At 60.6% G+C, this 115,099-nt stretch carries 98 protein-coding genes, 6 tRNA genes and 2 other RNA genes (2 of these 106 only partly in view); 79 read left to right on the forward strand and 27 right to left on the reverse strand.

The genetic code is table 11. The features are described from left to right. Positions 1-627, reverse strand: partial view of an amidohydrolase family protein gene (locus ACRAWE_RS21225; RefSeq protein WP_432525849.1) — the start only. It extends 762 nt beyond the left edge of the window; only the first 627 of its 1,389 coding nucleotides appear in the window; the start codon lies at positions 625-627; the stop codon falls past the left edge of the window. A gap of 208 nt (positions 628-835) precedes the next feature. Here ACRAWE_RS21225 and ACRAWE_RS21230 point away from each other — a divergent pair, with 208 nt between their 5' ends. Further along, positions 836-1,456 (forward strand): nucleotidyltransferase domain-containing protein, encoded by a 621-nt coding sequence (locus ACRAWE_RS21230; RefSeq protein WP_432525850.1) that lies wholly within the window; start codon positions 836-838, stop codon positions 1,454-1,456. Next, a complete protein-coding gene (locus tag ACRAWE_RS21235; protein WP_211129372.1) occupies positions 1,407-1,847 on the forward strand; it encodes a DNA-binding protein in 441 nt (146 codons plus the stop codon). Before ACRAWE_RS21230 ends, ACRAWE_RS21235 begins: the two co-directional genes overlap by 50 nt. Before the next feature lie 6 nt (positions 1,848-1,853). On the opposite strand, the gene ACRAWE_RS21240 is transcribed toward ACRAWE_RS21235, so the two are convergent. Then, the gene (locus ACRAWE_RS21240) at positions 1,854-2,708 is read right to left on the reverse strand and encodes a LysR family transcriptional regulator (protein ID WP_025160289.1); all 855 of its coding nucleotides are present in this window, start codon (positions 2,706-2,708) and stop codon (positions 1,854-1,856) included. A gap of 126 nt (positions 2,709-2,834) precedes the next feature. On the opposite strand from ACRAWE_RS21240, the gene ACRAWE_RS21245 reads away from it, so the two are divergent. From ACRAWE_RS21245 to ACRAWE_RS21255, 3 genes are all read left to right on the forward strand, one after another. Then, entirely contained in the window at positions 2,835-4,034 is a 1,200-nt protein-coding gene (locus ACRAWE_RS21245; protein ID WP_063918256.1) for a cyanate transporter, read from the forward strand. Positions 4,035-4,109: 75 nt separating this feature from the next. Next, positions 4,110-5,453 (forward strand): esterase-like activity of phytase family protein, encoded by a 1,344-nt coding sequence (locus ACRAWE_RS21250; protein WP_019455544.1) that lies wholly within the window; start codon positions 4,110-4,112, stop codon positions 5,451-5,453. 101 nt (positions 5,454-5,554) lie between these two features. Beyond that, positions 5,555-5,649: transfer RNA gene (locus ACRAWE_RS21255), tRNA-Sec, on the forward strand. A 20-nt stretch (positions 5,650-5,669) separates the two neighbouring features. Here the strand turns inward: ACRAWE_RS21255 and ACRAWE_RS21260 are convergent. Beyond that, positions 5,670-6,572: a LysR family transcriptional regulator gene (locus tag ACRAWE_RS21260; RefSeq protein ID WP_211129373.1), complete on the reverse strand. Its 903-nt coding sequence runs from the start codon at positions 6,570-6,572 to the stop codon at positions 5,670-5,672. A 140-nt stretch (positions 6,573-6,712) separates the two neighbouring features. On the opposite strand from ACRAWE_RS21260, the gene ACRAWE_RS21265 reads away from it, so the two are divergent. The 8 genes from ACRAWE_RS21265 (at position 6,713) to ACRAWE_RS21300 (ending at position 14,408) form a co-directional block, all read left to right on the forward strand. Then, positions 6,713-8,248, forward strand: coding sequence for an MFS transporter (locus ACRAWE_RS21265; protein ID WP_432525851.1), 1,536 nt, complete (start codon positions 6,713-6,715; stop codon positions 8,246-8,248). A 41-nt stretch (positions 8,249-8,289) separates the two neighbouring features. After that, positions 8,290-9,330, forward strand: coding sequence for an HlyD family secretion protein (locus ACRAWE_RS21270; protein WP_432525852.1), 1,041 nt, complete (start codon positions 8,290-8,292; stop codon positions 9,328-9,330). Then, on the forward strand, positions 9,330-10,775 hold the full coding sequence (locus ACRAWE_RS21275) for an efflux transporter outer membrane subunit (RefSeq protein WP_432525853.1): 1,446 nt from the start codon (positions 9,330-9,332) through the stop codon (positions 10,773-10,775). The genes ACRAWE_RS21270 and ACRAWE_RS21275 overlap by 1 nt, the downstream gene beginning before the upstream one ends. Continuing rightward, positions 10,756-11,529: a siderophore-interacting protein gene (locus ACRAWE_RS21280; protein WP_019452602.1), complete on the forward strand. Its 774-nt coding sequence runs from the start codon at positions 10,756-10,758 to the stop codon at positions 11,527-11,529. Before ACRAWE_RS21275 ends, ACRAWE_RS21280 begins: the two co-directional genes overlap by 20 nt. Before the next feature lie 21 nt (positions 11,530-11,550). Next, a complete protein-coding gene (locus ACRAWE_RS21285) occupies positions 11,551-11,994 on the forward strand; it encodes a universal stress protein (protein WP_019452601.1) in 444 nt (147 codons plus the stop codon). Positions 11,995-12,065: 71 nt separating this feature from the next. Next, positions 12,066-12,578: a DUF962 domain-containing protein gene (locus ACRAWE_RS21290; RefSeq protein ID WP_063918229.1), complete on the forward strand. Its 513-nt coding sequence runs from the start codon at positions 12,066-12,068 to the stop codon at positions 12,576-12,578. A 233-nt stretch (positions 12,579-12,811) separates the two neighbouring features. Then, positions 12,812-13,978, forward strand: coding sequence for an MFS transporter (locus ACRAWE_RS21295; RefSeq protein WP_063918228.1), 1,167 nt, complete (start codon positions 12,812-12,814; stop codon positions 13,976-13,978). A gap of 193 nt (positions 13,979-14,171) precedes the next feature. Next, positions 14,172-14,408 (forward strand): DUF4282 domain-containing protein, encoded by a 237-nt coding sequence (locus tag ACRAWE_RS21300; RefSeq protein ID WP_019452598.1) that lies wholly within the window; start codon positions 14,172-14,174, stop codon positions 14,406-14,408. 55 nt (positions 14,409-14,463) lie between these two features. Here the strand turns inward: ACRAWE_RS21300 and ACRAWE_RS21305 are convergent, their stop codons facing one another. Both ACRAWE_RS21305 and ACRAWE_RS21310 read right to left on the reverse strand, forming a co-directional pair. After that, positions 14,464-15,213 carry an NAD-dependent epimerase/dehydratase family protein gene (locus ACRAWE_RS21305; protein ID WP_211129389.1) on the reverse strand — a complete coding sequence of 250 codons (750 nt, stop codon included), beginning with the start codon at positions 15,211-15,213 and terminating at the stop codon, positions 14,464-14,466. A gap of 93 nt (positions 15,214-15,306) precedes the next feature. Beyond that, entirely contained in the window at positions 15,307-16,170 is an 864-nt protein-coding gene (locus ACRAWE_RS21310) for a LysR family transcriptional regulator (protein ID WP_019452596.1), read from the reverse strand. Positions 16,171-16,284: 114 nt separating this feature from the next. On the opposite strand from ACRAWE_RS21310, the gene ACRAWE_RS21315 reads away from it, so the two are divergent. From ACRAWE_RS21315 to ACRAWE_RS21330, 4 genes are all read left to right on the forward strand, one after another. Then, positions 16,285-17,043, forward strand: coding sequence for an SDR family NAD(P)-dependent oxidoreductase (locus ACRAWE_RS21315; RefSeq protein ID WP_063918227.1), 759 nt, complete (start codon positions 16,285-16,287; stop codon positions 17,041-17,043). Positions 17,044-17,302: 259 nt separating this feature from the next. After that, positions 17,303-19,171 carry a PTS beta-glucoside transporter subunit IIABC gene (gene bglF, locus ACRAWE_RS21320; protein ID WP_211129376.1) on the forward strand — a complete coding sequence of 623 codons (1,869 nt, stop codon included), beginning with the start codon at positions 17,303-17,305 and terminating at the stop codon, positions 19,169-19,171. 14 nt (positions 19,172-19,185) lie between these two features. Next, a complete protein-coding gene (locus tag ACRAWE_RS21325) occupies positions 19,186-20,589 on the forward strand; it encodes a glycoside hydrolase family 1 protein (RefSeq protein ID WP_019452593.1) in 1,404 nt (467 codons plus the stop codon). Positions 20,590-20,736: 147 nt separating this feature from the next. Next, positions 20,737-22,107: a carbohydrate porin gene (locus ACRAWE_RS21330; RefSeq protein ID WP_432525888.1), complete on the forward strand. Its 1,371-nt coding sequence runs from the start codon at positions 20,737-20,739 to the stop codon at positions 22,105-22,107. On the opposite strand, the gene ACRAWE_RS21335 is transcribed toward ACRAWE_RS21330, so the two are convergent. Then, positions 22,108-22,707, reverse strand: coding sequence for an HD domain-containing protein (locus ACRAWE_RS21335; RefSeq protein ID WP_019452591.1), 600 nt, complete (start codon positions 22,705-22,707; stop codon positions 22,108-22,110). Between the two features lie 97 nt (positions 22,708-22,804). Between ACRAWE_RS21335 and ACRAWE_RS21340 the strand changes: the two genes are divergently transcribed. The 14 genes from ACRAWE_RS21340 (at position 22,805) to dppF (ending at position 38,236) form a co-directional block, all read left to right on the forward strand. Then, positions 22,805-23,269: a MarR family winged helix-turn-helix transcriptional regulator gene (locus tag ACRAWE_RS21340; RefSeq protein WP_019452590.1), complete on the forward strand. Its 465-nt coding sequence runs from the start codon at positions 22,805-22,807 to the stop codon at positions 23,267-23,269. 160 nt (positions 23,270-23,429) lie between these two features. Further along, positions 23,430-23,855, forward strand: a complete 426-nt coding sequence (locus ACRAWE_RS21345) for an organic hydroperoxide resistance protein (protein ID WP_432525854.1) — start codon at positions 23,430-23,432, stop codon at positions 23,853-23,855. A gap of 225 nt (positions 23,856-24,080) precedes the next feature. Next, positions 24,081-25,775: a kdo(2)-lipid A phosphoethanolamine 7''-transferase gene (gene eptB / locus ACRAWE_RS21350; protein WP_063918223.1), complete on the forward strand. Its 1,695-nt coding sequence runs from the start codon at positions 24,081-24,083 to the stop codon at positions 25,773-25,775. A 118-nt stretch (positions 25,776-25,893) separates the two neighbouring features. Continuing rightward, on the forward strand, positions 25,894-26,484 hold the full coding sequence (gene uhpA, locus ACRAWE_RS21355) for a transcriptional regulator UhpA (protein WP_019452588.1): 591 nt from the start codon (positions 25,894-25,896) through the stop codon (positions 26,482-26,484). Continuing rightward, positions 26,481-28,025: a signal transduction histidine-protein kinase/phosphatase UhpB gene (gene uhpB, locus ACRAWE_RS21360; protein WP_063918222.1), complete on the forward strand. Its 1,545-nt coding sequence runs from the start codon at positions 26,481-26,483 to the stop codon at positions 28,023-28,025. Before uhpA ends, uhpB begins: the two co-directional genes overlap by 4 nt. Positions 28,026-28,120: 95 nt before the next feature. Beyond that, positions 28,121-29,452, forward strand: coding sequence for an MFS transporter (locus ACRAWE_RS21365; protein ID WP_019452586.1), 1,332 nt, complete (start codon positions 28,121-28,123; stop codon positions 29,450-29,452). Between the two features lie 120 nt (positions 29,453-29,572). Continuing rightward, a tRNA-Pro gene (locus ACRAWE_RS21370) sits at positions 29,573-29,649 on the forward strand. 36 nt (positions 29,650-29,685) lie between these two features. Beyond that, a non-coding RNA gene (locus tag ACRAWE_RS21375) (RtT sRNA) lies at positions 29,686-29,814 on the forward strand. 435 nt (positions 29,815-30,249) lie between these two features. Continuing rightward, the gene (locus tag ACRAWE_RS21380; protein ID WP_019452585.1) at positions 30,250-31,941 is read left to right on the forward strand and encodes a glycosyl hydrolase family 18 protein; all 1,692 of its coding nucleotides are present in this window, start codon (positions 30,250-30,252) and stop codon (positions 31,939-31,941) included. 601 nt (positions 31,942-32,542) lie between these two features. Continuing rightward, positions 32,543-34,150, forward strand: a complete 1,608-nt coding sequence (gene dppA / locus ACRAWE_RS21385) for a dipeptide ABC transporter periplasmic-binding protein DppA (RefSeq protein WP_019452584.1) — start codon at positions 32,543-32,545, stop codon at positions 34,148-34,150. A gap of 170 nt (positions 34,151-34,320) precedes the next feature. Next, positions 34,321-35,340 carry a dipeptide ABC transporter permease DppB gene (gene dppB, locus ACRAWE_RS21390; RefSeq protein WP_043129106.1) on the forward strand — a complete coding sequence of 340 codons (1,020 nt, stop codon included), beginning with the start codon at positions 34,321-34,323 and terminating at the stop codon, positions 35,338-35,340. Positions 35,341-35,351: 11 nt separating this feature from the next. Continuing rightward, complete coding sequence (gene dppC, locus ACRAWE_RS21395; protein ID WP_025160406.1) at positions 35,352-36,254, forward strand: dipeptide ABC transporter permease DppC; 903 nt, start codon at positions 35,352-35,354, stop codon at positions 36,252-36,254. A 15-nt stretch (positions 36,255-36,269) separates the two neighbouring features. Beyond that, a complete protein-coding gene (gene dppD, locus ACRAWE_RS21400; protein ID WP_019452581.1) occupies positions 36,270-37,250 on the forward strand; it encodes a dipeptide ABC transporter ATP-binding protein in 981 nt (326 codons plus the stop codon). Further along, positions 37,247-38,236 carry a dipeptide ABC transporter ATP-binding subunit DppF gene (gene dppF / locus ACRAWE_RS21405; protein WP_432525855.1) on the forward strand — a complete coding sequence of 330 codons (990 nt, stop codon included), beginning with the start codon at positions 37,247-37,249 and terminating at the stop codon, positions 38,234-38,236. Before dppD ends, dppF begins: the two co-directional genes overlap by 4 nt. Positions 38,237-38,533: 297 nt before the next feature. Here dppF and bcsG read toward each other — a convergent pair whose 3' ends face one another. From bcsG to bcsE, 3 genes are read right to left on the reverse strand one after another with little or no spacing between them, the layout of a single operon-like run. Beyond that, complete coding sequence (gene bcsG / locus ACRAWE_RS21410) at positions 38,534-40,189, reverse strand: cellulose biosynthesis protein BcsG (protein ID WP_019452579.1); 1,656 nt, start codon at positions 40,187-40,189, stop codon at positions 38,534-38,536. After that, positions 40,186-40,392: a cellulose biosynthesis protein BcsF gene (bcsF, locus tag ACRAWE_RS21415; RefSeq protein ID WP_025160405.1), complete on the reverse strand. Its 207-nt coding sequence runs from the start codon at positions 40,390-40,392 to the stop codon at positions 40,186-40,188. The genes bcsG and bcsF overlap by 4 nt, the downstream gene beginning before the upstream one ends. Further along, positions 40,379-41,947 carry a cellulose biosynthesis protein BcsE gene (gene bcsE / locus ACRAWE_RS21420; protein ID WP_019452577.1) on the reverse strand — a complete coding sequence of 523 codons (1,569 nt, stop codon included), beginning with the start codon at positions 41,945-41,947 and terminating at the stop codon, positions 40,379-40,381. Before bcsE ends, bcsF begins: the two co-directional genes overlap by 14 nt. A gap of 189 nt (positions 41,948-42,136) precedes the next feature. Between bcsE and bcsR the strand changes: the two genes are divergently transcribed. From bcsR to ACRAWE_RS21465, 9 genes are all read left to right on the forward strand, one after another. Next, a complete protein-coding gene (gene bcsR, locus ACRAWE_RS21425) occupies positions 42,137-42,328 on the forward strand; it encodes a cellulose biosynthesis protein BcsR (RefSeq protein ID WP_033649881.1) in 192 nt (63 codons plus the stop codon). Between the two features lie 3 nt (positions 42,329-42,331). Then, entirely contained in the window at positions 42,332-43,072 is a 741-nt protein-coding gene (bcsQ, locus tag ACRAWE_RS21430; RefSeq protein WP_211130121.1) for a cellulose biosynthesis protein BcsQ, read from the forward strand. After that, on the forward strand, positions 43,069-45,672 hold the full coding sequence (gene bcsA / locus ACRAWE_RS21435; RefSeq protein ID WP_197668137.1) for a UDP-forming cellulose synthase catalytic subunit: 2,604 nt from the start codon (positions 43,069-43,071) through the stop codon (positions 45,670-45,672). The genes bcsQ and bcsA overlap by 4 nt, the downstream gene beginning before the upstream one ends. Positions 45,673-45,734: 62 nt before the next feature. Then, entirely contained in the window at positions 45,735-48,038 is a 2,304-nt protein-coding gene (bcsB, locus tag ACRAWE_RS21440; protein WP_019452573.1) for a cellulose biosynthesis cyclic di-GMP-binding regulatory protein BcsB, read from the forward strand. A gap of 5 nt (positions 48,039-48,043) precedes the next feature. Beyond that, positions 48,044-49,156 carry a cellulose synthase complex periplasmic endoglucanase BcsZ gene (bcsZ, locus tag ACRAWE_RS21445; protein WP_432525889.1) on the forward strand — a complete coding sequence of 371 codons (1,113 nt, stop codon included), beginning with the start codon at positions 48,044-48,046 and terminating at the stop codon, positions 49,154-49,156. Then, positions 49,138-52,611 (forward strand): cellulose synthase complex outer membrane protein BcsC, encoded by a 3,474-nt coding sequence (gene bcsC / locus ACRAWE_RS21450; protein WP_432525856.1) that lies wholly within the window; start codon positions 49,138-49,140, stop codon positions 52,609-52,611. Before bcsZ ends, bcsC begins: the two co-directional genes overlap by 19 nt. 229 nt (positions 52,612-52,840) lie before the next feature. Further along, complete coding sequence (gene hmsP / locus ACRAWE_RS21455; RefSeq protein ID WP_025160402.1) at positions 52,841-54,847, forward strand: biofilm formation regulator HmsP; 2,007 nt, start codon at positions 52,841-52,843, stop codon at positions 54,845-54,847. 273 nt (positions 54,848-55,120) lie between these two features. After that, positions 55,121-56,407 (forward strand): dicarboxylate/amino acid:cation symporter, encoded by a 1,287-nt coding sequence (locus tag ACRAWE_RS21460; protein ID WP_019452569.1) that lies wholly within the window; start codon positions 55,121-55,123, stop codon positions 56,405-56,407. A 260-nt stretch (positions 56,408-56,667) separates the two neighbouring features. Then, on the forward strand, positions 56,668-58,170 hold the full coding sequence (locus ACRAWE_RS21465) for a M16 family metallopeptidase (protein WP_154747378.1): 1,503 nt from the start codon (positions 56,668-56,670) through the stop codon (positions 58,168-58,170). A gap of 24 nt (positions 58,171-58,194) precedes the next feature. Here the strand turns inward: ACRAWE_RS21465 and ppiC are convergent, their stop codons facing one another. Then, complete coding sequence (gene ppiC / locus ACRAWE_RS21470; RefSeq protein WP_004934175.1) at positions 58,195-58,476, reverse strand: peptidylprolyl isomerase PpiC; 282 nt, start codon at positions 58,474-58,476, stop codon at positions 58,195-58,197. A 109-nt stretch (positions 58,477-58,585) separates the two neighbouring features. On the opposite strand from ppiC, the gene rep reads away from it, so the two are divergent. After that, complete coding sequence (gene rep, locus ACRAWE_RS21475; RefSeq protein WP_004934177.1) at positions 58,586-60,610, forward strand: DNA helicase Rep; 2,025 nt, start codon at positions 58,586-58,588, stop codon at positions 60,608-60,610. Between the two features lie 32 nt (positions 60,611-60,642). Here rep and ppx read toward each other — a convergent pair whose 3' ends face one another. Further along, positions 60,643-62,139 carry an exopolyphosphatase gene (gene ppx / locus ACRAWE_RS21480; RefSeq protein ID WP_432525857.1) on the reverse strand — a complete coding sequence of 499 codons (1,497 nt, stop codon included), beginning with the start codon at positions 62,137-62,139 and terminating at the stop codon, positions 60,643-60,645. A gap of 5 nt (positions 62,140-62,144) precedes the next feature. Further along, positions 62,145-63,431, reverse strand: coding sequence for an ATP-dependent RNA helicase RhlB (rhlB, locus tag ACRAWE_RS21485; RefSeq protein ID WP_025160400.1), 1,287 nt, complete (start codon positions 63,429-63,431; stop codon positions 62,145-62,147). 131 nt (positions 63,432-63,562) lie between these two features. Between rhlB and trxA the strand changes: the two genes are divergently transcribed. The 20 genes from trxA (at position 63,563) to ACRAWE_RS21585 (ending at position 81,321) form a co-directional block, all read left to right on the forward strand. Continuing rightward, the gene (gene trxA, locus ACRAWE_RS21490; protein WP_004934187.1) at positions 63,563-63,889 is read left to right on the forward strand and encodes a thioredoxin TrxA; all 327 of its coding nucleotides are present in this window, start codon (positions 63,563-63,565) and stop codon (positions 63,887-63,889) included. Positions 63,890-64,288: 399 nt separating this feature from the next. After that, positions 64,289-65,548, forward strand: a complete 1,260-nt coding sequence (gene rho, locus ACRAWE_RS21495; RefSeq protein WP_004934188.1) for a transcription termination factor Rho — start codon at positions 64,289-64,291, stop codon at positions 65,546-65,548. 296 nt (positions 65,549-65,844) lie between these two features. Then, positions 65,845-66,942, forward strand: coding sequence for a UDP-N-acetylglucosamine--undecaprenyl-phosphate N-acetylglucosaminephosphotransferase (gene wecA, locus ACRAWE_RS21500; protein WP_432525858.1), 1,098 nt, complete (start codon positions 65,845-65,847; stop codon positions 66,940-66,942). Between the two features lie 20 nt (positions 66,943-66,962). Continuing rightward, positions 66,963-68,015 carry an ECA polysaccharide chain length modulation protein gene (wzzE, locus tag ACRAWE_RS21505; RefSeq protein WP_432525890.1) on the forward strand — a complete coding sequence of 351 codons (1,053 nt, stop codon included), beginning with the start codon at positions 66,963-66,965 and terminating at the stop codon, positions 68,013-68,015. Between the two features lie 87 nt (positions 68,016-68,102). After that, the gene (gene wecB, locus ACRAWE_RS21510) at positions 68,103-69,233 is read left to right on the forward strand and encodes a non-hydrolyzing UDP-N-acetylglucosamine 2-epimerase (protein ID WP_432525859.1); all 1,131 of its coding nucleotides are present in this window, start codon (positions 68,103-68,105) and stop codon (positions 69,231-69,233) included. Beyond that, positions 69,230-70,492 carry a UDP-N-acetyl-D-mannosamine dehydrogenase gene (wecC, locus tag ACRAWE_RS21515; RefSeq protein WP_432525860.1) on the forward strand — a complete coding sequence of 421 codons (1,263 nt, stop codon included), beginning with the start codon at positions 69,230-69,232 and terminating at the stop codon, positions 70,490-70,492. The genes wecB and wecC overlap by 4 nt, the downstream gene beginning before the upstream one ends. Beyond that, positions 70,483-71,556 carry a dTDP-glucose 4,6-dehydratase gene (gene rffG / locus ACRAWE_RS21520; RefSeq protein WP_432525861.1) on the forward strand — a complete coding sequence of 358 codons (1,074 nt, stop codon included), beginning with the start codon at positions 70,483-70,485 and terminating at the stop codon, positions 71,554-71,556. Before wecC ends, rffG begins: the two co-directional genes overlap by 10 nt. A gap of 48 nt (positions 71,557-71,604) precedes the next feature. Beyond that, on the forward strand, positions 71,605-72,486 hold the full coding sequence (rfbA, locus tag ACRAWE_RS21525; RefSeq protein WP_432525862.1) for a glucose-1-phosphate thymidylyltransferase RfbA: 882 nt from the start codon (positions 71,605-71,607) through the stop codon (positions 72,484-72,486). Further along, a complete protein-coding gene (gene rffC / locus ACRAWE_RS21530) occupies positions 72,464-73,195 on the forward strand; it encodes a dTDP-4-amino-4,6-dideoxy-D-galactose acyltransferase (protein ID WP_432525863.1) in 732 nt (243 codons plus the stop codon). Before rfbA ends, rffC begins: the two co-directional genes overlap by 23 nt. After that, on the forward strand, positions 73,182-74,312 hold the full coding sequence (gene rffA / locus ACRAWE_RS21535) for a dTDP-4-amino-4,6-dideoxygalactose transaminase (protein WP_432525864.1): 1,131 nt from the start codon (positions 73,182-73,184) through the stop codon (positions 74,310-74,312). The genes rffC and rffA overlap by 14 nt, the downstream gene beginning before the upstream one ends. 1 nt (position 74,313) lies before the next feature. Next, positions 74,314-75,564, forward strand: coding sequence for a lipid III flippase WzxE (gene wzxE / locus ACRAWE_RS21540; protein WP_432525865.1), 1,251 nt, complete (start codon positions 74,314-74,316; stop codon positions 75,562-75,564). Continuing rightward, complete coding sequence (locus ACRAWE_RS21545) at positions 75,561-76,646, forward strand: TDP-N-acetylfucosamine:lipid II N-acetylfucosaminyltransferase (RefSeq protein ID WP_432525866.1); 1,086 nt, start codon at positions 75,561-75,563, stop codon at positions 76,644-76,646. Before wzxE ends, ACRAWE_RS21545 begins: the two co-directional genes overlap by 4 nt. Further along, entirely contained in the window at positions 76,643-78,010 is a 1,368-nt protein-coding gene (gene wzyE, locus ACRAWE_RS21550; protein WP_432525867.1) for an ECA oligosaccharide polymerase, read from the forward strand. The genes ACRAWE_RS21545 and wzyE overlap by 4 nt, the downstream gene beginning before the upstream one ends. Positions 78,011-78,024: 14 nt before the next feature. Further along, positions 78,025-78,765 carry a lipopolysaccharide N-acetylmannosaminouronosyltransferase gene (gene wecG, locus ACRAWE_RS21555; RefSeq protein WP_019452552.1) on the forward strand — a complete coding sequence of 247 codons (741 nt, stop codon included), beginning with the start codon at positions 78,025-78,027 and terminating at the stop codon, positions 78,763-78,765. Positions 78,766-79,129: 364 nt separating this feature from the next. After that, a complete protein-coding gene (thrP, locus tag ACRAWE_RS21560) occupies positions 79,130-80,533 on the forward strand; it encodes a bifunctional threonine/serine APC transporter ThrP (protein WP_019452551.1) in 1,404 nt (467 codons plus the stop codon). Between the two features lie 135 nt (positions 80,534-80,668). Beyond that, a tRNA-Arg gene (locus tag ACRAWE_RS21565) sits at positions 80,669-80,745 on the forward strand. A gap of 60 nt (positions 80,746-80,805) precedes the next feature. After that, a tRNA-His gene (locus ACRAWE_RS21570) sits at positions 80,806-80,881 on the forward strand. Between the two features lie 41 nt (positions 80,882-80,922). Continuing rightward, a tRNA-Leu gene (locus ACRAWE_RS21575) sits at positions 80,923-81,009 on the forward strand. Between the two features lie 74 nt (positions 81,010-81,083). Further along, positions 81,084-81,160 (forward strand) — tRNA-Pro (locus ACRAWE_RS21580). 32 nt (positions 81,161-81,192) lie between these two features. Continuing rightward, positions 81,193-81,321, forward strand: a non-coding RNA gene (locus ACRAWE_RS21585) — RtT sRNA. Positions 81,322-82,028: 707 nt separating this feature from the next. On the opposite strand, the gene hemY is transcribed toward ACRAWE_RS21585, so the two are convergent. The 4 genes from hemY to hemC are packed head-to-tail and all read right to left on the reverse strand — an operon-like array spanning position 82,029 to position 86,054. Then, positions 82,029-83,225, reverse strand: coding sequence for a protoheme IX biogenesis protein HemY (gene hemY / locus ACRAWE_RS21590; RefSeq protein ID WP_019452550.1), 1,197 nt, complete (start codon positions 83,223-83,225; stop codon positions 82,029-82,031). A 3-nt stretch (positions 83,226-83,228) separates the two neighbouring features. Next, positions 83,229-84,353, reverse strand: coding sequence for a uroporphyrinogen-III C-methyltransferase (hemX, locus tag ACRAWE_RS21595; RefSeq protein WP_063918208.1), 1,125 nt, complete (start codon positions 84,351-84,353; stop codon positions 83,229-83,231). Between the two features lie 22 nt (positions 84,354-84,375). Then, a complete protein-coding gene (gene hemD, locus ACRAWE_RS21600; protein WP_019452548.1) occupies positions 84,376-85,116 on the reverse strand; it encodes a uroporphyrinogen-III synthase in 741 nt (246 codons plus the stop codon). Further along, positions 85,113-86,054 carry a hydroxymethylbilane synthase gene (hemC, locus tag ACRAWE_RS21605; RefSeq protein ID WP_063918206.1) on the reverse strand — a complete coding sequence of 314 codons (942 nt, stop codon included), beginning with the start codon at positions 86,052-86,054 and terminating at the stop codon, positions 85,113-85,115. The genes hemD and hemC overlap by 4 nt, the downstream gene beginning before the upstream one ends. Positions 86,055-86,370: 316 nt before the next feature. Between hemC and ACRAWE_RS21610 the strand changes: the two genes are divergently transcribed. Then, positions 86,371-88,923, forward strand: a complete 2,553-nt coding sequence (locus ACRAWE_RS21610) for a class I adenylate cyclase (protein ID WP_019452546.1) — start codon at positions 86,371-86,373, stop codon at positions 88,921-88,923. A gap of 36 nt (positions 88,924-88,959) precedes the next feature. On the opposite strand, the gene cyaY is transcribed toward ACRAWE_RS21610, so the two are convergent. After that, positions 88,960-89,280: an iron donor protein CyaY gene (gene cyaY / locus ACRAWE_RS21615; protein ID WP_019452545.1), complete on the reverse strand. Its 321-nt coding sequence runs from the start codon at positions 89,278-89,280 to the stop codon at positions 88,960-88,962. 78 nt (positions 89,281-89,358) lie between these two features. Between cyaY and lptM the strand changes: the two genes are divergently transcribed. From lptM to uvrD, 6 genes are all read left to right on the forward strand, one after another. Further along, a complete protein-coding gene (lptM, locus tag ACRAWE_RS21620; RefSeq protein WP_282437009.1) occupies positions 89,359-89,565 on the forward strand; it encodes an LPS translocon maturation chaperone LptM in 207 nt (68 codons plus the stop codon). 71 nt (positions 89,566-89,636) lie between these two features. Further along, positions 89,637-90,461, forward strand: coding sequence for a diaminopimelate epimerase (gene dapF, locus ACRAWE_RS21625; RefSeq protein ID WP_004934244.1), 825 nt, complete (start codon positions 89,637-89,639; stop codon positions 90,459-90,461). Beyond that, positions 90,458-91,171: a DUF484 domain-containing protein gene (locus ACRAWE_RS21630; protein ID WP_019452542.1), complete on the forward strand. Its 714-nt coding sequence runs from the start codon at positions 90,458-90,460 to the stop codon at positions 91,169-91,171. The genes dapF and ACRAWE_RS21630 overlap by 4 nt, the downstream gene beginning before the upstream one ends. After that, positions 91,168-92,079: a tyrosine recombinase XerC gene (gene xerC / locus ACRAWE_RS21635; protein ID WP_019452541.1), complete on the forward strand. Its 912-nt coding sequence runs from the start codon at positions 91,168-91,170 to the stop codon at positions 92,077-92,079. The genes ACRAWE_RS21630 and xerC overlap by 4 nt, the downstream gene beginning before the upstream one ends. After that, complete coding sequence (gene yigB / locus ACRAWE_RS21640; RefSeq protein WP_063918204.1) at positions 92,079-92,795, forward strand: 5-amino-6-(5-phospho-D-ribitylamino)uracil phosphatase YigB; 717 nt, start codon at positions 92,079-92,081, stop codon at positions 92,793-92,795. Before xerC ends, yigB begins: the two co-directional genes overlap by 1 nt. Before the next feature lie 78 nt (positions 92,796-92,873). After that, positions 92,874-95,036, forward strand: a complete 2,163-nt coding sequence (gene uvrD / locus ACRAWE_RS21645) for a DNA helicase II (RefSeq protein ID WP_432525869.1) — start codon at positions 92,874-92,876, stop codon at positions 95,034-95,036. Positions 95,037-95,081: 45 nt separating this feature from the next. Here uvrD and ACRAWE_RS21650 read toward each other — a convergent pair whose 3' ends face one another. Continuing rightward, positions 95,082-95,555 (reverse strand): WbuC family cupin fold metalloprotein, encoded by a 474-nt coding sequence (locus tag ACRAWE_RS21650; protein WP_025160392.1) that lies wholly within the window; start codon positions 95,553-95,555, stop codon positions 95,082-95,084. A gap of 455 nt (positions 95,556-96,010) precedes the next feature. On the opposite strand from ACRAWE_RS21650, the gene corA reads away from it, so the two are divergent. Further along, positions 96,011-96,961 (forward strand): magnesium/cobalt transporter CorA, encoded by a 951-nt coding sequence (corA, locus tag ACRAWE_RS21655; RefSeq protein WP_004934262.1) that lies wholly within the window; start codon positions 96,011-96,013, stop codon positions 96,959-96,961. A 16-nt stretch (positions 96,962-96,977) separates the two neighbouring features. Here the strand turns inward: corA and rarD are convergent, their stop codons facing one another. Both rarD and ACRAWE_RS21665 read right to left on the reverse strand, forming a co-directional pair. Beyond that, positions 96,978-97,865, reverse strand: coding sequence for an EamA family transporter RarD (rarD, locus tag ACRAWE_RS21660; RefSeq protein WP_019452537.1), 888 nt, complete (start codon positions 97,863-97,865; stop codon positions 96,978-96,980). A 66-nt stretch (positions 97,866-97,931) separates the two neighbouring features. Continuing rightward, complete coding sequence (locus ACRAWE_RS21665; protein ID WP_019452536.1) at positions 97,932-98,402, reverse strand: thioesterase family protein; 471 nt, start codon at positions 98,400-98,402, stop codon at positions 97,932-97,934. Positions 98,403-98,601: 199 nt separating this feature from the next. Between ACRAWE_RS21665 and recQ the strand changes: the two genes are divergently transcribed. Beyond that, the gene (recQ, locus tag ACRAWE_RS21670; protein ID WP_025160391.1) at positions 98,602-100,434 is read left to right on the forward strand and encodes an ATP-dependent DNA helicase RecQ; all 1,833 of its coding nucleotides are present in this window, start codon (positions 98,602-98,604) and stop codon (positions 100,432-100,434) included. A gap of 12 nt (positions 100,435-100,446) precedes the next feature. Then, positions 100,447-101,058, forward strand: coding sequence for a threonine export protein RhtC (gene rhtC, locus ACRAWE_RS21675; RefSeq protein WP_432525871.1), 612 nt, complete (start codon positions 100,447-100,449; stop codon positions 101,056-101,058). A gap of 48 nt (positions 101,059-101,106) precedes the next feature. Here the strand turns inward: rhtC and rhtB are convergent, their stop codons facing one another. Beyond that, positions 101,107-101,727, reverse strand: a complete 621-nt coding sequence (rhtB, locus tag ACRAWE_RS21680; protein ID WP_019452534.1) for a homoserine/homoserine lactone efflux protein — start codon at positions 101,725-101,727, stop codon at positions 101,107-101,109. A 147-nt stretch (positions 101,728-101,874) separates the two neighbouring features. Between rhtB and pldB the strand changes: the two genes are divergently transcribed. Continuing rightward, positions 101,875-102,918, forward strand: a complete 1,044-nt coding sequence (pldB, locus tag ACRAWE_RS21685) for a lysophospholipase L2 (RefSeq protein WP_432525872.1) — start codon at positions 101,875-101,877, stop codon at positions 102,916-102,918. A gap of 4 nt (positions 102,919-102,922) precedes the next feature. Continuing rightward, positions 102,923-103,720, forward strand: coding sequence for a sugar/pyridoxal phosphate phosphatase YigL (yigL, locus tag ACRAWE_RS21690; protein ID WP_019452532.1), 798 nt, complete (start codon positions 102,923-102,925; stop codon positions 103,718-103,720). Between the two features lie 32 nt (positions 103,721-103,752). Here yigL and glpQ read toward each other — a convergent pair whose 3' ends face one another. Then, on the reverse strand, positions 103,753-104,832 hold the full coding sequence (gene glpQ, locus ACRAWE_RS21695; RefSeq protein ID WP_019452531.1) for a glycerophosphodiester phosphodiesterase: 1,080 nt from the start codon (positions 104,830-104,832) through the stop codon (positions 103,753-103,755). Between the two features lie 82 nt (positions 104,833-104,914). Continuing rightward, entirely contained in the window at positions 104,915-106,270 is a 1,356-nt protein-coding gene (gene glpT / locus ACRAWE_RS21700; protein WP_004934295.1) for a glycerol-3-phosphate transporter, read from the reverse strand. A 364-nt stretch (positions 106,271-106,634) separates the two neighbouring features. Here glpT and glpA point away from each other — a divergent pair, with 364 nt between their 5' ends. The 3 genes from glpA to glpC are packed head-to-tail and all read left to right on the forward strand — an operon-like array spanning position 106,635 to position 110,738. Then, the gene (gene glpA, locus ACRAWE_RS21705) at positions 106,635-108,284 is read left to right on the forward strand and encodes an anaerobic glycerol-3-phosphate dehydrogenase subunit A (protein ID WP_019452530.1); all 1,650 of its coding nucleotides are present in this window, start codon (positions 106,635-106,637) and stop codon (positions 108,282-108,284) included. Then, positions 108,274-109,542, forward strand: coding sequence for a glycerol-3-phosphate dehydrogenase subunit GlpB (glpB, locus tag ACRAWE_RS21710; RefSeq protein WP_019452529.1), 1,269 nt, complete (start codon positions 108,274-108,276; stop codon positions 109,540-109,542). The genes glpA and glpB overlap by 11 nt, the downstream gene beginning before the upstream one ends. Continuing rightward, entirely contained in the window at positions 109,539-110,738 is a 1,200-nt protein-coding gene (gene glpC, locus ACRAWE_RS21715; RefSeq protein ID WP_019452528.1) for an anaerobic glycerol-3-phosphate dehydrogenase subunit GlpC, read from the forward strand. Before glpB ends, glpC begins: the two co-directional genes overlap by 4 nt. 33 nt (positions 110,739-110,771) lie before the next feature. Here the strand turns inward: glpC and ACRAWE_RS21720 are convergent, their stop codons facing one another. The 3 genes from ACRAWE_RS21720 to ACRAWE_RS21730 all read right to left on the reverse strand — a co-directional run bounded on the left by ACRAWE_RS21720 (position 110,772) and on the right by ACRAWE_RS21730 (position 112,533). Further along, on the reverse strand, positions 110,772-111,317 hold the full coding sequence (locus ACRAWE_RS21720; protein ID WP_432525874.1) for a DcrB family lipoprotein: 546 nt from the start codon (positions 111,315-111,317) through the stop codon (positions 110,772-110,774). 80 nt (positions 111,318-111,397) lie between these two features. Then, positions 111,398-111,832 (reverse strand): GNAT family N-acetyltransferase, encoded by a 435-nt coding sequence (locus tag ACRAWE_RS21725; protein ID WP_019452526.1) that lies wholly within the window; start codon positions 111,830-111,832, stop codon positions 111,398-111,400. A 41-nt stretch (positions 111,833-111,873) separates the two neighbouring features. Then, positions 111,874-112,533, reverse strand: coding sequence for a 7-cyano-7-deazaguanine/7-aminomethyl-7-deazaguanine transporter (locus ACRAWE_RS21730; RefSeq protein WP_063918197.1), 660 nt, complete (start codon positions 112,531-112,533; stop codon positions 111,874-111,876). A gap of 220 nt (positions 112,534-112,753) precedes the next feature. On the opposite strand from ACRAWE_RS21730, the gene tusA reads away from it, so the two are divergent. From tusA to ACRAWE_RS21745, 3 genes are all read left to right on the forward strand, one after another. Continuing rightward, positions 112,754-112,999, forward strand: coding sequence for a sulfurtransferase TusA (gene tusA / locus ACRAWE_RS21735; RefSeq protein WP_004934314.1), 246 nt, complete (start codon positions 112,754-112,756; stop codon positions 112,997-112,999). Positions 113,000-113,060: 61 nt separating this feature from the next. Next, a complete protein-coding gene (gene relB / locus ACRAWE_RS21740) occupies positions 113,061-113,258 on the forward strand; it encodes a type II toxin-antitoxin system RelB family antitoxin (protein WP_019452523.1) in 198 nt (65 codons plus the stop codon). After that, positions 113,258-113,533: a type II toxin-antitoxin system mRNA interferase toxin, RelE/StbE family gene (locus ACRAWE_RS21745; RefSeq protein ID WP_019452522.1), complete on the forward strand. Its 276-nt coding sequence runs from the start codon at positions 113,258-113,260 to the stop codon at positions 113,531-113,533. The genes relB and ACRAWE_RS21745 overlap by 1 nt, the downstream gene beginning before the upstream one ends. A gap of 59 nt (positions 113,534-113,592) precedes the next feature. Here ACRAWE_RS21745 and ACRAWE_RS21750 read toward each other — a convergent pair whose 3' ends face one another. Continuing rightward, positions 113,593-115,099, reverse strand: partial view of a zinc/cadmium/mercury/lead-transporting ATPase gene (locus ACRAWE_RS21750; RefSeq protein WP_432525875.1) — the 3' portion only. It continues 812 nt past the right edge of the window; only the last 1,507 of its 2,319 coding nucleotides appear in the window; its start codon lies beyond the right edge, outside the window — the gene reads right to left on this strand; its stop codon occupies positions 113,593-113,595.

Raw genomic sequence — 115,099 nt, forward strand, 5'->3', positions numbered from 1 at the left:
CGCCCGGTGGTTTTCCAGCGCGCGCTGCAGGTGCTCCAGGCTTTTCAGGCCGCTGACCGGATCGATATTGCAGTGGCTGCGCGCCACGGTGCTGCCTTTGGATTGCAGCAGGGCGATCAGATTTTCCGCCCGCTGCTGCGAGGTGGGCAGCAGTTTCGGGATCAGCGTCTGCTCCAGCGCGATCATGTCCATGATGGTTTTGCCCTGGCGCGGGCGCGGCGCCTGCCACGGGCCGCTGTAGAAGGTTTTGTCCAGGTGGATGTGCATATCGCGAAACGCCGGCAGCAGCAGCTGGCCCTGCGCCTTATAGCGGGGCACGCCGGCGGGCAGCGCGGCGTTGGCGGCATGAATGGCGGCGATCTTGCCGTCTTTGATCTCAAGCGTATACAGCGCGGTGCGGGTGCCGATCACCGTGTCGCCGTCGTATTCAAAGCCGTCTTCCAGCCGCACCTCGCTCAGGCAGTAGTGACGTTCGGTCAGGGTCATCGGTGCCGGTGCGCACTGCTCGCCGCCAAGAGACGCGGCCTGTGCCACACCGCCGGTCAGGCCGATCACCGCGCAGGCGGTGGTGAGTTTGCCAGTTTGGCTGAGGAAGGCTCTGCGGCCCGGTTGTTGAGGGTTTTCCACGTTCGGTTCCTTAATCCAGAGGTGAGGTGGGTGAAAACATCCCCCAATTTAGGAGAGGAAGCGGTCGGTTGGCAGCGACATTTGCCACTGGTGACTATTCGATTTGGTAATGACCGGCGCCCATCGGTTGAATGGCTTTCCTGGCTTGCTCTTTCGTAGCTTTAATAGCTACATTTGTAGTCATTAAAGCTACATTGAGGTTAGCGTGATGCACGATCCGATGCTCGAACTGCTGTTCAGCGAATACCGTAGAAAAGTGCTAAGCCTGCTGTTTATTGAGCCCGGGCGAGCGTTTCACGTGCGGGAAATTGCGCGGCGTACCGCAACTCAGGCCGGTACTTTACATAAAGAGTTGAGCAGGCTGGCTGAGGGGGGCATTTTGCTCAGGCAGCGGCAGGGCAATCAAATTTGCTATCAGGCCAACGTTGATTGCCTGATTTTCCCAGAGCTGGCGGCTATTTTCCGCAAGGCTTGCGGGCCAGTGGAGCGCTTAAGGCAGACATTGGCAGAGTTTGGTGCAGCTATTGAACGGGCCTTTATTTTTGGATCCGTCGCCAGTGGCAAAGCGACGGCGGCCAGCGATATCGATGTGTTGATCGTTGGCAAACTGTCTTTTTCGCAGGTGATTCAGGCTATTTATCCGCTGCAGGAAACGCTGGGACGGGAAATTAACCCCAAACTTTACTCGCCGGAAGAGTGGCGGGTGGCTTTGGCCGAGAACTCCGCGTTTATACAGGACATTATGCAGAAACCCCAACTCTGGATTGCGGGAGACAAGGATGACGCTGGACAATCTGGTCGGGCTGGGACTGGAGGTGATAACGCCTGACTCGGGGGCGATTAAAAAATTGCTGGCCGCCGCCGCGCGCAACCGCCGTGATGCGGGTATCACTCAGCTCAGCAATGAGAGCCGTTTCGACACGGCATATAAGGCGGTCATGCAAATGGCTAATGCCGCTTTGCAAGCCAAGGGGTACCGTACGCTGATCAGCAAACCCGGTCATCACCAGACCATGATCCAAACGTTGCCGCTCACCGTAGGGTTGCCGCGCGAGGCAATGATCTGCCTGGATGCATTGCGAAAACAGCGCAATGTGGCGGATTACTCCGGCGATTTGGTGACGGATGCGGCGGTACAGGCTTGCCTTGAGCAGACCGACGCGCTGTGGGTACGGATTATCGACTGGCTACAGCGCGAATATCCGCAGATATTGGCGTAACCGATCTCACTTCAACCCGCAAAACACCGTCAGTCGCTGGGCCAGTGCCAGCGTGGCGGCGGGGGCGCCGTCGCGGTAGTAGAGCGCCAGTTCGAAGCTGTCTATCGGCGGCAATCCTTCGGCCGCGCCCAGCACCCGGTGCGTGGGCAGACGGCAGCCGGCCGGCAGCAGGGTGACGCCCAGCCCGGCGGCGGAAGCGGCGGTCAGCGCCGCCAGGCTGGCGCTGCTGTAACCGATACGCCAGCGTTTGCCGAGGTTGTCCAGCGCCTGGCACAGCTCGTCGCGGTACAGGCCGTTGAGTGGAAATACCGCCAGCGGCACCGGCGATTGCTCGATAGCCGGAAAGGCCAGGCTGTCCAGCCACAGCAGCGGTTCCGGCCGCGCGGCGCGCGGCGGTTGCTGGCGGCGCTGCTTCACCAGGATCAGATCCAGCTCTTCACGTGCGTAGGCGCTGTGCAGATCGGCGCTCAGGCCGCTGGCTACGTCCAGCCGCAGGTGCGGGTGCTCGCGGCTGAATTCCGCCAGCAGCTCGGTGGTGGGCACGGCGAAATCTTCCGGCATGCCGATCCGTAGCACGCCGTCGCGCCAGATGCCGGTCAGCGCGTCGTGGGCTTCTTCATTCAGCGCGATGATGCGGCGCGCGTAGCTTAACAACTTGACGCCTTCTTCAGTCAGCAGCACCTGATGCGAGGAGCGTTCAAACAACGGTTTGCCCAACATCTCTTCCAGCCGACGCACCTGCTGGCTGACGGTGGACTGCGACAAAAACACCCGCTCTGCGGCGCGGGTGAAGCTGTTGCTGTCGCACACGGCGACGAAGCTGAGCAGCAGCTGCGGATTGAACATCGGGTAGCGATTCATTTTCCCACTGTTGGCTATTTTATTATTTAATTTCCCAATACTAGCGGCGTTGCCTACAGTAACGCAACGCTGCGGCGATCGCGCTGTGACGCCGCACTCTTCATTTCGCAGTACCAGGAATATATCTTGTTAAATCATTCTGTTAATTCACCTTCTCCACGTCGCTGGTTCAACCCCCTGTTGCTGGCGCTGGTGTTGATCGGCCTGAACATGCGGCCGCTGTTGACCTCGATCGGCCCGTTGCTGCCGACGCTGCGCCAGGCCACCGGGCTGAGCTTTGGCGGCGCGGCGCTGTTGACCACGCTGCCGGTGCTGATGATGGGGCTGATGGCGCTGGCGGGCGGCGCCATCAATCGGCTGTTCAGCGAGCGCAGCGCCGTGACGTTGAGCCTGCTGGCGATCGGGCTGGGCGCGCTTTGGCGCGAACTGGCCCCCGGCAGCGTGCAACTGTTAATGAGCGCGGTGCTGGGCGGGCTCGGCATCGGGGTGATCCAGGCGGTGATGCCCGGCATCATCAAGCATCACTTCCTCAAAAGCATGGCGCTGGTGGCCGGGCTGTGGTCGGCGGCGCTGATGGGGGGCGGCGGTCTGGGGGCGGCGATCACCCCATGGCTGATGAGTACGGGGCGCGACTGGCACAGTGCGCTGGCCTGGTGGGCGTTGCCGGCCCTGGTGGCGCTGCTGGCCTGGTGGCCGGTCAGCCGCGGGCTGTCTCGCCTGGGCGCGGCGGGAGAACACCGCGGCCCAAGCCTGCTGCGCAACCGGCGCGCCTGGCTGCTCGGTGCCTATTTCGGCCTGATCAACGGCGGCTATACCAGCCTGATCGCCTGGCTGCCGCCGTATTACATGCAGCTCGGCTGGCAGCCGCAGGCCAGCGGTTCGCTGCTGGCGCTGATGACCTTCGGCCAGGTGATGGGCGCGCTGCTGCTGCCGGCGCTGGCGCGCAATCATGACCGGCGGCCGCTGCTGTTGCTGGCCTTGATGATGCAACTGATCGGCTTTATCGGTCTGATTTACCTGCCGCAGACGCTGCCGTGGCTGTGGGTGTTGGTTTCCGGGCTGGGGCTGGGCGGCGCGTTCCCGCTGTGCCTGGTGCTGGCGCTTGATCACCTGCACCAGCCGGCGGCGGCCGGGCGGCTGGTGGCCTTTATGCAGGGCGTCGGTTTTCTGCTGGCGGGCGTGACGCCCTACCTCTCCGGCCTGCTGCGCGACTACAGCGGCGGCTTCGTGCTGGACTGGCAGATCCACGCGCTGCTGGTGGTGGTGCTGATCGCCATCACCTGGCGCTTCCACCCGCACAGCTACCGGCGGGCGTTCGCCGAATAATATTTCTGTCATTGCCGCTCCCTATAGTGACGTTGCTTTTACTTCTGGGCGATAACAACGAAAAGGGACAATGACATGCACAACACCAAAACCCGGCTGGCGCTGCTGGTCGGCTGCATGGCGCTGAGCGCCAACCTGTGGGCCGAGGCGCAGCCGGTGCAGGCGACGCTGGCCGGGCATGCGCTGCTGCCGGTAAAATCCGCCGTTTCCACACCGAAGGATGCACCGAGCGATCTGCAACAGAGCGGCAAATACACCAGCGGCAAACGCGTCACCGAGCTGGGCAGCGTGGCGGGCAAATCCGCCGATCGCCTGACCGGCCTCGGCCTGCCGATCAACGGTCAGCCGCTGCAGGGCCACTCCGGCATCAAGCACATGCCCGACGGCACCTACTGGGTGCTGACCGACAACGGCTTCGGCAGCAAAGCCAACTCCCCGGATGCCATGCTGTACCTCAACCACTACAAGATCGATTTCAAAGACGGCACGGTTGCGCCGCTGAAGACGGTGTTCCTGCACGATCCGGATAAAAAGGTGCCGTTCCATATCATCAATGAGAGCACCGAGAAGCGCTATCTGACCGGCAGCGATTTCGACCCGGAAAGCTTCCAGTTTGCCGACGATGCCTTGTGGATCGGCGAAGAATTCGGGCCTTACCTGATCAAGGCCGACCTGAACGGTAAAGTGCTGGCGGTGTTCGACACTCAGGTGGACGGCAAGGTGGTGAAATCGCCGGACAACCCGACGCTGACCCTGCCGGGCGCGCCGGACGGCAAGCAAAACTTCCAGGTGGCGCGCTCCAAGGGCTTTGAAGGCATGGCCGCCTCGCCGGACGGCAGCAAGCTGTACCCGCTGCTGGAAGGGGCGCTGTGGGACGGCGAGCAGTTCGAGAACGTCGGCGGCAAACGCTACCTGCGGGTGCTGGAGTTTGACGTCAAACGGCAGGCCTGGACCGGCCGCAGTTGGCAGTACGTGCTGGAAGACAACCAGAACGCCATCGGCGACTTCAACATGATCGACGCCACCCACGGGTTGGTGATCGAGCGCGACAACGGCGAAGGCACGCCGGACAAAGCCTGCGCCGCCGGTGCGCCAACCGACAACTGCTTCAGCCAGGTAGCCAAGTTCAAGCGGGTATATAAAATCGCCTTCTCGGACGCCAACGTCGGCAAACCGGTCGAAAAACTGGGCTATATCGACCTGATGAACATTCAGGATCCGAACAAGCTGGCGCGCAAGCCGCTGAACGACGGCGTGCTGACCTTCCCGTTCTTCACCATCGAGAACGTGGACGTGGTGGACGCCAACCACATCATCGTCGGCAACGACAACAACTTCCCGTTCTCCTCCAGCCGCCAGCCCAATATGGCGGATGACAACGAGTTCATCCTGCTGGACGTGAAGGATTTCCTGAAGTAGCGCTCCTCGGCTGCCGGCTTCCCGGTCGGCGGCCGCCATTTCCCGCTTAGCGCAGCGAACAAACTGCGCTATAATCAGCGCCTTGCTTCTCCCTTCTCCAAGGAAGATCCTCGTCCCCGGTGGGGCGGCCGGACTTCAAATCCGGTTGGGGCCGCCAGCGGTCCTGGGCAGGTTCGACTCCTGTGATCTTCCGCCACCTTATCGCCAATAACCCCCTCACTCCCGCTGCAAAAAGAACTGCTTGATGGTCTGCCGCAGCCAGCGATGCGCCGGATCGCGATCCAGGCGCGGGTGCCAGGCCTGGACGATAAACACCGACTCCAACTCGAGCGGCAGCTCGATCTCCGCCAATGGCAGGTGGATGTTGCTCACCCCCTGCAGCACGTGGCGCGGCAGCGGCAGGATAAAGTCCGATTTCATGGTCAACATCATCGCTGAATGGAAGCCCGGCAGGGTCAGAGCGACGTTGCGCTGCAGGCCGAGATCGCGCAGCGCATCGTCGATCGGCCCCTGCGTACGCCCGCGGCGGGAGACGCTGATATGCGGGTAATGGGTCAGGGTTTCGGGTGTTACCCGGCCGATGATCGGGTGCCCCGGCCGCACCAGCGCCTGAAAGGTGCTGGTGAACAGGCTCTGCGTCTTGATTTCCGGGTGCCAATCGCGTGAGGAACCGATCACCAGATCCACTTTGCCGCTGCGCAGCGCGTCATCCTCGCCGTCGCTTTCGGCGATGAATTTCAGGCCGCTCAGCGGCGCCGATTCCCGCAGCGTCTCCAGCAATCCGCCTGCCAGCGCGCCGATAAAGATGTCGTTGGCGCGAATGGTGAAGGTTCTGGTCAGCCTGCCGGGTTCGAAGGATTCATTCGGTGCGATCAGCGCGGCGGCCTGTTCGATGATCTCGCCGAGCTGGCGTTTCAATTCCAGCGCGCGCGGCGTCGGCACCAGATGCTTGCCGGCCCTGACCATGATCGGATCGTCGAACTGCCGGCGGATGCGCCCCAGAATGCGGCTCATCGCCGGCGCGCTCAGGTTCATCTTTTCGGCAGCGCCGCTCACGCTCCCTTCTTCCAGCAGCAGATTCAGCGCATAGATCAGATTGAAATCAATTTTTTGCGGCATGGCCTCTCCGGTCGTGGTGTGCGTAGTGGATTGCGTTTTGTGCAACTAGTTAATTACATGATTTCATTTTAAACAATCGAAATAAGTCCGGATACTGCCCACGACAACAAAGATTGAGGCTGAAACAGCAGGAGTGGGGAATGGTTGAGGTGTCTGTTACGCCGCACCACAAAAATCGATGGCTCGCCAGCGCCGGTGAAATCAACGGCCGCACCTGGCTGGGGTTGTTCGGCGTGTTTTTGGCGGTGATGGCCAGCGGCGTGGGGGAAAACGCCAGCAAGTTCGCGCTGGCGGATATACAGGGCGGCATGCTGCTGAGTTTCGATGCCGGCAGTTGGCTGACCACCTGTTACGTTACCGGCTTTGTGATCGGTTCCGGGTTCACACCCTGTTTTTGGCCGACCTTTTCGTTGCGCCGGGTGGCGTTGACGATGTGCGGCATTTACCTGGCCGGCGGGCTGCTGACGCCCTGGTTGGGAGAACAGTATGGCGTGTTGCTGGCGGTGCGCAGCCTGCAGGGCTTCGCCGGCGGCGCGTTGCCGCCGATGCTGATGACGGTGGTGCTGCGTTTTATGCCGCCGCTGATCAAGGTGTTGGGGCTGGGCGCCTACGGCTGGGTCTCGGCCTGGAGCGCTACGCTGGGCGCCACCGCCGCCGCTTTCGCCTTTCACTGGGGTTGGAGTGGGTACTTCTACTGGAACCTGCCGCTGATGGCGATTGCCGCTGTGTGTATCGGCTACGGTCTGCCGCAGGATCCTCTGCGGCTGGAGCGCCTGCGGCAGTTCAACTGGCGCGGCCTGCTGCTCGGCGGCATGGCGCTCGGCATGCTGACGGTGGGCATTTCACAGGGGGAGCGGCTCGACTGGCTGAACTCGCCGCTGATCTACGTTTTATTATTGGGCGGCGGCGGATTATTGGCGTTATTTCTGATTAACGAATGGTATCACCCGCTGCCTTTTTTTAATTTGCAGCTATTAAGCAAAAGGAATTTGTCTTTCTCCTTAATTACGCTGGGTGGCGTGCTGTTAATTATGGTGTCGCTGGTCAATATTACGTCGGGATATTTATCCGCGATTCATGGCTATCGTCAGGAACAAACCTCCGACTTAATGCTGTGGGTGGCGTTGCCGCAATTAATTACGCTGCCGATTGTCGCCATTATTTGCAATACGCCGCGGGTGGATTGCCGCTGGGTACTGGCGATCAGCCTGCTGTTGATGGCCACCGCCTGCGTGCTGGCCGCCCAGCTGACGCCGGAATGGAACGGCGACACGTTTCGCGTTATCGCGCTGTTGCAGGCGGTCGCGCAACCGATGGCGATCATCCCCCTGCTGATGCAGGCGACCGGTGGGCTGTTGCCGACCGACGGGCCGTTTGCGGCGGCCTGGTTTAACGCGGTGAAGGGCTTCGCCGCCACCGCGGCCGGCGGCGCCATCGCGCTGCTCAGCCGACAGCGCGGGGACTATCACGCCGGCACGATCGCCGACGGTTTTGGCTCGGCCTACAGCAGCGCATCGGGGTCGGCGGAGCAGCTGGCGCAGCTTGCCGCCCGGCAGGGCCACGTGCTGGCCAGCGCCGATCTTTATCTGTTGGTTGCCGGCCTGGCGTTATTACTGACCGCGCTGATTTTAGTTATGCCGACCCGTATTTATCCGCCGCGTTCGGTCGCCGCCTGACATTTTATCATCAGAAATAAATATTAAGTGGAGTCACTTTTATGGCTAACAAAAAAGTCGCCGTCGCCGTATTGGCGGTTACCATCATTACGCTGGGGTTATTAATGAATAAGTTTTTTATTAAAGAGACACAGCAGAATACCAACGATGCCTATATTCGCGCCGATATTTCGCGTATTTCTCCGCAGATCGCCGGTGAAATTGCACAGGTGTTGGTCAAGGACAACCAGTGGGTCAAGCAGGGGGAGTTGCTGGCGGTGATCGACCCGCGTGAGTTCAACGTTGCCCTGGCGCAGGCGACGGCGCAGGAGCAATCGGCCCGCGCCCGGCAGGACGACGCCAGGGCTAACCTCACCCGGCAGAGTGCGCTGATCGCCGCCGCGCAGGCGGAGCGGCAGGCGGCGCAGGCGGAGCTGGCGTTTGCGCGCCAGGAGCAGAACCGCTACCAGCGAATGGCCAGCAGCGGCGCGGGTTCGCAGCAGGCGGCGCAGCAGGCGACGACGCGGGTGCACACGCTTTCCGCCAATGTGGCGCAGGCGGAGGCGACGCTCAAAGCGGCGAAAAATATGGAGCAGGTGCTGCAGGCCAAGCTGGCGGACAGCGATGCCGAACTGATGTTGGCGCAGGCGAAGAAAGCGATGGCCGAACTGAACCTGTCTTATACCCGCATCACCGCGCCGATCGGCGGCGTGGTCGGCAAGAAAAGCCTGCGGGTCGGGGAGTTCGTCAAACCGGGCGATGCGCTGCTGGCCATCGTGCCGCAGGACAAGCTGTACATCATCGCCAACTACCAGGAAACCCAGTTGGAAAACATTGCGCACGGGCAGTCGGTAGACATCCATATCGATACCTTTCCCGGCCAAACGCTGAAAGGGCAGGTGGACAGCATCGCGCCAGCTTCCGGCGTCAGTTTCTCGGCCGTGGCGCCGGAAAACGCCACCGGTAACTTCACCAAGATCGTCCAGCGCATCCCGGTGAAGATTGTGTTTGATATCAACAAGGAGCACGCCGCTTTGCTGAGCGCGCTGCGCGTCGGCATGTCTGCGGACGTCAGCATCAATACGCTGGACGGGGGGCTGTAATGAACAGAGCCGTGATACCGCTCTTGCTGATTGCGCTGAGCGGCTGCCGGGCGGTGGGGCCGGATTATGCTCAGCCACAGAACACATTGCCCGAGAGCTGGGGTCAGCAGGCCGGCGGCGGGGCATTGCCGGTGGCCTGGTGGTCGATATTCAACGATGCGCCGCTGTCGCAGCTGGTGCAGCGCGTGGCGGCCGGTAACCTGGATCTGCAGCTCGCCACGGCGCGCCTGCAGCAGAGCCGCGCCCTGCTGGGGGTGACGGAGGCGGCGCTGATGCCGGATCTGAGCCTGGACGGCGCTTATCAGCGCCAGCGCGCTACCTCGGTGGGCAGCATGGATCCGTCCGGCAACGGCGGAGAGGCGGATTACAACCTCTGGCGCGGCGGCTTCAGCGCCGCCTGGGAGCTGGACATGTGGGGCAAGCTGCGCCGCGCGTCGGAAAGCGCGCGCGCCGGCTTCGCCGCTTCGCAGGAGAATCGGCGCGCACTGCTGACGTCGGTGACGGCGGAGGTGGCGAGCAACTATCTGCGCCTGCGCGCCACGCAGCAGCAGCTGGCTGTGGCGCAGGAAAACCGCGCCACCGCGCTGCGCACGCTGCAGCTGACGCAAAGCCGTTATCAAAGCGGCGCGGGCAACGAACTGGATATCGATCAGGCGCAGGTGCAGTTGGCGCAGGTGGATGCTCTGCTGCCGACGTTGGCCGATCGGCAGGAACGCTTGATCAACGCCATCGGCCTGTTGCTGGGCGAGCGGCCGGGCGCGCTGAAGGCGATGTTGTCGCCGCCGGGGCCGCTGCCGACGCTGGCGCGCGCGGTGCCGATGGGGGTGCCGTCGGATCTGGCGCTGCGCAGGCCGGATATTCGCGAAGCGGCGGAGCGTTTGCATCAGGCCACCGCCGAGATAGGCGTCGCCACCGCCGACTACTACCCACGCATTACGCTGACCGGCAACGCGGGCTACCAGGCATTGGCCTTGTCGGATATGGGCAGCTGGTCCACGCATACCTTCGCCATCGGCCCCGTTTTGTATCTGCCGTTGTTCGACGGGGGAAAAATCACCCAGCGGGTACGCCTGAGCGAATATCGCCAGCAGGAAATGGCCATCGCCTACCAGCAAACGGTGCTGCGCGCCTGGCACGAGATCGACGACGCGCTTTCCGGCTATCGCGCCCAGCAGCGCCGCCAGACGCACCTGGCCGAAGCGCTGGCCGCCAACCGACACGCGTTTGCGCTGGCGCGCGACAGCTATCTGAACGGCGCCAGCGATTTTATCCACGTTCTGAGCACGCAGCGCGCGCTGCTGGATCTGCAGTCCGCGCAAATTGTTTCAGAGGAGGAGACGGCGATCGCCGTGGTGAATATCTATCGAGCGCTGGGCGGCGGCTGGGAACACACCTACCCGTCTGCGGCGCCACAGGAGAAGGCTGATGCACAACACGCTGAATAAGATGGTCGACGAGATGCTGGAAAGAGATACCCGCCGCAAACGGGAGGCGCGGGTGAGCGCGGTGCGGCAAGTTAGCGCGCGGATCAGGCGCATCACGTTGAGCGGCGACGATGTGGACAAGTTTATCGCCGATCCGCGCGCGCAGGAGCCGGCCAGCTGGGTCAAGGTGTTCTTTCCGTGGCGCGACACGCTGGCCGGGCGAGCTTACACCCTGAGCGGCATCGATAAACTCGCCCGCACCTTCGATATCGACATGGTGCTGCACGGCGAAGGCCCGGCGTCGAACTGGGCGCGCGACGCGATGCCGGGCGACAAGCTGGGGTTCGCCGGCCCTTGCTCCGGCGGCTTCCGGCTGCTGCCGCAAACCCGCTGGCTTTTGTTGCTGGGCGATGAGACCGCGTTGCCCGCCATGCGCACCATCCTCGCCTCGCTCTCCGATCCGTTGCCGGTGCTGTGGTTCGCCGAAGTGGGCGATGCGCAGGAGATCCAGGACGTCGATTGCTCCTTTTTGCAGGTGAACAGCTGGCAAATACGCACCCGGCATTTTGACAGCGTGATGAACAGCCCGCTGGTGCAGGCCGTCAGCCACTGCGAACTGCCGGCCGGGGAAGGGCAGGTGTGGCTGGCCTGCGAACACCAGGTCGCTGCGTATCTGAAGGCGCGTTTTATCAACGAAATGGGCATCTCCCGCGCCGCCTTGTTTGCCAAAGGTTATTGGAAAAAGGGCGAAGCCAATTTCAAGGGCGCGATTTAACTCGGTCGAATGAGGATGGTTATGATTGAGAGAGTGTTATTGGCGGTGGACTGCTTTGAACACAGCGGCAACGCCCTGGAGTTTATGGCGCGTCTGCAAGGCAGCATCGGCGGCGTGATCGTGCTGACGGTGGTGGACAATGCCTTCACGCTTAGCCGCAGCGGCCTGCGTTTCGACAGCGACGAGCGCGAAGAATATCCCGCCGCCCAGCGCGAAGAGGCGCTGGCGGAAAAGCAGGTCGGGCAGGTGACGCGGGCGTTGAAACAGATGGGCTTCAACGCCCAGGGCCTGCTGGCTGCCGGGGCGCCCATCGAGGTGATCCCGGAGCAGATGGCGCTGTTCAACTGCGATCTGTTGATCATCTCGCACCGCCACCTGTCTTCGTTGGAGCGCTGGCTGAACGCCTCGGTCACGCGCGGCCTGCTGGATGAGATTGGTCAACCGGTATTGGTGATCCCGCGCTAAGCTATGGGGAAGGGCAGCCGCATGCGGCGGCGCGCGTTCGGCGACGAAGGCCACACATACCGGAGGTCAACATGCGAAGTCTGGAAGATCAACTTGCCGCTTATGCCGCCTATCATCGCGATGCGCGCAATATCGCCACACATTTTATCGGCATCCCGCTGATCGTCGTCAGCCTGTTGGCGCTGCTCTCTCGGCCGGCATGGGGGGCGGGATGGCTGCCGTTCTCGCCGGCCTGCGCGCTGGTTATCGTCTCGGCGCTCTATTACCTGCGGCTGAATCTGCGTCTTGGCGTCATGATGTTGGCGTTGCTGGTGCTGTGCCTCGGGTTCGGCGCCTGGGTGGCGTCGCTGTCGACGGCGGCGTGGCTGAGCGTCAGCCTCGGCGGTTTCGTGATCGGCTGGCTGTTTCAGTTCGTCGGGCATTTCTGGGAGGGGCGAAAACCGGCGTTTATGGACGACGTGGCGGGCCTTATCATCGGCCCGCTGTTCGTGCTGGCGGAAGCCTGCTTCCTGGCCGGCGGGCTGCCTGAGCTGGCGCGGAATATCGAAATGCGTGCGGGCAAGGTGCGCCGCGGGAGGGCCTGAGGTGGCGTTGATTCCACGCTCATGACAGACGTCTTCCGGCCCGATACTCGGGCCGCCATGCCTTATCCCCGTCCGGGTGACGGATGCCGATAGCCTTCCCTTCCCGCCGCACTTTTAACAAAATCGCAAAAGTCTTTTAGCCTTCCGCCGGCTTATCTTTGCTGTGACCAATGTCATACTTTCGGCATCTTAACTGTTCCCGCGCTTCGGCAGCGGTAAACCGGAGTTGTTGCATGAAAGTGAATTATCCCTTGTTAGCCCTGGCGGTGGGGGCGTTCGGTATCGGCACCACCGAGTTTTCCCCCATGGGGTTGCTGCCAACCATCGCCAAAGGGGTGGACGTTTCCATTCCGATGGCCGGCATGTTGATCAGCGCCTACGCCGTTGGCGTGATGGTCGGCGCACCGTTGATGACGCTGCTGCTGTCGCACCGGGCGCGCAGAAGCGCGCTGATCTTCCTGATGGCGATCTTTACCCTCGGTAACGTGCTGTCGGCCCTCGCGCCGGATTACACCACCCTGATGCTGTCGCGTATCATCACCAGCCTGAACCACGGCGCTTTCTTTGGCCTCGGGTCGGTGGTGGCCGCCAGCGTGGTGCCGAAGGAGAAACAGGCCAGCGCCGTGGCAACCATGTTTATGGGCCTGACCATCGCCAATATCGGCGGGGTGCCGGCCGCGACCTGGCTGGGCGAAACCATCGGCTGGCGCATGTCGTTCCTGGCTACCGCAGGGTTAGGCGTGGTCGCCATGCTGGGGCTGTGGTTCTCGTTGCCGCAAGGCAGCGCCGGGGCGCGGCCCGATGTGAAACGCGAACTGTCGGTGCTGGTGCGGCCGCAGGTATTGACCGCGCTGCTGACCACCGTGCTGGGCGCGGGCGCGATGTTCACGCTCTATACCTATATCTCGCCGGTATTGCAGCACATCACTGAGGCGACGCCGTTGTTCGTGACGGTGATGCTGGTATTGATCGGCGTTGGTTTCTCCATCGGCAATTACCTCGGCGGCAAATTTGCTGACCGCTCCGAAAGCGCGACGCTGAAAGGCTTCCTGCTGTTGCTGGCGGCCATCATGCTGCTGATCCCGTTGCTGGCGCGCAGTGAAATCGGCGCGGCGGTCAGCATGGTGATTTGGGGGGCGGCGACCTTCGCCGTGGTGCCGCCGCTGCAGATGCGTGTGATGCGCGTCGCCAGCGAAGCACCGGGCCTGTCGTCTTCGGTCAATATCGGCGCTTTCAACCTGGGCAATGCGCTCGGTGCCGCCGCCGGCGGCGCGGTGGTCTCCGCCGGGCTGGGATACAGCTTCGTGCCGGTGATGGGGGCGATTATCGCCGGGCTGGCGCTGCTGTTGGTGCTGTTTACCAGCCGCCGAGCCGAAAAGGTGGCCTACGCCAACGGCTAAAAACGACAGCGTGCGGCGGGTTTTACCCGTCGCACGCCGTTAGCCGCATAAAACATAAACGCTTATCCACTCCCGCCCCCATTTATCTGTTCGGCATCTAGTCTTAGCCGCTATCATTACCCATGTATATGCATGGTGGCCGCTAGCACGGCACCTCTGGGATAATGAAAGACCTGCCTAAGGAAAGATCCACATGAGAAATATCTTCTTCTTCGATGCGATGCTGACGCCAAAAATCATCACCGCCGTTTACTGGCTGGCGCTGTTGGGCGTGTTGATCAGCGGTATTGGCATGATGTTTTACGGCGAGTTCTTCCGCGGCCTGTTCGGCATCATCGTCGGTGGCGTGTTCGTGCGCGTGGCGTTCGAGATGATCATCATTGCGTTTAAAAATAACGAATATCTGCGCAAAATCGCCGAAAAACCGTAATTTCCCGCCAGGCGCCGGGTTCTGCCCGGCGTTGTTCTCTCCCCCTTGCCGCCTGCTACTCGAAACCGAGCAGGCTGAACGCATCGTCCTGCGGGTAGTAACCGAGCAAACGGCTGGTCTCTTCCAGCGATAAACGTTTGTAGCGGTTATTGGAAACCCCGTGCACCACCGCATATTGCACCTCTGCGACACGAATGCAGCGCTCCAGCAGATCGGCGGCGTCGCGATGGCTGAGAAACGCGCTCATGTCGCGGGCGCTGAGGCGATCGCCCGGGCTCAGGGCCGTGAAGTTGGCGATGCGCACCGACAGGGCGGAAAGCCCCTCCTGGTAGGCGAAATAGGCGGCGATGCCTTCGCCGAATGCTTTGCTGGCGCCGTACAGGTTTTTCGGTTTCGGCGCGTCATCCGGGCGGATTTGGTAATCGAGCGGATAACCTTCCACCGCCTGTGCGCTGCTGGCGAACACTACCCGGCGGCAGCCGGCATCTTTCGCCGCGCGGAAGATATTGAAGGTGCCGAGAATGTTGTTGTCCATCAACGAACTGCAAAAATCGGCGTCGGGAGCCGGATCGGCGGCCAGGTGCAATACGGTGTCGATGTTGGCGCAGGCTGCGCGGCAGGCGTCGAGATCGGCGATGTTGAAGCTGATGATCTCATCGCCGGGCAGCCGATCGCTCAGCAGGCTGATGTCGCGTTCCGCCAGGCGCAGCGCGTAGCGATCGCCCATGGCCTGACGAAACGCCGTGGCGACCCGGCCGCCGGCGCCGGTAATCAAAATCCGTCCTACATCAGTACGCAACACCATGATGATGGTCATCCCTACTCTCGATTAAGCGTTGACCAGTAATAATCCCCTGCGTGACTTTTGTCCAGTATTTATATTAGTTGCGCTGATGGTTTATGCCGGCAATGGGCACGTTTTACCGAGCGTCTCGACCAGGAAAGTCATCACTGCGCGCACGGCGGCGGTACGCGCCAAATCGGGATACGTCACCAGCCAAAGCTCGCGCGTTGGTGCGGCGCTCGCCGTGGGCAACGGCACCAGATCCGGATCGTTATCGGCGACAAACGTCGGCAAAACGGCGGCGCCCAACCCTGAGCGTGCCGCTTGTTGCAGTGAAAACAGATCGCTGGCCTGAAAGACCACCGGCCGCCCCTGTAACAGCTGCTGCAACCATTGCTGATGCGGCTGCTGTCGGTAGTGAGGGTCATAGGCGAGAAAGCGGCGCGCCGCGTCGGGCAGTGCGGCATGCTCAGGCGCGGCGTACAGCGCGTAGCGCATCATGCCGATACGCTGTGCCAGCAGCTCCGGCTGCTGTGGGCGCACCATGCGCACGGCGATGTCCGCTTCGCCGCGATCCAGCTCCGCGAGCGCGGATTCACCCGCCAGCGTCACGACGATTTGTGGGAAAGCCTGATTAAATTCGGCAATGCGCGGCGCGAGAATATGCGCGGCGATCGACGGCGGCGCGCTGATGCGCACGCTGGCCTGTGGCGTTGCGCCGGCGCTGCGCGCATGGCGGATAATGGCCTGGCTCTGCGCGTCGATCCCGGCCGCCAGTCCGGCGATGGCCAGCCCGTCCTGGGTCAGCGGGGTGCTGCGCGGGTGACGTACGATCAAACGCAGGCCGAGCGCCTGTTCCAGCGCCGCTACGCGTCGCCCGACGGTGGCGTGATCGCAGCCCAATTCCCGCGCCGCCGCCGACAGCGAACCGGTGCGCGCCAATGCCACGAAGTGTTTTAAATCCTGCCAGTCAAACATCGGTGAATTCCTGCACATTAACGATGCGGTTTTCAGGAATATTCACACGGATAGCGTCGTGATTCAATGTGCGAACACATCCTTTTAAATTGAATTATTCAATTAGGTTTTCTTATGAATTTGCAATTACAGCAACGCACGGCATTGGTCACGGGAGCCAGCGAAGGGATCGGTGCCGGCATGGTCAGGGTGCTGGCCGCTCAAGGGGTCACGGTCGTGGCCACTGCGCGACGCGGCGATCGGCTGCAGGCCTTGGCGGATGAGGTGGAACGGCAAGGCGCTGTGCGCCCGTGGGTCGCCGTTGCAGACGTTACCGACCCCGAAGCGTTAACCCAACTGGCGGCGCAGGCGCTGCGTCAGCTGGGGACCGTCGATATTCTGATCAACGCGGTCGGCGCATTTCACCCCACGGCGCTGGACGAAAGCGATCGCGGTTGGGAAGAGGCTTTCGCTTTGAACTTCACGCCGGCCCGGCGGTTGACTCAGGCGCTGTTGCCGGCCATGCAGGCACAGGGCTGGGGGAGGGTTATCAACATCAGCGGCTCGATGGAGCCGCGCAGCCTGAGCGCCGCCAGCGCCGCCAAGGGCGCGCTGCATCTGTGGGCCAAGGGGCTGGCCGGCGACGTGGCTGCGCAGGGGATTACCGTCAATACGTTACAGCCGGGGCGCATCAACAGCGAACAGATCCGCGAGCGCTTATACGCATCCGATGAAGCGCGCCAGGCGTTCATTGCGCAACATATCCCGATAGGCTACTTCGGCGAGCCGGAAGATATGGCCTATCTGGCGGCGTTTCTTTGTTCCCCGCTCGCGCGATATATCACCGGCGCAGTGATCCCGGTAGATGGCGGCATGCATTATTTCGCGCATTGAGGCCGTTTTGCCCCCACGATCACAGTTCGAGAATTTGCCGCCGCAAAGCCTTGCCCCGGCAAAATCCGCGGTGGTAACGTCATAACTCAACCGATTTAGGGTTGTTACTGCTGCGGCAGGCAAAACCTAAACCTCGCGTTTTTGTCCCTCGATGGGGCAGAGGCCGCGAGGTTTAGGTTTTTTTTTGCGCCGCATTTCGGCCCTGCGCCAGGCCAGCGCAGGGCGGGCTCGGCAGAACGTGAAGTCTAAGGATAACCGTATGAAATATGACACATTAGCCAGTGAGATTTTGGCCGGCGTCGGTGGCCGCGACAATGTGAAAAGTCTGGTGCACTGCGCCACTCGCCTGCGTTTCAAGCTGCGTGACGACAGCCATGCCAATGCCGAGGCGCTGAAGAAAAACCCCGGCGTTATCATGGTGGTGGAGAGCGGCGGCCAGTTCCAGGTGGTGGTGGGCAACCACGTCGCGGAGGTGTTCGATGCGGTCAACCGGGTCGGTGGGCTGACCGAAGGCGCGCCGAATGGCGGCGAGGCGGACGGCAAGAAGGATAACCTGCTCAGCCGCTTTATCGATCTGGTCTCCGGCATTTTCACCCCGTTGCTCGGGGTGATGGCCGCTTCGGGGATCCTGAAAGGGTTCCTGGCGCTGAGCCTGGCCTGCGGTTGGCTGCTGGAAAGCGGCGGCACCTTCAAAATGCTGTTCGCCGCCAGCGACGCGCTGTTCTACTTCTTCCCGATCATGCTCGGCTATACCGCCGGGAAAAAATTCGGCGGCAACCCGTTCGTCACCATGGCGATCGGCGGCGCGCTGACGCACCCGCTGATGATGGCGGCCTTCGAGGCGGCGCAGCAGCCGGGCGCGGTGCGCGAATACTTCTTCGGCATTCCGTTGACCTTCATCAACTACAGCTCGTCGGTGATTCCGATCATCTTTGCGGCCTGGGTGTCCTGCCGCCTGGAGCCGCTGTTCAACCGGGTGATCCACAGCGCGCTGCGCAATTTCATCACGCCGCTGCTGTGTCTGGCGATCACCGTGCCGCTGACCTTCCTGTTGATCGGCCCGGCGGCGACCTGGCTCAGCCATCTGCTGGCCAACGGTTATCAGAGCATTTACGCCTTCAACCCGATCATTGCCGGCGTCTTTATGGGGGCGATGTGGCAGGTGTGCGTGATCTTCGGCCTGCATTGGGGGCTGGTGCCGTTGATGATCAACAACCTGAGCGTGTTGGGGCGTGACACCATGGTGCCGCTGCTGCTGCCGGCGGTGATGGGGCAGGTCGGCGCCACGCTGGGCGTGATGCTGCGCACCCGTGACGCCAAGCTGCGGGCGCTGTCCGCGTCGGCGATCGGCGCCGGCATTTTCGGCATCACCGAGCCGGCGGTGTACGGCGTCACCTTGCCGAACAAGCGCCCGTTCATCTTCGGTTGCATCGGCGGCGCGCTGGGCGGCGCGGTGATCGGCTACTTCCATACTTCGGTTTACTCGTTTGGCCTGGTGAGCGTGTTCACCTTCGCGCAGATCATCCCCGGCGGCGGCATCGACGCCACGGTGTGGGGCGCGATCGGCGGCACCCTGCTGTCGTTCGTGTTCGCCGCGCTGGCCAGCTATCTGTTCGGCGTCGCGCCGGCGGAAGAGGCCGTCGCGCAGCCTGAAGCCGCTTCACCGCTCAACCGCAAACAGGCGATCCTCAGCCCGATCGCCGGCGATATCGTGCCGCTGGAGCAGGTGAACGACGCCACCTTCGCCAGCGGTCTGCTGGGGAAAGGCGTGGCGATTGCGCCGCAGCAGGGGCGCGTAGTGGCGCCGGTGAGCGGCAGCGTGGCGTCGCTGTTCAAAACCAAACACGCCATCGGTATCGAATCGGACGACGGCGCGGAGATTCTCATCCACGTCGGCATCGATACCGTGAAGCTCGACGGGGCGCATTTCACTGCCCACGTGCGGGAAGGCGAACGGATCGCCCCGGGCGATCTGCTGATCGAGTTCGACCAGGCGGCGATCCATGCCGCCGGCTATGACACCACCACGCCGATCATCATCAGCAACAGCGATGACTACGTGGACGTGTTGACCAGCGGCCTGTCTCCGGTGCAGGAACAGGCGCCGCTGCTGACTTTATTACGTTAATTGAGGAGCAAGCGATGAACGGCAAGTTTCCGCAACATTTTCTGTGGGGCGGCGCGGTAGCGGCGAACCAGGTAGAAGGCGCATATCAGGCCGACGGCAAGGGGCTGTCGACCTCCGATCTGCAGCCGCAGGGCATTTTCGGCGCCATCACGCCGCGCATGCCGGGCGACAGCGGCATCAAGGACGTGGCGATCGATTTCTATCATCGCTATCCGGAAGACATCGCGCTGTTCGCCGAAATGGGTTTCAAGTGCCTGCGCACCTCGATCGCCTGGACGCGCATTTTCCCGCAGGGCGATGAAGAGACCCCTAACGAGGCCGGGCTGGCGTTTTACGATCGGCTGTTCGACGAGATGGCGAAGTATGGCATCCAGCCGCTGATCACGCTGTCGCACTATGAGATGCCTTACGGCCTGGTGAAGAATTACGGCGGTTGGGGCGATCGCCGGACCATCGCTTTCTTCGAGCGCTATGCGCGCACCGTATTCGAACGCTATAAGCACAAGGTCAAACACTGGCTGACCTTCAACGAGATCAACATGTCGCTGCACGCGCCCTTCACCGGCGTCGGCTTGCCGCCGGAGAGCGACCGGAGCGCCATCTATCAGGCGATCCACCATCAGCTGGTGGCCAGCGCCAAAGCGGTGAAGGCCTGTCACGAGATCGTGCCGGAGGGCAAAATCGGCAACATGCTGTTGGGCGGCATCCTGTATCCGCTGAGTTGCAGGCCGGAAGATCTGCTGGAAACCCAGCGCCAAAACCGCGACTGGCTGTTCTTCGGCGACGTGCAGGCGCGCGGCTATTACCCGGCCTATATGCAGCGATTCTTCCGCGAAAACGGCATCCAGGTGGAGATCACCAACGAAGATCGGCAAACGCTGCGTGAAACCATCGATTTCATCTCGTTCAGCTACTACATGAGCGGCTGCGTAACCGCCGATCCGGAGCAGTACGAAACGGCGCGCGGCAACATTCTCGACATGGTGCCGAACCCGCACCTGACCAGCTCGGAGTGGGGGTGGCAAATCGATCCGATCGGGCTGCGCTACCTGCTCAACGTGTTGTACGACCGCTATCAGAAGCCGTTGTTTATCGTTGAGAACGGGCTGGGTGCCAAAGACCGCGTCGAGGCCGACGGCAGCATCAACGACGATTACCGCATCAACTACCTGAATGATCATCTGGTGCAGGTGGCCGAGGCGATCGATGACGGCGTCGAGGTGATGGGCTATACCAGCTGGGGGCCGATCGATCTGGTCAGCGCCTCGAAGGCCGAAATGTCGAAGCGTTACGGCTTCATTCACGTCGACAGAGACGATGCCGGCAACGGTAGCCTCGAGCGTCGCCGCAAGAAAAGTTTCTACTGGTATCGCGATGTGATCCACAGCAACGGCGCCAGCCTGAAAGACCGACGCTAGCCCTTCAGCCCGGCGGCAAACGCCGGGCATTAACCTTTATTCGCTGCTGTTCATGATGGGAAATTCTCTCCCAGGGAATGCTGTTGCCCGCAGTCAGCCGTTATGCGGAGAAATATAATAATGATGAAAAGCTTATTACCTCGTTCTATGACTCTGGCGGCGCTGGCGCTGTGGTGCAGCCAGGCGCAGGCGGAAACGCTGCAGACCGGCAAGGAAGTCGAAGCCCCCACCGCCAAATGGGAAGGGGTGGCGCTCGGTTTTGAACCGCCGCAGCCTGGGCTATTGGGGGATATGCTGGGGATCAGGCCGATCCTGGAGGATCACGGTTTCCACTATAATCTCGGTTACCTCAGCCAGCTGTCGTATAACGCCGGCGGCGGTTACAACCACGATAAGCAGGCGTCGTACATCGACCAATTTTCGCTGACCTTCAGTCAGGATCTGCAGGCGCTGACCGGCATTCCGGACGCGGCGATCGAAGGCAATATCGTCAACCGCAACCATGACAACAGCCTGACCCGCGATCGGCTGCAGGATCCGCGCGTCGGCCTGACCGATCTGTCGCAGGAGAGCTTTGGCGGGCAGTCGATTACCCGCCTGGGCTGGCTGACCTTCAGCCGTTCCTTCCTCGACAGCCGGCTGCAGTGGCGCATTGGCATGATGAACAAGGTGCAGGATTTCGATCAGATCATCCCCTGCGATTTCCAAACGCTGACGCTGTGCGGCGGCAAGTCCGCCAACTCGCTGACCTGGTACAACTGGAACGTGCATTACTGGGGCACCACGCTGCAGTACAAGCTGACCGACGGCCTGACGCTCAAGGGCGGCGTGATGGAACAGAACCCGAGCGCCCCCAGCCGCAGCCACGCCTGGAGTTGGTCCACCAAGGGCAGCAAAGGCTTTCTGTTGCCGATGGAGCTGGAGCTGAAAACCCACGCCGTCAACCAGCTGCCGGGGGTGTATAACCTGGGCGTGCTGTTCACCAACGCGCGCCAGAGCGATCTCTATGAAGGGGTATCCGGCGGGCCGGGCGCCAGCGATCCGCAGGGCTATCGCAGCCACGATCGCACCTGGTTCCTGTACACCGGTTTCAACCAGCAGGTGACGCGCCATGCGGATGACGCCAACCGCGGTCTGAGCGTGTTTTACAGCCTGGGGCTGGGGGATCAGCGCAGCAACTACCTGCACTGGTCCACCTCGACCGGCATCCGTTACCGCGGGCTGTTCGATGCGCGGCCGGACGACTGGCTGGGGCTGGGTGTCTCGGTAGTGAAGCTGAGCGATCGCTATAAAGACAATCAGCGCTATCTCAACCAACTCAACGGCGTCAGTGATTATCACGATCCGAACTACCGGCCGGTACCGGGCCATTCGGTGACGGCGGAGCTCTATTATCGGGTGAACGTCACGCCGTGGCTGCAGCTGCAGCCGGGCCTGCAGTATTGGCATCACCCGGCGGGCGTCAGCGAGACGCAGGACGCCTGGGTGACGGCGTTGAAAACGGTAGTGACCTTCTGATCAGGCCGCGTCGCTCTCGCGGTAGCGCCGGCGGGCATGCTCGAACCAGCTGGCCGGCACGTTGTGCGGCGGCTGCTGCAGTCTGAGCAGCCCCTGTTCGACGATATGGCTGGCCTGGCGCCACAGCGTCGGGTCGCCTTCGGTCAGTACCTCCAGCAGGCGCTGCTTCTCGATCAGGTAGGTCTGGGCGAAGTGGCTGTCGTAGTCCAGCAGCGAGCGGGTGTTGTCGATCAGATCCGCCAGCTTGATGGTTTTGGCCTGTGGCGATGCGCTTGCGCTGTGGCGCCGATCGCGGTTTTTGCGCTCGAAGCGGTTGCCGTCCTCGGCGTGGCTGACGTTGGTCAACATCCGCACCAGCTCCGCTACCTGCGGCCCAAAGTGGCTTTCGATATCGCCGAGGGTGGTGGGCGTGTCTTCCACCGTGTCATGCAGCCAGGCGGCCGCCAGCATCTCTTCAGTATGCGGCACGCTACGCACCAGTTCCATGACCGCCTGCGGGTGGACGATGTACGGATCGTCGGTGTATTTGCGGCGCTGATCGATGGCCGCATGCGCCTTGGTGGCGTAGCGGCGCGCGCGTTCTGCAAGCGTGTTCGTCATTTCCTTTCCCTCCGGGCTTCCTCTGCATGAAAAAAATGTAGCACACCTCACAAAAAATAGCTTGCGATTACATCGTGCACTATCTATATTCACACGCATGAAAAGCACCGATACCGAACAATTCAAGGCGAAGAATCTGCTGCAGCTCGATCAGCAGCTCTGTTTCGCGCTGTACTCCGCCAACCTGGCGCTGCACAAAGTTTACCGCAAGCTGTTGAATCAGCTCGAACTCACCTACCCGCAATACCTGGTGATGATGGTGCTGTGGGAACGCGATCGGGTGACGGTATCGGATATCGGCGAGCGGCTGTTCCTCGATTCCGCCACGCTGACGCCGCTGCTGAAACGGCTGGAAACCGCCGGTTTGCTGGTGCGCTATCGCGCCACCACCGACGAACGGCAGGTGATCATCGCGCTCACCGAAGCAGGCCGCGCGCTGCGCGAGCGGGCGCAATCGGTGCCCGAGGCGGTGATGTGCGCCACCGACTGCAGCCTGGACGAGATCGTTTCGCTTAAACAGCAGCTGGAAAAGCTGCGCGGCAGCCTGATCGATCAGATTTGACCCGTCGCCGCCGAACGCAAGAACGGCGCGGGTGGTCTACACTGGTTAATAAGTGTCAAAAATAAGTAGTGCGCGATTTAATCGCAAAAGATAAATATGTGACCGGTTTTCCCTCGTGGAAGCCGTAGTCATCTCGCCAACCAGCAAGAAGGAATGAACGATGTCTATTGAGAAAGTGGTTTACCGCGCTCACGCCACCGCAACCGGCGGCCGCGACGGCCGTGCGACCTCCTCCGACGGCGTGTTGGACGTGAAACTGGGCGTGCCGAAAGAGATGGGCGGTGCCGGCGGCGAAGTCACCAACCCCGAGCAGCTGTTTGCCGCCGGTTATTCCGCCTGCTTCCTCGGCGCGCTGAAGTTCGTCGCGGCGAAAGAAAAGGTTAAAATTCCGGCCGAAGCGAAGATCGACGGCACCGTCGGCATCGGTGAAATCCCGAACGGCTTCGGCATCGAAGTGCAGTTGGATATTTCGCTGCCGGGCATCGAACGCAGCGTGGCGGAAGATCTGGTGAAAAAGGCGCACGTGGTGTGCCCGTATTCCAACGCTACTCGCGGCAAAATCGACGTCACTCTGAACGTTAAGTAAGATTTTCGCCGACACCTTGGAAAAAATGGAGGGTTTATCCCTCCATTTTCATGTCCGTCCCGCCTGAAAACAGTTCACGTGAATGGCAAAAAATGTCCGTTTTGTGAGAATTCTCTTGATTGTTGCCTGCCAAATCACGCTTATTGCCGGTTGGCTGAACCTGCAGCCGCATTGACTGTCTGAAAAACTCAGAACTGCTATCGCCCTCCGGAGCCACCGCACTACATGAACAAAATAAAATCGCTATCGCAGCAGAATTTATCGTTATTGTTAGCGATCTATATCGGCATCTTTTTAAACCTGTCCGTTTTTTATCGCCGTTTTGACTCGCTCGCGCACGGCATTCAGGGAATTAAGCTTATTTCGGCGGTGACGGAAGTGATCGCTATCGTTTTGTTCACTTTCTTTATCATGCGGTTGGTGTCGCTCGGCGGCCGTTTGTTTTATCGCATTGTCGCCTCGCTGCTGGTGCTGATTTCGGTTGCCGCCAGCTACTACATGACGTTTTTCAATGTGGTGATCGGCTACGGCATCGTGGTGTCGGTGATGACCACCGATATCGATCTGTCGAAAGAGGTGGTCGGCTTGCACTTCGTGCTGTGGATGATGGCGCTCAGCGCCTTGCCGCTGCTGCTGATCTGGAAAAACAGCCTGCGCCACACCCTGATAGAGCAGCTGAAAACCCCCGGCCACCGCATCAAGCCGCTGCTGGTCTTGCTGGCGGTGGTGGCATTGGTATGGCTGCCGCTGCGTATGCTGGACGATGAACAAAGCGTGCAGGAGAAGCTCGCCAACGTCGATCTGCCGAGCTACGGCGGCGTGGTGGCGCATTCGTACCTGCCGTCCAACTGGCTGTCGGCGCTGGGGCTGTTCGCCTATACCCGCTATGACGAAAGCCAGGATCAGAGCACGCTGTTCGATCCGGGCAAACATTTCACCTATGTACCGCCGGCCGACATCGACGATACCTATGTGGTGTTCATCATCGGCGAAACCACCCGCTGGGATCACATGGGCATGCTGGGCTACGAGCGCGATACCACGCCGCGGCTGTCGAAAGAGAAGAATCTGGTGGCGTTCCGCGGCGAGTCGTGCGACACCGCCACCAAACTGTCGCTGCGCTGCATGTTCGTGCGTGAAGGCGGTGCCGAGGACAACCCGCAGCGCACGCTGAAAGAGCAGAACGTGTTTGCGGTACTGAAAGAGCTGGGCTTCTCTTCCGAACTGTTCGCCATGCAGAGCGAAGTGTGGTTTTACAACAACACCGAGGTGAACAACTATTCGTTCCGCGAGATGATCGCGTCCGAGAAGCGCAACGACGGCAAGGCGGTCGACGATATGCTGCTGGTGGATGAAATGAAGGAATCGCTGGCGCGTTATCCGAAGGGCAAACACCTGGTGATCCTGCATACCAAAGGCTCGCACTACCTGTACTCGCAGCGTTATCCGCGCAGCTATGCGCGCTATCAGCCGGAGTGTATGGGGGTGGATGACTCCTGCACCAAGGCGCAGCTGATCAACGCCTTCGATAACACCGTGTTGTATACCGACAGCTTTATCAGCAACGTGATCGATCAGGTGCGCGACAAGAAGGCCATCGTGTTCTACGCCGCCGATCACGGCGAATCGATCGGCGAGAATACACACCTGCACGGCACGCCGCGCGAAATGGCGCCGCCGGAGCAGTTCCGCGTGCCGATGATAGTGTGGGCGTCGGACAAGTACCTCGAGAATCCGCAGCACCTCAGCGCCTTTGAGCAGCTGCAGGCGCAGCAGCGCATCGGCAGAACGCACCGCCACGTCGAGCTGTTCGACACCATTCTCGGCTGTCTCGGCTACACCTCGCCGAACGGCGGCATCGTGGATAAAAACAACTGGTGCCATGTGCCGCAGCCGAAAGCGGCGCCCGCCCGCCTGTAATCCCCCTGCCGGGCGCCATGTGCGCCCGGCTATTTCACCTAATACATTCTCTTCATCAATTATTCCGGTGTGTGCATACGGTATACTTGCGCACTTTCCCTGCTAACCGGAGATTTCCATGACCCTGCGCGTGGCGTTTATCGACGATCATGACATTGTGCGTTCGGGCTTTGTGCAGCTGCTGTCGCTGGAGGCCGATATTCAGGTGGTGGGCGAATTCAGCAGCGCGGCGCAGGCGCGCGCCGGCCTGCCGGGGCTGGAGGCGGAAATCTGCATCTGCGACATTTCGATGCCGGACGGCAGCGGCTTGGATCTGCTGGCGGACATTCCTTCCGGCATTCGCGTGGTGATGCTGTCGATGCACGATAATCCGGCGCTGGTGGAAATGGCGCTGGAGCGCGGCGCCAGCGGCTTTCTCTCCAAGCGTTGCAAGCCGGAAGATCTGATCACCGCAGTGCGCACCGTCGCCGGCGGCGGCGTCTACCTGATGCCGGAAATCGCCCAGCAGCTGGCGCGGGTGAAGGTGGATCCGCTCACCCGCCGCGAGCGCGAGATCGCGCTGCTGTTGGCGCAGGGGCAGGAGGTGCGCGAGATTGCCGCCGCGCTGGGGCTGTCGCCGAAGACGGTGCATGTGCATCGCGCCAACCTGTTCGCCAAGCTGGGCATCAATAACAACGTCGAGCTGGCCAGACGGATGTTGAATCTGTGACGCAGCGCCTGATCACCCAGCTGGCGCTGTTTTTCATCTATGCCGCCAGCGCGTTTTGCCTGTGGGGCATCGGCACCGCGCTGATCGATCCGCCCTGGCAGGCGCTGTTGCTGTTCCCGTTCGGCCTGCGCATGGGCATTCTGCTGCAGAGCCCGTACCGTTTCTGGCCGGGGATCCTGCTGGCTGACCTGCTGCTGATGGCGCTGCTGGCGGATCAGTTCGGCTATGGCCCGGCGCTGTGGGCATCGGTGGCGGTGCTGGTACTGACGGTGCTGCTCAGCCTGCTGGCCTCGCCGTGGTTGCTGCGCCATCAGCAGAGCGACAGTGAATGGCGCTGGCCGCTGTTGCAGGGCGCGGTGGTGGCCGCTGCCGCTTTATTGCAGGCGCTGGTGTGGCAACTGGTGAGCGGCGAGGGCGCGCGCGCGCTGCTGCTCGGCCTGACCGGCGGTTTCACCATCGCGCCGACCTGCCTGCTGCTGTGGCACTATCTGGCGCGCCAAATCTGGGTGCCGCTGGAGCCGGGGCTGATCCACAAACCGGTGGAGTTGCGCCTGGGTCACCTGGCCAGCTATCTGCTGCTGTTTGCGTTCAGCATCTGGCTGCAACAGCAGGTTAACGCCGCCGAGCTGCGCCGTTTCGCGCCTTTCTGCCTGGCGATCCCAATCGTGTTCATGTCTTATCGCTACGGCTGGCAGGGGGCGCTGTTGGCGACGCTGCTCAACGGCGTGGCGCTGATGGTCAACGAGCCGCCGCAGCCGGAGTCGCACCGCGATCTGCTGTTGTCGTTGCTGGTCCAAAGCCTGACCGGGTTGCTGCTGGGGGCCGGCATTCAGCGCCAGCGCGAGCTGAATCAGCAACTGAGGCTGAGGCTGGAAGAGAATCGGCAGCTGGCGCGGGCGCTGGTGACGGCGGAGGAACAAACCCGGCGTGAGGTGGCGCGCGAGCTGCACGATGAAGTGGGACAGACCATTACCGTTATTCGCACTCAGGCCAGCATCGTCAAGCGCCTGGCGCCGGAGCCGGCGGTGATCGGCTGCGCCGACGCCATCGATACGTTGGCGCTGCGGGTCTACGACGGGGTGCACGATGTGCTGACCCAGCTGTGGCCGGCGGCGCTGAACAACCTGCCGCTGTCGGCGGCGGTGGCGGCGATGCTGCGGGAGTCGCTGCCGCAGGACGCGTCGCTGGTGAGTAGCATGCAGTGGCAGGTACCGGACGAACTGCTGGATGAAACGCTGAAAATCACGCTGTATCGGGTGTGCCAGGAAGGCGTGACCAATGTGTGCCGCCACGCCGGCGCCAGCCGCCTGGAGCTGGACGCGCGCCTGCAACCGCGCAAAGGCGCCGCGCCGCAGATCGTCCTAACCATCCGTGACAACGGCGTGGGTTTTGCTGCGGATAATCATCAGCCGGGATACGGCCTGCGCGGTATGCAGGAGCGTATCAGCGCCCTCGGCGGCAGCCTGCGGCTCACCTCTGAGCGGGGCGCCTGTTTGAGTGTGATCTTGCCCACAGTTTCGCCGGCGCAGGCGCAAAACTAGGAAAAACTCCTAGCCGCATCGGGAATCCGGCGTAAGCTCCGCGCGCGCGCGAGGAGCATCATAGCGGCACTTTATTCAATCCTCTGAGGTTCCACATGTGGTCTTTCCTTAAAAGCCGCCCGGACGCGCCGCAGGTCACCGATCAACGGCAGATCGACGCCAGCTACAAATACTGGCGCATCCAGCTGATGTGCACCATGTACATCGGCTACGCCGCGTTTTACTTCACGCGCAAAAGCTTCAACTTCATCATGCCGGCGATGCTGAGCGATCTGGGCCTGACGATGTCCGACGTCGGCATTCTCGGCACGCTGTTCTACATCACCTACGGCTGCTCGAAATTCATTTCCGGCATGATCAGCGATCGTTCCAACCCGCGTTACTTTATGGGCCTGGGCCTGATCATGACCGGGGTGCTGAATATCTTCTTCGGCCTCAGCTCGTCGTTGATGATGCTGGGCACGCTGTGGATCCTCAACGCCTTCTTCCAGGGCTGGGGCTGGCCGCCGTGCTCCAAAATCCTCACCAGCTGGTATTCGCGCTCCGAGCGCGGCAGCTGGTGGGCGATCTGGAACACATCGCACAACGTCGGCGGCGCGCTGATCCCGCTGCTGGTGGGCTTTATCTCGCTGCACTTCAGCTGGCGTTACGGCATGATCATTCCCGGCATCATCGGCGTGGTGCTGGGCCTGCTGATGTGCTGGCGCCTGCGCGACAAGCCGACCAGCATGGGGCTGCCGAGCGTCGGCAAATGGCGCAACGACGCCATGGAGCTGGTGCAGGAGTCGGAAGGTCAGGGGCTGAGCAATCGTGAGATCATCAAGCGCTACGTGCTGACCAACAAGTACATCTGGCTGCTGGCGGTCTCTTACGTGCTGGTGTACATCGTGCGTACCGCGATCAACGACTGGGGCAACCTCTATCTGACGCAGGAAAAAGGTTATTCGCTGATGACCGCCAACTCGGCTATCTCGCTGTTTGAAGTGGGTGGCTTTATTGGTTCGCTGGTGGCCGGTTGGGGTTCCGACAAGCTGTTCCGCGGCAACCGCGGCCCGATGAACCTGATCTTCGCTATCGGTATCTTCCTGTCGGTAGCCGCGTTGTGGCTGATGCCAGGCGTCACCTACCTGCTGCAGGCCTGCTGCTTCTTCGCCATCGGCTTCTTCATCTTCGGCCCGCAGATGCTGATCGGCATGGCGGCGGCGGAGTGCTCGCACAAGGATGCGGCGGGCGCGGCGACCGGTTTCGTCGGCCTGTTCGCCTACCTGGGCGCGGCGCTGTCTGGCTATCCGATCGCGCGGGTGATGGAAATCTGGCATTGGAACGGCTTCTTCGTGGTGATTTCCATCGCCGCCTGCCTGTCGGCGCTGTTCCTGCTGCCGTTCCTGCGTGCGCAGACGCCGGCGCTGAAAACCGCCAAAGCCTGAGCATCCTGCGCTGCGCAACCCCCGGCGCAGCGCATTATGGCGCTTTTATCACCACTTGAAATACGGGGGCAAAAAAGTGATTGACGCCTATAACCGCCAGCAGTAAGATGCGCCCCGCATCGGCGAGTAGCGCAGCTTGGTAGCGCAACTGGTTTGGGACCAGTGGGTCGGAGGTTCGAATCCTCTCTCGCCGACCACCATTCGAAAAACCTGCTTTTTAAAGCAGGTTTTTTTTCGCCTGCAGTTTATGAGGATGAGTACCTCCGCAGGAGGTTCGAGCCTCGCGAAGCGAGACAACGTTGCTTCAGCAACGGCCCGCAGGGCGCGCATCAAGGATGCGCGTAATCCTCTCTCGCCGACCACCATTCGAAAAACCTGCTTTTTAAAGCAGGTTTTTTTTCGCCTGTCGTTTATGAGTGTCCTCCCTTCGTGGGCACTTACGGCTTCATTTTGGCAATGAACAGCATGGCGAGTTAATTCACCACCCCTGTGAAATATATTTATCCTTTGCAATTAATTAATTCACGATCCTTATTCCAATTAGGTTCTTTTTTCTATATTAAAATAAATTCACGCTTGCTGAATAAAACCCAGTTGATAGCGCTCTTGTTTTCACGCCTTTTTTATTTATAGTCTGAATATACGCGGTGGGAATGATTATTTCGCCACGTGGAAAGACGCTGTTGCTATTTATTGATTTTAATCTTCGTGGATTATTGCGGAATTTTTTCGCTTCGGCAATGCATCGCGACGATTAACTCTTTTATGTTTATCCTCTCGGAATAAAGGAATCAGTTATGCGCAAATTTAATAAACCGCTGTTGGCGCTGTTGATCGGCAGCACGCTGTGTTCCGCGGCGCAGGCCGCCGCGCCGGGCAAGCCGACCATCGCCTGGGGTAACACCAAGTTCGCCATCGTCGAAGTCGATCAGGCGGCCACCGCTTATAATAATCTGGTGAAGGTAAAAAATGCCGCCGACGTTTCGGTCTCCTGGAATTTATGGAATGGCGACGCGGGCACGACGGCCAAGATTTTATTAAATGGCAAAGAGGCGTGGAGCGGCCCTTCAACCGGTTCTTCCGGTACGGCAAATTTTAAAGTGAATAAAGGCGGCCGTTATCAAATGCAGGTGGCACTGTGTAATGCCGACGGCTGCACCGCCAGCGACGCCACCGAAATTGTGGTGGCCGATACCGACGGTAGCCATTTGGCGCCGTTGAAAGAGCCGCTGCTGGAAAAGAACAAACCTTATAAACAAAACTCCGGCAAAGTCGTCGGTTCTTATTTCGTCGAGTGGGGCGTTTACGGGCGCAATTTCACCGTCGACAAGATCCCGGCACAAAACCTGACCCACCTGCTGTACGGCTTTATCCCGATCTGCGGCGGCAACGGCATCAACGACAGCCTGAAAGAGATCGAAGGCAGTTTCCAGGCGTTGCAGCGCTCCTGTCAGGGCCGGGAGGACTTCAAAGTCTCGATCCACGATCCGTTCGCCGCGCTGCAAAAAGCGCAGAAGGGCGTCACCGCCTGGGATGACCCCTACAAGGGCAACTTCGGCCAGCTGATGGCGCTGAAGCAGGCGCGTCCTGACCTGAAAATTCTGCCGTCGATCGGCGGCTGGACGTTATCCGACCCGTTCTTCTTCATGGGTGACAAGGTGAAGCGCGATCGCTTCGTCGGCTCGGTGAAAGAGTTCCTGCAGACCTGGAAGTTCTTCGACGGTGTGGATATCGACTGGGAGTTCCCGGGCGGCAAAGGCGCTAACCCTAACCTGGGCAGCTCGCAAGACGGGGAAACCTATGTGCTGCTGATGAAAGAGCTGCGGGCGATGCTGGATCAGCTGTCGGCGGAAACCGGCCGCAAGTATGAGCTGACCTCCGCTATCAGCGCTGGCAAGGACAAGATCGACAAGGTGGCGTACAACGTCGCGCAGAACTCGATGGATCACATCTTCCTGATGAGCTACGACTTCTACGGCGCCTTCGATCTGAAGAACCTGGGGCATCAGACCGCGTTGAATGCGCCGGCCTGGAAACCGGACACCGCTTATACCACGGTGAACGGCGTCAATGCGCTGCTGGCGCAGGGCGTCACGCCGGGCAAGATTGTGGTCGGCACCGCCATGTATGGCCGCGGCTGGACCGGGGTGAACGGCTACCAGAACAATATTCCGTTCACCGGCACCGCCACCGGGCCGGTCAAAGGCACCTGGGAGAACGGCATCGTGGATTATCGCCAAATCGCCAGCCAGTTCATGAGCGGCGAGTGGCAGTACACCTACGACGCTACTGCGGAAGCGCCATACGTGTTCAAACCTTCCACCGGCGATCTGATCACCTTCGACGATGCCCGCTCGGTGCAGGCCAAAGGTAAGTACGTGCTGGATAAGCAGTTGGGCGGCCTGTTCTCCTGGGAGATCGACGCGGATAACGGCGATATTCTCAACAGCATGAACGCCAGCCTGGGCAACAGCGCCGGCGTTCAATAATCGGTTGCAGTGCGTTGCCGGGGGATATCCTTTCGCCCCCGGCTTTTTCGCCGCCGAAAGTTTTTTTACGCCGCACAGATTGTGGCTTTGCCCCGAGCAAAACGCGGTCATCGGACTCACCCTTTTGGGTAATCCTTCAGCATTTCCTTCTGTCTTTAACGGCGATCACAAAAATAACCGTTCAGATATTCATCATTCAGCAACAAAGTTTTGGCGTTTTTTAACGGAGTTAAAAACCAGTAAGTTTGTGGGGGTCAGACCAATGCGCTAAAAATGACCGCTTAGCATAAATTTTCATGCTGGAACTGTTAACAAAAGGTTTTTTTTATGTTTGTTTGCTGTTTCTCACAGTCTGCGTAAATCCCCACTGGTTATATTGACGACACCCCAAACAGTTGGCAACTTGATAGCCTCAGGGATAAGAGCGAGAGTTGTTTGAGTGAATTCCACGCGCTCAGACGTCCCCGCCGCGATGCGTTCCATCCGGCATTCTCTCCTCTCATACCTTCTGCCTTCGGGCGCCGACCGCACAGGCCACGCAATAAAAAATACAGGTCTGGCGGCAATTACACACATCACATCACACAATGGAGCACTAACGATGACACGTTCCTTGGGTAAATCGGGGGTTCTGAAATTCGGCATTGGGCTGATCGCGCTGACCGTGGCGGCCAGCGTACAGGCCAAGACGTTGGTTTACTGTTCTGAAGGTTCCCCGGAAGGGTTCAACCCGCAGCTGTTCACCTCCGGCACCACCTACGACGCCAGCTCGGTACCGATCTACAACCGTCTGGTCGAATTCAAAATCGGCACCACCGAACTGCAGCCAGGTCTGGCGGAGAAGTGGGACGTCAGCGAAGACGGCAAAACCTACACCTTCCACCTGCGCAAAGGCGTGAAGTGGCAGAGCAGCAAAGATTTCAAACCGACGCGCGATTTCAACGCCGACGACGTGGTGTTCTCCTTTGAGCGCCAGTTGGATGCCAACAACGCCTATCACAAGGTGTCCGGCGGCAGTTACGAATACTTCGAAGGCATGGACATGCCTAAGCTGATCGCCAAGATCGAAAAAGTCGACGACAACACCGTGCGCTTCGTGCTGAACCGCCCGGAGGCGCCGTTCCTGGCTGACCTGGGCATGGACTTCGCGTCCATCCTGTCCGCCGAATACGCTGACGTGATGATGAAAGCCGGCACGCCGGAGAAAGTCGACCTGAATCCGATCGGCACCGGCCCATTCCAGCTGCTGCAATACCAGAAAGACTCCAAGATCCTGTACAAGGCGTTCGACGGTTTCTGGGGCACCAAGCCGAAGATCGATCGCCTGGTGTTCTCCATCACGCCTGACGCCTCCGTGCGTTACGCCAAACTGCAGAAAAACGAATGCCAGGTGATGCCGTATCCGAACCCGGCCGATATCGCCCGCATGAAGCAGGACAAGTCCATCAACCTGATGGAACAGCCGGGCTTGAACGTGGGCTACCTGTCGTTCAACGTCGAGAAAAAGCCGCTGGATAACCTGAAGGTACGTCAGGCGTTGACCATGGCGGTCAACAAGCAGGCGATCATCGATGCGGTCTATCAGGGCGCGGGCCAGGCGGCCAAGAACCTGATCCCGCCGACCATGTGGGGCTATAACGACGCGGTGCAGGATTACGCTTACGATCCGGCCAAGGCGAAAGAGCTGCTGAAAGAAGCGGGCATGGCCGACGGTTTCAGCATCGATCTGTGGGCGATGCCGGTACAGCGTCCTTACAACCCGAACGCGCGCCGCATGGCGGAAATGATCCAGGCCGACTGGGCCAAGATCGGCGTGAAAGCCAAAATCGTGACCTATGAGTGGGGTGAATACCTCAAGCGCGCCAAAGCGGGCGAGCACCAGACGGTGATGATGGGCTGGACCGGCGACAACGGGGATCCGGACAACTTCTTCGCCACGCTGTTCAGCTGCGCGGCGGCGAAAGACGGCTCCAACTACTCCCGCTGGTGCTACAAGCCGTTTGAAGATCTGATTCAACCGGCGCGCGCCGAATCCAACCACGACAAGCGTATCGAACTGTACAAACAGGCGCAGGTGGTGATGCACGATCAGGCTCCGGCGCTGATTGTCGCACACTCCACCGTGTATGAGCCTGTGCGTAAGGAAGTGAAAGGCTACGTCGTGGATCCGCTCGGTAAGCATCACTTCGAGAATGTCTCTGTAGACTGATTTCGACCGCTTTACCGGAGACGCACGAATGGACTTGCAGGGGCGCAACAGGTTTGCGCCTCTGCTGACCAGTCTCCGGCGTATGGCCGTCGAATCGTTCAAAGGCATGTGAGCGTTAATAAGCCTGGCGGACGATGAGCTGCCGGGCATTGATACAGAGAGTTCGGGATATGTTGCAGTTCATACTCCGACGTTTGGGGTTAGTTATCCCAACGTTTATCGGCATTACGTTGCTGACTTTTGCATTCGTCCATATGATCCCCGGCGACCCGGTGACCATCATGGCCGGGGAACGCGGTATCTCCGCCGAGCGCCACGCGCAGCTGATGGCGGAAATGGGGCTGGACAAGCCGCTTTATCAACAATATTTCTCCTACGTGTCCAACGTGCTGCACGGCGATTTGGGCACCTCACTCAAAAGCCGCATCTCCGTCTGGAGCGAGTTCGTTCCGCGCTTCCAGGCTACGCTGGAGCTGGGTTTCTGCGCGATGCTGTTCGCGGTGCTGGTGGGCATCCCGGTCGGGGTGCTGGCGGCGGTCAAACGCGGCTCGGTCTTCGATCACACCGCGGTGGGCATCTCGCTGACCGGCTATTCGATGCCAATTTTCTGGTGGGGCATGATGCTGATCATGCTGGTGTCGGTGCAGCTTAACCTGACGCCGGTATCGGGGCGCATCAGCGACACGGTATTCCTCGACGACAGCCATCCGCTGACCGGCTTCATGCTGATAGACACCCTGATCTGGGGCGAGCCGGGCGACTTTATCGATGCCGTGATGCATATGATCCTGCCGGCCATTGTGCTGGGCACTATCCCGCTGGCGGTGATCGTGCGCATGACCCGCTCCTCGATGCTGGAAGTGCTGGGCGAAGACTATATCCGCACCGCGCGCGCCAAGGGCGTGAGCCGCATGCGGGTGATCGTCGTTCACGCGCTGCGCAACGCGCTGCTGCCGGTGGTGACGGTGATCGGGCTGCAGGTCGGCACCATGCTGGCCGGCGCCATTCTGACTGAAACCATCTTCTCCTGGCCGGGGCTCGGCCGCTGGCTGATCGACGCGCTGCAGCGCCGCGATTACCCGGTGGTGCAGGGCGGGGTGTTGCTGGTCGCCTGTATGATCATTCTGGTTAACCTGCTGGTAGACGTGCTCTACGGCGTGGTCAACCCGCGTATTCGCCACAAGAAATAAGGGGCGCTCTCATGTCTCAAGTTACTGAGTCTGCAGTTAAAGGTGCGCCGAAGCCGATGACCCCGTTCCAGGAGTTCTGGCACTATTTCAAGCGCAATAAAGGGGCCGTGGTCGGCCTGGTGTATATCGTTCTGATGCTGGTGATCGCGCTCGGTGCCGGGGTGCTGGCGCCGCATGCGCCGGCGGACCAGTTCCGCGACGCGCTGCTCAAGCCGCCGGTGTGGCAAGAGGGCGGCAGCTGGCAATACATTCTCGGCACTGACGACGTCGGCCGCGACGTGCTGTCGCGCCTGATGTACGGCGCGCGCCTGTCGCTGCTGGTCGGCTGTCTGGTGGTGGTGCTGTCGCTGATCATGGGCGTGGTGCTCGGCCTGCTGGCCGGTTACTTCGGCGGCGCGGTGGACGCGGTGATCATGCGCGTCGTCGACATCATGCTGGCCCTGCCGAGCCTGCTGCTGGCGCTGGTGCTGGTGGCGGTCTTCGGGCCGTCGATCGTCAACGCCTCGCTGGCGCTCACCTTCGTCGCCCTGCCGCACTATGTGCGTCTGACGCGCGCGGCGGTGCTGGCGGAAGTGAACCGCGATTACGTCACCGCCTCGCGGGTGGCGGGCGCCGGCGCGCTGCGCCAGATGTTCGTCAATATTCTGCCTAACTGCCTGGCGCCTTTGATCGTTCAGGCTTCTCTCGGTTTCTCGAACGCCATTCTGGACATGGCCGCTCTCGGCTTCCTGGGCATGGGCGCGCAACCGCCGACGCCGGAGTGGGGCACCATGCTCTCCGACGTGCTGCAGTTCGCGCAAAGCGCCTGGTGGGTCGTGACCTTCCCCGGTCTGGCGATCCTGCTGACGGTTCTGGCATTTAACCTGATGGGGGACGGCTTGCGTGATGCTCTCGACCCCAAACTCAAGCAGTAACAGAGGACGAGAGAGATGGCGTTATTGAATGTAGACAAGCTTTCGGTGCACTTCGGTGACGAAGGCACCCCGTTCCGCGCAGTGGACCGCATCAGTTACAGCGTGGATCAAGGCCAGGTGGTCGGCATCGTCGGTGAATCCGGCTCCGGCAAATCCGTCAGCTCGCTGGCGATCATGGGCCTGATCGATTTTCCCGGCAAGGTGATGGCCGACAAGCTGGAGTTCAACGGCCAGGATTTGCGCAAGATCTCTGAAAAAGAGCGCCGCCAGCTGGTGGGCTCCGAAGTGGCGATGATCTTCCAGGATCCGATGACCAGCCTGAACCCGTGCTACACCGTCGGCTATCAAATCATGGAAGCGCTGAAGGTGCATCAGGGCGGCAACCGCCGCACCCGTCGCCAGCGCGCCATCGACCTGCTGACGCAGGTGGGTATCCCCGATCCGGCCTCGCGGCTGGACGTGTACCCGCACCAACTTTCCGGCGGTATGAGCCAGCGCGTGATGATCGCCATGGCCATCGCCTGTCGGCCGAAGCTGCTGATCGCCGATGAGCCGACGACCGCGCTCGACGTGACCATCCAGGCGCAGATCATCGAACTGCTGCTGGATCTGCAACAACGCGAGAATATGGCGCTGGTGCTGATCACCCACGATCTGGCGCTGGTGGCGGAAGCAGCGCATCACATCATCGTGATGTACGCCGGCCAGGTGGTGGAATCCGGCAAGGCGGCGGAGATTTTCCGTGCTCCGCGTCACCCTTATACCCAGGCGCTGCTGCGCGCGCTGCCGGAGTTCGCCGCCGACAAGGCGCGGCTGGCTTCGCTGCCGGGCGTGGTGCCGGGCAAATACGATCGCCCGACCGGCTGCCTGCTCAACCCGCGCTGTCCCTACGCCAACGAGCGCTGCCGTAACGAGGAGCCGGAACTGCGCAGCATTCCCGGCCGTCAGGTTAAATGTCACACACCGCTGGATGATGCGGGGAGGCCGACCGTATGAGCCAGAATCAACCTTTACTGCAGGCGATCGACCTGAAGAAGCATTACCCGGTGAAAAAGGGCCTGTTCGCGCCGGAGCGGCTGGTCAAGGCGCTGGATGGCGTCTCCTTCACCCTGGAGCGCGGCAAAACGCTGGCGGTGGTCGGCGAGTCGGGCTGCGGCAAATCGACGCTCGGCCGCCTGCTGACGATGATCGAAGTGCCGACCGGCGGCGAGCTGTATTACCAGGGGCAGGATCTGCTGAAGCCGGACGTTTCCGCCGAGAAGCTGCGCCGCCAGAAGATCCAAATCGTGTTCCAGAATCCTTACGGATCGCTCAACCCGCGCAAGAAGGTCGGGCAGATCCTCGAGGAGCCGCTGTTGATCAACACGCCCCTCAGCGCCGCCGAGCGGCGGGAAAAAGCGCTGGGGATGATGGCGAAGGTCGGCCTGAAAACCGAGCATTATGACCGTTACCCGCACATGTTTTCCGGTGGCCAGCGTCAGCGTATCGCCATCGCCCGCGGGCTGATGCTGAACCCGGACGTGGTGATCGCCGATGAGCCGGTGTCGGCGCTGGACGTGTCGGTGCGCGCTCAGGTGCTGAACCTGATGATGGATCTGCAGCAGGAGCTGGGGCTGTCCTATGTGTTTATTTCGCACGATCTGTCGGTGGTGGAACACATCGCCGACGAGGTGATGGTGATGTACCTCGGCCGCTGCGTGGAAAAGGGCAGTAAAGAGGCGATCTTCAACAACCCGCGCCATCCGTACACCCAGGCGTTGCTGTCGGCGACGCCGCGGTTGAATCCGGATATGCGCCGCGAGCGCATCAAGCTGACCGGCGAACTGCCCAGTCCGATGAACCCGCCGCCGGGCTGTGCGTTCAACGCCCGCTGCCGCCGCGCCTTTGGCACCTGCGTGCAGCTGCAGCCCCAGCTCAAACAGTACGGTGAGCAGATGGTAGCCTGTTTTGCGGTCGATCAGGACGAACATCCGGGAACGTAAGGCGCTCGAGGTCACTGCGTAAACCCACGCCGGCATAACGCCGGCGTTTTTTATTATTCAATCAACGGGTTAATCATTAAACTATCTTCATTACCCGCGATTTAACGACTTTCTTGCTGTAAGTCGGGCGATCGTTATTTTTTTTAAGAATCTTCGCATGGCAATAATTATCGGATAATAGAATTTAACGGTTTGTTGTTAATAACATTTTGTCGGTCGATCGGCTTAACTATTTTTATTATAAAAACCAAATAAAAAAGCACGCCGCCGGCGTGCTTTGAGTTGCTGAGGCCGTACTTATTGCGGATAGGGCACCCAGTCGCCGCCGTTCAGGCGAATGTAGGGCTTGCCCTGATACTGCATCACGATGGCGTTGTCGTTTTCGGAGATGACCGGGGTCTGCGGCAGCCCCTGCGTCAGCGCCTGCCAGTCGACGCTGGATTCGCTGAAGACTTTGCCGTCCACCAGGCGCGACACCAGTTCAGACAGCGCCAGATAGCTGCTCGGCGTTTTGATCTGCAGCGGGCTGCCCTGATGCGGCGCCTTCATGCCCACCAGTTTGATGCCGACCGGCGTATGGGTGATGTTCGGGCTGGGAATGTCGCGCAGGCCGGACATCTGCATCTTGTCGCCCACCAACGCCGCGCCGTGTTCAGGCACGATCACCACCACCACTTTGCGGCCGGATTTCTCCAGCTGGTCGAGGAAGGTGTTCAGCTGATCGAACAGCTTCTGCGCGCGCGGCTGGTAGTCGGCGCTCTTGTTGGAGCCGACAAAGCGGTTGCCGTCGTGCAGCGGAATGATGTTGAAGAAGGTGGCGGTGCGGCCGTCGCCGCCTTTTTGCTGCTGATCCAGCCAGCGGCTCAGCAATTCGAGATCGTTATAAATCGGCTCGCCGTCGAACGATGTCAGCTCGTTGCCGATGCCGGCCTGCGACATCAGCGGCGCCTGCATGTCGCCCTGTTCGCGCAGCTCTTTCAGGAAGTTGCCGAATACCCCGGAGTGATCGAGCATCAGCTGTTCCTTGAAGCCGAGCTTCGCCAGATTGTCGAACAGGTAACACTGCTGGTTCACCGGCTGATACAGATCGTGATGCGAAAGCTGCCCGCAGCTGGCGCGCAGCAAGCGGATGGCTGCCGGGCCGCTGTAGGCAGTAGCCGAGTTGAAACTGTCGAACATGATGTCCATTTTCGACCACAGCGGATGATTCTGCAGATTGACTGCCTCCATATCGGCCCAGGCCAGCGAACAGATGTTGATCACCAGCAGATCGAACGGCTGGGCGTCGGCGGGCAAGGTGGCCGGAAACGCGGTGGCGCGGCCTTTTTCCCGCTCGTAGAACTGATTGAGGTAGGCCGTCAGGTTGGCGCTGGTCGGCGGCAGGCTGTCTGCCGGCGCGGCGTCCCCGGCCGCCGGCGCAGAGGTGGCCGGTGCATTGGCTCCGCCGCTTGAGGCCGTGGAGGTGGCGGGCAGCAGTGAGACCGCCGGCCCGGCGATGTTGACGATATTGAGCCACACCAGCGCCGCTACGGTGAACACCGTGACGCGCACCCACTGGGCAACGAACAGGTAGGCGATAAGCAGCACGAAGGCGGCGCCGACCATCTGCCAGTTGATGAAGCGGTTGACCAGCTCCAGCAGATACTGGGCGCTGAAGCCGGTCAGCTGCGAGCCCTGGCTGAGAATGCTGTTGATGCCCGGCAGCCAGGTGTCGTGATAGAACAGCGCGATGCCGATCGGGATGGCAAGGTAATGGCGCCAGCGGTGCAGGCGTTGCGAGGGGATCGGCATCAGCAGAAACGCCATGAACACCAGGTTTGGCAGCGCATGGAAGTTCAGATAGCCGAACCACAGCAGGGCGAATTTGGCCAGAAAGTAGAGGTTCCAGCCGCCCAGCCCGCGCCAGTAGCGCCACAGTGCGTTATCGGATTGCGTATTCGAGTTTGAATTCATGGCTGCTTCTTATCACGTTTAATCTGAGATGAGGCGCCTGTGCGCACCCACAAACCGGCGGATTTCAAATAGCGCGGCGATAACAACAGGTTTTGCCAGTATTGGCGCAAATGTGGAAAACGCCGATGAAAGGCGTAGCCCAGCGGAATGAAGATCAGCGCGCACAGCAGGATCAGTTGCACGATGTCGTTAAGGTTCAGCATGCTTTTCCTCCTGCGGGCCGAGCGGCAGCGTGAAGGCGACCGGCTGGCGCCGTTCTGTGGGCTCTGCGCTGGCCGCCACGTTCGGACGCGGCGCGGCACCGGCGGCGCCGGTGGCCGAGATCTGCCAGCGCCCCTGGGCCATGCGTTTGATTTCCGAAATGATATCGACATCCTGGTGCCACACCACCCGATTACTGAAGGCCTCATCCACCGGCAGGCGGAAGATGAATTTCAGCGCGGTATCCAGATCGTTGATGCGGCAGGTGGAGAGGAACAGCACCAGTCGCCCCTGCACCACGGTCATCACGTCGCCGAAACGCCGCAGGTGGCACAGGGTCATCGCCTGTTCGGCGCGCAGGCCGGTGGCCGGGCGCAGCGCCACCATCACGCCCTTGCCGTCTTCGGGCAGCAGCGTGTTGCCCATCAGCGAGAGCACCGCCTGGCTGAACGCTTCCGGCCGCATGTAGCCTTTCAGCTGCAGCGGGCGCAAACCGGCCAGCAGCGCATCGATGTCGGCGGGCACATGGCGTGAGAAACGCTGCCCCTGGATGCCCTCAAGCATGGTCAGAAAACGCGACAGCGGCGCGACGTGCGGCACGATCAGGTTGGCGCCGCAGGCCAGCAGCAGCCGTTCGTCGCTGTAGCGCAGGCTGGCGCTCATTTCGCGCACCGCGATTTTCATCCCGTTGCCGCGGCTGCGGCGCAGGGTGTGGATCTGGTGCGCCAGGTGATCGATTTGGTCGCTTTGGTACAGGGCGAAAATCAAGGTCGCCGAGAGTCTCAGCATGCCGTGCTGCGCCAGCTCGTCGTTGCTCTCCAGCAGTTGCCAGTTGGCGGACAGCGGCGGCGCGCCTTCCAGAATGCTGCGTTCGGCCAGATACAGGCCTTCGTCGCTGCGCAGGGTGGTGGGGGAGGGCTGGCTATTTTCATCCTCGCCCTGCCAGCCGCCCTCCGCGGCGTACAGCGTCAGCAGCTGATTGGCGTTGATGCCGTTTTCGGTGCTCCACCAGTTCACCAGGTATTGCGCGCTGTCCTGCTGCCATTGCAGGCTGGACAGGCCGTTCAGAATGCGGTGCTGCGCGCTGAGCTGGCCCTTGAGCTTATTGATACCGCCGCCGTGGCTGAGGATCAACAACGTGCATTCCTGACGCCGCAGCCAGGCGGCGAGCGCGCGCGTCCACTCGCGCAGTTCTTCGGTGGTGAAGGTTTGCCACAGGCTGGCATGGGCCAGCAGGATCAGTAAGCGATTTTGCGGCCGCAGGGCGCGCATCAAATCGTCGCTCAACTGCGTCAGCGCGGCTTTTTTCTCCGGCAATTGATACAGCGGCAGCTTCTGCAGGGCAGGCGACGCCAGCTCGGCCAATAGGCGATCGGGTTTGTCGCCGCTGCAGATCAGGGCGACTTTGTGGGTGGCCGGTTGGGCGGCGATGGCCTGACGACACAGCAACGCGGCGTCGCTTTGCCGATCGATATTCACCCAATAAAGGCCGGGGGCCTGCATCACCGACAGCTCTTCCCAAATCTGCCGAATGCCTAGAGAAAAAGAGTGCGCCATAGGATGTGTTCTACTTTCGTTGAAAGCCGACTAAAGGCGTTTATATTTAAAGATAGCCATTTTTACTCTGGCAATAACAAATCTCCGACGCTCTGCAACAATATTTGTTGAGAATCATCTTATTGCCTCTCTCTTTTTGTATCGTTGCTATAGTTAATTAACATAGCCTATTTTCGCAAAGGCGGAAGAATGAATAACGCACCCACCCATTTTCGTGCAGCGGCGCCTGGGGAGAGCCAGGATGACCTGCAGGCGCTCAGCCAGGCTTTTTCATTGCCGAAATTAAGCTATGTCGATATTTCACGGCAGGAGCGGTTAACGCAAATGATGACGCGTTGGCCTCTGTTGGCCGAATTGGCGCAGACCACGGGGAGCCACTGATCTATGCCGGTGATCGCGCTGCAAGGGTTGCGGGGTGGAATGGGGACGACGTCGGTCACGGCGGCGCTCGCCTGGGCGTTGCAGCAGTTGGGCGAATCGGTGCTGGCGATCGATTTCACGCCGGATAATCTGCTGCGTCTGCATTTCAACACGCCGTTCGAGCTGACGCGCGGCTGGGCCCGCGCAGAACATGACGGCGGCGGCTGGCGGGAAGGCGCGCTGCGTTATTGCGAAAACCTCGACTTTTTACCGTTTGGCCGCCTGAATGCGGCGGAACGGCTGGAAGTGCAACGTCAATGTCAGCAGCAGCCCGAGTGCTGGCGCGACAATGTGCGCCAACTGATCGCCGGCGAGCCGCAGCGCTGGATCCTGCTGGATGTTCCGGTCGGGGACGGCGCGCTGGCGCAACAGGCGCTGCAGCTTGCCGACAGCGTGTTCGTGCTGTTGAATCCCGACGCCAACTGTCAGGTTAGGCTCCATCAGCAGACGCTGCCGAACGATTGTCGTTTCCTGGTCAATCACTACTCCTCCGCCAGCCAGCTGCAGCAGGATCTGCATCAGCTGTGGCTGCAAACCCTGGGCGGTCTGCTGCCTGTGGTGATCCATCGCGATGAAGCGTTGGCGGAAGCGATGGCGGTCAAGCAGCCGTTGGGCGAGTACCGCCCCGAAAGCCTGGCGGCGGATGAAGTGCTGACGCTGGCCAACTGGTGTCTGATCAATCTTAAACCGGGCGTTGCGCCATGAGTCGGGTGCTGAGCCTGCTGCTGGTGCCGCCGGTGCGTCAGGCGGTGCAGGCGCGCTATCGCGGCTATCGCCGCAGCGGCGCGTCGGCGCTGACCGCCTTTTTCGCCACGCTGCTGGTGGCGTTGGGGTGGCTGCTGCTGCGCTTCGAGTCGCCGGCCTGGCAACGCGTGCGCGCCGGCCGCGCTTATTGGTTCCCGCACCTGTCCGCCGAACGTCCGCGTCCGGCGGATGCGCTGCGCTATCTGCTGCAAGGGCTGTGGCTGCTGCTGTTTCGCAGCGGCCGCGCGCCGGTGCAGCGCGACTATTTCGCCGGCTGGCGCCGCCTGCAGCAGCGCTATGCCGACTGGCTGCAGAGCCTGCCGCAACGGCTGGAAAACGCCGGCGTGGAGCAGCGCTCGGTGACGCGCCTTGGCCGCATGAGCCGCGGCATGCGGCGCGCGCTGTTTATCCTGATCGGGGTGTTGGCGGCGATCCTCGCCATGCTGTGCATTTCGCAGCCGTTCGATCTGCCGGCGCAGTTCGTGTTCGTTCTGCTGCTGTGGGGAATCGCCATGGTGGTGCGCCGGGTGCCGGGGCGCTTGCCGGGGCTGATGCTGATCGTCCTGTCGCTGACCGTGTCCTGCCGCTACCTGTGGTGGCGCTATACCGCCACGCTGAACTGGGACGATCCGCTCAGCCTGACATGCGGTCTGCTGCTGCTGGTGGCGGAGACCTATGCCTGGGTGGTGCTGGTGCTGGGCTATTTCCAGACCGTTTGGCCGCTTAACCGCCAGCCGGTGCCGTTGCCCGAAGACAGCGCGACCTGGCCGACCATCGATCTGATGGTGCCGACCTACAACGAAGACCTCGGGGTGGTGAAGCCCACCATCTATGCGGCGTTGGGTATCGACTGGCCGAAGGAAAAGGTGAACATCTATATCCTCGACGACGGTAATCGCCCCGAATTCCGGGCGTTCGCTGCCGAAGTCGGCGTGAAATACATCGCCAGGCCGACCCACGAACACGCCAAGGCCGGCAACATCAACAATGCGTTGAAGCAGGCCACCGGCGAATTCGTGGCAATTTTCGACTGCGACCACGTGCCGACGCGCTCCTTCCTGCAACTGACCATGGGCTGGTTCTTCAAAGACAAAAAGCTGGCGATGCTGCAGACCCCGCACCACTTCTTCTCGCCGGATCCGTTCGAGCGCAACCTCGGCCGCTTCCGCCAGACGCCTAACGAAGGCACTTTGTTCTACGGGCTGGTGCAGGACGGCAACGACATGTGGGACGCCACCTTCTTCTGCGGTTCTTGCGCCATTCTGCGCCGCAGCGCGCTCGACGAGATCGGCGGCATTGCGGTGGAAACCGTCACCGAAGACGCCCATACCTCGCTGCGTCTGCACCGGCGTGGGCACACCTCGGCCTACATCCGCATTCCGCAGGCCGCCGGGCTGGCGACCGAAAGCCTGTCGGCGCATATCGGCCAGCGCATTCGCTGGGCGCGCGGCATGGTGCAGATCTTCCGGCTCGACAACCCGCTGCTGGGCAAGGGGCTGAAACTGGCCCAGCGCCTGTGCTATGCCAACGCCATGCTGCATTTCCTGTCGGGCATTCCGCGCCTGATCTTCCTCACCGCGCCGCTGGCATTTTTGCTGCTGCATGCCTACATCATTTTTGCGCCGGCGCTGGCGATCGCGCTGTATGTGCTGCCGCACATGATCCACGCCAGCCTGACCAACTCGCGCATTCAGGGGAAATACCGCCATTCGTTCTGGAGCGAGATCTATGAAACGGTGCTGGCCTGGTATATCGCGCGGCCGACGACGGTAGCGCTGTTCAATCCGCACAAGGGTAAATTCAACGTCACCGCCAAAGGCGGCCTGGTGGAAGAGGAACACGTCGACTGGGTGATCACCCGGCCTTACATGTTCCTGGTCGTGCTGAATCTGGCCGGGCTGGCGTTCGGCGCCTGGCGGTTGGCCTATGGCCCGACGGATGAGGTGATGACGGTGATCATCAGCCTGGTGTGGGTGCTGTACAACATGACGATTCTCGGCGGCGCGGTGGCGGTGGCGGTGGAGGCCAAACAGGTGCGCCAGGCGCACCGCGTGGAGATCGCCATGCCGGCGGCGATCGCGCGCGCCGACGGTCATCTGTATCCCTGCACGCTGCGCGATTACTCCGATGGCGGCGTGGGCATCGAGATGCGGGTGGAGAATGCGTTGAAAGACGGCGACAAGGTTTCGCTGTTGCTCAAACGTGGCCAGCAGGAATACAGCTTCCCCTGCGTGGTGACGCGCGCCTTTGGCAACAAGGTGGGGGTGCGCCTGGTCGAGCTCTCTACCCGTGAACATATCGATTTCATTCAGTGCACCTTCGCCCGCGCTGATACCTGGGCGCTGTGGCAGGACGGGTTCCCTGAAGATCGGCCGATCGAAAGCCTGCGCGACGTGCTGGCGCTGGGTTTCCGAGGGTATGTGCGCATGGCGGACTACGCGCCGCCGCTGGTGCGCGGTCTGCTGGTCGGGGTCACTTCGCTGACCGCCTGGGTAGTGTCGTTTATTCCGCGCGGCGTCGGCAGGGATCCGACCTTGGGTCAACAAGAAACAGTGGGTTAGCTGCGAGTTCAACCGCCCGCTCACTCGCCCGGTGAACAGGCTCCAACATTGATGATGATACGATGACGAGAAAAATAACCTGGTTAACTGCTCTGGCCTTAGGCATCAGTACCCTGTCGCAGGCCGAAACCGCCACCGCGCCGACCGTGGCGGCCCAGCCGCCGATTGCGGCGCCGGCCGATACCTCGAACGCGCCGCCGCTCGCCGTGCCGCAGGATCCGAATGCGCCGGTGCGCGACGTGTCGCTGCCGTTCGCGCAGATAGCGCCGCCGCCGGGCACCTTTATTCTGCGCGGCACCCGCCCGGATGGGCAGATTGAATTCGGCGTGCGCAGCGATGAAGTGGTTTCGCAGGCGATGCTCGATATGGAGTTTACGCCGTCGCCGGCGCTGATCCCGGTGGAGTCGCACGTCAAGGTCTACCTCAACGACGAGTTGATGGGCGTAACCACTATCGCCAAAGAGCAGCTGGGCAAGCCCAATCGCATTCAGATGGCGATCGATCCGCGCTATATCACCGATTTTAACCGCGTCCGGCTGGTGTTTGTCGGCCATTATCAGAACATTTGCGAAAACCCGGCCAGCACCTCGCTGTGGCTCGACGTCAGCAAATCCAGCGCGCTGAAGCTGCGTTTCCAGACGCTGCCGGTGAAAAACGAACTGTCGCATTTCCCTGAACCGTTCTTCGACAGCCGCGATAATCGGCCGCTGACGTTGCCGATGGTGTTCGCCGGCCAGCCGGATCTCGCCCAGCAGCGCGCGGCGGGCATCCTGGCATCCTGGTTCGGCAGCAAGGCGCAGTGGCGCGGGCAGTCTTTCCCGACGCTGTATAATGCGCTGCCGACGCAGCATGCGGTGGTGTTCGCCACCAACCAACAGCGCCCGGATTTCCTGCGCGATTACCCGGCGGTCAACGGCCCGACGGTGGAGATGATCAGCCACCCGGACAATCCGTACGTCAAACTGCTGCTGATTCAGGGGCGCGACGACAACGATTTGATCACCGCAGTGAAAGGTATCGCACAGGGCAACATCCTGTTCCGCGGCCAGAACGTAACGGTGGACAAGGTGGAGCAACTGGCGCCGCGCCAGCCTTACGACGCGCCGAACTGGGTGCGCACCGATCGGCCGATGACCTTCGCCGAACTGCAGCAATACGCCGAACAGCTGCAGACCAGCGGCATTGAACCCGGCCCGATTTCGTTGACCATGAACCTGCCGCCGGACCTGTTCCTGATCCGCAGCACCGGCATCGACATGCACCTGAAGTACCGTTACACCGCGCCGCGCATTCAGGACGGTTCACGGCTAAGCGTCAGCCTGAACAACCAGTTCGTGCAGGCTTACTCGCTGGTGCCGGAACACGAGCAGGGGGCGCAGCTGCTGCGCCTGCCGTTGACGCAGGGGCTGCTCGATTCCGACAAGAACGTCAGCATCCCGGCGCTGCGTCTGGGGGCCACCAACCAGCTGCGCTTTGACTTCGACTACACCACGCTGCTGGCCAGCGGCGCCGAAGGGCGTTGCGAAACTTATTCCTTCACGCAAAACCACGCGGTGATCGACGGTGCTTCCACCATCGATTTCTCCGGCTACCGCCACTTTATGGCGATGCCGGATCTGCGCGCCTTTGCCAACGCCGGCTTCCCGTTCAGCCGCCTGGCGGATCTGTCGCAAACGCTGGTGTTGGTGAACCAGAAACCTCAGCCGGCGCAGGTCAGCGCGCTGCTGAATGCGCTGGGGGTGATCGGTGCGCAAACCGGCTATCCGGCGCTGGCCTTCACGCTCAGCGACGACTGGTCGCAGGCCAAAGATCGCGACGACGATATCCTGATGGTCGGTACCATCCCGCCGGAGCTGCGTGACGATAAGAAAATCAGCCTGTTGGTGGACGCCACCCAAAGCTGGGTGAAACAGCCGACGCGCCAACCGCCGCTGCCCAGCGCAGAAGTGCTGGCGGAAGATACCAAACCGGACAGTAAAACGACCGTCAGCTCAGAGGGGGCGATGTCGGCGATTATCGGCGTGCAGTCGCCGTTCAACGACCAGCGCAGCATCGTGGCGCTGTTGGCGGACAGCCCGCGCGGCTATGAGTTGCTGAATGACGCCTTGCTGGACAGCGGCAAGCGCGCCGCGGTGTTCGGTTCGGTGGCGGTGATCCGCGAATCGGGGGTCAACAGCCTGCGCGTCGGCGATGTTTACTATGTTGGCCACCTGCCGTGGTGGGAGCGGCTGTGGTATGCCCTCTCCACCCATCCGGTCCTGCTGGCGGCGATCGCGGTGGTGCTGGTGGTGATCCTGGGGCTGATGCTGTGGCGTGGCCTGAAGGCCTTCAGCCGGCGTCGCCTGGCGCCTGAAGATCGGGATTGACGGCGGTGAACGCGATGCTGCAACGCCTGTCGCTCGGCATGCTGCTGCTGTGCGCCTTCAGCGCGGCGGCGGCCTGCGAGTGGCCGGGCTGGCAACAGTACAAGCAGTTCTACATCAGTCCGCAGGGGCGGGTGATCGACCCGAGCAGCCCGAACAAAATCACCACCTCGGAGGGGCAGAGTTACGGCCTGTTCTTCGCCCTGGTGGCCAACGACCGGCCGACCTTCGACCGGCTGTTGACCTGGACGGAGAACAACCTGGCGGCGGGCGATCTCAGCGCGCATTTGCCCGCCTGGCTGTGGGGCGAAGGTGACGACAAGCAGTGGAAGGTGCTGGACGCCAACTCGGCATCGGACGCCGATCTGTGGATAGCATACAACCTGCTCGAAGCCGGCCGCCTGTGGAAAAGCCGGCGTTATCAAACCCTGGGAACGCTGCTGCTGCAACGCATCGGCCGTGAGGAAGTGGCCGACATTCCCGGCCTGGGGTTGATGCTGCTGCCGGGCAAGGTCGGGTTCGTGGCGGAAGATCGCTGGCGCTTGAACCCCAGCTATCTGCCGCCGCAGCTGTTGGCGCGCTTTGCGGCGCTGAACGGCCCGTGGCGCGCGATGCGTGAGATCAATCAGCGGCTGTGGCTGGACACCGCGCCGCACGGTTTCTCACCGGACTGGGTGGTGTGGCGGGTCGGTACCGGCTGGCAGCCGGACACCGTCAAGCCGAACGTCGGCAGTTACGACGCCATTCGGGTCTACCTGTGGGCCGGCATGCTGGCGGACGACGATGAACATAAGGCGGTGCTGCTTGAACGCTTCCAGCCGATGGCGCAGCTCACCGCCAAACAGGGCGTGCCGCCGGAGAAAACCGATACCGCCAGCGGCAAAACGACCGGCGACGGCCCGGTCGGTTTCTCCGCTTCCATGCTGCCGATGCTGGCGATGCAGACTGAAGCGCTGGCGGTGCAGCGGCAGCGCATCAGCGATCATCCGCCGGGCGACGACGCCTATTTCAGCGCCTCGCTGACGCTGTTCGGTCAGGGATGGGATCAACAACGTTATCGCTTTAATCGTCAGGGTGAATTGCAACCCTCGTGGGACGGCCAATGCACAACTTCAAAATAAACTGGCTGAATTTGATTCCGCTGAGTCTGGCGATGCTGCCGCAGGCGCGCGCCGCGGAGGCCGTGGCCCCGGAGCAGTGGCTGTTGGAGCAGGTGCGCATCGGCGAGGCCGGTAACAAGGACGATCTGGTGCGCCAGTCGCTGTACCGGCTCGAGCTGATGGATCCGAACAACCCGGACGTGATCGCCGCGCGCATGCGTTTGGCGCTGCGGCAGGGCAACATGGCGCTGGCGCAGCAGCAGCTGGATAAGCTGAAAACCCTCGCGCCGCAGTCCAGCGCCTATCGCCAGGCGCAAATGAACATGCTGCTGACCCAGCCGGAAACCCGGCAAAAGCTGCAGCAGGCGCGCCTGATGGCGACCGCCGGCCGGTTGCCGGAGGCCAAGGCGCAGTACGATGCGCTGTTCCACGGCGAGCCGCCGACGCTCGACCTGGCGGTGGAATACTGGCGGCTGGTGGCGCGCTTGCCGGGGCAGGAAGCGAAGGCGCTGAAGCAGCTGCAGGCGCTGGACCAGCAATATTCAGGCAACGTGGCGCTGCGCATGTCGCTGGCGCGCATGCTGTTCAGTCAGAATCAGGACGCGCAGGCTTATGAACTGCTGCAGAAGATCGCCGCCGATCCGGCCGGGCGCGGCGATGCCGCCGATCTGTGGTTGGATAAGGTCAAAGCGATGCCGGTCAGCGCGCAAAGCGTGGCGGCGCTCAACCGTTTCCTCGGCGTGTTCGACACCGGCGATCAGGCGACCAGCGCCCGCGAAGAGCTGGCCAGACAGCAGAAATTGTTGGCCGATCCGGCCTATCAGGCGCGGGTGCGCGGCCTGGCGCAGGTGGATAAAGGCGGCAGCCGGGCGGCTATTCCGGAATTGCAAAAGGCGCTGGCGGCGACGCCGAACGACGCCGAGGTGCTGGGCGCGCTCGGCCAGGCCTATTCGCGCGCCGGCAATCGCCCGCAGGCGCTGAAGCTGTTTCGTCAGGCGCTGGCCGCCGACAAGAACGGCTACGACAGCGGCAAGTGGCAAAGCCTGATCAAGAGCACCGGCTACTGGCTGGCGATCGATGAGGGCGACAAGGCGCTGAAGGCCGGTAATCTCTCGCTGGCCCGCCAGAAATATCAGCAGGCGCGTCAGCTCGACGACAGCGACGGCGACGCGTTCATCGGCCTGGGCGATGTGGCGGTGGCGAGCAAAGATGACGCCGCAGCGGAAGGGTTTTATCGGCAGGCGCTGCGGCGCGATCCCGGTAACGGCAGCGCGTTGCGCGGCCTGGTGAATATCTATCAACGGCAGTCGCCGGAAAAAGCGTTGGCCTACCTTAATGGGCTGCCAGGCAGCCAGCAGGCCAAACTGCGCAGCACCCTCGACGGACTGCGGCTCGATATGCTGAAACAGCAGGCGGAGACATTGGCGGCGCAACAGCAGTGGCGGCAGGCGGCGGAAATCTATCGCCGCGCCCAGCCGATGGATCCCGACGACGTCTGGCTGACCTACCGCTACGCCCAAGCGCTGCGCCAGGCCGGGCAGCCGCAGCAGGCGGATGCCTTATTCCGACAGTTGGCGCAGCGTCAGCACGCTAATCCGCAGTTGGTCTACGCCTATGCGCTCTACCTTTCCGGCAGCGATCGCGACGATCAGGCGCTGGCGCAGCTCAATACGCTGCCTGTTGCGCAGTGGAACGACAACATGCGCGAGCTGGCGCAGCGGCTGAAAATGCAGGCGGTGATCGATCATGCCGAACGGCTGCGGGCGGCCGGTGACGAACCGGCGGCGGAAGCCTATCTGCGCCGGCAGCCGGCAGACACGCGCATCGATTTGCTGCTGGCCGACTGGGCGCTGGCGCGCGGGGAGTATGCGGCGGCGCTGGACGACTATCAGCGGGTGAAACGGCGTGAACCGAATAACCCGGATGCGCAGCTGGGCGAGATTGAAGCCTATGTAGCGCAGGGGGATCTGGAAGCGGCGCGGCAACGGCTGAAAACCGAACCGCAGCCACAAGACGCTTCGCTCAACAGCCAGCGGCGAGTCGCCAACGCCTGGGGGGCGGTCGGCGATCCGCAGCAGGCCGAAGCTATCTTCGACCGACTGAAAACGGCGGCGGCTTCGGAGCCCGTCGGGCAGACCAAGGTGCTGGTTTACCGTGACGCCGCCCGGCTGGAGCGGGCTCAGCAACAGCCTGAGCGGGCGCAGCAGGATTACCGCCAGGCGATGGTGGCCAGCGGCATCACGCCGACGCTGCCGCAGGACAATGACAGTTACACCTATTTGACGCGCAATAATCCGAGCGACGACTGGCTGAAACGCGGCATCCGCTCCGACGCGGCGGATCTGTATCGACAGCAAGACGTGAACGTCACGCTCGATCACGATTACTGGCGCTCGAGCGGCACCGGCGGCATTTCCGATTTCAACGCGCACGACACCATGCTGCAGATGGACATGCCGCTGTATGACGGGCGCGCCTTCTTGCGCACCGACACCGTGCAGCTGGATGCCGGCCGCTTCTCGACCGACGGCAGCGGCAAATACTACGAGACCTTCGGCACCTGCCACACGCAAGGATGCCGCGGCGATGAACACCAGAAAACCACCGGTACCAGCGTGGCGGCCGGCTGGAAAAACGATCGCTGGGCCGCCGACATCGGCACGACGCCGATGGGCTTTGAGGTGGTCGACTGGACCGGCGGCCTGGCCTACAGCGGCGATTGGAACCACATCGGCTGGACGCTGGCGGCTTCGCGGCGGCCGATCTCCAGCTCGCTGCTGGCGTTCGGCGGCGCCAAAGACCCGAATACCGGCGTCACCTGGGGCGGCGTGCGCGCCACCGGCGTCAGCCTGAGCGCCAGCTACGATCGCGGCGAGGCGAACGGCGTCTGGGCCGATCTCAGCGCGCACCAGATTACCGGCAAGAACGTGGCGGACAACCAGCGGCAGCGGTTGATGGCCGGCTATTACTACAAGCTGATCAACGAAGACAATCGCCGTCTGAGCGTCGGGCTCAATACCATGCTGTGGCACTATCAGAAGGATTTGAGCGGCTATTCGCTGGGACAGGGCGGCTATTACAGCCCGCAGCAATATCTGTCGCTGTCACTGCCGGTCAACTACCGCCAGCGCACCGAGAACTGGTCGTGGGAGCTGGGCGGTTCGGTGTCGTTGTCCCATTCAAAAACCGACAGCCAGCGCCGCTATCCGCTGCAGGGCCTGATCCCGGACTCGCTGCCCGACAAGTTCGCCGTCGAGGACGGCAGTTCCTCGAGCGGCGTCGGCTATACCCTGCGGGCGATCGTCGAACGCCGCCTCAGTTCGCACTGGACGCTCGGCGCCGGCATCGATATCCAGCAGGCGAAAGACTATACGCCGAGCCACGCATTAATTTATCTGCGCTATTCGCTGGCCGGCTGGCAGGGGGATCTCGATTTGCCGCCGCAGCCGTTGACGCCATACGCCGACTTCAAGTAGCCGGGAGGGGGAAGATTCGGAGTGTCGGACACCGGGGAGTTTTGTTACCCTGTGTCCGGGTTGCGTTTGTCCGCTTTAGGAAAAGACTGAAACCCGCGATTTTCTTGGTTCTGCCTGCGGCATAGCCAGATAAAAACAGCCGATGATCGAGTATACTCAGCCCGGTTCGAGGGGGCGGGTAAGAGTCAGCCCCCTTTTTTGTTTCAGCCCGATTTTACGGAGAGCAGGTTTGCGGGTCAGGCGTTCGTTAACGATTAAGCAGATGGCGACGGTGTCCGGCGTGGCGCTGGTCACGATCTGCATTTTTATCGTGATCCAGTTATTCCACTTTGTGCAGCAGCGCAGGGATGACTACGCCCAGCAACTGGAGAATATCGCCCACTCCGTGCGTCAGCCGCTGGCGGAAGCGGTGCTGCGCATGGACGTGCCGGAAGCCAAAAAGGTGCTGAACACGCTGTTGCCGGTCGGCATTCTGAGCCGGGCGGATATCGTCTTGCCGAATGAGTTTCAGGCGCTGCATGCCAATTTTCCGCCGGAGCGGCCGGTGCCGACGCTGATCGCCCGGCTGTTTGAATTGCCTATCCAAATTTCCGTGCCGCTTTATTCGCTGGAGCGGGTGCCGGCCAACCAGCAGCCGCTGGCTTATCTGGTGCTGCAGGCCGATTCGTTCCGCATGTACCAGTTTATCCTCAGTATTTTGTCGACCATGCTGTCGACGTACCTGCTGCTGGCGCTGATCCTGTCGGTGGCCATCACCTGGTGCATGAACCGGCTGATGGTGCATCCACTGCGCGCGATGGCCAAAGAGCTGGAAAACATCTCGCAGGACGAAGCGCCTTATCACCAGCTGATGCTGCCGGCGCTGCATCAGGACGACGAGCTCGGCCTGCTGGTGCGCAACTACAACCGCAATCAACAGACGCTGGCCAAGGCGCATGCCGACATGAGCCGCCTCAGCACCCGTCACCCGGTGACCGAACTGCCGAATGCGGTGCTCTTGAACGCGCTGCTGGAACAGCATATCGCCTCCAGCCTGCGCCCTGAGCGTTTTAATCTGCTGGTGATCGGCATCGAGACGTTGCATGAGGCCTCCGGCGTGATGAGCCCGGCGATGCGTGAAGCCTTGCTGTTGGCGCTGGCGAAGAAACTGCGCGGCTGCATCGACGAAAACGGCGTGCTGGCGCAGCTGAGCAATACCGAATTCGCCATCCTGGCCAAGGGCATCGAGCGGCCGTTCCACGCCATGCAGCTGGCGCGGCGCATCATGGCGGAGATCAACGCGCCGTTGACGCTGGAAGGCCTGGCGCTGCGGCCTAACGCCAGCATCGGCATCGCGCACTACCTCAATCAGGAGGAGAGCGCGGAACAGCTGCTGCGCAGCGCTACCTCGGCGATGATGTCCGCGCACCGCGAAGGAAAAAATCAGATCCTGTTCTTCGAACCCAGCCTGACGGAACGCACGCAGAAGCGGCTGACGCAGGAGAGCGAGATCCTGCACGGCATTGAACAGCGGCATTTCACGCTGTTCCTGCAGCCGCAGATCGACATGCAATCCAATGAGGTGATCGGCGCCGAAGCGCTGTTGCGTTGGCAGCAGTACGACGGCAGCTATACCCTGCCGGCCGACGTCATCCCGCTTGCGGAAGAGCTGGGCGTGATCGTGCCCCTCGGCAACTGGGTGCTGGAAGAGTCTTGCCGTATCCTGGCGGACTGGCAGCAGCGCGGCATTGCGCTGCCGCTGGCGGTCAACGTTTCCGGCATTCAGATGCAGAACGAGGCGTTCGTTCCGCATCTGAAAAGTCTGCTGGCGCAGTATCGGATCGATCCGCGCAAGCTGCTGCTGGAGATCACCGAGACGGTACGCATCGACGATCTCGACCGCGCGCTGGCGCTGCTGCGCGAGCTGCACGATCTGGGGCTGTCGATCGCGCTGGACGACTTCGGCATGGGCTACTCCAGCCTGGAGTACCTGAACCGGTTGAAATCCCTGCCGATCGATTTGATTAAAATCGACCGGAGCTTCATTCAGGGGCTGCCGGCCGACGATGCGATGGTGCGCATCGTCAGTTCGATCTCCGAAGTGCTGGCGCTGCCGGTGATGGCCGAAGGCGTGGAAAACGCCGAGCAGCGCGACTGGCTGCTGAGGCACGGCATTCGCAGCGGGCAAGGGTTCCTGTTCGCCCGGCCGCTGCCGCGCGAAGCCTTCGAAGCCGAGTTTTGCCGCGCGGCGCCTTGAGCGCCGCGTTACCTTTCCGGTACTTTTCCCTGTCCGAAAACCGCCATTCTCTCCCTACCTCTTTTGCGTTAGTGCAAACATAGGCTTACGCAATTTTCAGTTTTGCACCCGGACTGACGCGTTTCAGCTCTTAAATTCACATCAACCCCGAGGCTGGGGTGCAACAAATTATTTCCATGTTGTTAAGTGGGTGTTATTTTCCGCGCAAGCAATGAACAGGCTGGATTTTTAGACTGCTGCCTGGTGCGTGTCTTCCCCCCATAGGATGTTCATATGAAAACAACGATTTTTAAGAGCCTCTATTTTCAGGTGCTGACGGCGATCACGCTGGGTATCCTGCTTGGCCACTTCTACCCTGACCTCGGCGCCCAAATGAAACCCCTGGGCGATGGCTTCGTCAAACTGATCAAGATGATTATCGCCCCGGTGATCTTCTGCACCGTGGTGACCGGTATCGCCGGTATGGAAAGCATGAAGGCGGTGGGGCGCACCGGCGCCATCGCGCTGCTGTATTTTGAAATCGTCAGCACCATTGCGCTGATTATCGGCCTGGTGATCGTCAACCTGGTGCAACCGGGCGCCGGCATGAACGTCGATCCCGGCACGCTGGACGCCAAAGCGGTGGCGGTCTATGCCGAGCAGGCGCAGCAGCAGGGCATCATTCCGTTCCTGCTGGATATCATCCCCGGCAGCGTGATCGGCGCGTTCGCCAGCGGCAACATTCTGCAGGTGCTGCTGTTCGCGGTGCTGTTCGGCTTCGCTCTGCATCGTCTGGGCGAGAAAGGGCAGCTGATCTTCAACGTGATCGACAGCTTCTCGCGAGTGATTTTCGGCATCATCAACATGATCATGCGCCTGGCGCCGCTGGGGGCCTTCGGCGCCATGGCGTTTACCATCGGTAAATATGGCGTCGGCACGCTGGTGCAACTCGGCCAGCTGATCGTGTGCTTCTATATCACCTGTATCCTGTTCGTGGTGGTGGTGTTGGGCAGCATCGCCCGCGCCAACGGCTTCAGCATCTTCAAATTCGTCAACTACATCAAAGAAGAGCTGCTGATCGTGCTGGGGACATCGTCGTCCGAGTCGGCGCTGCCGCGCATGCTGGATAAAATGGAGAAGCTGGGCTGCAAGAAATCGGTGGTGGGCCTGGTGATCCCGACCGGGTACTCCTTCAACCTGGACGGCACCTCGATCTACCTGACCATGGCCGCGGTGTTTATCGCGCAGGCGACCAACACCCATATGGACATCATGCATCAGGTTACCTTGCTGGTGGTGCTGCTGCTTTCTTCCAAAGGGGCGGCGGGCGTGACCGGCAGCGGCTTTATCGTGTTGGCCGCCACCATCTCCGCCGTCGGCCACCTGCCGTTGGCCGGCCTGGCGCTGATCCTCGGCATCGACCGCTTTATGTCGGAAGCCCGCGCGTTGACCAACCTGGTGGGCAATGGCGTGGCGACCGTGGTGGTGGCGAAATGGTGTAATCAGCTGGATGAGCAACAGCTGAAAGACACGCTGAACAACAAAAACGCCGGCGCGGACAAAACGCTGCCTTCCGCCTGATATCGGCGGTAAATCACCGGCCGCAGCCGCGGCCGGTGAGGTTCTATCCCTGCCTCGTAACGATTTCTTGCATTAAAAACCCCGCTATCCATTATTTTTCACTCTAATGAGTGACATCCGCAAAGGCGCGCGGTCTAACACGATGGTACACTTTCTGCTTTCCGCCCCACTGTGAAACTCAGGGCGTATTTTTATGATTCCATTGAATGGAATACACGCATTTGCATAAGAAATTGGATAGTCATTAAGTAGGGGTTCACATGCAGGGCACCAGAATTCATCTTATAGTTGGTGGGCTGCTATTGGCTGCAGCCAGTAGCAGCGTGCAGGCTGAAGCACTACAACCCGATCCTGCCTGGCAGCAGGGGGCGTTGGCCAACGGGTTTTCATGGCAGATTCTCGATACGCCGCAGCGGCCGAGCGACCGCGTCGAACTGCGGCTGATCGTCAATACCGGCTCTTTGGTGGAGTCTTCTCAACAGACCGGCTTCGCCCACTTGCTGCCGCGGCTGGCGTTGGCGCGCAGCGAAAGCTTCACCGCGCCGCAGCTGCGCGCCCTGTGGCAACAGAGCGTGGATAACGAACGGCCGCTGCCGCCGGCTATCATCTCGTATGACTTCACCATGTATAACCTCAGCTTGCCGAACAACCGGCCCGACCTGCTGAAGGAAGCGCTGGCCTGGCTGGCGGACACCACCGGCAAACTGGCGATCGACGAGCATACGGTGCATGCGGTGATGAACTCCAGCATCAATCCGGTCGGCACGTTCCCGCCCAATACCAAAGACGCCTGGTGGCGTTACCGCCTGAAAGGCTCGACGCTGCTGGCGCACGATCCGGCGCAGCCGGCGAAACGGCCGGTCAATCTCGAACAGCTGAAGAAATTCTATCAGCAGTGGTATACCCCGGACGCCATGACGCTGTTCGTGGTCGGCAAGGTCGACAGCCGCAGCCTGGGCGAGCAGATCAACAAGGCGTTCTCGCCGCTGCAAGGCAAGCGTGAAACCCCGGCCCCGATGCCGACCCTGACGCCGCTGCCGCAGCAGCCGGTGAGCCTGATCAGCGAGCAGGTGAAACAGGATACGCTGTCGATCATGTGGGATTCGCCGTGGCACCCAATTCGCGATTCGCAGAGCCTGCTCCGCTATTGGCGTGGCGATCTCGCCCGCGAGGCCTTGTTCTGGCATCTCCAGCAAACGCTGGAAAAAAGCGACCAGAAGAACCTGCATCTGGGCTTTGACTGCCGCGTGCAGTACCAGCGCGGGCAGTGCGCCATCCACCTGGATACGCCGAACAACAACCTGAACGGCAGCCTGGGCTTTATCGCCCGCGAGCTGGCCAACGTGCGTGACAACGGCCTGTCGAAAGAGGAATTCGATGCGCTGCTGGCGCAGAAAAACGATCAGCTGAGCAAGCTGTTCGCCACCTACGCTCGCACCGACACCGACGTGCTGATGAGCCAGCGCCTGCGTTCGCAGCAGAGCGGGGTGGTGGATATCGCGCCGGAGCTGTATCAGAAGCTGCGCCAGGAGTTCTTGTCCAGCCTGACGCTGGATACGCTGAATCAGGCGCTGAAGCTGCAGCTGTCTCAGGAGGCGACGCTGGTGCTGTTGCAGCCGAAGGGCGAGCCGGAAATGAGCATGAAGCAGCTGCAGGAAACCTATGACGGCATCATGATGCCGGCGCCGGCGGTGGTGACGGAAGAAGCCAAACCGGCCGACACCGCGGTGGCTGTGCCGGCGACGGACGCCAGCGCGCAGTAATTCGCAGCAGGGGGCGCAGGCCCCCTAGTTGCGGTACAGCACCTTGATGATGTGGTAACCGAACTGGGTTTTGACCGGGCCGTAGGGTTTGAGCAGCGGAATGCTGAACACCGCTTTGTCGAACGCCGGGACCATCGCGCCCTTGTTGAATTCGCCCAGCGAGCCGCCGTTGCGTTTTGACGGGCAGCTCGAGTATTTGCGCGCCAGCGTGTCGAAGCTGACGCCGCGCTTCAGCTTGGCCAGCAGCTCGTTGGCCAGCTTTTCATTGTCTACCAGAATGTGCAGGGCGCACGCCGTTTTTGCCATGGTAATGCCTTTGTCGATGCGAAAATTGCGCTGATTATACCCGCTAAATCTCATCGGCGCTTTCTGCTACAATTCCCTTCCACGTTTTACAGTCGAGCAAGTCAGCACCATGCGATTAAACCCCAGCCAACAACAAGCCGTCGAATTCGTTACCGGGCCCTGCCTGGTGTTGGCCGGCGCCGGTTCCGGCAAGACGCGCGTTATCACTAACAAGATAGCTCACCTGATCCACCACTGCGGCTATCAGGCGCGGCATATCGCCGCCGTGACCTTCACCAACAAGGCCGCGCGCGAGATGAAAGAGCGCGTGTCGCAAACCCTGGGCCGCAAAGAGGCGCGAGGGCTGATGATTTCCACCTTCCATACCCTGGGGCTGGAGATCATCAAACGGGAATACGTGGCGCTGGGAATGAAGTCCAACTTCTCGCTGTTCGACGACCAGGATCAGCTGGCGCTGTTGAAAGAGCTGACCGAAAAGTGGTTGGAGAGTGACAAAACGCTGGTGGCGCAGCTGATCTCGACCATCTCCAACTGGAAAAACGACTTGATCGATCCCCAGCGTGCGGCGGAGCTGGCGCGCTCGGAGCGCGACAAGCTGTTCGCCCACTGCTACGGGCTGTACCACGCCCATATGCGGGCGTGCAATGTGCTGGACTTCGACGATCTGATCCTGTTGCCGACGCTGTTGCTGCAACGCAACGAAGAGGTGCGCGAACGCTGGCAGCAGCGCATCCGCTATCTGCTGGTGGATGAGTATCAGGATACCAACACCAGCCAGTACGAGCTGGTGAAGCTGCTGGTGGGCAACCGCGCGCGCTTTACCGTGGTGGGCGACGACGATCAGTCGATCTACTCCTGGCGCGGCGCGCGGCCGCAGAACCTGGTGCTGTTGAAGGAAGATTTCCCGGCGCTGCAGGTGATCAAACTGGAGCAAAATTATCGCTCCAGCGAGCGCATTCTGAAGGCTGCCAACATCCTGATCGCCAATAACCCGCACGTGTTTGAAAAACGGCTGTTTTCCGAACTCGGGTATGGCGAAGAGCTGAAGGTGGTGACCGCCAATAACGAGGATCACGAAGCCGAGCGCGTGGTGGGGGAGCTTATCGCCCACCACTTCGTGAAAAAGACCAATTACGGCGACTATGCGATTCTGTACCGCGGCAATCATCAGTCTCGGGTGTTTGAAAAGATGCTGATGCAGAACCGCATCCCGTACAAGATTTCCGGCGGTACGTCGTTCTTCTCTCGCCCCGAGATCAAGGATTTGCTGGCCTACCTGCGCGTGCTGACCAACCCGGAGGACGACAGCGCCTTCCTGCGTATCGTCAATACTCCCAAGCGCGAGATCGGCCCGGCGACGCTGCAGAAGCTCGGCGAGTGGGCCAACCAGCGCAACAAGAGTTTGTTCCATGCCAGCTTCGATCTGGGGCTGAGCCAGCACCTGACCGGGCGCGGGCTGGAATCGCTGCAGCGTTTCACCCACTGGCTGGGCGGCATCGCCCAGCAGGCGGAGCGTGAGCCGGTGGCGGCGGTGCGCGATCTGATCCGCGGCGTGGATTATGAGAGCTGGCTGTTTGAAACCTCGACCAGCCCGAAGGCCGCCGAAATGCGAATGAAGAACGTCAATACGCTGTTCGGCTGGATGACGGAGATGTTGGAGGGCAACGATCTGGACGAGCCGATGACGCTGACCCAGGTCGTGACCCGCTTCACCCTGCGCGACATGATGGAGCGAGGTGAAAGCGAAGAAGAATTGGATCAGGTGCAGCTGATGACGTTGCACGCCTCCAAGGGGCTGGAGTTCCCTTACGTGTTCCTGGTGGGCATGGAAGAGGGCCTGCTGCCGCACCAGAGCAGTATCGATGAAGACAATGTCGATGAAGAGCGGCGTCTGGCCTATGTGGGGATCACTCGTGCGCAAAAAGAACTGATTTTCACCCTGTGCCGCGAGCGCCGCCAGTACGGCGAGCTGGTGCGGCCGGAGCCGAGCCGCTTCCTGCTGGAATTGCCGCAGGACGATCTGGCATGGGAAACCGAGCGTAAAGTGGTGAGCCCGCAGGAGCGGATGCAGAAGGGACAGAGCCATCTGGCCAACATCCGCGCCCAGCTGGCCAAGGCCAAAGGCGGGAATTAAAAAGAAAGGGCGCTCATCGCGCCCTTGTCATTTCAACGTTGCTCTTCCAGCCGCAGCGTCCAGTGGACGTAACTCTGCCAGTGGCTTTCCTGCTCCAGCGCTTCGGCACGCAGCGGATGCTGTTCCAGCCAGCCTGGCGGCAAGATCACCGTCAGTTCATCATCCTGATTGGCGCGTAAACGCACCGCCGGCAGCGTGTCGTCGCGGCGGCGGCTGGCGAAGATGATCGCCAGGCGCAAAATGCGGCACAGACGCTGCGCGGTGCGCGGCGGCAGGGCGTTTTGCTGGTTCAACAGCGACAGGTCGAGGGTGTTGCTCTGGTTTTGCAGCAGGGTGGCCAGCAGTTTTTTCTGCGCCGGGGTAAAGCCGGGGAGATCCAAGTGGCGAATCAGGTAGGCGGCATGTTGCGGCGCCTGCTTGAAATCGACGCTGAGGCCGAGCTCGTGGATTAGACAGGCGCTGTGCAGCAGCTCGCGACATCGCGCATCCAACTGCCACTCGTTGGCGACCTGCTGCGAGAAGTTGGCGGCGAGCTGGCTGACGCGTTCGGCCTGCTCGGTATCGATCAGGTAACGACGTTGCAGGTTGCGGATAGTGCGAATGCGGATATCCTGTTCCACCGGCAGATGCAGCATGCCGTAAACCAGGCCTTCGCGCAGCGCCCCGCCGGCCAGCATCATGCTCTCGATGCCCAGCTCCTGGAAGATGGCCAGCAGAATGGACAGGCCGCTTGGAAACACCAGCGCGCGCTCCAGCGTTAACCCTTCTATCTCCAGCTCTTCCAGCTTGCCGCACTGAATGGCGCGTTGTTTCAGCTGGCGCAATTTGGCCAGGGTGATGCGCTCATCCATGCCTTGCGCCACCATGATCTCCTGCAGCGCTTGCACGGTGCCGGAAGCGCCGACGCAAACCTGCCAACCCTGCTGGCGCAGCTGTGGCGCGATCGGCCGCACCATTTCGCGCGCGGCCTGTTCGGCGCGCTCGAAGTTTTCTTGCGCGAGGTTGCGATCGCTGAAGTAGCGTTCCAGCCAGGTGACGCAGCCCATCGACAGGCTATACAGCTGCAATGCCTGCGCGCCGGTGCCGGTGACCAGTTCGGTGCTGCCGCCGCCGATATCGACGACCAGCCGCTGATCCGGCCCGCCGGTGGTGTGTGCGACACCGTGATAAATCAGCCGCGCCTCTTCTTCACCGCTGATCACCTGTACCGGGCAGCCGAGGATGTGCTCGGCGGCCTGCAGAAACTCATCGGCGTTGGACGCCAGACGCAGCGTGGCGGTGGCGACAACGCGGATTTGCTCGCGCGGAATGTCCTGCAGGCGTTCGGAGAACAGCCGAAGACACTGCCAGCCGCGCTGCATGGCCTCATGCGACAGGTGATTGTTCTGATCCAGCCCGGCCGCCAGGCGCACTTTGCGCTTGATCCGCGCCAGAGTCTGAATGCTGCCGGCCACCTCGCGCACCACCAGCATATGGAAGCTGTTGGAGCCGAGATCGATGGCAGCATAAAGCGTGCTGGAACTGAGCATGGCGATCAGCTCGAACGTTTACGGTTGTTGCGCGGCGCGCCGCCGCGACGAGGCGCGGAGTTGCGACGTGGGCCGTTGCCGCCGCGCGGACGCGACAGGCGCTTCGGCGCCGGCAGATCGGTCAGCAGCGCATCGCTGTTGTACTTGCTCACCGGAATGCTGTGGTCGATATAGGTCTCGATCGCCGGCAGGTTGAGCGCGTACTCTTCACAAGCCAGACTGATGGAGTGACCGCTGGCGCCTGCGCGGCCGGTACGGCCGATGCGGTGCACGTAGTCTTCGCAGTCGTCAGGCAGATCGTAGTTGAAAACGTGCGTGACGGCAGGGATGTGCAGACCGCGCGCGGCGACGTCGGTGGCGACCAGGATATCGAGGTTGCCCTTGGTGAAGTCGTCGAGGATGCGCAGGCGTTTTTTCTGCGCCACGTCACCGGTCAGCAGGCCGACGCGGTGACCGTCGGCGGCCAGGTGGCCCCAGATGTCTTCGCAGCGGTGCTTGGTGTTGGCGAAGATGATGGCGCGATCCGGCCACTCTTCTTCGATCAGCGTCTGCAGCAGACGCATTTTTTCTTCGTTGGACGGGTAGAACAGCTCTTCTTTAATGCGGTGGCCGGTTTTCTGTTCCGGTTCCACTTCAACATATTCGGCGTTGTTCATCTGCTCGAAGGCCAGCTCGCGTACGCGATAGGACAGGGTGGCGGAGAACAGCATGTTCAGGCGTTGATCGGCCGCAGGCATGCGACGGAACAGCCAACGGATGTCTTTGATAAAGCCCAGATCGTACATGCGATCGGCTTCATCCAGCACGACAACCTGCATCGCGCCGAGATCGACATAGTTCTGTTTGGTGTAATCGATTAAACGGCCGGTGGTGCCAATCAGAATATCCACGCCGCTTTCCAGCACTTTCAGCTGTTTGTCGTAGCCGTCGCCGCCGTAGGCCAGGCCCAGTTTCAGGCCGGTGGTCTGGGAGAGAGCTTCCGCATCGGAGTGGATTTGCACCGCCAGTTCACGCGTAGGCGCCATGATCAAGGCGCGCGGCTGATTGGTCTGGCGATCCTGTTTCGCCGGGTGAGTCAGCAAATAGTGAAAAGTAGACGCCAAAAACGCCAGCGTCTTTCCGGTACCGGTTTGCGCCTGACCTGCAACGTCACGCCCGGAGAGCGTGAGCGGCAATGCTAACGCCTGGATGGGCGTGCAATTGTGAAACCCTTTTTTCTCAAGGGCTTCAAGGACTAACGGGTGCAGGGCGAAGTCGGAAAACTTCTGTTCGGTCAAGTGTGTTTTGCTCATAGTGTGGTAGAATATCAGCTAACTATTGCTTTACGAAAGCACATCCGTTGAAATAAACGCGGTGCAATAAAATCACCTTGAGTTGGTTAATGCTACACCAACAAGGTAGACATAATCCTGTGGAGTAGAACATGAGCGATAAAATTATTCACCTGACTGACAGCAGCTTCGAAGCCGATGTGCTGAAAGCGGAAGGGCCGATCCTGGTCGATTTCTGGGCTGAATGGTGTGGGCCGTGCAAGATGATTGCTCCGATTCTGGATGAGATTGCCGAAGAGTTCGAAGGCAAGCTGACCATCACCAAGCTGAATATCGATCAGAACCCGGCTACCGCGCCTAAGTACGGTATCCGTGGCATCCCTACGCTGTTGCTGTTCAAGAACGGTGAAGTGGCCGCGACCAAGGTGGGCGCGTTGTCCAAAGGTCAGCTCAAAGATTTCCTGAACGCGAATCTGTAATCGGGCGGGAAGCCCCATATCAGGCGGCTGGCGGTGATGTTCAATTCACCGCTAGACGCCTGCCAAGAAGCGTGTTAAGTTTAACCACACTGCATATAGAACTTGCCCGAAGTTTTAAATCTAAAGAGTTTGAATCTAAAGCTATACTCTGTGTTGAACCACTGGCGTTGAAAGTAAACTGAACTCAGCCCGTGTTTTGGCAATCAAACGGTTTTGCAAAATCATTTTTAAGGTACCTTCGATCTTCAACCGTCAATGCGTACGCCCGATGTAAGCCATTTCTTACCGCGACGGCTCTGCGCCCGGTGATCGAACGTCCAGTAGACAGGCACGCATTTCGCTGCCATACCATTCACGATACAAGTTCGAGACATACCCCGAGTTTAAGAACCCACCATTATGAATCTTACCGAATTAAAGAATACGCCGGTTTCTGAGCTGATTACTCTCGGCGAAAATATGGGGCTGGAAAACCTTGCCCGCATGCGCAAGCAGGACATTATCTTCTCCATTCTGAAGCAACATGCGAAAAGCGGAGAAGATATCTTCGGCGACGGCGTGCTCGAGATATTGCAGGATGGATTCGGTTTCCTCCGCTCTGGAGACAGTTCCTACCTCGCCGGTCCCGACGACATCTATGTATCCCCTAGCCAAATCCGCCGTTTCAACCTCCGCACAGGTGACACCATTTCCGGTAAGATTCGTCCGCCAAAAGAAGGCGAGCGCTATTTTGCCCTGTTGAAAGTCAACGAAGTCAACTACGACAAGCCGGAAAACGCCCGCAGCAAGATCCTGTTCGAAAACTTGACGCCGCTGCACGCCAATTCACGTCTGCGGATGGAGCGCGGCAACGGCTCGACCGAAGACCTGACGGCGCGCGTACTGGATCTGGCGGCGCCGATTGGCCGCGGCCAACGTGGCCTGATCGTGGCACCGCCGAAAGCCGGTAAAACCATGCTGCTGCAGAACATCGCGCAGAGCATCGCCTACAACCACCCAGACTGCGTGCTGATGGTGCTGCTGATCGACGAGCGTCCGGAAGAAGTGACCGAGATGCAACGTCTGGTGAAAGGCGAAGTGATCGCCTCGACCTTCGACGAGCCGGCTTCGCGTCACGTGCAAGTGGCCGAAATGGTGATCGAGAAGGCCAAGCGCCTGGTTGAACACAAGAAAGACGTTATCATTCTGCTCGACTCCATCACCCGTCTGGCGCGTGCCTACAACACCGTGGTACCGGCCTCCGGCAAGGTGCTGACCGGTGGTGTGGACGCCAACGCCCTGCACCGTCCGAAGCGTTTCTTCGGTGCGGCGCGTAACGTGGAAGAGGGCGGCAGCCTGACCATCATCGCGACTGCGCTGGTTGATACCGGTTCGAAGATGGACGAAGTGATCTACGAAGAATTTAAAGGCACCGGCAACATGGAATTGCACCTGGCGCGTAAAATCGCCGAGAAACGCGTATTCCCTGCGATCGATTACAACCGTTCCGGTACCCGTAAAGAAGAGCTGCTCACCACCTCCGAAGAGCTGCAAAAAATGTGGATCCTGCGCAAAATCATTCACCCGATGGGTGAGATTGACGCGATGGAGTTCCTCATTAATAAGTTGGCGATGACCAAAACCAACGATGAATTCTTCGATATGATGAAACGCTCATAATTCGTTAAAAAATTCGCTGAACGCCACGCCTAGTCGTGGCGTTTTTCGCTTTTGGCGGATACGATAAGTAGCAGTAATGGAAAAGTAAGTTGTTTCCTCGACTTATTGAGAATTCATCTTGTTTGTCGGTCGGTTCTGCGCCGATCGGCTTTGCTGCTGTCATTTTGTCAGCCGAAGCGAAGAAAATAGGCATGAATCACCGTTGTCATAGGAAATGACCGAAAGGTGGCGGGGGCCGATGGCACAAGCTATTGCCCGTGGTAAGCTGCCTTATCTTCTACAGAGATCTGTTAACTGTGAACTTACTCACTATGAGTACTGAAATTCTATTTGTTTTCCTGTTTTCTTTGGCTTTTCTCTTTGTTGCCCGCAAGGCGGCAAAACGTATTGGTCTGGTAGATAAACCCAATTATCGCAAACGCCACCAGGGGCTGATTCCGCTGGTCGGCGGTATTTCCGTTTATGCCGGGTTGTGCTTCGCGTTTTGGATTTCCGAGCAACCTATCGCACACGCCAAGCTTTATCTTACCTGCGCCGGCATTCTGGTGTTTGTGGGGGCGCTTGACGATCGTTTCGACATCAGCGTTAAAATTCGCGCCCTGGTGCAGGCGTTGGTCGGCATTGCCATGATGGTCTTCGCCGGGCTGTACCTGCGCAGCTTCGGCCATGTGCTGGGCGACTGGGAGATGCTGCTGGGGCCGTTCGGCTATCTGGTGACGCTGTTCGCGGTATGGGCGGCGATCAACGCTTTCAACATGGTCGACGGCATCGATGGTCTGCTGGGGGGACTGTCGTGCGTCTCCTTCGGCGCGCTGGGCCTGTTGCTGTACCTGAGCGGCCATCATGAGCTGGCGTTCTGGTGCTTTGCGATGATCGCCACCATCGTTCCCTATATTTTGCTCAACCTCGGTATCCTCGGCCGCCGTTATAAGGTGTTCATGGGGGATGCCGGCAGTACCCTGATCGGCTTTACCGCCATTTGGCTGCTGCTGCAAAGCTCGCAGGGAAAGGCACACTCGATTAACCCGGTGACCGCGCTATGGATCATCGCTATTCCGCTGATGGACATGATAGCAATCATGTATCGTCGTTTACGCAAGGGGATGAGCCCCTTCTCTCCCGATCGTCAACATATTCACCACCTGATCATGCGCGCCGGCTTTACGCCGCGGCAGGCTTTCGTGTTGATCACCCTGGCGGCCGCCTTGCTGGCGGCGGTTGGCGTGATCGGCGAGCGCCTGACTTTTATCCCAGAGTGGGTTATGTTGGCATTATTCTTGCTTGCTTTCTTCCTGTACGGTTACTGCATCAAGCGCGCCTGGCGGGTTGCGCGGTACATTAAGCGTATCAAGCGCCGCTTGCGGCGTTCGGGCGATAACAAGCAAGTATCTTAACCAGAGGCTTTTTGGCTGTGATGAATCCAGAAACAACGTCTGACAAGCATACCCCGGCGGTGGATAACGAACTCGATATCCGCGGCCTGTGCTGCACCCTGTGGCGCGGCAAACCGTGGATTATCGGCATTGCGGTGCTGTTCGCGGCGGTCGCGCTGATCGTCTCTTACCTGGTTAAGCAAGAGTGGAGCGCCACCGCAATCACGGACAGACCTACGGTGAATGCGCTGGGCGGTTACTACTCGCAGCAGCAGTTCCTGCGTAATCTGGACGTGCGTACGTTGCCGGCGACGGCCGGCGATCAGCCGAGCATCGCGGACGAAGCATACAATGAGTTCATCATGCAGCTAGCGGCTTATGATACGCGTCGCGATTTCTGGCTGCAGAGCGATTACTACAAGCAGCGTCAGGAAGGGGATGCCCGCGCCGATGCGGCATTGCTCGACGAACTGATCAACAACATCCTGTTCACGCCGCGCGACGACAAGAAAGTGCCGAACGACGGCGTGAAGCTGACGGCGGAAACCGCTGCGGACGCCAACCGTCTGCTGCGCCAATACGTGGCCTTCGCCAGCCACCGCGCGGCCCTGCACCTGAACGAAGAAATTCAGGGCGCCTGGGCCGCCCGCACCACCTCGATGAAGGCGCAGGTCAAGCGCCAGGAAGCGGTGGCGGAGTCGGTTTACAAGCGTGAGCTGAACACCACGCAGCAGGCGCTGAAAATCGCCGAGAGCCAGGGGATCAGCCGTACACAAACCGACACCCCGGCCGAACAACTGCCGGATTCGGATCTGTTCCTGTTGGGCCGGCCAATGCTGCAGGCACGTCTGGAAGGCCTGCAGGCTTCCGGCCCGACCTACGATCTGGATTACGATCAGAACCGTGCGATGCTGGCGACGCTGAACGTTGGCCCGACGTTGGATGAGAAGTTCCAAACCTATCGCTATTTGCGTACGCCGGAAGAGCCGGTAAAACGCGACAGCCCACGCCGGGTCTTCTGGCTGATTCTGTGGGGCGCGATGGGCGCTTTGGTTGGCGCGGGTGTTGCCTTGGCGCGTCGGCCGCGTAATTAAAAAAATAATACAATAATCTGATGCAGGGCGCGTGAGCGCCCCATTCGCAGGCGGGGCCTGCGATTAACCGACCAAAAGAGATTCGCTGTGAAAGTGTTGACTGTTTTCGGCACCAGGCCTGAAGCCATTAAGATGGCACCGCTGGTACATGCACTGGCCCAGGACGAGGCCTTTGACGCAAGAGTCTGCGTAACGGCACAGCATCGAGAGATGTTGGATCAGGTTTTGCGGTTGTTTGAGATCACGCCGGATTACGACCTGAACATCATGAAACCCGGCCAGGGGCTAACGGAGATCACCTGCCGCATTCTGGAAGGGTTGAAAGGGGTGCTGGAAGATTTCAAACCGGACGTGGTGCTGGTGCACGGCGATACCACCACCACGCTGGCGACCAGCCTGGCGGCGTTCTATCAACGCATCCCTGTCGGGCATGTCGAGGCCGGCCTGCGCACCGGCAATCTGTATTCTCCCTGGCCGGAAGAGGCCAACCGCAAACTGACCGGCCATTTGGCGATGTACCATTTCGCGCCAACCGAGAACTCACGCCAAAATCTGTTGCGCGAGCTGCTGCCTGACAACCGCATTTTCGTGACCGGCAATACGGTGATCGACGCGCTGTTCTGGGTGCGCGATCGCGTGATGAGCGATGCCGCATTGCGGGCTAGCCTGGCGCAGCGTTACCCGTTCCTCGACGCCGACAAGAAACTGATTCTGGTCACCGGCCATCGCCGCGAAAGCTTTGGCGGCGGCTTTGAGCGAATTTGCAGCGCGCTGGCGGAGATCGCTCGCAACCATCCGGAAGTGCAGGTGGTTTATCCGGTGCATCTCAACCCGAACGTCAGCGAGCCGGTGAATCGCATTTTGAAAGGCATCGACAACGTCATGCTGATCGAACCGCAGGACTATCTGCCGTTTGTCTATCTGATGACGCACGCTTACATGATCCTCACCGATTCGGGTGGCATTCAGGAAGAAGCGCCGTCGTTAGGCAAACCGGTGCTGGTGATGCGTGATACCACCGAACGCCCGGAGGCGATAGATGCGGGCACGGTGCGTTTGGTCGGCACTGACGTGGCCAAAATTGTTGAAGCGGTGACCCGGCTGTTGACGGACGAAAGCGAATATCACGCCATGAGCCGGGCGCACAACCCATACGGTGACGGGCATGCTTGTCACCGTATCCTCGAGGCTTTAAAGAATCATCAGGTGACGCTATGAGTTTTAACACTATTTCGGTTATCGGCCTGGGTTATATCGGCTTGCCAACGGCGGCGGCGTTTGCCTCCCGCAAGAAAAAAGTGGTGGGCGTAGATGTTAACCAACATGCGGTAGATACCATTAACCGCGGTGCGATCCACATCGTCGAACCGGATCTGGACAAAGTGGTCAAGGAGGCTGTCGACGGCGGTTTCCTGCAGGCGGTAACCAAACCGCTGGCGGCCGATGCGTTCCTGATCGCGGTGCCTACGCCGTTCAAAGGCGACCATGAGCCGGATCTGGCCTTTGTTGAAGCGGCGGCGAAATCGCTGGCGCCGGTGCTGAAAAAGGGTGACCTGGTGATCCTTGAGTCCACTTCGCCGGTGGGCGCCACCGAACAGATGGCGGCATGGTTGGCGCAGGCGCGCAGCGATCTGAGCTTCCCGCAGCAAGCGGGCGAAGCGGCGGACGTGAATATCGCCTACTGCCCAGAGCGCGTGTTGCCGGGGCAGGTGATGGTGGAACTGATTCAAAACGACCGCGTGATCGGCGGCATGACGCCGAAGTGTTCGGCGCGCGCCAGCGAGCTGTACAAGATTTTCCTCGAGGGGGAATGCGTGGTTACCAACTCGCGCACCGCCGAGATGTGCAAGCTGACGGAAAACAGCTTCCGCGACGTGAACATCGCCTTTGCTAACGAACTGTCGTTGATTTGCGCCGAACAGGGGATCAACGTCTGGGAACTGATTCGCCTGGCGAATCGCCACCCGCGGGTGAATATTCTGCAGCCGGGGCCAGGCGTCGGCGGCCACTGCATCGCCGTCGATCCGTGGTTTATTGTGGCGCAGAACCCACAGCAGGCACGCTTGATCCACACCGCGCGTCTGGTGAACGACGGCAAACCGCTGTGGGTGGTCGATCGGGTGAAAGCGGCGGTGGCCGATTGCCTGGCCGCCACCGACAAGCGTGCGTCTGAGGTGAAAATCGCCTGCTTCGGCCTGGCCTTCAAGCCGAATATCGACGATCTGCGTGAAAGCCCGGCGGTAGAAGTCGCTCACCTGATCGCCGAATGGCACGTTGGCGAAACGCTGGCGGTGGAACCGAATGTAGAACAGCTGCCGAAGGCGCTGGCGGGCCATGTGACGTTGACGCCGATCGCTGAGGCGTTGCAGCAGGCCGACGTGATCGTGATGTTGGTCGATCACCAGCAGTTCAAGGCCATCCGGCCGGAAGATGTAAAACAAACATGGGTTGTTGATACCAAAGGAGTATGGCGTTGAAACGTATTTTAGTTACCGGTGGTGCCGGTTTCATTGGCTCCGCAGTCGTGCGGCACATCATCGAGGCTACCGGCGATAACGTGGTGGTGGTGGATAAGCTGACCTATGCCGGTAACCTCGAGTCGTTGGCGGTGGTGGCTGAGAGCGAGCGCTATGCTTTCGAGCAGGTCGACATCTGCGATCGCGCCGAGTTGGATCGGGTATTTGCCCAGTATCAGCCGGACGTGGTGATGCACCTGGCGGCGGAAAGCCACGTCGATCGCTCTATTGACGGCCCGGCGGCGTTTATCGAGACCAACGTGGTCGGCACTTACACCCTGCTGGAAGCGGCGCGCCACTACTGGCAGCCGTTGGCGGCGGAGAAGAAGCTGGCTTTCCGTTTCCATCATATCTCCACCGACGAAGTGTACGGCGATTTGCACGGTACCGACGATCTGTTCACCGAAACCACGCCGTATGCGCCGAGCAGCCCATACTCCGCCTCCAAGGCGTCAAGCGATCATCTGGTGCGTGCCTGGTTGCGTACCTACGGTTTGCCGACCCTCGTCACCAACTGTTCGAACAACTACGGTCCTTATCACTTCCCGGAGAAGTTGATTCCGTTGGTGATCCTGAATGCGGTAGCCGGCAAACCGCTGCCGGTATACGGCAACGGCGCGCAGGTGCGTGACTGGCTGTATGTCGAAGATCACGCACGCGCGCTCTATCAGGTCGTGACCGAAGGTGTGGTGGGCGAAACTTACAATATCGGTGGTCATAACGAGCGTAAGAATATCGAAGTGGTGCAGACCATTTGCGATCTGCTGGAAGAACTGGCGCCGAACAAACCACAGGGCGTGGCGAACTACCGCGATCTGATCACTTATGTGAAGGATCGCCCGGGCCACGATATGCGTTACGCTATCGACGCCGGCAAAATCGATCGTGAGTTGGGTTGGCGGCCGCAGGAAACTTTCGAAAGCGGCATTCGTAAGACGGTGGCCTGGTATTTGGCTAACGAAACCTGGTGGCGACGGGTGCAAGACGGCTCTTATGCCGGCGAGCGTTTGGGTTTGTCAGATTAATTTAACGCCGCGCCGCTTTGCGGCGGAGCGGCGGGTTTTGGAGTAAGTATGAAAGGTATTATTCTGGCTGGCGGTTCCGGTACGCGTCTGCATCCGATCACTCGTGGCGTGTCCAAGCAACTGCTGCCGATCTACGACAAGCCGATGATCTATTACCCGATGTCGGTGCTGATGCTGGCGGGGATCCGTGACATTTTGATCATCTCGACCCCGGAAGATCTGCCGTCCTTCGAACGTTTGTTAGGCAACGGGGAACAGTTCGGTGTCAATCTCAGCTACGCTGCGCAGCCTAAGCCGGAAGGTCTGGCGCAGGCATTTCTGATCGGCGAGGAATTTATCAACGGCGATTCTTGCTGCCTGGTGTTGGGAGATAACATCTTCTTCGGCCAATCTTTCAGCCCGAAATTAAAAACCGTTGCGGCCCGCACCGAAGGCGCCACCGTGTTCGGCTATCAGGTGATGGATCCCGAGCGCTTTGGCGTGGTGGAGTTTGACGACAATTTCCGCGCGCTGTCGATCGAAGAAAAGCCGAAGAAACCAAAATCCGATTGGGCGGTGACCGGTCTGTACTTCTACGATAGCCAGGTGGTGGAGTTCGCCAAGCAGGTGAAGCCCTCCGAGCGTGGCGAGCTTGAAATCACCAGCATCAACCAGATGTACCTGGAGCGCGGTGAGCTGACCGTAGAGCTGTTGGGGCGTGGTTTCGCCTGGCTGGATACCGGCACGCACGACAGTCTGTTGGAAGCCAGCAGCTTCGTACAGACGGTCGAGAAACGCCAAGGCTTTAAAATCGCCTGTCTGGAAGAGATTGCCTGGCGTAATGGCTGGCTGGATGACAAGGGGCTGAAACGCGCCGCCACCTCATTGTCCAAAACGGGCTACGGCAAGTATTTGTTGGATCTGCTGCATGTGCGTCCACGCCACTATTGAGCCTTTGGCGTGGGAAAGCGAGTTTTTCGCGCTAGACAGCGCGAAACTTAGCTTCTCCTCCTCGGCCCCGGCGCTTGCCGAGGCCGACTTGGCGGCTTACGCCCTGACGCAGGCAAAAATTCCCGCGCAGCAACTGGCATTGGCGGATGGCCTGGCTGGATTGGGATTCCGTTTGGTTGAAGGCGAGGTCGATCTGGTCCTGGCCCTCGAGGATGGACGAGCGGATGAATCCGGTGACGGCACTGGGACTTCTCGCCTGGCGACTGAGGCCGATATTCCGGCATTGCGCGCTGCTGCGGCTCAAGCGTTCACCGTCAGCCGCTTTCGCGCGCCTTGGTATCAACCTGATGACAGCGGCCGATTTTATGCCTTGTGGATCGAAAAGGCCGTTTTAGGCACTTTTGATCATCAGTGCCTGTTGGCACTGGACGAACAGGGGCGGCCAGAGGGATTTGTCAGCCTGCGTAATCTGGGCGGCCAGGAAATGCGCATTGGCCTGCTGGCGGCTTTCCCCGGCGCATCTGGCCGGGGCATTGGCACTCGGCTGATGGCGGCGGCGATCGCCGAAAGTCGGCGCCAGGGGATGCAGCGCCTGCGGGTCGCGACCCAGATAAGCAATATTGCCGCATTACGACTCTATCAACGACAGGGTGCCGTGATTGAAAGCACCGCGTACTGGTTATACAGAGGTAGACATGATTCCATTTAACGCTCCACCGGTTGTTGGCACTGAACTGGAATATATGCAGGCTGCCATGGGCAGCGGCAAGTTGTGCGGCGACGGCGGCTTTACCCGTCGCTGCCAGCAGTGGATGGAGCAGCGTTTCGGCAGCGCGAAAGTATTGCTGACGCCTTCCTGCACCGCGTCGTTGGAAATGGCCGCCATTCTGCTGGATATTCAGCCGGGTGACGAAGTGATCATGCCGAGCTTTACCTTCGTGTCCACCGCCAACGCCTTTGTGTTGCGCGGCGCCAAAGTGGTGTTCGTCGACCTGCGTCCGGACACCATGAACATCGACGAAACCAAAATCGAAGCGGCGATCACCGATAAAACCCGCGTGATTGTGCCGGTACACTACGCTGGCGTCGCCTGCGAGATGGATACCATCATGGCGCTGGCGAAGAAATATAACCTGTTCGTGGTGGAAGACGCCGCGCAGGGTGTGATGTCGACCTACAAAGGCAAGGCATTGGGCACCATCGGCCATATCGGCTGCTTCAGCTTCCATGAAACCAAAAACTATACTGCCGGCGGTGAAGGCGGTGCGACGCTGGTGAACGATCCGGCTCTGGTCGATCGGGCGGAAGTCATCCGCGAGAAAGGCACCAACCGCAGTCAGTTCTTCCGTGGGCAGGTCGACAAATACACCTGGCGCGACATCGGCTCCAGCTATCTGATGTCTGACCTGCAGGCCGCCTACCTGTGGGGCCAGCTGGAAGTGGCGGAACGCATCAATCAGCGCCGCCTGTCGCTGTGGCAGAAGTACCACGACAGTTTCCTGCCGCTGGCGCGAGCAGGGCGCATCGAGCTGCCGAGCATTCCGGCGGACTGCGTGCATAACGCGCATATGTTCTATATCAAGCTGCGTGATATCGAAGAGCGCACAGCCTTTATCGACTACCTGAAGGAAGCCGAGATCATGGCGGTGTTCCACTATATCCCGCTGCATGACTGCCCGGCCGGCGAACGTTTTGGTCGTTTTGCCGGCGAAGACCGATACACCTCACAGGAAAGCGCGCGTCTGGTGCGCTTGCCGTTGTTCTACAATATGTCCGATGTTAATCAGCGTACGGTAATCAATACTATCCTGAGCTTCTTCGCCTGATATGTCGCTGGCAAAAGCATCGATATGGACCGCCGGCTCCACGCTGATCAAAATCGGCGTGGGGTTGTTGGTGGTGAAACTGCTGGCGGTGGCGTTTGGCCCCAGCGGGGTGGGGCAGGCAGGTAACTTCCGCCAGTTGATTACCGTGCTGGGCGTGCTGTCCGGCGCGGGTATTTTTAACGGCATTACCAAATACGTGGCGGAGTACCACCAGGATCCGCAGCGTCTGCGTCTGGCGGTCGGCACCGCGTCGAGCATCGTGCTGGGCTTTTCGACCTTGTTGGCGCTGGTGTTTCTGTTCGCCGCCGAGCCGATCAGCATAGGGCTGTTCGGGCATGCCGATTATGTCGGGGTGGTGCGCGCCGTGGCTTTCATTCAGATGGGTATCGCCTACGCCAACCTGTTTATGGCGGTGCTGAAAGGCTATCGCGATGCGATGGGTAATGCGCTGACGGTGATAGGCGGCAGCCTGATCGGCGTGGTGGCTTACTATCTGTGTTTCAAGCTGGGCGGCTATGAAGGCGCGCTGGCGGGGCTGGCGCTGGTGCCGGCGTTGGTGGTGTTGCCGGCAGGGTTGATGTTGTGGCGGCGCAAAACGTTGCCGCTGCGCTATCTGGCACCGCGCTGGGACAAACCGGTGGCCGGCAACCTCGGCAAATTCACCATCATGGCGTTGATCACCTCGGTGACGTTGCCGGTGGCCTACGTGATGATGCGTAACCTGTTGGCCGCGCATTACGGTTGGGATGAGGTGGGGATCTGGCAGGGCGTCAGCAGTATTTCCGATGCCTATCTGCAGTTTATCACCGCCTCGTTTACCGTCTATCTGCTGCCGACGCTGTCGCGGCTGACGGACAAGGGCGCCATCTCGCGAGAGATCGTTCGCTCGCTGAAATTCGTGCTGCCGGCGGTAGCGGCGGCGAGCTTTACGGTGTGGTTGCTGCGCGATTTCGCCATTTGGCTGCTGTTCTCGGACAAATTCGTTGCCATGCGCGATCTGTTTGCCTGGCAGCTGGTGGGCGATGTGCTGAAAGTCGGGGCTTATGTGTTCGGCTATCTGGTGATCGCCAAAGCGTCGCTGCGCTTTTATATCCTGACAGAAGTCAGTCAGTTTCTGCTGCTGACGCTGTTCTCGCACTGGCTGATCCCGCTGCACGGCGCGCTGGGAGCGGCTCAGGCCTATATGGCAACCTACATCGTGTATTTCGCGCTCTGTAGCTGCGTGTTTCTTATTTATCGTAGACGAGTATGACCACACTGATTCACGTTCTGGGATCCGATATCCCGCATCATAACCAGACGGTGCTGCGCTTCTTCAACGACGTGCTGGCGCCGCGTTTGCCGGCTGAGCAGACGCGGCATTTTATGGTGGCGGCCAAGGATGTGGCGGCGTTGGGGGCGTTTCCCGCCCTTAATATTGAGCCTTACGCCGACAAGAAGAGTTTGGCGGCGGCGGTGATCGCCCGCGCCCAGTCCGATCGTGATGCGCGTTTCTTCCTGCATGGCCAATTTAATCCGGGGCTGTGGCTGGCACTGCTGAGCGGCAAGATCAAGGCGCGCCAGGTCAGTTGGCATATTTGGGGCGCCGATCTGTATGAAGACGCCACCAGCTGGAAATTCCGCCTGTTCTATCTGCTGCGGCGCATTGCGCAGGGGCGGGTGGGGAACGTGTTCGCCACTCGTGGCGACGTGATTCACTACCAGCAGCGCCATGTGCGGGTACCGGCCTCGCTGCTGTACTTCCCGACCCGCATGGACCCGGCGCTGACCGATGTTCACGTCGAAAAAAATCTGGCCGGGCCGATGACGATTCTGGTGGGTAACTCCGGCGATCGTAGCAATCGGCATATCGAAGCGCTGCAGGCGATTCATCAGCAGTTTGGCGCCGACGTGCGCGTGATCCTGCCGATGGGCTATCCGGCCAACAACGACGCCTACATCGAGCAAGTACGCGCCGCCGGATTGCCGCTGTTCGGTGAGAAAAACCTGCAGCTGCTCACGCAGCAGGTGGCGTTTGAGGATTACCTCAATATTCTGCGCGCCTGCGATCTCGGCTATTTCATTTTCAATCGCCAGCAGGGGATCGGCACCCTGTGCCTGCTGATTCAGTTCGGCGTGCCTTTCGTGCTCAGCCGGCAGAACCCGTTCTGGCAGGATCTGGCGGAACAGCACCTGCCGGTGCTGTTCTACGGCGATTCGCTGGACGAGGCGGTGGTGCGCGAAGCGCAGCGCCAGCTGGCGGCGGTGGATAAACAGGCGATCGCCTTCTTCAATCCGAACTATGTCGACGGCTGGCAGCAAGCCCTGGCGCTGGCGGCGGGAGAGCACTCATGACGTTGGCGCAATTCGGCGGCCTGTTTGTCGTCTATCTGGTCAGCCTGACGTTTATTCTGACGCTGACCTATCAGGAGTTTCGGCGCGTGCGCTTTAACTTCAACGTCTTCTTCTCGCTGCTGTATTTGCTGACGTTTTATTTCGGCTTCCCGCTGACCTGCCTGCTGGTGTTTCAGTTTGACGTCGAGGTGGTGCCGGTGGAGTTCCTGCTGTACGCCCTGCTGTCGGCGACGGCGTTTTACGCCATCTATTACGTCACCTACAAGACGCGGCTGCGCAAGCGGCGCGTTCAGCCGCGCGCGGTGCTGTTCACCATGAACCGGGTAGAGACCCATATGACCTGGGTGTTGCTGGCGCTGGTGGCGATCGGTACCGTTGGGATCTTCTTCATGCAGAACGGCTTCCTGCTGTTCAAGCTCAATTCCTACAGCCAGATCTTCTCCAGCGACGTGTCCGGCGTGGCGCTTAAGCGGTTCTTCTACTTCTTCATTCCAGCCATGCTGGTGGTCTATTTCCTGCGACAGGATCTGCGCGCCTGGTTCTTGTTCCTGGTGGCGACGGTGGCGTTCGGCATTCTGACCTATGTGATCGTCGGCGGCACCCGCGCCAATATCATCATCGCCTTCGCACTGTTCCTGTTTATCGGCATCGTGCGCGGCTGGATCACGCTGTGGATGCTGGCGGCGGCGGGCATATTCGGCGTGGTCGGCATGTTCTGGCTGGCGTTGAAGCGCTACAGCCTGGACGTCAGCGGCGCGGAAGCGTTTTATACCTTCCTCTATCTGACTCGCGATACCTTCTCGCCGTGGGAAAACCTGGCGCTGCTGCTGCAAAATTACGACAAGATCGACTTCCAGGGGCTGGCGCCGATCGTGCGTGATTTCTATGTCTTTATCCCAACCTGGCTGTGGCCGGGCCGGCCGGACGTGGTGCTGAACTCGGCCAACTATTTCACCTGGGAAGTGCTGAACAACCACTCCGGGCTGGCGATTTCCCCGACGCTGATCGGTTCGCTGGTCGTGATGGGCGGCGCGCTGTTTATTCCGCTCGGTGCGATTCTGGTGGGCATGATCATCAAGTGGTTCGACTGGCTGTACGAGTTGGGCAAAACCGAACCGAACCGCTACAAGGCGGCTATCCTGCAAGGCTTCTGCTTCGGCGCGGTGTTCAACATGATCGTGCTGGCGCGCGAAGGGGTGGACTCCTTCGTGTCGCGCGTGGTGTTCTTCTGCATTATTTTCGGCGCCTGTCTGGTGCTGGCGAAGTTGCTGTATTGGCTGTTCGATACCGCCGGGTTGATCAAGGCCAGAGTGACGCGCGCTCGCGCGCCGGCGTCTCCGCCTCGGGCGAGCGGTCTTTTGTAAGGGTAATGAGAACGATGGAAGCAAAGATTTCGGTGCCGCAGTACGAGCTGCGCGGTTTCAGCCTGTGGGGCTTTCGCGATATGGCGCATTGCATGGACTTTTTGTTCGACGGTGGCCGGGTAAAGCAGGGCACGCTGGTAGCGATGAACGCGGAAAAGATCCTGAAGGCGGAAGAGGACCAGGCGCTGCATGCGTTGCTGGATGAGGCGGAGTACAAGTACGCCGATGGCATTAGCATGGTGCGTTCGATCCGCCGCAAATACCCGGCGGCGGAGGTTTCGCGCGTCGCGGGCGCCGATCTTTGGGAAGCCTTGATGCAGCGCGCCGGGCAGGAAGGCACGCCGGTCTTTCTGGTCGGTGGCAAGCCGGAAGTCTTGGCGGAAACCGAGCAGAAGCTGCGCAGCCAGTGGAATGTCAACCTGGTGGGCAGCCAGGACGGCTATTTCAAGCCGGAGCAGCGAGAGGCGCTGTTCGAGCGTATTCGCGCCAGCGGCGCCGCCATTGTGACGGTAGCGATGGGATCGCCGAAGCAGGAGATTCTGATGCGTGATTGCCGCAAGGTGCATCCGCAGGCGCTGTACATGGGCGTAGGCGGCACCTATGACGTGTTTACCGGGCACGTGAAGCGTGCGCCCAAGGTCTGGCAGAACCTCGGCCTGGAGTGGCTCTACCGCCTGCTCAGCCAGCCCAGCCGCATCGGCCGGCAGTTGAAGCTGTTGAAGTTTGTCGGCTACTACTACCGCGGCAAGATGTAACCCCTCATTCGGGGCGGAAAGTGTTGTTCCGCCCCGGTCTGCTATACCAATAATCTGTTTTTGCCCATTTCTCCCGCATATCTATAACCCCCGGCCCTAAACGCCGCCGCATTTATTCCATAAAGTTTTAAATTGCGGTTTGCTTATAGCGGCGAAATGCGAAACGATACCGCCCGGAAATTATCCCTGGCCGCTGCGCCTGTTGCGCCAGCGCTGAACGATGTTCTTCTCACGGTAACTTCGCTCCGACTACCCGTTGATGCCAACCCGATCGGCAGGGGATGATTTATTCTTTTAATAATGACAATAACGACCGGCAGCGGCCGGCAGGCAAACACAACCCGAGAAAAATTATTGAGGATTTATGGCACACAAAGAGAAACCGCAAGGGCTACACCGGGGCCTTGAGGCCCGGCATATCGAGCTTATCGCTCTGGGGGGCACCATCGGTGTCGGCCTGTTTATGGGGTCGGCCAGTACGCTGAAGTGGGCGGGGCCATCGGTGCTGCTGGCTTACATCATCGCCGGGCTGTTCGTGTTCTTCATTATGCGTTCGATGGGGGAAATGCTGTTCCTCGAGCCGGTCGCCGGGTCGTTCGCCGTTTACGCGCATAAATACATGAATCCCTATTTCGGCTATCTGACCGCCTGGGGCTATTGGTTTATGTGGATCGCCGTCGGCATTTCGGAGATCACCGCCATTGGGGTGTATGTGCAGTTCTGGTTCCCCGAAATACCGCAGTGGGTGCCGGCGCTGATCGCCGTGGCGATGGTGGCGCTGGCCAACCTGGCGGCGGTGCGCCTGTACGGTGAGCTGGAGTTCTGGTTCGCCATGATCAAGGTCACCACCATCATCGTGATGATTCTGGTGGGGCTGGGGGTGATCTTCTTCGGTTTCGGCAACGGCGGTGAACCCGTTGGTTTCGCTAATCTGACGGCGCACGGCGGCTTCTTCGCCGGCGGCTGGAAAGGCTTCCTGTTTGCGCTGTGCATCGTAGTGGCGTCCTATCAGGGGGTAGAGCTGGTGGGCATCACCGCCGGGGAAGCCAAGAATCCTCAGGTGACGCTGAAACGCGCGATCAACAATATCCTGTGGCGTATCCTGATCTTCTATGTCGGCGCCATCTTCGTCATCGTTACCATCTTCCCGTGGAACGGCATCGGCACCACCGGTAGCCCGTTCGTACTGACCTTCGCCAAGATTGGCATCGTCGCCGCCGCCGGCATCATCAACTTCGTGGTGTTGACCGCCGCGCTCTCCGGCTGCAACAGCGGCATGTACAGCGGCGGCCGCATGCTGTACGCCCTGGCCAAGAACCGCCAGCTGCCAGCGGCGTTGACCAAGCTTTCCGCCAGCGGCGTGCCGGTCAACTGCATCGCCGTCACCATCGGCTGCCTGTTGGTGGGATCCGCGCTGAACTACATCATCCCTAATCCGGAGCAGGTGTTCGTCTACGTCTATAGCGCCAGCGTACTGCCGGGCATGGTGCCGTGGTTCGTGGTGCTGATTAGCCAACTCTATTTCCGCCGCGCCCACAAGGAAGCGATCAAAAACCACAGCTTCAAGTCGATCATGTTCCCGTATGTGAACTATCTGACCATCGCTTTTCTGGTGTGCGTGCTGGTCGGTATGGGAATCAACCCGGATACGCGGATTTCCCTGCTGGTCGGGGCGATTTTCTTAGCCGGCGTCAGCCTGTGCTACTTCGCTTTCGGCATGCACAAGAAACATCATCCGGCTGAAAATCGGGTAGAAACGCGCCAATAAACGGTGAAAAGGGGCTACGGAGTGCGCTTTTGTGCGTGGGAGTGAGCAAAGCGTAATCAAACGCAACATTTCTGCGAAAAAGCACTAGACAGAATTGGCGTAAATCCGTAGTATCCCCTCCCGCAACGGCGCTACGCGCCCGTAGCTCAGCTGGATAGAGCGCTGCCCTCCGGAGGCAGAGGTCTCAGGTTCGAATCCTGTCGGGCGCGCCATTAAGTTTGTGCGCAGGAGCTGCGGTGGTAATATTACCGCGTGAGTAAGAAGTAGTAATGGTGGCTATAGCTCAGTTGGTAGAGCCCTGGATTGTGATTCCAGTTGTCGTGGGTTCGAGTCCCATTAGCCACCCCACTTCCTAACGAAGTGAAGATTTAGCAGTATTTTGTGACAGTGCGAAGGTGGCGGAATTGGTAGACGCGCTAGCTTCAGGTGTTAGTGTTCTTACGGACGTGAGGGTTCAAGTCCCTCTCTTCGCACCACGCAAAATATCTGATAAATATAAGATTTATATGGACAATGGTCTGATAAATCGGGTAGTATAAGCAACATAAATCGGCGAGTAGCGCAGCTTGGTAGCGCAACTGGTTTGGGACCAGTGGGTCGGAGGTTCGAATCCTCTCTCGCCGACCACTTTCAAAGAAACCGACGCAAGTCGGTTTTTTTACGTCTGTAGTTTATGAGGATGAGTACCTCCGCAGGAGGTTCGCGCCTCGCGAAGCGAGGCAACGTTGCTTTAGCAACGGCCCGCAGGGCGCGCATCCAAGATGCACGTAATCCTCTCTCGCCGAACGCTTTCAAAGAAACCGACGCAAGTCGGTTTTTTTACGTCTGCAGTTTATGAGGATGAGCTTATGCTCAGCATGGCGAGACGAAAAATGAGCAGCCTGTGCAACCCTGTGCGGGTTTTTTGCCGGTCTGGAGTTGGCGCCTTGTTTATACCGGCAAGCCTGTTGGTTTTCAGCGACAGTATCGCCTGATGCTGTCGTCAGTTTGAGACAAATAATCAATTGATTTTAAACAACATAATCAGCTTTGGCTTAAGTCGTCGTTGCGAGGCGACATCTTCAGATCTGCCGTCGGTATGGAACGAAGGGTGCGGCACATGACGAGGAAGGCGGAGTTAAATAAAAAATAGATATATTTCAATGTATTGAATTCTATTTTTTATGGATGGTCGCTTTAATCTAAAAGTTGGCACGGCAAGTGCAATATCTACAGCGTAGATGCTCATTCCATCTCTTATGTTCGCCTTAGGCTTCATAAACCCTGGGAATGACGCAGAGCCGATTTAGGGTGCCTATCGCCCACGAGAACGATGACTAACCCGTCATCACGCTCAGGGCAGAACGTTGAGTGAGGCACCGCCCCTGTTGTCCTAGACCTGATTGCTTCTTTATACACTTGCCATGCGGCAAGTGTTTTTTTTTTCGCTTCAGCCAGCTCGCGGGCAAAAAAAAGCGCGGCATCGGGGCCGCGCTTCTCTCAACCGAACGGGGCGTTACTCGCCGCCGTTCTGTTTCAGCGTTAACATCAGCCCTTCACGCCGCATCTGTGCCGCTTCATCCGAACGGTGCAGTTTCTCCAGCGTATCGGCCAACCAGGCGTAATCATAGGCGTCCGGGCGCTGCTTCAACGCTTCGCGGAAGGCGTCGGCCGCCTGCTGCCATTCGCCGTGCTTCATCAGCAACTGCCCCAGCGTGCTGTTCAACAGCGGCGTCGCGCCGTGTTGTTTCATCTGCTGGCGCAGCGCTCTCTCCAACTGCTCGGGATTGCCGGACTTCAGCCGCGGCAGCAACAGCACCAGACGCTCGTCGTATTGGCGCTTCAGGCTGTCGAGCACAATTTCCTGCGCCAGTTCATGGTCGTTGCATTCGATCAGGTGCTCCACCATCGCGATTTGCAGCGGCACTTCGTGACGCGTCTTGCGGCTCTGATCTTTCCACCAGCGCTTCAGGCCTTCGCTGCCTTCGTCCGCCATCGCCTGATTCATCAGCCCGATGTAAGCCTGTTGCTGCAGGGCCTGCAGCTGCTCTTCACTATGCAGTTCGATTTTACGCATCGACGGCAGCACTTCCAGCAGCGACGCATAGGCGCCGGTGCGCAGATAGGCTTGTTCCGCCAGGCGCAGCACTTCCGGATGGCGCGGAGCCTGGTTCAACAGACGATCGACGCCGTGGCGCGCGGCGTGGTTCTCGCCCTGTGCCAGCTGAATGCGAACCCGGGTGATATCCACCGGCAGCTGATCGGTGTCGGCGGCTTCGGCGGCGCGTTCCAGATACTGGTTGGTGCGGAAGTCATCGCCGCGTTGCTGCGCGGCCTCGGCGGCCAGCAGGTAGTTCACCACCGGCTGTTCGGCGTGGTCGGCGTTGCGTGTCATCAGCTTTTCAACCTGCTTGTAGTCGCCTTCCGCCAGTTTGATCAGCGCGGCTTTGGTTTGCTGGCGCGCGCGGGTGCGCTTGCGGCCGATAAACCAACCGCGCGTGCGGGCGCCGGTACGGAAAATTCGGCGCAGGATCCACTCGATCGCCAACAGCACCACGAACAGCAGCACCAGCATGATCACCAGGCCGGTGACGCTGGTTTCAATATTGTAATTATCGGTCTGAATCAGCACATAGCCCTGATGCCCGGCTAACATCGGCCCGAGCACCACGCTGGCGATCACCACCAGAAACAGAAATAGCACGCGTAACATGGCTTAACCCTCCTGGTGAACGGCAGGGGACTGGGTCATCAGGTTGCGCACCCGGGTCTGCATCACTTTTTCCAGCAGCGGCTGGCTTTTCAGCTGATCCGGCACGTCCATCGAGATCGACTGTTGGCTCAGGTTATCCAGCTCTTCAAGGAAGGCCTTGGTCGCCGGGTCGGTGGTGTCGAAATAGGCGCGCACCCAGGTAGAGACGGTTTCCAGCGATTGCTTGTAGGTCTCGTTCTGGTGACGCGGAATGGCCTGTGCCGCCACCAGCAGGCGCGAACGGATGTTTTCGCGCAGGTAGATGTCCTGGTTCGGCGCCAGCAGCGGCTCGGCGCTGGTGTCGCGGCGGCGGATGGTGATGAAGTCGGCCATGAAATTGCGCCAGCTCTTGGCCAGGTTCTGCCGCCATTCGCCGATCGAGCCGGAGAGCTCGTTGCTGTTTTGATCCATCGGCGCTTCGTCGGTGTCGTTGTCCGCCAGGCGCAGGTTATCCACCTGATTGGACAGCTGATTAACCTTGAGGATGATGCCGTCGTAATCGACCTGGGTCAGGGTTGAAAGCGTACCGATGTCTTCGGTAATGGCGCGACGCACGTCGAGCAGGCTCGGATCGTTCATGTCCGCCAGGCTGGCGTCGGCGCTTTTCAGCAGCGCGGCGGCGCTGGTCACGTCCTGATCGCTCCACAGTTTGCGGCCGGCCATTTTCACCAGGAAATCGGCCTGAGCCAGCAGCCAGGTTTTGGCGTCGCTGCCGGAGATGGTCGCCACTTTTTCCTGCAGCTCGCTCAGCTGGCGCGCCAGGTTCGCCTGCTCGCGATCGGCGGCGTCCAGGGTTTTACCCTGCTGTTGCAGCAGGCCTTCCAGCGCGTTTCTTTCCTGCTGCTGGCTCTGCTTCACGCCTTCGAGCTGCTGCTGCAGCGCCTGGTTGGCGGCGATCAGCTGTTGCGCCTGCTTGTGCGTGTGGTAATAGCCGCCCGCGCCGAGGGCGATGACCAGCACGATAGCGATCGCGCCGAGCACCGGGCCGGTATTCTTGCCTTTGCGGCTGGCAGCGGCTGGCTGCTGGGAGCTCTCAACCGCGGTGGTTGGCTCTTCAACCGGGGCGGATGGGGTATTTTGTTCCGTCATAGTGGCACATCCCATAGTCAGATTATTGTAGCGCGCGGATCAGCGCGTCATTATCGGCGTTGTCAGCTACCCGAATCGTACGCCAGCCCAATTCCCGGGCGAGGGTAGCCAGGCGTTCGCTCACTACTACCAGGCGGCAACGCAGCAGCCATGAAGAACGATAGTAATCAGGAACTAAAGTATAGAGCTGTTGTAACATTTCACCGCTGGTCACCACCAGCGTATCCACACCGGCGCGCTGCCAGTGGGCGCTTTGCTCGCTGCCGTCGTAGTGCACCGGGCTGCGTTGATAACATTCATAATAGCTGACGTCGGCGCCGCGCTCGCTCAGCGTCGAGCCCAACAGTTCGCGGCCGCCGTTGCCGCGCAGAATCAGCGCGCGTTTGCCCGCCAGCTTTTGCAGCGCCGGCAGCAGCAGCAGCGTTTCGCTGATCTCGCGTTCACGCGGGTATTCCACCGGCAAACTGCTGATGCGATGCAGCGCCAGCCCGGTGGTGCGGCCGATGGCGTAATACGCCAGGTGAGCGGGCCAGCTCAACCCGGCACGGCCAATGACCGAATCGGCATAGTTCACCGAATGTTGCGACAGCACGAACACCAGATCGCCGGCGTTAAGCTGCTGCAACGCCTGCGGCAACTGCGGCAGATCGCCGCCGGGGGCGAAGTCGATCAGCGGTGCATGATAGGCAACCCGGCCGAGCGCGCGCAGCCGGCTCACCAGCAGCTCTCCCGAAGGCGATGGGCGGGTTACCAGAATGGTCATGCCGGCGGATTTCCCTGATAAACTTCGCGCAGGATCTCGCGCGCGCCGCGCGCCAGCAGCTCTTCCGCCAGCTCAACGCCCATCCGTTCGGCCTCGGCGGCCGGGCCGCGGCGCTCGCCGCGCACCATCTGGCTGCCGTCCGGCGCGCCGACCAGCGCGCGCAGCCACAGGCTGTCGCCATCCAGTTCGGCATAGCTGCCGATCGGTACCTGGCAGCCGCCTTCCAGACGGGTGTTCATCGCCCGTTCGGCGCGCACGCGGGTTTCGGTGGCCGCATGGTTCAGCGGCGCCAGCAGCGCGCGGGTGACGCTGTCGTCGAGACGGCATTCGATGCCGACCGCACCCTGGCCGACCGCCGGCAGGCACTCTTCGGCGCTCAGCGGGCTGCGGATGCGTTGCTCCAGCCCCAGGCGCTTCAGGCCGGCCACCGCCAGAATAATCGCGTCGTAGTCGCCGTTGTCCAGCTTGGCCAGGCGCGTGCCGACGTTGCCGCGCAGGTCGCGCACGACAAGATCCGGGCGGCGTTCACGCAGCTGGCACTGGCGGCGCAGGCTGGAAGTGCCGACCACGCTGCCCTGTGGCAGTTGATCGAGCGAGGCGAAACGATTGGAAACAAAAGCGTCACGCGGATCTTCGCGCTCGCAGATGGTGGTCAAACCGAGGCCGGCGGGGAAGTCGACCGGCACGTCTTTCATCGAGTGCACGGCGATGTCGGCGCGGCCTTCCAGCAGCGCCAGTTCGAGTTCTTTAACAAACAGGCCTTTACCGCCGACTTTCGCCAACGGCGTATCCAGAATAACGTCGCCGCGCGTTACCATCGGCACCAACTCGACCTGCAGGCCGGGATGGCTGGCCATCAGACGTTGCTGCACATAATGTGCTTGCCAAAGTGCAAGCGGGCTTTGTCGGGTGGCAATTCGAATAATTTTGTCTAACATGCTTGTTACCGTTTTTATATTTCGCCATCCATCCTACCACTGAGAGCCAATACTGTCAGTGCAAGAAGCCGGAGGCGGAAAAAGGACAACGGAATCAAAGGGACGTGTGATGTGCTTTGGGGCAGTTAACACTGCGGGTAAATCGTTTAGGGAAGCGCTACAATAATTGTGAAGCGTTACCTCCTTTACGGTCAATCAGCAAGGTGTTAAATTGATCACGTTTCCAGCAATAAGTCGCCAAATATTCTTCTTACACTAACGGCGCTTATGGAATACGGGTTTTTTTCTAAACACCGGGATAATCAGGCGAGACGTCTTGTACCTCTACATCGAGACATTGAAGCAGAGACTGGATGCGATCAATCAGCTACGCGTCGATCGCGCCCTGGCGGCTATGAAGCCCGCGTTTCAACGGGTATACAGTCTGCTGCCCACCTTACTGCACCACCACCACCCGCTGATGCCGGGTTACCTGAACGGTAACGTTCCCCACGGCATTTGCCTCTACACGCCTGATGAAACTCAACAAGATTACCTGAACGATTTAGAAGACAAATGGGGCAGCCCGTTTGATAAGCCGGCCAGCGGCGAGCTGCCGATCACCGGCGTCTACTCGATGGGCAGCACCTCGTCTATCGGCCAAAGCTGCAGCTCGGATCTCGACATCTGGGTCTGCCACCAGTCCTGGCTGGACAACGAAGAACGCACCCGCCTGCAGCAAAAATGCAGCCTGCTTGAGAAGTGGGCCGCCTCGATGGGGGTGGAAGTCAGCTTCTTCCTGATCGACGAAAACCGCTTCCGCCATAATGAAAGCGGCAGCCTGGGCGGCGAAGACTGCGGCTCGACGCAGCATATCCTGTTGCTCGACGAATTCTACCGCACCGCGGTACGCCTGGCCGGCAAGCGCATCCTGTGGAACATGGTGCCGGGCGAAGAAGAAGCGCACTACGATGAATACGTGCTGTCGCTGTACGCGCAGGGCGCGCTGACGCCGAACGAGTGGCTGGATCTCGGCGGCCTGAGTTCGCTGTCGGCAGAAGAGTACTTCGGCGCCAGCCTGTGGCAGCTGTACAAGAGCATCGATTCGCCTTACAAGGCGGTGCTGAAGACCCTGCTGCTGGAAGCCTATTCCTGGGAATACCCCAATACCCAACTGCTGGCGACGGACATCAAACATCGTCTGCACCAGGGCGAGATCGTCAGCTTCGGGCTCGACGCCTACTGCATGATGCTCGAACGCGTCACCCGCTACCTGACCGACATCAACGACACCACCCGTCTCGATCTGGCCCGCCGCTGTTTCTACCTGAAAGTGTGTGAAAAGCTGTCGCTGGCCAAGGCCTGCGTCGGCTGGCGGCGCGAGATCCTCAGCCAGTTGGTCAGCGAGTGGGGCTGGAGCGAAGAGCGCCTGGCGATGCTGGACAACCGCGCCAACTGGAAAATCGAGCGGGTGCGCGAAGCGCATAACGAACTGCTCGACGCGATGATGCAGAGCTACCGCAACCTGATCCGTTTCGCCCGCCGCAACAATCTCAGCGTCAGCGCCAGCCCGCAGGATATCGGCGTGCTGACCCGTAAACTGTACGCGGCGTTTGAAGCGCTGCCCGGCAAGGTGACGCTGGTGAACCCGCAGATCTCGCCGGATCTGTCGGAAAACGATTTAACCTTTATTCACGTGCCGGTTGGCCGCGCCAACCGCACCGGCTGGTACCTGTATAATCAGGCGCCGGCCATGGATTCGATCGTCAGCCATCAGCCGCTGGAATATAACCGCTACCTGAACAAGCTGGTGGCCTGGGCCTATTTCAACGGCCTGCTGACGCCGCAGACCCGCCTGCACATCAAGAGCGGCAACCTGTGCGACACCGCCAAGCTGCAGGAGCTGGTGGCCGACGTTTCTCATCACTTCCCGCTGCGCCTGCCGGCGCCGACGCCGAAAGCGCTGTACAGCCCGTGCGAGATTCGCCATCTGGCGATCATCGTCAATTTGGAAAACGATCCGACCGCCGCGTTCCGCAATCAGGTGGTGCACTTCGATTTCCGCAAGCTGGACGTGTTCAGCTTCGGCCAGCAGCAACAGTGTTTGGTGGGCAGCATCGATCTGCTGTATCGCAACTCCTGGAACGAAGTGCGTACCCTGCATTTCAGCGGCGAGCAGTCGGTGCTGGAAGCGTTGAAGACCATTCTCGGCAAGATGCACCAGGATGCCGCGCCGCCGGAGTCGGTGGAGGTATTCTGCTACAGTCAGCACCTGCGCGGCCTGATCCGCACCCGCATCCAGCAGTTGGTGTCGGAGTGCATCGAGCTGCGCCTGTCCAGCACCCGGCTGGAACCCGGCCGCTTCAAGGCGGTGCGCGTCGCCGGGCAGACCTGGGGGCTGTTCTTCGAACGTCTGAGCGTATCGGTGCAAAAGCTGGAGAACGCGGTGGAGTTTTACGGCGCCATCTCCAACAACAAGCTGCACGGCCTGTCTATCAAGGTGGAAACCGATCAGGTGCATCTGCCGCCGGTGGTGGACGGTTTCGCCAGCGAGGGGATCATTCAGTTCTTCTTCGAAGACACCTCAGACGACAAGGGCTTCAACATCTATATTCTGGATGAGTCTAATCGGGTGGAGGTGTATCACCACTGCGAGGGCAGTAAAGAGGAACTGGTGCGCGACGTCAGCCGCTTCTACTCCTCGTCGCACGATCGCTTCACCTACGGTTCCAGCTTCATCAACTTCAACCTGCCGCAGTTCTATCAGATCGTGCAGCTCGACGGGCGCACGCAGGTGATCCCGTTCCGCAGCAACGTGCTGTCCAGCCTGTGCGTGACGGTGGCCGACGGCGCCGCTCAGCCGCTCAAACAGCAGTTCCAACTGCATTGACGCCACAAGGGCTCGGTGGCCGAGCCCTGCATTGCTTCAGGAAAAACGCAGTGCTTCGCCGGCCTGCGTGCTGGCCGCTTCGCTGAGCAGCTGATAAAACGGCTGCCCGCTGCGATCGCATAGCCAGACGCCGTCGCGGTAGTTGAAGTGATAGCCGCCGGCCTTGGTGGCAAGCCACACCTGGTGCAGCGGCTCCTGGCGGTTGATGACGATCTTGGTGCCGTTTTCGAAGCTCAGCGTCATCACGCCGCCATTGGTTTCGTAATCGATGTCCGCATCGCCGTCAAAATCGTCCAGTGTCTCTTCAATATTCAGCATCAGCTGGTCGGCCAACTGGTGAAACTCGCTGTCGTTCATATTCAATTCCTATTGCTTTTCATGATCCACCTGCGATTATAGAGACCTTGGACGCATGAATTACAGGCATTAATGCAAATGAAAAAACAACTACGCTATGCGCTGATGGCAGTTCTGCTTACCGGCCTCGCCGGCTGTGGTCTGAAAGGCCCGCTTTACTTCCCACCTGCCGACGCCACTGGCCAAAAATCGGCCAAGCCGCCGGTGCAAACGGGCGATCAGGTGCAAAAGAACCAGCAGGAGCAGTCTGGCTCTCAGCAAAAACCGTCGATGGTCGATCAGTAACACCCGGTTTGCGGTGGCGAGCGCCGCCGCAAAATCAAGACGGATAGCGCGTCCAGATAGCGGAGTATGATATGCAGTTCTCCAAAATGCACGGTCTGGGCAACGACTTTATGGTGGTCGATGCCGTTACACAGAATGTCTATTTTTCACCTGAGCTGATCCGCCGGCTGGCCGATCGGCACCTGGGCGTCGGCTTTGACCAGATGCTGGTGGTAGAACCGCCTTACGATCCCGAGCTGGATTTTCACTACCGGATTTTCAACGCCGACGGCAGCGAAGTGGCCCAGTGCGGCAACGGCGCGCGCTGCTTCGCGCGCTTTGTGCGGCTGAAAGGGCTGACCAACAAGCGCGATATCCGCGTCAGCACCCAAACCGGGCGTATGGTGCTCAGCGTCACCGACGACGATCTGGTGTGCGTCAATATGGGCGAGCCGAATTTCGATCCGCAGGCGGTGCCGTTCCGCGCCGCCAAAGCGGAAAAGACTTACATCATGCGCGCGGCGGAACATACCGTGCTGTGCGGCGTGGTGTCGATGGGCAACCCGCATTGTGTTTTGCAGGTGGATGATGTAAAAACCGCCAAGGTGGAGCTGCTCGGACCGGTGCTGGAAGGGCATGAGCGCTTCCCGGAACGGGCCAACATCGGCTTTATGCAGGTGGTCAGCCGCGATCACATCAAGCTGCGGGTTTATGAGCGCGGCGCCGGCGAAACCCAGGCCTGCGGCAGCGGCGCCTGCGCGGCGGTGGCGGTGGGGATCCAACAGGAATTGCTGTCAGAAGAGGTGCATGTAGAACTGCCGGGCGGCAGCCTGCATATTCGCTGGAAAGGGCCGGGCAACCCGCTGTTTATGACCGGTCCGGCAACCCATGTCTATGACGGATTTATTCATCTATGAAGAGCGTAGAAGAACAGAGCGTCGCCGGCCTGGCGCTGGATGACGACACCGTGATGCAGTATCTGCTGCAGAACCCGGATTTCTTTATTCGCAACGCGCGCCAGGTTGAGCAGATGCGCGTGCCTCACCCGGTACGCGGCACCGTTTCGCTGGTGGAATGGCATCTGGCCCGCCAACGCAATCACATCGAACGGCTGGAAGAAGAGATCACGCTGTTGATGGAGCAGGCCAGCGCCAATGAAGGGCTGTTCGCCAGGTTGCTGCACCTGCAGGCCGATCTGGCCACCGCCGACAGCCTGCAGGATATGCTGAACCGGCTGCAGCGCTGGGCGCGCGGCTTCGGTTTGGCCGGCGCTACGGTGCGTCTGTTTGCCGATCGCTGGAATATCGGCGCGCCTTCCGACTTTACCCATCTGGCGCTGACGCGCTCGGCGTTTGAGCCGTTCCGCATCCAGCGCCTGGGCAGTGAACAACACTACCTCGGCGGCCTGAACGGCCCCGAACTGCTGCTGCTGTTGCCGCAGGCCAAACAGATCGGCCAGATTGGCTCGGTGGCGCTGTCAATGCTGGGCGACGACGGCGAATTGGGCATGGTGATCTTCAGCAGTCGCGATACGCAACACTATCAGCAGGGCATGGGCACGGTGATGCTCAATCAACTGGCGCGCATGCTGCCGGAACTGCTGGAACGCTGGGTCGAACGCGCATGACGCCGATTGCGCCCAGCCTGCAGCAGCCGGTGGACGCTTTTCTGCGTTATCTCAAGGTAGAACGGCAACTCAGCCCGCTGACGCAGCTCAGCTATTCGCGCCAGCTGGCGGCGTTGATGCGCCTGGCGCAGGAGATCGGCGTCACCGACTGGACGGCGCTGGACGCCGCCCGGGTGCGCATGTTGGCGGCGCGCAGCAAACGCGCCGGCCTGCAGTCAGCCAGTCTGGCGCTGCGGCTCTCTTCGTTGCGCAGTTTTCTCGACTGGCTGGTCAGCCAGGGCGTGTTGCACGCCAACCCCGCCAAAGGCATCCGCACGCCGCGCAGCGGCCGCCATCTGCCGAAAAACATCGACGTCGATGAAATGAACCAGCTGCTGGAGATCGATCTCAACGATCCGCTGGCGGTGCGCGATCGCGCCATGCTGGAGGTGATGTACGGCGCCGGCCTGCGCCTCTCCGAGCTGGTGGGGCTGGACTGCCGCCATGTCGATATGGCCGCCGGCGAGGTGTGGGTGATGGGGAAAGGCAGCAAAGAGCGCAAATTGCCGATCGGACGAACCGCCGTCACCTGGCTGGAACACTGGCTGGCGATGCGCGATCTGTTCGGGCCGCAGGACGACGCCATGTTCCTGTCCAACCAGGGGCGACGCATCTCGACGCGCAACGTGCAAAAACGCTTCGCCGAATGGGGCGTGAAGCAGGGCGTCAACAGTCATATTCATCCGCACAAGCTGCGCCACTCGTTCGCCACCCACATGCTGGAGTCCAGCGGCGATCTGCGCGCGGTGCAAGAGCTGCTCGGCCACGCCAACCTGACCACCACGCAGATTTATACCCACCTCGACTTTCAACATCTGGCGAACGTGTACGATGCCGCTCATCCGCGCGCCAAACGGGGGAAATCCTGATGCATTTTTATCGCCCGCTGCGCCCGCTGGCGGCGCTGACTTTCGATCTGGACGACACGCTGTATGACAATCGTCCGGTGATTAGGCAGACCGAACAACAGTCGGTGGCCTTCCTGCAGAGCTACCATCCCGGTCTGAACAGCTTCCAGTCGGCGGATTTCCACCGCCTGCGCCAGGAGCTGCGCGAACAGGATCCGGAGATCTATCATGACGTCACCGAGTGGCGCTGGCGCGCCATTCATCTGGCGCTGAGCCGGCAGGGGCTGCGCGACGCCGAGGCGGCGGTCGGGGCCGATGCGGCGATGCAGAACTTCGCGCTATGGCGCAGCCGCATCGAGGTGCCGGAAACGACCCACGCCACGCTGAAGGCGCTGGCCGCGCGCTATCCGCTGGTGGCGATCACCAACGGCAACGCCGATCCGGCGCAGTGCGGCCTGGACGGTTACTTCCAGTTCGTGTTGCGCTCCGGGCCGGACGGGCGCGCCAAGCCGTATCAGGACATGTATCACCTGGCCGTCGAACGGTTGGGCGTGGCGCCCGAACAGATCCTGCACGTGGGCGACGATCTGACCACCGATGTTGCCGGCGCGCTGCGTGCGGGGCTGCAGGCCTGTTGGATCAACGATCGCCAACGGGATCTGATGCAGGTCGCCGACAGTCGCCTGTTGCCGCATATTGAGATTTCACAGTTGGCATCGCTGACAGCATTGTTATAATCCCTGCCAGAACTCTGTATAAATTTCCAGTGAAAAACCCGTCGCCGGCGGGTTTTCCCTTAACCATTAGTGGTGCCTATGGACGTCTCCGATCTGCTCGATAGCCTGAATGAAAAACAACGTGAAGCCGTGGCGGCGCCGCGCAGCAACCTGTTGGTTCTGGCCGGGGCGGGCAGCGGCAAGACGCGGGTGCTGGTGCATCGCATCGCCTGGCTGCTGTCGGTGGAGAACTGCTCGCCGTATTCGATCATGGCGGTGACCTTCACCAACAAGGCGGCGGCGGAAATGCGCCATCGTATCGAACATCTGATCGGCACCAGCCAGGGCGGCATGTGGATCGGCACCTTCCACGGCCTGGCGCATCGCCTGTTGCGCGCCCACCATCTGGAGGCCAACCTGCCGCAGGATTTCCAGATCCTCGACAGCGATGACCAGCTGCGGCTGCTCAAGCGCATCATCAAGGCGCTGAACGTCGACGAGAAGCAGTGGCCGCCGCGTCAGGCGATGTGGTACATCAACGGCAAGAAAGACGAAGGCCTGCGGCCGCAGCACGTCGAGACCTACAACAACCCGGTGGAGGCCACCTGGCTGCGCATCTACCAGGCCTATCAGGAAGCCTGCGATCGCGCCGGGCTGGTGGATTTCGCCGAGCTGCTGCTGCGCGCGCATGAGCTGTGGCTGAACAAGCCGCATATCCTCAATCATTACCGCGAACGTTTCACCAACATACTGGTGGACGAATTCCAGGATACCAACAGCATCCAGTACGCCTGGATCCGCCTGCTGGCGGGCGGCAACAGCAACGTGATGATCGTCGGCGACGACGACCAGTCAATCTACGGCTGGCGCGGCGCGCAGGTGGAAAACATCCAGCGCTTCCTGAAGGATTTCCCCGGCGCGGAAACCATCCGCCTGGAGCAGAACTACCGTTCCACCAGCAACATCCTGAAAGCGGCCAATACCCTGATCGCCAACAACGACGGGCGCATGGGTAAAAACCTGTGGACCGAAGGCGGCGAAGGCGAACCAATTTCCATCTACTGCGCCTTCAACGAGCTCGACGAAGCGCGCTTTGTGGTCAATCGCATCAAGACCTGGCAAGACAACGGCGGCGCGTTGAACGACTGCGCCATCTTGTACCGCAGCAACGCCCAGTCGCGCGTGCTGGAAGAGGCGCTGCTGCAGACGGCGATGCCGTACCGCATCTACGGCGGCCAGCGTTTCTTCGAACGCCAGGAAATCAAGGACGCGCTGGCTTACCTGCGTCTTATCTCCAACCGCAACGATGATGCGGCCTTTGAGCGCGTGGTCAACACCCCGACGCGGGGCATCGGCGATCGCACTCTCGACGTGGTGCGCCAGGCGGCGCGCGATCGCCAGCTGACGCTGTGGCAGGCGACACGCGAGCTGATGCAGGACAAGGTGTTGGCCGGCCGCGCCGCGTCCGCGTTGCAGCGTTTTATCGAACTGGTGGAGTCGCTGGCGCATGAAACCGCCGACATGCCGCTGCATGTGCAGACCGACCGGGTGATCCGCGATTCCGGGCTGTTCATCATGTATGAGCAGGAAAAGGGTGAAAAGGGGCAGGCGCGCATCGAAAACCTTGAGGAACTGGTGACGGCGACGCGCCAGTTCAGCTATCAGGAAGAAGATCAGGATCTGATGCCGCTGCAGGCGTTCCTGTCGCATGCGGCGCTGGAGGCGGGTGAAGGCCAGGCCGACGCCTATCAGGACGCGGTGCAACTGATGACCCTGCACTCCGCCAAGGGGCTGGAGTTCCCGCTGGTGTTTATCGTCGGCATGGAAGAAGGCATGTTCCCGAGCCAGATGTCGCTGGATGAAGGCGGCCGGTTGGAAGAGGAGCGCCGCCTGGCCTATGTGGGCGTAACGCGCGCCATGCAGAAACTGACGCTGACCTATGCCGAAACGCGCCGTCTGTACGGCAAAGAGGTGTATCACCGGCCGTCGCGCTTTATCGGCGAGCTGCCGGAAGAGTGCGTGGAAGAAGTGCGCCTGCGCGCCAGCGTATCCCGCCCGGTCAATCACCGCCGCATGGGCACGCCGATCAGCGAGAACGACACCGGCTACAAGCTGGGCCAGCGCGTGCGCCATCCCAAGTTTGGCGAAGGCACCATCGTCAATCTGGAGGGCAGCGGCGAGCACAGCCGGCTGCAGATTGCTTTCCCGGGTGAGGGCATCAAGTGGCTGGTGGCGGCCTACGCTCGCCTGGAAGCGGTATAAAGAGAGAGGGAAGTTGCAGGGGCAGGCCCCTGCAATCGTTCATGATCAGTGAGGGTAGCGATCGCCGACCTGCGCGGTGGCATACCAGCGCATCACCGCTTCGGTGCCTTCGCCGCCTTCCTGCGGCGCCCATTGCATGCAGTCCTCTTCCGTCAGCGCCTGATAAGGGCCCTGCTTCACTTCGAACACCACGCCGCCGGCATCGACCGACAGCACTGCATGCCAGGTAAATGCCGGCATCTCCAGCACTTTGGTCTCTTCGCCGAGCAGGGTGCGCTGCGTCACGACGCCGTCATCGTTGAACTGCAACACGACAAAACGGCCGCGCAGCGGCGTCAGCAGTTCCCAGGTTTGCGGGTGGCGGTGCGGGCGGATATAGGTGCCGGGTTCCATGGCGATCGCCAGGCGTTGCACCGGGTCGCTCAGCTCTTCGTGTAAGGTGCGGTGCGCGCGCAGGCGGGCCACGCTGGCGGCCTGTTCGCTCATCGCGGTCAGTTCATGGGCGGTAATCTGTTTCATCATTTAAATCCGCATGCTTGTCGTACCATTAGGGTGATGTCATCTTAGCAACATTCTCGTTGGCGGTAAGCGATCGCCGCGACTTTTTCAGCACGGTTTACCCCAGGTTAAGCGCGATTTTTGCTATTGATCATCGTGATGATTTGTTGCGCAATTATCCCTCCTAACGTGTTGACAGGCTTTTTCCTCTCGGCGTAACATGCGCGCACTATTATCATTGAGGACAGACGCCTTGGACACACCCAGTAGATACTGGCTCACTGACCTGCGCCGCAGGTATAACTTCTAAGGCTCTCCGTTTTTGCTGATAGCCTTCGTGGTTGTCGGCGACCCCGCAAAGTGTCGCTATGAGTCAGATCTCTTCATGGTCTGAAACAAATCGGTGATACGTATCCCCTCTGTTTCTGTGCTTCAACGCGTTGTCCGCACCCGTTACCTTCACGGAGTTTTGGCACATGCTGAGCGCTTTTAAATTAGATAACCGCCGCTTGTCCCGCCTGGAACTGGACGACTCAGATGATCTCACTTCATCGCTGTGGGTTGATCTGGTCGAGCCGGAAGAGGGCGAGCGCGAGCGCGTGCAGAATGAGCTGGGACAAAGCCTGGCGACGCGTCCCGAGCTGGACGACATCGAAGCCTCCGCCCGTTTCTTCGAAGACGAAGACGGTCTGCATATCCACTCCTTCTTCTACTTTGAAGATGCGGAAGATCACGCCGGCAACTCCACGGTGGCGTTCACCATCCGCGACGGCCGCCTGTATACCCTGCGCGAGCGCGAACTGCCTGCGTTTCGCTTGTACCGCATGCGCGCCCGCAATCAGACCATGCTCGAAGGCAACGCCTACGAACTGCTGCTGGATCTGTTTGAAACCAAGATTGAACAGCTGGCGGACGAGATTGAGAACATCTACAGCGACCTGGAACAGCTCAGCCGGGTGATCATGGAAGGGCATCAGGGCGATGAATACGACGCCGCGCTGTCGACGCTGGCGGAACTGGAGGATATCGGCTGGAAGGTGCGTTTGTGTCTGATGGATACCCAGCGCGCGCTCAACTTCCTGGTGCGCAAGGCGCGTCTGCCGACCGGCCAGTTGGAGCAGGCGCGTGAAGTGCTGCGCGACATCGAATCCCTGCTGCCGCACAACGAATCGCTGTTCCAGAAGGTGAACTTCCTGATGCAGGCGGCGATGGGCTTCATCAATATCGAACAGAACCGCATCATCAAGATCTTCTCGGTGGTGTCGGTGGTGTTCCTGCCACCTACGCTGGTGGCCTCCAGCTACGGCATGAACTTCGAATTCATGCCGGAGCTGAAATGGTCGTTCGGCTACCCGGGGGCCATCACGCTAATGATCCTGGCCGGCCTGGCCCCTTACCTGTACTTCAAGCGCAAGAACTGGCTGTAACCCGGCGGCGCCGGGCTCAGCGCAGCTTGCGCTGGGTGTAGAGCGCGTCGAGGGTGAACAGGATCAGCGCCGCCCAGATAAAGCCGAAGGTCACCAGTTTGTCCTGGCCGACGGTTTCACCGTAGAACGTGACCGCCAGCAGGAACATCAAGGTCGGGCCGAGGTACTGGAAGAAGCCGAGCGTCGACAGACGCAGCCGGGTGGCCGCCGCGGTGAAGCACAGCAGCGGCACGGTGGTGACGATGCCGGCGGCGACCAGCAGCAGGTTCAGCGACCACGGGTTGGCGCTCAGATGGCTGGTAGGGCTGTCGGCGAACAGGAACAGGTAGGCCGCCGCCACCGGCAGCAGCCACAGCGTTTCGATCAGCATGCCGGTCTGGGCGTCGATGGCGATTTTCTTGCGCAGCAGGCCGTAGAAGGCGAAGCTGAACGCCAGCCCCAGGCCGATGATCGGCAACGAGCCGAACTGCCAGAGTTGCACCAGCACCCCGGTGAACGCCAGCGCCACCGCCACCCACTGCATGCGGCGGAAACGCTCGCCGAGAAACAGCATCCCCAACAGCACGTTAACCAGCGGGTTGATGAAGTAGCCCAGGCTGGCTTCCAGCATATGGTGGTTGTTCACCGCCCAGATGAACAGCAGCCAGTTGCCGCCGATCAGCAGCGCGGTGAGCGCCAGCAGCAGCAGCCGTTTGCGGTTTTGGCAGGCGGCGCGCACTTTCGGCCAGTTGCGGCCCAGCGTGATCAGCGCCAGCATGAAGAAAAACGACCAGATGATCCGGTGAGTGAGGATCTCATCGGCGGGCACTTGCTGAATCAGTTTGAAATAGGCCGGGGCGATGCCCCACATAAAATAGGCGGCCAGGGCGAAGAAAATGCCCTGACGCGTTTGCTTTGCGTCCATGACGTCACTCTGGGTGGGAACTTAAGATGCGGTGAGTGTACTGAAGACGCTCACCGCGCACAATCATCAGCCGACCAGATAGGTGGCGGTAGCGGTGGCGATATGCAGACCGTCGTGGTTATGAAGTTCTACGCGCGCGACGGCGACCTTATTGCCGCTGCGCAGCACATGCGCAGTGGCGACGAAGTGCTCGCCGCGGCCGGGGCGCAGGTAATCGACGCGCAGATCGATGGTGCCCATGCGCGACAGCTTGGCAGCTATCTCTTCTTCGATCAGCGGTTCCAGGCGCGTCAGCACGCCGCCGGCGCAGGCCATCCCGGCGGCGACGTCGAGCACCGCAGCGATCACGCCGCCGTGCAGAATCTCCTGCGCGGCGTTGCCCACCAGCTTGCGTTGGTTGGTGAAGCTCAGTTCGACGTAGTCATCGTCGAAACGGCGCAGTTCCAGGCCGAGCTCGCGGTTGAACGGCATGTGATAAACAAAGATTTCGCCGATCTTCTGGCGGGCGGTTTCCAGGGTGAGAGGTGTGGTCGACATAGCATGTTTCCGTTTTTCTTTTGCGTTTTAAGGGAGGTAACTGGTCAGTCCAGGTTAATGCCATGTTGATTTTATGCTTAACCTTTGTTGCTTTCCAGCCTGTTTCGGCAAAAGAGTCGCACGCGCGTCGGTGTCATGCTGAACGATATTATGTAATCATACCCGGTGGGTGTGTACCGATGAAAAAATGGGGAAGTGTGTGTCAACCGCAGCAGTGATTAACAGAGAGTTGCTGGCCGAGCAGGTATTGCGCGATACCTTCGGTTACCAGCAATTCCGTCCGGGGCAGCAAACGATTATCAATGCCGCGATCGGCGGGCAGGATTGCCTGGTGGTGATGCCGACCGGCGGCGGCAAGTCGTTGTGTTACCAAATCCCGGCGCTGGTGATGGACGGCCTGACGCTGGTCGTTTCTCCGCTGATTTCGCTGATGAAAGACCAGGTCGATCAGCTGTTGGCCTACGGCGTCTCCGCCGCCTGCTACAACTCGACGCAAACCCGCGAAGAGCAGCTGGAGGTCATGGCCGGTTGCCGCAACGGCACCATCAAGATGCTGTACATCGCGCCGGAACGGCTGATGATGGAAAGCTTCCTCAATCTGCTCGATCACTGCCCGCCGGCGATGCTGGCGGTGGATGAGGCGCACTGCATTTCGCAGTGGGGCCATGACTTCCGGCCGGAATACCGTGCGCTGGGTCAGCTGAAACAACGCTTCCCGTCAATGCCGGTGATCGCGTTGACCGCCACCGCTGACGAGGCCACGCGCGGCGACATCGTGCGCCTGCTGTCGCTGCAGGATCCGTTGGTGCAGGTCAGTAGCTTCGACCGGCCGAACATCCGCTACACGCTGGTGGAAAAATTCAAACCGCTCGATCAGTTGTGGCGCTTCGTGCAGGATCAGCGCGGCAAGAGCGGCATTATCTATTGCAACAGCCGCGCCAAGGTGGAAGACACCGCCGCGCGTCTGCAAAGCCGCGGGTTGAGCGTCGGCGCCTATCACGCCGGGCTGGACAACGATCGCCGCGCGCAGGTGCAAGAGGCGTTCCAGCGTGACGATCTGCAGGTGGTGGTGGCCACTGTCGCCTTCGGCATGGGCATCAACAAACCCAACGTGCGCTTCGTGGTGCACTTCGACATCCCGCGCAATATCGAATCCTATTATCAGGAGACCGGCCGCGCCGGGCGCGACGGCCTGCCGGCCGAAGCCATCCTGCTGTACGATCCGGCCGACATGGCCTGGCTGCGCCGCTGTCTGGAGGAGAAACCCGCCGGGCAGCAATTGGACATCGAACGCCACAAGCTGAACGCCATGGGCGCGTTCGCCGAGGCGCAAACCTGTCGTCGTCTGGTGCTGCTCAACTACTTCGGCGAAGGCAAACACGAGAACTGCGGCAACTGCGATATCTGCCTCGATCCGCCCAAGCGCTACGACGGGCTGGAGGACGCGCGTAAGGCGCTGTCCTGCGTGTATCGCGTCGGCCAGCGCTTCGGTCTGGGGTACATCGTGGAAGTGCTGCGCGGCTCCAACAACCAACGCATTCGCGAATACGGTCACGACAAGCTGCCGGTGTACGGCATCGGCCGCGATCAGACCACCGAACACTGGACCAGCGTGCTGCGTCAGCTGATCCACCTGGGCTTTATCACCCAGAACATCGCCATGCACTCGGCGCTGCAATTGACCGAGGCGGCGCGCCCGGTATTGCGTGGCGAGGTGGCGCTGCAGCTGGCGGTGCCGCGCATTCAGAGCCTGAAGTCGCGCAGCAGCGCCAACCAGAAATCCTACGGCGGCAATTACGATCGCAAGCTGTTCGCCAAGTTGCGCAAACTGCGCAAATCGATCGCCGACGAAGAAAACATTCCGCCTTACGTGGTGTTCAACGACGCCACGCTGCTGGAAATGGCCGAACAAATGCCGATCAAGGCCGGCGATCTGCTGAGCGTCAACGGCGTCGGCCAGCGCAAACTGGAGCGTTTCGGCGCGCCCTTTATGGCGATGATCCGCGACCATCTCGACAATGACGAAGACTGAGGGCGATAAATCATGCTGATGCTGTTTCTCACCGTGGCGCTGGTACATCTGATTGCGCTGATGAGCCCGGGGCCGGACTTCTTTTTCGTGTCGCAAACCGCCGCCAGCCGTTCGCGCCGTGAGGCGATGATGGGCGTGGTCGGCATTTCGCTCGGCATCGTGGTGTGGGCCGGCGTGGCCTTGATGGGGCTGCACCTGATCCTGCAGAAAATGGCCTGGCTGCATCAGATCATCATGGTCGGCGGCGGGATGTACCTGTGCTGGATGGGGTGGCAACTGCTGCGTTCCGCGCGGGCGCAGCCGGCAGCGGAGGCCCAGGTGGCGTTGCCGAAGGCCGGACGCAGCTTTATTCGCGGCTTCCTGACCAATCTGTCCAACCCGAAAGCGGTGATCTATTTCGGCAGCGTGTTCTCGCTGTTCGTCGGCGACAGCGTCGGTGCCGGGGCGCGTTGGGGGCTGTTCCTGCTGATCGTCGCCGAGACCTTCGTCTGGTTCAGCCTGGTGGCGGTGGTGTTCGCGCTGCCGGCGATGCGCCGCGGTTATCAGCGGTTGGCCAAGTGGATCGACGGGGTGGCGGGCGTGCTGTTCACCGGCTTCGGGTTACACCTGATCTTTACCCGTTAACCGGCAGTGAAACGTCGAAGGCCGAGCAGCGATGCCCGGCCTTTTTTGTCAGGCTTTGCGTGCGGTCGCCAGCAGGCCGGCCACCAGAATGAACAGCGAACCGAACAGCCGGTTGAGCAGCTGCATCTGGCGCGGAGTCTTCAGCCAGCCGGCGATGCGCGTCGCCAGGGTGGCGTAACCGATCATCACCAGAATATCCACTATCACGGTAGTGACGCCGAGCACCAGATACTGCTCGGCCTGCGGTTGATTGGGCAGAATGAACTGCGGGAACAGCGCGGCGAGAAACACGATGCTTTTCGGGTTGGTCAGGTTGACCAGCACCGCGCGGCGGAACAGACGGCGGCGCGGCATGCTGCCCGCCAGCGCATGCAGATCCAGCGCGCCGGCGGCGCGCCACTGCTGGATGCCGAGCCACACCAGGTAGGCGGCACCCAGCCATTTCAGCAGCTCGAACGCCAGCAGCGATTGAGAAATCAGCGCGCCGAGGCCGATGCCAACCAGCACGATGTGCGCGCTCAGCCCGACCTGCAGCCCGGCGATCGACGCGGCGGCGCCGCGATAGCCGTGGCTGATGCCGGTGCTCATGGTGTTGATGGCGCCTGAGCCGGGGGACAGGCTGAGGATAAGCGTGGTCAGCAGGTAGGTTAACCACCAGTCCAAGGTCATGGTTCTCGGCTCCCTGAAAGTGTCGTTTTGTGCCACAATGCGCCGAGGCGGCGCCGTTTTTTGTAAGAATTGAATCACAATACGCTAGTATGATTTCTTGTGCCAGCGGTCACATTTTCCGCCGGCCCCACAGGGAAAACGCTCTCGATGACCTCGTTCACTCTCAGCTCCGATGACTGGTTAACGCGTGAAACGCAGTTCGCCGCCTTCGCCACCGGGCCGCTGCTGGACTTCTGGCGGCAGCGCGAAGAAGGCGAGTTCAGCGGTGTGGACGGCGTGCCGATCCGCTTTGTGCGTTTTCGTTCCGCGCGGCATCAGCGGGTGGTGGTGGTCAGCCCCGGCCGCATCGAAAGCTACGTGAAATACCCTGAGGTGGCCTACGACCTGTTCCACTGCGGCTACGACGTGGTGATCGTCGATCATCGCGGGCAGGGGCGTTCCGGGCGTTTACTGGCGGATACGCACCGCGGTCATGTGGTAAACTTCGACGACTACGTGGACGATTTCGAGCAACTTTGGCTGCGCGAGGTCGAATCGCGCGGTTACCGGCAGCGCTTCGCGCTGGCGCATTCGATGGGCGGCGCGATCCTGGCGCGGTTCCTGCAGCGTCGGCCGCAGGCGTTCGACGCGGCGGCGTTTTGCGCGCCGATGTTCGGCATTCAGTTGCCGATGCCGGGCTGGCTCGCCGATCGCATTCTCGACTGGGCGGAGGCGCGCCCGGCGATCCGCGACTATTACGCGGTGGGCACCGGCCAGTGGCGTCCGCTGCCCTATGTGGTCAACGTGTTGACCCACAGCCGCGAGCGCTACCGGCGCAGCCTGCGCTATTACGCCGATTATCCCGAGCTGCAGGTGGGCGGGCCGACCTACCATTGGGTGCGGGAGAGCATTCGTGCCGGCCGGCAGATTATCGCGCAGGCCGGGGAGATAACAACGCCGCTGTTGCTTTTGCAAGCCGGTGAGGAACGAGTGGTCGACAACCGTTCGCACCAGGCTTTTTGTCAGGCTCTGTCAGACGCGGGGCGCCCTTGCGAAGGGGAGCTCCCGTTGGTTATCAACGGCGCACGCCATGAGATCCTGTTCGAGCGGGACGCGATGCGCGCCGAAGCACTGAACGCAATTCTGCGCTTCTTTGCTCAACACTTAGGCGGTGCGCTGCCGCCGACAACTCCATCAGAGGTTAGAACATAACGCTATGTATCACGTCGTCGCTTCCGATTTAGATGGCACGCTGCTGTCTCCCGACCATACCCTGTCGCCGTACGCCAAAGAAACGCTGAAGTTGCTGACCCAGCGCGGCGTGCATTTCGTGTTCGCCACCGGCCGCCACCATATCGACGTGGCGCAGATCCGCGACAGCCTGGAGATCAGCGCCTTTATGATCACCTCCAACGGCGCGCGGGTGCACAATACCGCCGGCGAGCTGATCTTCAGCCATAACCTGGATGGGGATATCGCCCGCGATCTGTACGGCATGCTGCACGACGATCCGGAGATCACCACCAACGTCTACCGTAACGATGACTGGTTCATCAACCGCGAGAGCCCGGAGCAGGAAGAGTTCTTCCAGGAATCTGTGTTCAAATATCAACTGTTCGAGCCGGGCCTGCTGGAAACCGACGGCGTCTGCAAGGTTTACTTCACCTGTGAAGACCATGAGCGGTTGCTGCAGGTGGAAGACGCCATCAACGCGCGCTGGGGCGATCGGGTCAACGTCAGCTTCTCGTTCCCGACCTGCCTGGAAGTGATGGCGGGCGGCGTGTCGAAAGGGCATGCGCTGGAAGAAGTGGCCAAGATCATCGGCTATACGCTGCAAGAGTGCATCGCCTTCGGCGACGGCATGAACGATCTGGAGATGCTGTCGATGGCCGGCAAGGGCTGCATCATGCGCGACGCGCATCAGCGCCTGAAGGATATGCTGCCGGAGCTGGAGGTGATCGGCTCCAACGTCGACAACGCGGTGCCGCACTACCTGCGTAAAATGTTCCTCTGAAATAACAAGGGCGCCTTGCGGCGCCCTTGGCATTATTTGTGCTGGCCCTGCTTCTGCAGGAACTGCACGCCCTTGTCCGGGAAGTCGGTGAACACGCCGTCAACGCCGGCCTGGTTGTAAATCACGTCATACAGCTGATTCACGTCGGTCACGTACTTCGGCAGCGCATCGGCGCGAATGGTGAACGGATGCACCGCCAGCTTGCTGGCGTGCGCTTCTTTCACCATGTCGGTCAGCACGATGTGGCCCGGCTTGGATTTATCCGCTACCACCAGCATATGGTAGTCCGGCCCGATGCCGTCGGCATACTGCGCGATTTTCTTCATCGCGCCCGGCTTGAACATCCAGTCGTAGTCGTATTCCACCCACTTGCCGTCGGCTTTCTGCTCGTAGGTTTCCTGCCAGTCGTTATAGGCGATCAGCTGCACCAGCTTCAGATCCATGCCCAGCTTCGGCTCCAGCTCGTTCTTGATGCGCTTGAGCTCGTTGGCGTCGAAGCACTGCAGGTAGACGTTGTCGTTCTTGCCGGTGTAGCCGTACTGCTTGAGCACCGCCAGTACTTTGCTGGAGATGTCTTTGCCTTCCTGCTTATGGAACCACGGTGCCTTGATTTCAGGGTAGATGCCGATGTTTTTGCCGGTCGAGTGGTTCAGACCCTGCACGAACTCGATCTCTTCCTGGAAGGTGTGTACGCGGAAGTCGGATTTGCCCATCGGGAAGCGGCCAGGGTAGCCCTGCACCTTCTTGCCGTTTTCGATTTCAAAACCTTCGGTGAACTTCAGCGATTTGATCTCCGCCAGCGTAAAGTCGATGGCGTAGTAGCGGCCGTCTTTACGCGCGCGATCCGGGAAGCGTTCGGCGACGTCGGTGACGCGATCGAGGTAGTGGTCGTGCAGCACCACCAGCTCGTTGTCTTTGGTCATCACCAGGTCTTGCTCGAGGTAATCGGCGCCCTGCGCATAGGCCATCGCCTTCGCCGGCAGGGTGTGTTCCGGCAGGTAGCCGCTGGCACCGCGGTGGGCGATCACCACTTTGTCCGCCGCCTGCGCGGCGCTGACCATTGAGGTGGCGAGAATGATCCCTGTCAGCAGGGCTTTGACTTGAGTCCGCATTCCGTTTTCTCCGTGTTGTTGGGGGCAGGGTAGTAAAAAGGCCGCAGGGCGGCCTTTAAATCATGCAAAAGTCGTGTGACGGTTAGCCGCGCTTGCCGGCAGCGATTTCCGCGTGGTGTTTCTTCTCGTTCAGCATGGTCAGCAGCAGCAGGATAACCGCCAGCACGCCGCCGCCGATCATCACCATAAAGCCGCCGTCCCAACCGAAGAAGTCCACGGTGTAACCGACGATGGCGCTGGCCGCAACCGAGCCGCCCAGGTAGCCGAACAGGCCGGTGAAGCCTGCGGCGGTGCCGGCGGCTTTCTTCGGCGCCAGCTCCAGCGCATGCAGGCCGATCAGCATGACCGGGCCGTAGATCAGGAAGCCGATGACCAGCATACAGATCATGTCCACGGTCGGGTTGCCGGCCGGGTTCATCCAGAACACCACGGTGGCGATGGTCACCAGCGTCATGAAGAACACGCCGGTGGCGCCGCGGTTGCCTTTGAACACCTTGTCCGACATCCAGCCGCACAGCAGAGTGCCTGGAATACCGGCGTACTCATACAGGAAGTAGGCCCAGGAAGACTTGTCCAGCGCGAAGTGCTTCACTTCTTTCAGGTAGGTCGGCGACCAGTCCAGAATGCCGTAACGCAGCAGGTAGACGAACACGTTGGCGACCGCGATGTACCACAGCAGCTTGTTCGGCAGGATGTACTGCATGAAGATCTGCTTGGCGGTCAGCTCTTCTTCGTCTTTTTCGCTGTAGTCGTCCGGATAGTCGTTTTTGTACTCTTCAATCGGCGGCAGGCCGCAGGATTGCGGAGTGTCGCGCATCAGGGCGAAGGCGATCAGGGCCACCAGGATGGCGCCGAAGGCCGGCATGTACAGCGCCGCGTGCCAGTCGTTGAACCAGGCCATACCCAGCAGGAACAGCAGCGGCGGCAGGCCGCCACCCACGTTGTGGGCGCAGTTCCAGATGGAAACGATGCCGCCGCGTTCTTTCTGCGACCACCAGTGCACCATGGTGCGGCCGCACGGCGGCCAACCCATGCCCTGGAACCAGCCGCACAGGAACAGCAGGACGAACATGATGGCGATGCTGGAGGTTGCCCACGGCACGAAGCCCATGAACAGCATTACCGCCGCCGCCAGGATCAGGCCGGCTGGCAAGAATACCCGCGGGTTGGATCGGTCGGAGACCGAGCCCATGATGAATTTGGAGAAGCCGTAGGCGATGGAGATGCCCGACAGCGCGAAGCCGAGGTCACCGCGGCTGAAGCCTTGTTCGATCAGGTAAGGCATGGCCAGGGTGAAGTTCTTACGCACCAGATAGTAAGCGGCGTAACCGAAGAAGATCCCCAGGAAAATTTGCCAGCGCAGCTTACGGTAGAGCGGGTCTACCTTATCGCTCGGCACACGGGCGATGTGTGCGGCCGGCTTAAAAATACTCAACATGAGCGCCTCCGATGGCTTTATCTGTTATCACATCAATATGACCTTTTACGTTCATTTGATGATTGAGCGGATATCGAATGTGGTGTTTTTGTGTTCCATAACGAGCGCCATTGTCATCAAATACGCCTGGTGTCGCTGTGACGAATGGCGCAATTGTTACACTTTCATGAAACCACGGCGGATTTTGAGCGATTCGTTAACGTTATGAAATAGAAAAACGTCCAAAAATCGTGATTATGATCACATTGATGGTTTTTTGTGGACATTTTTATTTCGTTTCATGTTCGTTCTTGTTCCTTATCAAACAAAGACCCTAATAACCGTGGCTCAATAGGCTCATAACTACCGATCCTGAGGGAGCGAAATGAGCAGCTATTTTGACGGCGGCGAAACGGATGTGATCATCATCGGCGGCGGCGCCACCGGCGCAGGCATTGCCCGCGATTGTGCGCGGCGCGGCTTGCGCTGCATTTTGCTGGAGCGTCATGACATCGCCACCGGCGCCACCGGCCGCAACCACGGCTTGCTGCACAGCGGCGCGCGCTATGCGGTGACTGACGGCGAGTCGGCGCGCGAGTGCATCGAAGAGAACCGCATCCTGAAACGCATCGCGCATCACTGTATCGAGCGCACCGATGGGCTGTTCATCACCCTGCCGCAGGACTCGCTGGAGTATCAGCAACAGTTTATCGCCGCCTGTCGCCAGGCCGACATCGACGCCGAAGCGATCGACCCGCAGCTGGCGCTGCGGCTGGAGCCGGCGGCTAACCCCGCGCTGATCGGCGCGGTGCGCGTGCCGGACGGCACCGTCGATCCCTTCCGGCTGACCGCCGCCAACATGTTGGACGCGCGCGAACACGGCGCGCAGATCCTGACCTACCACCAGGTGGTGGGATTGTTGCGCAGCGGCGATCGGGTGACGGGCGTGCGCGTTTACGACCATCAGAGTCAGCGGCGCTATGAGCTGCACGCGCCGGTGGTGGTCAATGCCGCCGGCATCTGGGGCCAGCAGATCGCCGAATACGCCGATTTGCGCATCCGCATGTTCCCGGCCAAGGGGGCGCTGCTGATCCTCGGCCATCGCATCAACAACATGGTGATCAACCGCTGCCGCAAACCGGCGGACGCCGACATCCTGGTGCCGGGCGACACCATCTCGCTGATCGGCACCACCTCGACCCATATCGACTACGACCAAATTGACAACATGCTGGTGACCCCGCAGGAGGTGGACATTCTGATCCGCGAAGGGGCGCTGCTGGCGCCCACTCTGGCGCAGACCCGCATTTTGCGCGCCTACGCCGGGGTGCGGCCGCTGGTGGCCAGCGACGACGATCCCAGCGGGCGCAACGTCAGCCGCGGCATCGTGCTGCTCGATCACGCCGCCCGCGACGGGCTGGAAGGGTTCATCACCATCACCGGCGGCAAGCTGATGACCTACCGCCTGATGGCGGAGTGGGCCACCGACAAGGTGTGCGAAAAGCTCGGGGTAAACAGCCCGTGCACCACTGCGCAGGACGCGTTGCCGGGATCCCGTCAGTCGGCGGAGGAAACGGTGCGCCGCGTAGTTTCTCTGCCCGCCAGCATTCGCGGTTCGGCGATTTACCGGCACGGCGATCGCGCCAGCCAGGTGCCGGCGGCCGATCGGCTCGACACCAGCCTGGTGTGCGAATGCGAGGCGGTGACCGCCGGGGAGGTGCGCTATGCGGTCAATTCGCTGACCGTCAATAACCTGGTGGATCTGCGCCGCCGCACCCGCGTCGGCATGGGCACCTGCCAGGGGGAACTCTGCGCCTGTCGCGCCGCCGGGCTGTTGACGCGCTTTAACGTCAGCACGCCGCAGCAGTCCATCGCGCAGCTGTCGCAGTTCCTCAACGAACGATGGAAAGGTGTTCGGCCGATCGCCTGGGGCGATGCGCTGCGCGAGAGCGAATTTACCAGCTGGGTTTATCAAGGGTTATGCGGGCTTGAGGCCCAGGCCGACAAGGGGCAGGAGGCGGATGATGCGATTTGACGTAGTGGTGATTGGCGGCGGCCTGGCGGGCCTGAGCTGCGCCATTGCCGTGGCCGAGCAGGGCAAGCGCTGCGCGGTGGTCAGTTCTGGCCAGAGCGCGCTCTACTTCTCCTCCGGTTCGCTCGACCTGTTGGCGAGATTGCCGGACGGCACGCCGGTCGAGATGCCGTTGGCGGCGTTGCCGCAGCTGGCGCAGCAGGCGCCGCAGCATCCGTATTCTCTGATTGGCCCCGGCCGGGTGGCGGCGCTGTCCGCCGCCGCGCAACGGCTGCTGGAACGCTGCGGGCTGAACCTGCAGGGTGAGGGGACCAAAAACCATCTGCGCATTACGCCGCTCGGCACGCGCCGCGCCACCTGGCTCAGCCCGCAGGCGATCCCGACGCTGCCGCTGACCGGCCAGTTGCCCTGGCGGCGCATCGCGGTGATCGGCATCGAAGGGTTCCTCGACTTCCAGCCGCAGATGGCTGCCGACTCCTTAAGCCGGGAGCTCGGCGTGCAGACGGACGTAGCCTATCTGCACGTGCCGGCGCTGGACCGATTGCGCAATAACCCCAGTGAGTTCCGCGCGGTGAACATCGCCCGGGTACTGGATTTGATGGAAAGCCTGCCGCCGATGGCCGAAGAGCTGCGGCGGCTGGCGGGTGAGGCCGAGGCGCTCTTCCTGCCGGCCTGTCTGGGCCTGGAGGACGATGCGTCGCTGGCGGTGCTGCAGGATGCGGTCGGCAAGCCGATCCGACTGCTGCCGACGTTGCCGCCTTCGGTGCCCGGCATGCGCTTGCATCAGGCGCTGCGGCGGCGTCTCCAGCAGCTGGGTGGCGTTTTCATGCCGGGTGACAGCGTAGTGCGCGCCGAGTGCGAAGCCGGCTGCGTCACCGGCCTGTACACCCGCAACCATGGCGATATTCCGCTGCGGGCGCAGCAGGTGGTGCTGGCCAGCGGCAGCTTCTTCAGCAACGGGTTGGTAGCGGAGTTCGACCGGGTGCGTGAGCCTATCTTCGGGCTGGACGTGCACAGCCGCGCGGATCGTGCCGACTGGAGCCAACGCGAACTGTTCGCGCCGCAGCCTTATCTGCAGTTCGGCGTGCGCACCGACGGCAGGCTGCGGGCGATGAAACAGGGGATGCCGTTCGACAATCTGTATGCCATCGGCGCGGTCGCCGGCGGTTACGATCCGCTGCAGCAGGGCTGCGGCGCCGGCGTGTCATTGATCGGGGCGCTGCACGTCGCGCAGCAGATCGCCGCGGAGGAGAACGCATGAGCCTGCATCAGGACCACAGCTTTGAAAGCTGCATCAAATGCACCGTTTGCACCACCTACTGCCCGGTAGCCAAAGTTAACCCGCTCTACCCGGGGCCGAAACAGGCGGGGCCGGACGGCGAACGGCTGCGGCTGAAAGACCCGGCGCTGTATGACGAAGCGCTGAAATACTGTACCAACTGCAAGCGCTGCGAAGTGGCCTGCCCATCGGACGTCAAAATCGGCGACATTATTCAACGCGCCCGTGCCGACTTCGCCCAGAGCAAACCGACGCTGCGCGACGCCATCCTTAGCCATACCGACATCATGGGATCGCTGTCGACGCCGTTTGCGCCGATCGTCAACGCCGCCACCGGGCTGAAACCGGTGCGCAAGCTGTTGGACAAGGCGCTGAAGATCGATCATCGTCGCGAACTGCCGAAGTATTCGTTCGGCACCTTCCGCCGCTGGTACCGGCAACAGGCGCAGGCCCAGCAGCGTTACGCCGAGCAGGTGGCGTTCTTCCACGGCTGCTTCGTCAACTACAACCACCCGCAGCTGGGCAAGGATTTGATCCGAGTGTTCAACGCGCTGGATATCGGCGTACAGTTGCTGAAGCGCGAGAAATGCTGCGGCGTGCCGCTGATCGCCAACGGGTTTATCGAGCAGGCGAAAAAACAGGCCAGGGTCAACGCCGAATCGCTGCAGGAAACGGTGCTGGAGCGCGGCATTCCGGTGGTGGCGACCTCATCGAGCTGCACCTTCACCCTGCGTGACGAATACCCCCATTTGCTGGACGTGGACACCACCCCGGTGCGCGATCGGGTAGAGCTGGCGACGCGCTATCTCTATCGCCTGATCAATCAGGGGCGCAGCCTGCCGCTGCAGCACACGCCGCTGCGGGTGGCTTACCACACGCCTTGCCATATGGAGAAAATGGGCTGGACCGCCTACACCCTGGAGTTGTTGCGCCAGATACCTGGGCTGGAGCTGGTGGTGCTGGATTCGCAGTGCTGCGGCATCGCCGGCACCTACGGGTTCAAGTCGGAGAACTATGCCACGTCGCAAGGCATCGGCGCGCCGCTGTTCCGGCAGATAGAAGAGAGCGGGGTGGATCTGGTGGTGACCGATTGCGAGACCTGCAAGTGGCAGATCGAAATGTCCACCAGCAAGCGCTGCGAGCATCCGATCACCCTGCTGGCGCAGGCGCTGGCCTAACGTTCAGGGGCCGGCAAACCGGCCCCTGCGGGATCACTGCTTCAGCTTCAGGGTGGAGATGATACCTTCGGCTTCGGTCTGCGCCTGCTGCTGATTGTCCGCTGGCAGCGAAATCTGAATGGTCAGCAAGTTGTTGTTCAGTGCGCCAACCAGAATGGAAGAGTAAGCTTTCTTGCCACTGTTGGTGACGATGCTGTCCAACTGACGCAGCGGCACGCCGTCTACGTCGATAGCCTTGTTGGTAATCAGCTGCAGATTGGCGTCGTTCGCGCGTTGGTTGTTTTCCAACCGTTGGGCCAGGGTTTCCAGACTGTCGGCGGTCTTGTCGCCGAGGATCACAATCACTGCGCGCTGGCTGGTGCTGTCAGCATATGCGTGCATGTTGTTGGCCGGTTTTTCCAACTTGCTGGTTTGATCCGCCATGCCCGCCGGCAGGGTGAACTCTAGGTTGCCGCCCAGCAGGCTGACCTGCTGTCCGGCCTGGGTGCTGGCCGTCGAGCTGTCTTTGGTGTTGCCGTCGCAGGCCGCGAGGCCAAGCACCAGCAGGCTGATACCTATCAATTTCGCTACTTTATGCATCGGGCTTCCTTCTTCCTTTCCGGTAGGGATTTACTGTCGTATCGCAACCTATTCCAGGTTGAAATGCAAGGCAGATGTTGTCACAAGTTTTTTTCCAGTAATAGCCGATAATCAGCCACTTCGCCTTTCTTTTCCAGCTGAACAATCTGATAGTGGTGAGCGAGCAGCATCGTCAGCATGGCGCGAAATCGATTACGGGTTTTGACCGTCAGTTGGCGATAGCCCTGCGCCCGAGCCCAGCGTTCTTGTTCGGCCAGCAGCGCCTGCGCGACGCCATGGCGACGAAACGCCGGCAGCACGCCGCCCAGCCAGCTGTAAAACACCGTCTCCTGCCGTTGATAACCGAGTTTGAAGCCGGCCGGTTGGCCGTCGATCTCGGCGATCAGCAGGCTGGCGGGGGCGGCGCCGATGCGCTGTTGCAGATCGGCCAGGCTATGCAGGCCGCCGAATTCGGGGATGCGTTGATACAGACGGTGGATTTCTTCGAGCGTGGCGGTGCGGGTGAGCGGAGTCATCGGCGGCCTCCAGAGGATAGGGCCGCCCAGCATAGCACGGTTCAGCCTGGCTGCAGGTCGCCGCTGCGCGCCGCGATGCGTTTGAGCAGCATGTTCAGCAGCACGCCGTACATCGGCAGGAAGAACAGCAGGCAGATCATGACTTTGAAGCTGTAATCCACCAGCGCGATCTCCACCCAGTTGTTGGCCATGAAGGGATCGCTGCTCTTGTAGAAGGCGATGAAGAAGAACGCCAGCGTATCGCTGATGTTGCCGAAGAACATCGCCGCCGCCGGCGCCACCCACCAGGCACTGCGCTGACGCAGGCGGTTGAAGACGTGCACGTCGAGGATCTGGCCGAGCACATAGGCCATAAAGCTGGCCACGGCGATGCGCGCCACGAACAGGTTAAAGCTGCTCAGTGCGGCAAACCCTTGCCACTCTCCCTGATAGGTGACGGTGGAGATCACATAGGAGATGAACAGCGCCGGCACCATCACCGCCAGGATAATGCGCCGCGCCAACGGCGCGCCGAAGATGCGCACGGTCAGATCGGTCGCCAGGAAGATGAATGGGAAGGTAAAAGCGCCCCAGGTGGTATGAAAGCCGAAAACGGTGATCGGCAGCTGCACCAGGTAGTTGCTGGAGGTAATGATGGCGATATGAAACAGCGAAAGCCAGACCAACGCCGTGAAGCGCTGCTGTGCGGTAAACGAATACATGTTGTAGCCTTTTTAGCAGTGGGGTGAGGGAACCCAGTGTGTCTTGTTAAAACAGCAAAAAACGCTGCGCGGCGGCATGATACGCGTTTGCGCAACCAATGCAATGGTTAAATTTAACGCAAACGTTAACGCATCTTGCGCAGAAAAACTACCGGCGTAAACTAGGCGCTAATGAGATGCGGCGAGCGTTCGCCGATCGTTTTTGAACGAGAAAAATTGCATGACTGACTTATTTGCCCAGGCGGACCAGACGCTCGACGCGCTGGGGCTGCGCTGTCCGGAACCGGTGATGATGGTGCGTAAAACCGTGCGCCATATGGACAACGGCGAAACGCTGCTGATTATTGCCGACGATCCGGCCACCACCCGCGATATCCCGGGGTTCTGCCGCTTTATGGAACACACGCTGGTGGCGCAGGAGACCGAACAGGTGCCATACCGTTATCTGTTACGTAAAGGTGTATAGTTTTTAATCGCCTTGTAAGATAAGCTCCCTGCGATCGGGGAACGTTCGAAGGGGACAAACGATGAGTATTTTACTACTGCCAACGGTTGCCAAGATGGAAAGTGAGGAACGTACACAGGGCTATGAGCGCTGGTTTCTTGAGAGCGTTCAGGAAGCCATGGATGAGCCGCTGCCCGGTATTCCTCATGACGAGGTGATGGCTGAAATGGATGCGGTTATCGCTGCTGCAGAAGCCAGGATGAAAGCTAAGCAGTCATAATGCTCAACATCGAATGGACTCGATCCGCTCGTCGGGATCTGGCGGAGATTGTGGGATTCATCGCCAATGATAATCCCTTGGCGGCCAGAAAAATGAAGCTTCTCATCATGGAGGCGGTCATTCCCGCCGCCAGACATCCTCGACTTTTCCGGCGTGGCAGAGTGGATGGCACGCATGAAATCCCTCTACATCCCAATTATCTCTTGGTTTATCAAGTGCTGGAAACTCACATCCGGGTGTTGAGGGTTTTACATGCGCGCCGACAATATCCGTAGTATCGGCGCTGTAGTTCATCATACCGGGCTCCCATTGAGGAACCCGGTATGGCACCAGGTTATTGGCGCTTTCTCAATAGCCGCAGCGCGTTGGCGGTGACCAGCGCGGTGGCGCCGGAGTCCGCCAGCACTGCCAGCCACAGCCCGGTCAATCCCAACAGGCTGGTGATCAGGAAGACCCCTTTCAACCCCAGCGCGATGGTGATGTTTTGCCGGATGTTGGCGTGGGTGGCGCGCGAGATACGAATCATCTCCGCAACGCCCAGCAGCCGGTTGTGGGTCAGGGCGGCGTCGGCGGTTTCCAGCGCCACGTCGGTGCCGCTGCCCATGGCGATGCCGATGCTGGAGGCTTTCATCGCCGGGGCGTCGTTGATGCCGTCGCCGATCATCGCCGTCGGGCGTAGTTCGCTCAGCTCGGTGACCGCTTTGACCTTATCTTCCGGCAGCAGACCGGCGCGATAGTCGAGGCCCAGTTCGCCGGCGATCGCCGCAGCGGCGCGCGGATTGTCACCGGTCAGCATCACGCCGCGAATACCCAGCGCGTTCAGTTCGGCGATCGCCTGTTTGGCGTCGCCGCGCAGCGTATCGCGCAGCGCCAGCAAACCGATAGGCGCGCCGTCTTCCAGCACCACCACCGCCGTTTTACCGGCGTTTTCCAGCTTGTCCACCTGGCTCTGCCATTGGGCGTCGAGCAGGCCTGGCACCAGCTTGCTCGGCGCGCTGATCAGCACGGTCTTGCCGTCCACGATGCCTTCCACACCGATGCCGGCCAGGGCGCGGCGCGCCTGCGCCAGCGGCAGCTCAGCTCCGCTCTCGGCGGCGCGGTTGATGATCGCCTGCGCCAGCGGGTGATGCGAGCCGGCTTCCACCGCGGCGGCAAGCTGCAACAGCCGTTGTTCGCTGAGGGCGCCGATCGGCAGCACGTCGGTGACCGTCGGCTTGCCCTCGGTCAGGGTACCGGTTTTATCGAAGGCGATAGTTTGCACCTGCCCCAGCTGTTCCAGCGCTGCGCCGCCTTTAATCAGCGCGCCGCGCCGCGTGGCGGCCGCCAGTCCGGAGGTAATGGCCGCCGGGGTCGAGATCACCAGCGCGCATGGACAGCCGATCAACAGCAGCGTCAGGCCGCGATAGATCCAGGTATCCCACGGCTGCAAGAACAGCAGCGGCGGCAACAGGATCACCGCGACCGCCAGCAGCATAATGGCCGGGGTGTAATAACGGCTGAACCGATCGAGGAAGCGTTCGATCGGCGCACGGCGCTCTTCGGCTTCTTCAATCAACTGCAGAATACGGTCGATGGCATTTTTGCCGGGCTCGGAGATCACCTTCATCTGCGCCGCCTGATCGACGGACAGGCTGCCGGCGGCCACTTTCTCACCCTGTTGGCGTTCGACCGGCACCGATTCGCCGGTCAGGGCACTTTCGTCGAAGCTGGCGAACGGATTGAGCAGCTCTGCGTCGGCCGGCAGGCGTGCGCCGGGGGCGATTTCAATCACATCACCAGGCCGCAGGCTGGCGACCGGCACGCGTTTACGCTCCGTGCCTTGCAGCAGCAGCGCATCTTCC

The sequence above is a fragment of the Serratia sp. BFP-2025 genome (assembly GCF_050880365.1).
GTDB classification, from domain to species: Bacteria; Pseudomonadota; Gammaproteobacteria; order Enterobacterales; family Enterobacteriaceae; genus Serratia; species Serratia surfactantfaciens.

Bases quoted from the DNA above. Each gene is read 5' to 3' on its own strand.
- ACRAWE_RS21275 (WP_432525853.1), top strand. From the start codon at position 9,330: ATGAACAGAGCCGTGATACCGCTCTTGCTGATTGCGCTGAGCGGCTGC.
- ACRAWE_RS21460 (WP_019452569.1), top strand. From the start codon at position 55,121: ATGAAAACAACGATTTTTAAGAGCCTCTATTTTCAGGTGCTGACGGCG.
- ACRAWE_RS21305 (WP_211129389.1), bottom strand. From the start codon at position 15,213: ATGGTGTTGCGTACTGATGTAGGACGGATTTTGATTACCGGCGCCGGC.
- ACRAWE_RS21665 (WP_019452536.1), bottom strand. From the start codon at position 98,402: ATGTCGACCACACCTCTCACCCTGGAAACCGCCCGCCAGAAGATCGGC.
- ACRAWE_RS21650 (WP_025160392.1), bottom strand. From the start codon at position 95,555: ATGAAACAGATTACCGCCCATGAACTGACCGCGATGAGCGAACAGGCC.
- hemY (WP_019452550.1), bottom strand. From the start codon at position 83,225: ATGTTACGCGTGCTATTTCTGTTTCTGGTGGTGATCGCCAGCGTGGTG.
- tusA (WP_004934314.1), top strand. From the start codon at position 112,754: ATGACTGACTTATTTGCCCAGGCGGACCAGACGCTCGACGCGCTGGGG.
- dppB (WP_043129106.1), top strand. From the start codon at position 34,321: ATGTTGCAGTTCATACTCCGACGTTTGGGGTTAGTTATCCCAACGTTT.
- bcsE (WP_019452577.1), bottom strand. From the start codon at position 41,947: ATGGCGCACTCTTTTTCTCTAGGCATTCGGCAGATTTGGGAAGAGCTG.
- wzzE (WP_432525890.1), top strand. From the start codon at position 66,963: ATGAATCCAGAAACAACGTCTGACAAGCATACCCCGGCGGTGGATAAC.
- wzyE (WP_432525867.1), top strand. From the start codon at position 76,643: ATGACGTTGGCGCAATTCGGCGGCCTGTTTGTCGTCTATCTGGTCAGC.
- glpA (WP_019452530.1), top strand. From the start codon at position 106,635: ATGAGCAGCTATTTTGACGGCGGCGAAACGGATGTGATCATCATCGGC.
- dppF (WP_432525855.1), top strand. From the start codon at position 37,247: ATGAGCCAGAATCAACCTTTACTGCAGGCGATCGACCTGAAGAAGCAT.
- ACRAWE_RS21465 (WP_154747378.1), top strand. From the start codon at position 56,668: ATGCAGGGCACCAGAATTCATCTTATAGTTGGTGGGCTGCTATTGGCT.
- ACRAWE_RS21330 (WP_432525888.1), top strand. From the start codon at position 20,737: ATGACTCTGGCGGCGCTGGCGCTGTGGTGCAGCCAGGCGCAGGCGGAA.
- ACRAWE_RS21315 (WP_063918227.1), top strand. From the start codon at position 16,285: ATGAATTTGCAATTACAGCAACGCACGGCATTGGTCACGGGAGCCAGC.
- cyaY (WP_019452545.1), bottom strand. From the start codon at position 89,280: ATGAACGACAGCGAGTTTCACCAGTTGGCCGACCAGCTGATGCTGAAT.
- bglF (WP_211129376.1), top strand. From the start codon at position 17,303: ATGAAATATGACACATTAGCCAGTGAGATTTTGGCCGGCGTCGGTGGC.
- xerC (WP_019452541.1), top strand. From the start codon at position 91,168: ATGACGCCGATTGCGCCCAGCCTGCAGCAGCCGGTGGACGCTTTTCTG.
- ACRAWE_RS21230 (WP_432525850.1), top strand. From the start codon at position 836: ATGCACGATCCGATGCTCGAACTGCTGTTCAGCGAATACCGTAGAAAA.
- ACRAWE_RS21290 (WP_063918229.1), top strand. From the start codon at position 12,066: ATGCGAAGTCTGGAAGATCAACTTGCCGCTTATGCCGCCTATCATCGC.
- ACRAWE_RS21725 (WP_019452526.1), bottom strand. From the start codon at position 111,832: ATGACTCCGCTCACCCGCACCGCCACGCTCGAAGAAATCCACCGTCTG.
- ACRAWE_RS21720 (WP_432525874.1), bottom strand. From the start codon at position 111,317: ATGCATAAAGTAGCGAAATTGATAGGTATCAGCCTGCTGGTGCTTGGC.
- trxA (WP_004934187.1), top strand. From the start codon at position 63,563: ATGAGCGATAAAATTATTCACCTGACTGACAGCAGCTTCGAAGCCGAT.
- uhpA (WP_019452588.1), top strand. From the start codon at position 25,894: ATGACCCTGCGCGTGGCGTTTATCGACGATCATGACATTGTGCGTTCG.
- ACRAWE_RS21250 (WP_019455544.1), top strand. From the start codon at position 4,110: ATGCACAACACCAAAACCCGGCTGGCGCTGCTGGTCGGCTGCATGGCG.
- ACRAWE_RS21365 (WP_019452586.1), top strand. From the start codon at position 28,121: ATGTGGTCTTTCCTTAAAAGCCGCCCGGACGCGCCGCAGGTCACCGAT.
- ACRAWE_RS21310 (WP_019452596.1), bottom strand. From the start codon at position 16,170: ATGTTTGACTGGCAGGATTTAAAACACTTCGTGGCATTGGCGCGCACC.
- bcsA (WP_197668137.1), top strand. From the start codon at position 43,069: ATGAGTCGGGTGCTGAGCCTGCTGCTGGTGCCGCCGGTGCGTCAGGCG.
- bcsC (WP_432525856.1), top strand. From the start codon at position 49,138: ATGCACAACTTCAAAATAAACTGGCTGAATTTGATTCCGCTGAGTCTG.
- ACRAWE_RS21240 (WP_025160289.1), bottom strand. From the start codon at position 2,708: ATGAATCGCTACCCGATGTTCAATCCGCAGCTGCTGCTCAGCTTCGTC.
- rep (WP_004934177.1), top strand. From the start codon at position 58,586: ATGCGATTAAACCCCAGCCAACAACAAGCCGTCGAATTCGTTACCGGG.
- ACRAWE_RS21345 (WP_432525854.1), top strand. From the start codon at position 23,430: ATGTCTATTGAGAAAGTGGTTTACCGCGCTCACGCCACCGCAACCGGC.
- rffA (WP_432525864.1), top strand. From the start codon at position 73,182: ATGATTCCATTTAACGCTCCACCGGTTGTTGGCACTGAACTGGAATAT.
- rarD (WP_019452537.1), bottom strand. From the start codon at position 97,865: ATGGACGCAAAGCAAACGCGTCAGGGCATTTTCTTCGCCCTGGCCGCC.
- ACRAWE_RS21745 (WP_019452522.1), top strand. From the start codon at position 113,258: ATGCTCAACATCGAATGGACTCGATCCGCTCGTCGGGATCTGGCGGAG.
- rffC (WP_432525863.1), top strand. From the start codon at position 72,464: ATGTGCGTCCACGCCACTATTGAGCCTTTGGCGTGGGAAAGCGAGTTT.
- ACRAWE_RS21630 (WP_019452542.1), top strand. From the start codon at position 90,458: ATGAAGAGCGTAGAAGAACAGAGCGTCGCCGGCCTGGCGCTGGATGAC.
- rfbA (WP_432525862.1), top strand. From the start codon at position 71,605: ATGAAAGGTATTATTCTGGCTGGCGGTTCCGGTACGCGTCTGCATCCG.
- lptM (WP_282437009.1), top strand. From the start codon at position 89,359: ATGAAAAAACAACTACGCTATGCGCTGATGGCAGTTCTGCTTACCGGC.
- rffG (WP_432525861.1), top strand. From the start codon at position 70,483: ATGGCGTTGAAACGTATTTTAGTTACCGGTGGTGCCGGTTTCATTGGC.
- wecG (WP_019452552.1), top strand. From the start codon at position 78,025: ATGGAAGCAAAGATTTCGGTGCCGCAGTACGAGCTGCGCGGTTTCAGC.
- bcsQ (WP_211130121.1), top strand. From the start codon at position 42,332: ATGCCGGTGATCGCGCTGCAAGGGTTGCGGGGTGGAATGGGGACGACG.
- glpB (WP_019452529.1), top strand. From the start codon at position 108,274: ATGCGATTTGACGTAGTGGTGATTGGCGGCGGCCTGGCGGGCCTGAGC.
- bcsB (WP_019452573.1), top strand. From the start codon at position 45,735: ATGACGAGAAAAATAACCTGGTTAACTGCTCTGGCCTTAGGCATCAGT.
- ACRAWE_RS21260 (WP_211129373.1), bottom strand. From the start codon at position 6,572: ATGCCGCAAAAAATTGATTTCAATCTGATCTATGCGCTGAATCTGCTG.
- hemC (WP_063918206.1), bottom strand. From the start codon at position 86,054: ATGTTAGACAAAATTATTCGAATTGCCACCCGACAAAGCCCGCTTGCA.
- rhtB (WP_019452534.1), bottom strand. From the start codon at position 101,727: ATGACCTTGGACTGGTGGTTAACCTACCTGCTGACCACGCTTATCCTC.
- ppx (WP_432525857.1), bottom strand. From the start codon at position 62,139: ATGCTCAGTTCCAGCACGCTTTATGCTGCCATCGATCTCGGCTCCAAC.
- ACRAWE_RS21335 (WP_019452591.1), bottom strand. From the start codon at position 22,707: ATGACGAACACGCTTGCAGAACGCGCGCGCCGCTACGCCACCAAGGCG.
- yigL (WP_019452532.1), top strand. From the start codon at position 102,923: ATGTATCACGTCGTCGCTTCCGATTTAGATGGCACGCTGCTGTCTCCC.
- ACRAWE_RS21340 (WP_019452590.1), top strand. From the start codon at position 22,805: ATGAAAAGCACCGATACCGAACAATTCAAGGCGAAGAATCTGCTGCAG.
- ACRAWE_RS21235 (WP_211129372.1), top strand. From the start codon at position 1,407: ATGACGCTGGACAATCTGGTCGGGCTGGGACTGGAGGTGATAACGCCT.
- yigB (WP_063918204.1), top strand. From the start codon at position 92,079: ATGCATTTTTATCGCCCGCTGCGCCCGCTGGCGGCGCTGACTTTCGAT.
- ACRAWE_RS21730 (WP_063918197.1), bottom strand. From the start codon at position 112,533: ATGTATTCGTTTACCGCACAGCAGCGCTTCACGGCGTTGGTCTGGCTT.
- thrP (WP_019452551.1), top strand. From the start codon at position 79,130: ATGGCACACAAAGAGAAACCGCAAGGGCTACACCGGGGCCTTGAGGCC.
- ACRAWE_RS21545 (WP_432525866.1), top strand. From the start codon at position 75,561: ATGACCACACTGATTCACGTTCTGGGATCCGATATCCCGCATCATAAC.
- dppC (WP_025160406.1), top strand. From the start codon at position 35,352: ATGTCTCAAGTTACTGAGTCTGCAGTTAAAGGTGCGCCGAAGCCGATG.
- glpT (WP_004934295.1), bottom strand. From the start codon at position 106,270: ATGTTGAGTATTTTTAAGCCGGCCGCACACATCGCCCGTGTGCCGAGC.
- ACRAWE_RS21265 (WP_432525851.1), top strand. From the start codon at position 6,713: ATGGTTGAGGTGTCTGTTACGCCGCACCACAAAAATCGATGGCTCGCC.
- ACRAWE_RS21270 (WP_432525852.1), top strand. From the start codon at position 8,290: ATGGCTAACAAAAAAGTCGCCGTCGCCGTATTGGCGGTTACCATCATT.
- ACRAWE_RS21380 (WP_019452585.1), top strand. From the start codon at position 30,250: ATGCGCAAATTTAATAAACCGCTGTTGGCGCTGTTGATCGGCAGCACG.
- ACRAWE_RS21325 (WP_019452593.1), top strand. From the start codon at position 19,186: ATGAACGGCAAGTTTCCGCAACATTTTCTGTGGGGCGGCGCGGTAGCG.
- dapF (WP_004934244.1), top strand. From the start codon at position 89,637: ATGCAGTTCTCCAAAATGCACGGTCTGGGCAACGACTTTATGGTGGTC.
- rho (WP_004934188.1), top strand. From the start codon at position 64,289: ATGAATCTTACCGAATTAAAGAATACGCCGGTTTCTGAGCTGATTACT.
- wzxE (WP_432525865.1), top strand. From the start codon at position 74,314: ATGTCGCTGGCAAAAGCATCGATATGGACCGCCGGCTCCACGCTGATC.
- bcsR (WP_033649881.1), top strand. From the start codon at position 42,137: ATGAATAACGCACCCACCCATTTTCGTGCAGCGGCGCCTGGGGAGAGC.
- bcsF (WP_025160405.1), bottom strand. From the start codon at position 40,392: ATGCTGAACCTTAACGACATCGTGCAACTGATCCTGCTGTGCGCGCTG.
- glpQ (WP_019452531.1), bottom strand. From the start codon at position 104,832: ATGCGGACTCAAGTCAAAGCCCTGCTGACAGGGATCATTCTCGCCACC.
- dppD (WP_019452581.1), top strand. From the start codon at position 36,270: ATGGCGTTATTGAATGTAGACAAGCTTTCGGTGCACTTCGGTGACGAA.
- ACRAWE_RS21295 (WP_063918228.1), top strand. From the start codon at position 12,812: ATGAAAGTGAATTATCCCTTGTTAGCCCTGGCGGTGGGGGCGTTCGGT.
- ACRAWE_RS21280 (WP_019452602.1), top strand. From the start codon at position 10,756: ATGCACAACACGCTGAATAAGATGGTCGACGAGATGCTGGAAAGAGAT.
- hemD (WP_019452548.1), bottom strand. From the start codon at position 85,116: ATGACCATTCTGGTAACCCGCCCATCGCCTTCGGGAGAGCTGCTGGTG.
- rhlB (WP_025160400.1), bottom strand. From the start codon at position 63,431: ATGAGCAAAACACACTTGACCGAACAGAAGTTTTCCGACTTCGCCCTG.
- ppiC (WP_004934175.1), bottom strand. From the start codon at position 58,476: ATGGCAAAAACGGCGTGCGCCCTGCACATTCTGGTAGACAATGAAAAG.
- glpC (WP_019452528.1), top strand. From the start codon at position 109,539: ATGAGCCTGCATCAGGACCACAGCTTTGAAAGCTGCATCAAATGCACC.
- ACRAWE_RS21285 (WP_019452601.1), top strand. From the start codon at position 11,551: ATGATTGAGAGAGTGTTATTGGCGGTGGACTGCTTTGAACACAGCGGC.
- dppA (WP_019452584.1), top strand. From the start codon at position 32,543: ATGACACGTTCCTTGGGTAAATCGGGGGTTCTGAAATTCGGCATTGGG.
- uvrD (WP_432525869.1), top strand. From the start codon at position 92,874: ATGGACGTCTCCGATCTGCTCGATAGCCTGAATGAAAAACAACGTGAA.
- pldB (WP_432525872.1), top strand. From the start codon at position 101,875: ATGACCTCGTTCACTCTCAGCTCCGATGACTGGTTAACGCGTGAAACG.
- rhtC (WP_432525871.1), top strand. From the start codon at position 100,447: ATGCTGATGCTGTTTCTCACCGTGGCGCTGGTACATCTGATTGCGCTG.
- relB (WP_019452523.1), top strand. From the start codon at position 113,061: ATGAGTATTTTACTACTGCCAACGGTTGCCAAGATGGAAAGTGAGGAA.
- corA (WP_004934262.1), top strand. From the start codon at position 96,011: ATGCTGAGCGCTTTTAAATTAGATAACCGCCGCTTGTCCCGCCTGGAA.
- wecC (WP_432525860.1), top strand. From the start codon at position 69,230: ATGAGTTTTAACACTATTTCGGTTATCGGCCTGGGTTATATCGGCTTG.
- eptB (WP_063918223.1), top strand. From the start codon at position 24,081: ATGAACAAAATAAAATCGCTATCGCAGCAGAATTTATCGTTATTGTTA.
- bcsG (WP_019452579.1), bottom strand. From the start codon at position 40,189: ATGAATTCAAACTCGAATACGCAATCCGATAACGCACTGTGGCGCTAC.
- ACRAWE_RS21300 (WP_019452598.1), top strand. From the start codon at position 14,172: ATGAGAAATATCTTCTTCTTCGATGCGATGCTGACGCCAAAAATCATC.
- hemX (WP_063918208.1), bottom strand. From the start codon at position 84,353: ATGACGGAACAAAATACCCCATCCGCCCCGGTTGAAGAGCCAACCACC.